Annotated in this window: 120 protein-coding genes, 1 pseudogene and 3 riboswitches (1 of these 124 running past the window's edge); of the genes and pseudogenes, 40 read left to right on the forward strand and 81 right to left on the reverse strand. The window is 37.8% G+C overall.

The genetic code is table 11. The features are described from left to right. Window positions 1-107 precede the first annotated feature (107 nt). Together GLW08_RS18420 and GLW08_RS18425 are read right to left on the reverse strand one after the other, a co-directional pair. On the reverse strand, window positions 108-1,412 hold the full coding sequence (locus GLW08_RS18420; protein ID WP_160850209.1) for a nucleobase:cation symporter-2 family protein: 1,305 nt from the start codon (window positions 1,410-1,412) through the stop codon (window positions 108-110). Beyond that, window positions 1,412-1,999, reverse strand: coding sequence for a xanthine phosphoribosyltransferase (locus tag GLW08_RS18425; RefSeq protein WP_160850210.1), 588 nt, complete (start codon window positions 1,997-1,999; stop codon window positions 1,412-1,414). Before GLW08_RS18425 ends, GLW08_RS18420 begins: the two co-directional genes overlap by 1 nt. 184 nt (window positions 2,000-2,183) lie before the next feature. Beyond that, a riboswitch (purine riboswitch) is annotated at window positions 2,184-2,285 on the reverse strand. 215 nt (window positions 2,286-2,500) lie between these two features. Between GLW08_RS18425 and GLW08_RS18430 the strand changes: the two genes are divergently transcribed. Both GLW08_RS18430 and GLW08_RS18435 read left to right on the forward strand, forming a co-directional pair. Next, window positions 2,501-2,902 (forward strand): VOC family protein, encoded by a 402-nt coding sequence (locus GLW08_RS18430; protein ID WP_160850102.1) that lies wholly within the window; start codon window positions 2,501-2,503, stop codon window positions 2,900-2,902. Between the two features lie 254 nt (window positions 2,903-3,156). Further along, entirely contained in the window at window positions 3,157-4,161 is a 1,005-nt protein-coding gene (locus GLW08_RS18435; RefSeq protein WP_160850103.1) for a potassium channel family protein, read from the forward strand. Here the strand turns inward: GLW08_RS18435 and GLW08_RS18440 are convergent. From GLW08_RS18440 to GLW08_RS18450, 3 genes are all read right to left on the reverse strand, one after another. After that, window positions 4,150-4,554, reverse strand: coding sequence for a YugN-like family protein (locus tag GLW08_RS18440; protein ID WP_160850211.1), 405 nt, complete (start codon window positions 4,552-4,554; stop codon window positions 4,150-4,152). The two genes, GLW08_RS18435 and GLW08_RS18440, sit on opposite strands and share 12 nt — an antisense overlap. 282 nt (window positions 4,555-4,836) lie before the next feature. After that, window positions 4,837-6,189, reverse strand: a complete 1,353-nt coding sequence (locus GLW08_RS18445; protein WP_160850104.1) for a glucose-6-phosphate isomerase — start codon at window positions 6,187-6,189, stop codon at window positions 4,837-4,839. A 234-nt stretch (window positions 6,190-6,423) separates the two neighbouring features. Next, a complete protein-coding gene (locus GLW08_RS18450) occupies window positions 6,424-7,590 on the reverse strand; it encodes an iron-containing alcohol dehydrogenase (protein ID WP_160850105.1) in 1,167 nt (388 codons plus the stop codon). 178 nt (window positions 7,591-7,768) lie between these two features. Between GLW08_RS18450 and GLW08_RS18455 the strand changes: the two genes are divergently transcribed. Next, window positions 7,769-8,005, forward strand: coding sequence for a DUF378 domain-containing protein (locus GLW08_RS18455; RefSeq protein ID WP_036821114.1), 237 nt, complete (start codon window positions 7,769-7,771; stop codon window positions 8,003-8,005). Between the two features lie 61 nt (window positions 8,006-8,066). Here GLW08_RS18455 and yugI read toward each other — a convergent pair whose 3' ends face one another. Then, the gene (gene yugI / locus GLW08_RS18460) at window positions 8,067-8,471 is read right to left on the reverse strand and encodes a S1 domain-containing post-transcriptional regulator GSP13 (RefSeq protein ID WP_160850106.1); all 405 of its coding nucleotides are present in this window, start codon (window positions 8,469-8,471) and stop codon (window positions 8,067-8,069) included. A 452-nt stretch (window positions 8,472-8,923) separates the two neighbouring features. Here yugI and GLW08_RS18465 point away from each other — a divergent pair, with 452 nt between their 5' ends. The 3 genes from GLW08_RS18465 to map all read left to right on the forward strand — a co-directional run bounded on the left by GLW08_RS18465 (window position 8,924) and on the right by map (window position 12,133). Then, window positions 8,924-9,775: an alpha/beta fold hydrolase gene (locus GLW08_RS18465; RefSeq protein ID WP_160850107.1), complete on the forward strand. Its 852-nt coding sequence runs from the start codon at window positions 8,924-8,926 to the stop codon at window positions 9,773-9,775. Between the two features lie 348 nt (window positions 9,776-10,123). Further along, window positions 10,124-11,296 (forward strand): MalY/PatB family protein, encoded by a 1,173-nt coding sequence (locus GLW08_RS18470; RefSeq protein ID WP_160850108.1) that lies wholly within the window; start codon window positions 10,124-10,126, stop codon window positions 11,294-11,296. A 90-nt stretch (window positions 11,297-11,386) separates the two neighbouring features. After that, on the forward strand, window positions 11,387-12,133 hold the full coding sequence (gene map, locus GLW08_RS18475; RefSeq protein WP_160850109.1) for a type I methionyl aminopeptidase: 747 nt from the start codon (window positions 11,387-11,389) through the stop codon (window positions 12,131-12,133). A 76-nt stretch (window positions 12,134-12,209) separates the two neighbouring features. On the opposite strand, the gene GLW08_RS18480 is transcribed toward map, so the two are convergent. Together GLW08_RS18480 and GLW08_RS18485 are read right to left on the reverse strand one after the other, a co-directional pair. Beyond that, complete coding sequence (locus tag GLW08_RS18480) at window positions 12,210-12,803, reverse strand: superoxide dismutase family protein (protein WP_160850110.1); 594 nt, start codon at window positions 12,801-12,803, stop codon at window positions 12,210-12,212. A gap of 143 nt (window positions 12,804-12,946) precedes the next feature. Further along, a complete protein-coding gene (locus GLW08_RS18485; protein WP_160850111.1) occupies window positions 12,947-13,156 on the reverse strand; it encodes a hypothetical protein in 210 nt (69 codons plus the stop codon). Window positions 13,157-13,335: 179 nt separating this feature from the next. Between GLW08_RS18485 and GLW08_RS18490 the strand changes: the two genes are divergently transcribed. Further along, complete coding sequence (locus GLW08_RS18490) at window positions 13,336-13,716, forward strand: kinase-associated lipoprotein B (protein ID WP_160850112.1); 381 nt, start codon at window positions 13,336-13,338, stop codon at window positions 13,714-13,716. A 518-nt stretch (window positions 13,717-14,234) separates the two neighbouring features. On the opposite strand, the gene GLW08_RS18495 is transcribed toward GLW08_RS18490, so the two are convergent. Both GLW08_RS18495 and GLW08_RS18500 read right to left on the reverse strand, forming a co-directional pair. Next, window positions 14,235-15,413 (reverse strand): cation:proton antiporter, encoded by a 1,179-nt coding sequence (locus tag GLW08_RS18495; RefSeq protein ID WP_337193963.1) that lies wholly within the window; start codon window positions 15,411-15,413, stop codon window positions 14,235-14,237. Window positions 15,414-15,419: 6 nt separating this feature from the next. Next, complete coding sequence (locus GLW08_RS18500; RefSeq protein WP_160850113.1) at window positions 15,420-15,908, reverse strand: cation:proton antiporter regulatory subunit; 489 nt, start codon at window positions 15,906-15,908, stop codon at window positions 15,420-15,422. A gap of 300 nt (window positions 15,909-16,208) precedes the next feature. Between GLW08_RS18500 and deoD the strand changes: the two genes are divergently transcribed. Continuing rightward, on the forward strand, window positions 16,209-16,919 hold the full coding sequence (gene deoD / locus GLW08_RS18505) for a purine-nucleoside phosphorylase (RefSeq protein WP_160850114.1): 711 nt from the start codon (window positions 16,209-16,211) through the stop codon (window positions 16,917-16,919). A 308-nt stretch (window positions 16,920-17,227) separates the two neighbouring features. Then, on the forward strand, window positions 17,228-17,611 hold the full coding sequence (locus GLW08_RS18510) for a hypothetical protein (RefSeq protein ID WP_160850115.1): 384 nt from the start codon (window positions 17,228-17,230) through the stop codon (window positions 17,609-17,611). Between the two features lie 378 nt (window positions 17,612-17,989). Here GLW08_RS18510 and GLW08_RS18515 read toward each other — a convergent pair whose 3' ends face one another. After that, window positions 17,990-19,480 carry a leucyl aminopeptidase gene (locus GLW08_RS18515; protein ID WP_160850116.1) on the reverse strand — a complete coding sequence of 497 codons (1,491 nt, stop codon included), beginning with the start codon at window positions 19,478-19,480 and terminating at the stop codon, window positions 17,990-17,992. A gap of 641 nt (window positions 19,481-20,121) precedes the next feature. Between GLW08_RS18515 and GLW08_RS18520 the strand changes: the two genes are divergently transcribed. Further along, complete coding sequence (locus GLW08_RS18520; RefSeq protein WP_160850117.1) at window positions 20,122-20,595, forward strand: divergent PAP2 family protein; 474 nt, start codon at window positions 20,122-20,124, stop codon at window positions 20,593-20,595. Between the two features lie 205 nt (window positions 20,596-20,800). Here the strand turns inward: GLW08_RS18520 and GLW08_RS18525 are convergent, their stop codons facing one another. From GLW08_RS18525 to GLW08_RS18535, 3 genes are all read right to left on the reverse strand, one after another. Continuing rightward, the gene (locus tag GLW08_RS18525; protein WP_237458510.1) at window positions 20,801-21,523 is read right to left on the reverse strand and encodes a 3D domain-containing protein; all 723 of its coding nucleotides are present in this window, start codon (window positions 21,521-21,523) and stop codon (window positions 20,801-20,803) included. 177 nt (window positions 21,524-21,700) lie between these two features. Further along, window positions 21,701-22,012, reverse strand: coding sequence for a YuiB family protein (locus GLW08_RS18530; RefSeq protein WP_423808616.1), 312 nt, complete (start codon window positions 22,010-22,012; stop codon window positions 21,701-21,703). A 529-nt stretch (window positions 22,013-22,541) separates the two neighbouring features. Further along, window positions 22,542-23,765 carry an NAD(P)/FAD-dependent oxidoreductase gene (locus GLW08_RS18535; RefSeq protein WP_202406275.1) on the reverse strand — a complete coding sequence of 408 codons (1,224 nt, stop codon included), beginning with the start codon at window positions 23,763-23,765 and terminating at the stop codon, window positions 22,542-22,544. 312 nt (window positions 23,766-24,077) lie between these two features. Here GLW08_RS18535 and GLW08_RS18540 point away from each other — a divergent pair, with 312 nt between their 5' ends. Further along, a complete protein-coding gene (locus tag GLW08_RS18540; RefSeq protein ID WP_423808704.1) occupies window positions 24,078-25,067 on the forward strand; it encodes an NAD(P)/FAD-dependent oxidoreductase in 990 nt (329 codons plus the stop codon). A 240-nt stretch (window positions 25,068-25,307) separates the two neighbouring features. Here GLW08_RS18540 and GLW08_RS18545 read toward each other — a convergent pair whose 3' ends face one another. Continuing rightward, window positions 25,308-25,859, reverse strand: a complete 552-nt coding sequence (locus GLW08_RS18545) for a hypothetical protein (protein WP_160850121.1) — start codon at window positions 25,857-25,859, stop codon at window positions 25,308-25,310. A gap of 241 nt (window positions 25,860-26,100) precedes the next feature. Beyond that, window positions 26,101-26,466 (reverse strand): HesB/IscA family protein, encoded by a 366-nt coding sequence (locus GLW08_RS18550; protein WP_160850122.1) that lies wholly within the window; start codon window positions 26,464-26,466, stop codon window positions 26,101-26,103. A gap of 191 nt (window positions 26,467-26,657) precedes the next feature. Here GLW08_RS18550 and GLW08_RS18555 point away from each other — a divergent pair, with 191 nt between their 5' ends. After that, window positions 26,658-27,368 (forward strand): DUF2225 domain-containing protein, encoded by a 711-nt coding sequence (locus GLW08_RS18555; protein ID WP_160850123.1) that lies wholly within the window; start codon window positions 26,658-26,660, stop codon window positions 27,366-27,368. Between the two features lie 235 nt (window positions 27,369-27,603). Here GLW08_RS18555 and lipA read toward each other — a convergent pair whose 3' ends face one another. The 4 genes from lipA to GLW08_RS18575 all read right to left on the reverse strand — a co-directional run bounded on the left by lipA (window position 27,604) and on the right by GLW08_RS18575 (window position 30,515). Continuing rightward, complete coding sequence (gene lipA / locus GLW08_RS18560) at window positions 27,604-28,551, reverse strand: lipoyl synthase (RefSeq protein WP_036823698.1); 948 nt, start codon at window positions 28,549-28,551, stop codon at window positions 27,604-27,606. Between the two features lie 39 nt (window positions 28,552-28,590). Then, window positions 28,591-29,409 (reverse strand): lipoate--protein ligase family protein, encoded by an 819-nt coding sequence (locus tag GLW08_RS18565; protein ID WP_160850124.1) that lies wholly within the window; start codon window positions 29,407-29,409, stop codon window positions 28,591-28,593. 414 nt (window positions 29,410-29,823) lie between these two features. Continuing rightward, window positions 29,824-30,060, reverse strand: a complete 237-nt coding sequence (locus GLW08_RS18570) for a YuzB family protein (RefSeq protein ID WP_160850125.1) — start codon at window positions 30,058-30,060, stop codon at window positions 29,824-29,826. A 131-nt stretch (window positions 30,061-30,191) separates the two neighbouring features. Next, window positions 30,192-30,515: a YuzD family protein gene (locus GLW08_RS18575; RefSeq protein ID WP_160850126.1), complete on the reverse strand. Its 324-nt coding sequence runs from the start codon at window positions 30,513-30,515 to the stop codon at window positions 30,192-30,194. 188 nt (window positions 30,516-30,703) lie between these two features. Between GLW08_RS18575 and GLW08_RS18580 the strand changes: the two genes are divergently transcribed. Then, window positions 30,704-30,946, forward strand: a complete 243-nt coding sequence (locus GLW08_RS18580) for a NifU family protein (RefSeq protein ID WP_202406273.1) — start codon at window positions 30,704-30,706, stop codon at window positions 30,944-30,946. 665 nt (window positions 30,947-31,611) lie between these two features. On the opposite strand, the gene GLW08_RS18585 is transcribed toward GLW08_RS18580, so the two are convergent. From GLW08_RS18585 to GLW08_RS18610, 6 genes are all read right to left on the reverse strand, one after another. Next, complete coding sequence (locus tag GLW08_RS18585) at window positions 31,612-32,862, reverse strand: dicarboxylate/amino acid:cation symporter (RefSeq protein ID WP_160850127.1); 1,251 nt, start codon at window positions 32,860-32,862, stop codon at window positions 31,612-31,614. Between the two features lie 239 nt (window positions 32,863-33,101). Next, the gene (gene thrB / locus GLW08_RS18590) at window positions 33,102-34,019 is read right to left on the reverse strand and encodes a homoserine kinase (protein WP_160850128.1); all 918 of its coding nucleotides are present in this window, start codon (window positions 34,017-34,019) and stop codon (window positions 33,102-33,104) included. Continuing rightward, window positions 34,016-35,077, reverse strand: a complete 1,062-nt coding sequence (gene thrC / locus GLW08_RS18595) for a threonine synthase (protein WP_160850129.1) — start codon at window positions 35,075-35,077, stop codon at window positions 34,016-34,018. The genes thrB and thrC overlap by 4 nt, the downstream gene beginning before the upstream one ends. Then, on the reverse strand, window positions 35,077-36,378 hold the full coding sequence (locus GLW08_RS18600; protein ID WP_160850130.1) for a homoserine dehydrogenase: 1,302 nt from the start codon (window positions 36,376-36,378) through the stop codon (window positions 35,077-35,079). Before GLW08_RS18600 ends, thrC begins: the two co-directional genes overlap by 1 nt. Before the next feature lie 247 nt (window positions 36,379-36,625). Continuing rightward, a complete protein-coding gene (locus GLW08_RS18605) occupies window positions 36,626-37,594 on the reverse strand; it encodes a 2-hydroxyacid dehydrogenase (RefSeq protein WP_160850131.1) in 969 nt (322 codons plus the stop codon). A gap of 174 nt (window positions 37,595-37,768) precedes the next feature. Then, a complete protein-coding gene (locus GLW08_RS18610) occupies window positions 37,769-38,752 on the reverse strand; it encodes a hypothetical protein (RefSeq protein ID WP_160850132.1) in 984 nt (327 codons plus the stop codon). 167 nt (window positions 38,753-38,919) lie between these two features. Here GLW08_RS18610 and GLW08_RS18615 point away from each other — a divergent pair, with 167 nt between their 5' ends. After that, window positions 38,920-39,417: a phosphatidylglycerophosphatase A family protein gene (locus GLW08_RS18615; protein WP_160850133.1), complete on the forward strand. Its 498-nt coding sequence runs from the start codon at window positions 38,920-38,922 to the stop codon at window positions 39,415-39,417. Between the two features lie 84 nt (window positions 39,418-39,501). Continuing rightward, the gene (locus tag GLW08_RS18620) at window positions 39,502-41,055 is read left to right on the forward strand and encodes a hypothetical protein (protein ID WP_160850134.1); all 1,554 of its coding nucleotides are present in this window, start codon (window positions 39,502-39,504) and stop codon (window positions 41,053-41,055) included. A gap of 84 nt (window positions 41,056-41,139) precedes the next feature. Here the strand turns inward: GLW08_RS18620 and GLW08_RS18625 are convergent, their stop codons facing one another. After that, window positions 41,140-41,913: a TIGR01457 family HAD-type hydrolase gene (locus GLW08_RS18625; protein ID WP_160850135.1), complete on the reverse strand. Its 774-nt coding sequence runs from the start codon at window positions 41,911-41,913 to the stop codon at window positions 41,140-41,142. A 158-nt stretch (window positions 41,914-42,071) separates the two neighbouring features. Next, a complete protein-coding gene (locus GLW08_RS18630; RefSeq protein WP_160850136.1) occupies window positions 42,072-42,515 on the reverse strand; it encodes a DUF86 domain-containing protein in 444 nt (147 codons plus the stop codon). Between the two features lie 146 nt (window positions 42,516-42,661). On the opposite strand from GLW08_RS18630, the gene glpX reads away from it, so the two are divergent. From glpX to GLW08_RS18645, 3 genes are all read left to right on the forward strand, one after another. Continuing rightward, window positions 42,662-43,633, forward strand: coding sequence for a class II fructose-bisphosphatase (gene glpX / locus GLW08_RS18635; protein WP_160850137.1), 972 nt, complete (start codon window positions 42,662-42,664; stop codon window positions 43,631-43,633). Window positions 43,634-43,651: 18 nt separating this feature from the next. Continuing rightward, window positions 43,652-43,921, forward strand: coding sequence for a DUF3055 domain-containing protein (locus tag GLW08_RS18640; RefSeq protein WP_160850138.1), 270 nt, complete (start codon window positions 43,652-43,654; stop codon window positions 43,919-43,921). A gap of 80 nt (window positions 43,922-44,001) precedes the next feature. Further along, window positions 44,002-44,322, forward strand: coding sequence for a cytosolic protein (locus GLW08_RS18645; RefSeq protein WP_160850139.1), 321 nt, complete (start codon window positions 44,002-44,004; stop codon window positions 44,320-44,322). 295 nt (window positions 44,323-44,617) lie between these two features. Here the strand turns inward: GLW08_RS18645 and GLW08_RS22190 are convergent, their stop codons facing one another. After that, complete coding sequence (locus GLW08_RS22190; RefSeq protein WP_272917107.1) at window positions 44,618-44,752, reverse strand: hypothetical protein; 135 nt, start codon at window positions 44,750-44,752, stop codon at window positions 44,618-44,620. Between the two features lie 78 nt (window positions 44,753-44,830). After that, window positions 44,831-45,106 (reverse strand): YutD-like domain-containing protein, encoded by a 276-nt coding sequence (locus GLW08_RS18650; protein WP_160850140.1) that lies wholly within the window; start codon window positions 45,104-45,106, stop codon window positions 44,831-44,833. Window positions 45,107-45,264: 158 nt separating this feature from the next. Here GLW08_RS18650 and GLW08_RS18655 point away from each other — a divergent pair, with 158 nt between their 5' ends. Both GLW08_RS18655 and GLW08_RS18660 read left to right on the forward strand, forming a co-directional pair. After that, window positions 45,265-46,017, forward strand: a complete 753-nt coding sequence (locus GLW08_RS18655) for a YhcN/YlaJ family sporulation lipoprotein (RefSeq protein WP_160850141.1) — start codon at window positions 45,265-45,267, stop codon at window positions 46,015-46,017. Between the two features lie 126 nt (window positions 46,018-46,143). After that, window positions 46,144-47,115, forward strand: coding sequence for a M23 family metallopeptidase (locus GLW08_RS18660; protein ID WP_237458508.1), 972 nt, complete (start codon window positions 46,144-46,146; stop codon window positions 47,113-47,115). A 150-nt stretch (window positions 47,116-47,265) separates the two neighbouring features. Here GLW08_RS18660 and GLW08_RS18665 read toward each other — a convergent pair whose 3' ends face one another. The 18 genes from GLW08_RS18665 to GLW08_RS18745 form a co-directional block, all read right to left on the reverse strand. Then, window positions 47,266-47,364 (reverse strand): methionine/alanine import family NSS transporter small subunit, encoded by a 99-nt coding sequence (locus GLW08_RS18665; protein ID WP_084103181.1) that lies wholly within the window; start codon window positions 47,362-47,364, stop codon window positions 47,266-47,268. Beyond that, window positions 47,364-48,878 carry a sodium-dependent transporter gene (locus GLW08_RS18670; protein WP_160850142.1) on the reverse strand — a complete coding sequence of 505 codons (1,515 nt, stop codon included), beginning with the start codon at window positions 48,876-48,878 and terminating at the stop codon, window positions 47,364-47,366. Before GLW08_RS18670 ends, GLW08_RS18665 begins: the two co-directional genes overlap by 1 nt. Window positions 48,879-49,104: 226 nt before the next feature. Next, window positions 49,105-50,649 (reverse strand): Na+/H+ antiporter NhaC family protein, encoded by a 1,545-nt coding sequence (locus GLW08_RS18675; RefSeq protein ID WP_160850143.1) that lies wholly within the window; start codon window positions 50,647-50,649, stop codon window positions 49,105-49,107. A gap of 221 nt (window positions 50,650-50,870) precedes the next feature. Continuing rightward, a riboswitch (Lysine riboswitch) is annotated at window positions 50,871-51,055 on the reverse strand. Between the two features lie 61 nt (window positions 51,056-51,116). Beyond that, complete coding sequence (gene yunB, locus GLW08_RS18680) at window positions 51,117-51,902, reverse strand: sporulation protein YunB (RefSeq protein ID WP_160850144.1); 786 nt, start codon at window positions 51,900-51,902, stop codon at window positions 51,117-51,119. Between the two features lie 101 nt (window positions 51,903-52,003). Next, a complete protein-coding gene (locus GLW08_RS18685; RefSeq protein WP_160850145.1) occupies window positions 52,004-53,107 on the reverse strand; it encodes an HD-GYP domain-containing protein in 1,104 nt (367 codons plus the stop codon). 210 nt (window positions 53,108-53,317) lie between these two features. Beyond that, a complete protein-coding gene (locus GLW08_RS18690) occupies window positions 53,318-53,632 on the reverse strand; it encodes a YunC family protein (protein ID WP_160850146.1) in 315 nt (104 codons plus the stop codon). A gap of 59 nt (window positions 53,633-53,691) precedes the next feature. Next, window positions 53,692-55,083: a bifunctional metallophosphatase/5'-nucleotidase gene (locus GLW08_RS18695; RefSeq protein ID WP_160850147.1), complete on the reverse strand. Its 1,392-nt coding sequence runs from the start codon at window positions 55,081-55,083 to the stop codon at window positions 53,692-53,694. Between the two features lie 12 nt (window positions 55,084-55,095). Then, window positions 55,096-55,920, reverse strand: coding sequence for a TSUP family transporter (locus GLW08_RS18700; RefSeq protein ID WP_160850148.1), 825 nt, complete (start codon window positions 55,918-55,920; stop codon window positions 55,096-55,098). 682 nt (window positions 55,921-56,602) lie between these two features. Beyond that, window positions 56,603-58,000 carry a Fe-S cluster assembly protein SufB gene (gene sufB / locus GLW08_RS18705; protein WP_160850149.1) on the reverse strand — a complete coding sequence of 466 codons (1,398 nt, stop codon included), beginning with the start codon at window positions 57,998-58,000 and terminating at the stop codon, window positions 56,603-56,605. Window positions 58,001-58,040: 40 nt separating this feature from the next. Next, a complete protein-coding gene (gene sufU / locus GLW08_RS18710; protein WP_160850150.1) occupies window positions 58,041-58,478 on the reverse strand; it encodes a Fe-S cluster assembly sulfur transfer protein SufU in 438 nt (145 codons plus the stop codon). Then, window positions 58,468-59,688 carry a cysteine desulfurase gene (locus GLW08_RS18715; RefSeq protein WP_160850151.1) on the reverse strand — a complete coding sequence of 407 codons (1,221 nt, stop codon included), beginning with the start codon at window positions 59,686-59,688 and terminating at the stop codon, window positions 58,468-58,470. The genes sufU and GLW08_RS18715 overlap by 11 nt, the downstream gene beginning before the upstream one ends. Continuing rightward, window positions 59,688-61,007, reverse strand: coding sequence for a Fe-S cluster assembly protein SufD (gene sufD / locus GLW08_RS18720; protein WP_160850152.1), 1,320 nt, complete (start codon window positions 61,005-61,007; stop codon window positions 59,688-59,690). The genes GLW08_RS18715 and sufD overlap by 1 nt, the downstream gene beginning before the upstream one ends. Window positions 61,008-61,025: 18 nt before the next feature. After that, on the reverse strand, window positions 61,026-61,805 hold the full coding sequence (sufC, locus tag GLW08_RS18725; protein ID WP_160850153.1) for a Fe-S cluster assembly ATPase SufC: 780 nt from the start codon (window positions 61,803-61,805) through the stop codon (window positions 61,026-61,028). 542 nt (window positions 61,806-62,347) lie between these two features. Continuing rightward, window positions 62,348-62,488 (reverse strand): hypothetical protein, encoded by a 141-nt coding sequence (locus tag GLW08_RS21710; RefSeq protein ID WP_202410207.1) that lies wholly within the window; start codon window positions 62,486-62,488, stop codon window positions 62,348-62,350. A gap of 243 nt (window positions 62,489-62,731) precedes the next feature. After that, window positions 62,732-63,106 (reverse strand): carboxymuconolactone decarboxylase family protein, encoded by a 375-nt coding sequence (locus GLW08_RS18730; protein ID WP_160850154.1) that lies wholly within the window; start codon window positions 63,104-63,106, stop codon window positions 62,732-62,734. Between the two features lie 83 nt (window positions 63,107-63,189). Then, complete coding sequence (locus tag GLW08_RS18735) at window positions 63,190-64,077, reverse strand: MetQ/NlpA family ABC transporter substrate-binding protein (RefSeq protein WP_160850155.1); 888 nt, start codon at window positions 64,075-64,077, stop codon at window positions 63,190-63,192. Between the two features lie 16 nt (window positions 64,078-64,093). After that, the gene (locus GLW08_RS18740; RefSeq protein WP_160850156.1) at window positions 64,094-64,762 is read right to left on the reverse strand and encodes a methionine ABC transporter permease; all 669 of its coding nucleotides are present in this window, start codon (window positions 64,760-64,762) and stop codon (window positions 64,094-64,096) included. After that, window positions 64,752-65,780 (reverse strand): methionine ABC transporter ATP-binding protein, encoded by a 1,029-nt coding sequence (locus GLW08_RS18745; RefSeq protein WP_160850157.1) that lies wholly within the window; start codon window positions 65,778-65,780, stop codon window positions 64,752-64,754. Before GLW08_RS18745 ends, GLW08_RS18740 begins: the two co-directional genes overlap by 11 nt. 186 nt (window positions 65,781-65,966) lie before the next feature. After that, window positions 65,967-66,073: riboswitch (SAM riboswitch) on the reverse strand. Window positions 66,074-66,301: 228 nt separating this feature from the next. On the opposite strand from GLW08_RS18745, the gene GLW08_RS18750 reads away from it, so the two are divergent. Further along, entirely contained in the window at window positions 66,302-66,715 is a 414-nt protein-coding gene (locus GLW08_RS18750) for a TlpA family protein disulfide reductase (protein ID WP_160850158.1), read from the forward strand. Here GLW08_RS18750 and GLW08_RS18755 read toward each other — a convergent pair whose 3' ends face one another. From GLW08_RS18755 to GLW08_RS18805, 11 genes are all read right to left on the reverse strand, one after another. Then, window positions 66,716-67,039 carry a hypothetical protein gene (locus GLW08_RS18755; protein ID WP_160850159.1) on the reverse strand — a complete coding sequence of 108 codons (324 nt, stop codon included), beginning with the start codon at window positions 67,037-67,039 and terminating at the stop codon, window positions 66,716-66,718. Window positions 67,040-67,665: 626 nt separating this feature from the next. Then, a complete protein-coding gene (locus GLW08_RS18760) occupies window positions 67,666-67,983 on the reverse strand; it encodes a thioredoxin family protein (RefSeq protein ID WP_160850160.1) in 318 nt (105 codons plus the stop codon). An 18-nt stretch (window positions 67,984-68,001) separates the two neighbouring features. Then, window positions 68,002-68,358, reverse strand: coding sequence for a toprim domain-containing protein (locus tag GLW08_RS18765; RefSeq protein ID WP_160850161.1), 357 nt, complete (start codon window positions 68,356-68,358; stop codon window positions 68,002-68,004). 171 nt (window positions 68,359-68,529) lie between these two features. Further along, window positions 68,530-68,706, reverse strand: coding sequence for a DUF2553 family protein (locus GLW08_RS18770; RefSeq protein WP_160850162.1), 177 nt, complete (start codon window positions 68,704-68,706; stop codon window positions 68,530-68,532). 54 nt (window positions 68,707-68,760) lie between these two features. After that, on the reverse strand, window positions 68,761-69,144 hold the full coding sequence (gcvH, locus tag GLW08_RS18775) for a glycine cleavage system protein GcvH (protein WP_036819637.1): 384 nt from the start codon (window positions 69,142-69,144) through the stop codon (window positions 68,761-68,763). Between the two features lie 73 nt (window positions 69,145-69,217). Then, window positions 69,218-69,574: an arsenate reductase family protein gene (locus GLW08_RS18780; RefSeq protein WP_160850163.1), complete on the reverse strand. Its 357-nt coding sequence runs from the start codon at window positions 69,572-69,574 to the stop codon at window positions 69,218-69,220. Window positions 69,575-69,780: 206 nt separating this feature from the next. Then, window positions 69,781-71,565, reverse strand: coding sequence for an acyl-CoA dehydrogenase family protein (locus tag GLW08_RS18785; protein ID WP_160850164.1), 1,785 nt, complete (start codon window positions 71,563-71,565; stop codon window positions 69,781-69,783). Window positions 71,566-71,578: 13 nt separating this feature from the next. Further along, window positions 71,579-72,754 (reverse strand): acetyl-CoA C-acetyltransferase, encoded by a 1,176-nt coding sequence (locus GLW08_RS18790; RefSeq protein WP_160850165.1) that lies wholly within the window; start codon window positions 72,752-72,754, stop codon window positions 71,579-71,581. A 21-nt stretch (window positions 72,755-72,775) separates the two neighbouring features. Then, a complete protein-coding gene (locus GLW08_RS18795; protein ID WP_160850166.1) occupies window positions 72,776-75,175 on the reverse strand; it encodes a 3-hydroxyacyl-CoA dehydrogenase/enoyl-CoA hydratase family protein in 2,400 nt (799 codons plus the stop codon). Window positions 75,176-75,529: 354 nt separating this feature from the next. Further along, window positions 75,530-75,853: an MGMT family protein gene (locus GLW08_RS18800; protein WP_160850167.1), complete on the reverse strand. Its 324-nt coding sequence runs from the start codon at window positions 75,851-75,853 to the stop codon at window positions 75,530-75,532. 85 nt (window positions 75,854-75,938) lie between these two features. Beyond that, a complete protein-coding gene (locus tag GLW08_RS18805) occupies window positions 75,939-76,856 on the reverse strand; it encodes a proline dehydrogenase family protein (RefSeq protein WP_160850215.1) in 918 nt (305 codons plus the stop codon). A 220-nt stretch (window positions 76,857-77,076) separates the two neighbouring features. Here GLW08_RS18805 and GLW08_RS18810 point away from each other — a divergent pair, with 220 nt between their 5' ends. Both GLW08_RS18810 and GLW08_RS18815 read left to right on the forward strand, forming a co-directional pair. After that, window positions 77,077-77,358, forward strand: coding sequence for a hypothetical protein (locus GLW08_RS18810; protein ID WP_160850168.1), 282 nt, complete (start codon window positions 77,077-77,079; stop codon window positions 77,356-77,358). A gap of 18 nt (window positions 77,359-77,376) precedes the next feature. Beyond that, window positions 77,377-77,703 carry a spore coat protein gene (locus GLW08_RS18815; RefSeq protein WP_160850169.1) on the forward strand — a complete coding sequence of 109 codons (327 nt, stop codon included), beginning with the start codon at window positions 77,377-77,379 and terminating at the stop codon, window positions 77,701-77,703. A gap of 380 nt (window positions 77,704-78,083) precedes the next feature. Here the strand turns inward: GLW08_RS18815 and copZ are convergent, their stop codons facing one another. From copZ to GLW08_RS18835, 4 genes are all read right to left on the reverse strand, one after another. Then, a complete protein-coding gene (gene copZ / locus GLW08_RS18820; RefSeq protein ID WP_160850170.1) occupies window positions 78,084-78,290 on the reverse strand; it encodes a copper chaperone CopZ in 207 nt (68 codons plus the stop codon). 23 nt (window positions 78,291-78,313) lie between these two features. Beyond that, entirely contained in the window at window positions 78,314-80,701 is a 2,388-nt protein-coding gene (locus tag GLW08_RS18825) for a heavy metal translocating P-type ATPase (RefSeq protein WP_160850171.1), read from the reverse strand. Between the two features lie 10 nt (window positions 80,702-80,711). Beyond that, on the reverse strand, window positions 80,712-81,029 hold the full coding sequence (locus GLW08_RS18830; RefSeq protein WP_160850172.1) for a metal-sensing transcriptional repressor: 318 nt from the start codon (window positions 81,027-81,029) through the stop codon (window positions 80,712-80,714). A 166-nt stretch (window positions 81,030-81,195) separates the two neighbouring features. Then, the gene (locus GLW08_RS18835) at window positions 81,196-81,579 is read right to left on the reverse strand and encodes a DUF302 domain-containing protein (protein ID WP_160850173.1); all 384 of its coding nucleotides are present in this window, start codon (window positions 81,577-81,579) and stop codon (window positions 81,196-81,198) included. 215 nt (window positions 81,580-81,794) lie between these two features. Here GLW08_RS18835 and GLW08_RS18840 point away from each other — a divergent pair, with 215 nt between their 5' ends. The 8 genes from GLW08_RS18840 (at window position 81,795) to crcB (GLW08_RS18870) (ending at window position 86,921) form a co-directional block, all read left to right on the forward strand. Next, window positions 81,795-82,310 carry a CBO0543 family protein gene (locus tag GLW08_RS18840; protein WP_160850174.1) on the forward strand — a complete coding sequence of 172 codons (516 nt, stop codon included), beginning with the start codon at window positions 81,795-81,797 and terminating at the stop codon, window positions 82,308-82,310. Window positions 82,311-82,501: 191 nt separating this feature from the next. Continuing rightward, window positions 82,502-83,017: a CBO0543 family protein gene (locus GLW08_RS22465; protein ID WP_423808613.1), complete on the forward strand. Its 516-nt coding sequence runs from the start codon at window positions 82,502-82,504 to the stop codon at window positions 83,015-83,017. 117 nt (window positions 83,018-83,134) lie between these two features. Continuing rightward, complete coding sequence (locus tag GLW08_RS18845; RefSeq protein ID WP_160850175.1) at window positions 83,135-84,055, forward strand: metal ABC transporter solute-binding protein, Zn/Mn family; 921 nt, start codon at window positions 83,135-83,137, stop codon at window positions 84,053-84,055. An 11-nt stretch (window positions 84,056-84,066) separates the two neighbouring features. Next, window positions 84,067-84,825, forward strand: coding sequence for a metal ABC transporter ATP-binding protein (locus GLW08_RS18850; RefSeq protein ID WP_160850176.1), 759 nt, complete (start codon window positions 84,067-84,069; stop codon window positions 84,823-84,825). 10 nt (window positions 84,826-84,835) lie between these two features. Next, complete coding sequence (locus tag GLW08_RS18855; RefSeq protein ID WP_160850177.1) at window positions 84,836-85,690, forward strand: metal ABC transporter permease; 855 nt, start codon at window positions 84,836-84,838, stop codon at window positions 85,688-85,690. Next, complete coding sequence (locus GLW08_RS18860) at window positions 85,687-86,100, forward strand: Fur family transcriptional regulator (protein WP_160850178.1); 414 nt, start codon at window positions 85,687-85,689, stop codon at window positions 86,098-86,100. Before GLW08_RS18855 ends, GLW08_RS18860 begins: the two co-directional genes overlap by 4 nt. Window positions 86,101-86,160: 60 nt before the next feature. Next, on the forward strand, window positions 86,161-86,550 hold the full coding sequence (gene crcB, locus GLW08_RS18865) for a fluoride efflux transporter CrcB (protein ID WP_160850179.1): 390 nt from the start codon (window positions 86,161-86,163) through the stop codon (window positions 86,548-86,550). Next, window positions 86,547-86,921 (forward strand): fluoride efflux transporter CrcB, encoded by a 375-nt coding sequence (crcB, locus tag GLW08_RS18870; RefSeq protein ID WP_160850180.1) that lies wholly within the window; start codon window positions 86,547-86,549, stop codon window positions 86,919-86,921. The genes crcB (GLW08_RS18865) and crcB (GLW08_RS18870) overlap by 4 nt, the downstream gene beginning before the upstream one ends. Before the next feature lie 632 nt (window positions 86,922-87,553). Here crcB (GLW08_RS18870) and GLW08_RS18875 read toward each other — a convergent pair. The 5 genes from GLW08_RS18875 to GLW08_RS18895 all read right to left on the reverse strand — a co-directional run bounded on the left by GLW08_RS18875 (window position 87,554) and on the right by GLW08_RS18895 (window position 90,786). Continuing rightward, window positions 87,554-88,312 (reverse strand): STAS domain-containing protein, encoded by a 759-nt coding sequence (locus tag GLW08_RS18875; RefSeq protein WP_337193965.1) that lies wholly within the window; start codon window positions 88,310-88,312, stop codon window positions 87,554-87,556. Beyond that, window positions 88,296-88,946 (reverse strand): cobalamin B12-binding domain-containing protein, encoded by a 651-nt coding sequence (locus GLW08_RS18880; RefSeq protein ID WP_237458509.1) that lies wholly within the window; start codon window positions 88,944-88,946, stop codon window positions 88,296-88,298. The genes GLW08_RS18875 and GLW08_RS18880 overlap by 17 nt, the downstream gene beginning before the upstream one ends. A 19-nt stretch (window positions 88,947-88,965) precedes the next feature. Further along, window positions 88,966-89,319 carry a hypothetical protein gene (locus GLW08_RS18885; RefSeq protein WP_160850182.1) on the reverse strand — a complete coding sequence of 118 codons (354 nt, stop codon included), beginning with the start codon at window positions 89,317-89,319 and terminating at the stop codon, window positions 88,966-88,968. Beyond that, window positions 89,316-89,621 carry an antibiotic biosynthesis monooxygenase family protein gene (locus GLW08_RS18890; protein WP_160850183.1) on the reverse strand — a complete coding sequence of 102 codons (306 nt, stop codon included), beginning with the start codon at window positions 89,619-89,621 and terminating at the stop codon, window positions 89,316-89,318. Before GLW08_RS18890 ends, GLW08_RS18885 begins: the two co-directional genes overlap by 4 nt. 361 nt (window positions 89,622-89,982) lie before the next feature. Then, a complete protein-coding gene (locus tag GLW08_RS18895) occupies window positions 89,983-90,786 on the reverse strand; it encodes a VLRF1 family aeRF1-type release factor (protein ID WP_160850184.1) in 804 nt (267 codons plus the stop codon). Between the two features lie 239 nt (window positions 90,787-91,025). Here GLW08_RS18895 and GLW08_RS18900 point away from each other — a divergent pair, with 239 nt between their 5' ends. The 3 genes from GLW08_RS18900 (at window position 91,026) to GLW08_RS18910 (ending at window position 92,964) form a co-directional block, all read left to right on the forward strand. After that, window positions 91,026-91,211, forward strand: a complete 186-nt coding sequence (locus GLW08_RS18900; protein WP_160850185.1) for a YqaE/Pmp3 family membrane protein — start codon at window positions 91,026-91,028, stop codon at window positions 91,209-91,211. Between the two features lie 139 nt (window positions 91,212-91,350). Then, window positions 91,351-92,250 carry a transporter substrate-binding domain-containing protein gene (locus tag GLW08_RS18905; protein ID WP_160850186.1) on the forward strand — a complete coding sequence of 300 codons (900 nt, stop codon included), beginning with the start codon at window positions 91,351-91,353 and terminating at the stop codon, window positions 92,248-92,250. Between the two features lie 3 nt (window positions 92,251-92,253). Continuing rightward, complete coding sequence (locus GLW08_RS18910) at window positions 92,254-92,964, forward strand: amino acid ABC transporter permease (RefSeq protein ID WP_160850187.1); 711 nt, start codon at window positions 92,254-92,256, stop codon at window positions 92,962-92,964. Window positions 92,965-93,043: 79 nt separating this feature from the next. Here the strand turns inward: GLW08_RS18910 and GLW08_RS22020 are convergent. The 3 genes and pseudogenes from GLW08_RS22020 to GLW08_RS18925 all read right to left on the reverse strand — a co-directional run. Next, window positions 93,044-93,320 (reverse strand): annotated as a pseudogene (locus GLW08_RS22020) (short-chain dehydrogenase); the annotation flags it as partial. A 125-nt stretch (window positions 93,321-93,445) separates the two neighbouring features. Beyond that, on the reverse strand, window positions 93,446-94,378 hold the full coding sequence (locus GLW08_RS18920; RefSeq protein ID WP_160850189.1) for a glycine betaine ABC transporter substrate-binding protein: 933 nt from the start codon (window positions 94,376-94,378) through the stop codon (window positions 93,446-93,448). Between the two features lie 299 nt (window positions 94,379-94,677). Next, on the reverse strand, window positions 94,678-94,917 hold the full coding sequence (locus tag GLW08_RS18925; protein WP_160850190.1) for a hypothetical protein: 240 nt from the start codon (window positions 94,915-94,917) through the stop codon (window positions 94,678-94,680). A 193-nt stretch (window positions 94,918-95,110) separates the two neighbouring features. Here GLW08_RS18925 and GLW08_RS18930 point away from each other — a divergent pair, with 193 nt between their 5' ends. Continuing rightward, the gene (locus GLW08_RS18930; RefSeq protein WP_160850191.1) at window positions 95,111-96,265 is read left to right on the forward strand and encodes a conserved virulence factor C family protein; all 1,155 of its coding nucleotides are present in this window, start codon (window positions 95,111-95,113) and stop codon (window positions 96,263-96,265) included. A gap of 33 nt (window positions 96,266-96,298) precedes the next feature. Further along, entirely contained in the window at window positions 96,299-96,727 is a 429-nt protein-coding gene (locus GLW08_RS18935; protein WP_202406271.1) for a BrxA/BrxB family bacilliredoxin, read from the forward strand. A 1,012-nt stretch (window positions 96,728-97,739) separates the two neighbouring features. Here the strand turns inward: GLW08_RS18935 and GLW08_RS18940 are convergent. The 7 genes from GLW08_RS18940 to GLW08_RS18970 all read right to left on the reverse strand — a co-directional run bounded on the left by GLW08_RS18940 (window position 97,740) and on the right by GLW08_RS18970 (window position 105,925). Continuing rightward, window positions 97,740-98,402 (reverse strand): 3'-5' exonuclease, encoded by a 663-nt coding sequence (locus GLW08_RS18940; RefSeq protein WP_160850192.1) that lies wholly within the window; start codon window positions 98,400-98,402, stop codon window positions 97,740-97,742. Window positions 98,403-98,452: 50 nt separating this feature from the next. After that, window positions 98,453-100,387: a DUF294 nucleotidyltransferase-like domain-containing protein gene (locus tag GLW08_RS18945; RefSeq protein ID WP_160850193.1), complete on the reverse strand. Its 1,935-nt coding sequence runs from the start codon at window positions 100,385-100,387 to the stop codon at window positions 98,453-98,455. Continuing rightward, window positions 100,365-102,032, reverse strand: a complete 1,668-nt coding sequence (locus GLW08_RS18950; protein ID WP_160850194.1) for a sodium:solute symporter family protein — start codon at window positions 102,030-102,032, stop codon at window positions 100,365-100,367. The genes GLW08_RS18945 and GLW08_RS18950 overlap by 23 nt, the downstream gene beginning before the upstream one ends. Window positions 102,033-102,073: 41 nt before the next feature. Beyond that, window positions 102,074-102,376 carry a sodium/substrate symporter small subunit gene (locus GLW08_RS18955; RefSeq protein ID WP_160850195.1) on the reverse strand — a complete coding sequence of 101 codons (303 nt, stop codon included), beginning with the start codon at window positions 102,374-102,376 and terminating at the stop codon, window positions 102,074-102,076. A gap of 14 nt (window positions 102,377-102,390) precedes the next feature. Beyond that, window positions 102,391-102,576, reverse strand: a complete 186-nt coding sequence (locus GLW08_RS18960; protein WP_160850196.1) for a hypothetical protein — start codon at window positions 102,574-102,576, stop codon at window positions 102,391-102,393. A gap of 306 nt (window positions 102,577-102,882) precedes the next feature. After that, window positions 102,883-104,580 (reverse strand): dihydroxy-acid dehydratase, encoded by a 1,698-nt coding sequence (gene ilvD, locus GLW08_RS18965; protein ID WP_160850197.1) that lies wholly within the window; start codon window positions 104,578-104,580, stop codon window positions 102,883-102,885. Window positions 104,581-104,737: 157 nt separating this feature from the next. Continuing rightward, window positions 104,738-105,925: a pyridoxal phosphate-dependent aminotransferase gene (locus GLW08_RS18970; RefSeq protein WP_160850198.1), complete on the reverse strand. Its 1,188-nt coding sequence runs from the start codon at window positions 105,923-105,925 to the stop codon at window positions 104,738-104,740. A gap of 896 nt (window positions 105,926-106,821) precedes the next feature. Between GLW08_RS18970 and GLW08_RS18975 the strand changes: the two genes are divergently transcribed. From GLW08_RS18975 to GLW08_RS18985, 3 genes are all read left to right on the forward strand, one after another. Continuing rightward, entirely contained in the window at window positions 106,822-107,379 is a 558-nt protein-coding gene (locus tag GLW08_RS18975) for a sigma-70 family RNA polymerase sigma factor (protein ID WP_160850199.1), read from the forward strand. After that, complete coding sequence (locus tag GLW08_RS18980) at window positions 107,376-108,674, forward strand: hypothetical protein (RefSeq protein ID WP_160850200.1); 1,299 nt, start codon at window positions 107,376-107,378, stop codon at window positions 108,672-108,674. Before GLW08_RS18975 ends, GLW08_RS18980 begins: the two co-directional genes overlap by 4 nt. 905 nt (window positions 108,675-109,579) lie before the next feature. Further along, the gene (locus GLW08_RS18985; RefSeq protein ID WP_160850201.1) at window positions 109,580-110,947 is read left to right on the forward strand and encodes a TrkH family potassium uptake protein; all 1,368 of its coding nucleotides are present in this window, start codon (window positions 109,580-109,582) and stop codon (window positions 110,945-110,947) included. A 381-nt stretch (window positions 110,948-111,328) separates the two neighbouring features. On the opposite strand, the gene GLW08_RS18990 is transcribed toward GLW08_RS18985, so the two are convergent. Both GLW08_RS18990 and GLW08_RS18995 read right to left on the reverse strand, forming a co-directional pair. Then, entirely contained in the window at window positions 111,329-111,478 is a 150-nt protein-coding gene (locus tag GLW08_RS18990; RefSeq protein WP_160850202.1) for a hypothetical protein, read from the reverse strand. Between the two features lie 443 nt (window positions 111,479-111,921). Further along, window positions 111,922-112,917, reverse strand: coding sequence for an aldo/keto reductase (locus tag GLW08_RS18995; RefSeq protein WP_160850203.1), 996 nt, complete (start codon window positions 112,915-112,917; stop codon window positions 111,922-111,924). A 472-nt stretch (window positions 112,918-113,389) separates the two neighbouring features. Here GLW08_RS18995 and GLW08_RS19000 point away from each other — a divergent pair, with 472 nt between their 5' ends. Then, window positions 113,390-113,674 carry a transporter suffix domain-containing protein gene (locus tag GLW08_RS19000; protein WP_160850204.1) on the forward strand — a complete coding sequence of 95 codons (285 nt, stop codon included), beginning with the start codon at window positions 113,390-113,392 and terminating at the stop codon, window positions 113,672-113,674. Between the two features lie 409 nt (window positions 113,675-114,083). Here the strand turns inward: GLW08_RS19000 and GLW08_RS19005 are convergent, their stop codons facing one another. Next, window positions 114,084-115,343 carry the 3' portion of a recombinase family protein gene (locus GLW08_RS19005; protein WP_160850205.1) on the reverse strand. 537 nt of this gene lie beyond the right edge of the window, so 1,260 of the gene's 1,797 nt are visible here — the last part of the coding sequence; its start codon lies beyond the right edge, outside the window — the gene reads right to left on this strand; the stop codon is at window positions 114,084-114,086.

The following is a 115,343-nucleotide window of genomic DNA, read 5'->3' on the forward strand; positions in this document are numbered from 1 at the left end:
CTATTAAAGACTAATATATTATATAAAAAGTCGCATGTTGATTCAATTTATGAATCAACATGCGACTTAATGAAATAATCTTCTGCAAATTTAATATTCAGTAGTTTTTACGAAGCAACCTCTTGAGTCGTATGCGTAGTGTTCTTCTTAACCTTATTTGGAACAATATTCAAAAACACATTCAAGACAATGGCCATAAAACTTCCTGCTACAATGCCATTATCTGTTAATATTTGGATTTGTTCAGGGAACTTTGCGAATAAATCTGGAGCTACGGTAACACCAAGACCCATTCCTACTGAGCAAGCAATGATTAATAGGTTTTCCTGTTTTTTTAGATCGACGTTGCCTAGCATTTTAATACCATATGCTACAACCATCCCAAACATCGGTACCATCGCTCCTCCTAATACTGGCTCAGGAATCAATGTTGTAATTGCACCGATTTTAGGGATAAGGCCGATGGCAATAAGTAATCCACCTGCAATAAAGATTACGTTTCTGGTTTTTACTCCTGAAAGTTGAACAAGTCCTACGTTCTGGGAGTACGTTGTGTATGGAAAAGCATTCATAAACCCACCTAAAAAAATCGCTAATCCTTCTGCGCGGTATCCTTTAGTAATTTCCTTCTCTGTTAGCTTTCGGTCACAGATATCACTTAACGCAAAATAAACCCCAGTGGATTCTACAATACTCACAATCGCAACTAATATCATTGTAATGATTGGGGCAATCTCAAATGTAGGTGTTCCAAAGTAGAAAGGTTTAGGAATGTGTAACCAAGCGGAGTCCATCAATGGTGAGAAGTCGACTTTTCCCATAACGGCAGCAACAATCGTTCCAATGACCAAGCCAATTAGAATAGAGACAGCCCGAACAAACCCTGTAAACGCTCGTTGCAATACAATAATAAACACTAGCACACCAAAAGCTAACATAAGGTTTGAAATAGCTCCATAATTTTCGCTATCTGCTCCACCGGCCATATTATCCATTGCTACTGGAATTAGCGTAATACCAATGATTGTAACTACAGAACCTGTAACAACTGGGGGAAAATATTGAACGAGTTTTCCAAATATAGGCGCACAAAGGAAGACAAATAAACCCGTAAAAATAATAGCACCATAGATGGCTGTTATACCAAAATTGCTTCCTATCGAAATCATAGGAGCTACCGCAGTAAATGTACATCCTAACACTACAGGTAATCCAATCCCAAAAAATCGATTACTCATCGCTTGTAAAATGGTTGCGATGCCGCACATCAACAAATCAATGGAAACTAGATATGTTAACTTTTCTCCACTAAGTCCTAATTGAGCGCCCACAATTAATGGTACAATTACCGCCCCGGCATACATAGCCAAAACGTGTTGTAGTCCGATAGCTGTCGCTTTCATTTGCTTCATCATATGTGAACCTCCTCATCCGTAAAGGATACTTTCCCTTTTTCTAATCTTTCAATTTTAGCTAATGCATCAACTCGAACACCTTTATTGCGAAGCTCTTCTCCACCTTTTTGGAATTGCTTTTCAATGACGACACCAACCCCTGCTATAGAAGCTTTCGTTTGCTCTATCAAGTTCATTAAACCTAACACAGCTTGTCCATTTGCTAGAAAGTCATCAATAATGAGGACGCAATCACTATCCTTTATATACTCAGAAGAAATACAAATAGTGCTTTGTTCTTGTTTCGTAAAGGAATATACATCAGCACTTAGTAATCCTTCTTGTAGTGTTAAAGATTTACGCTTACGAGCAACCAATACTTCTACACCAAGCTCTAGACCTGTCATAACAGAAGGTGATATTCCGGAGGATTCTAATGTTAGTATTTTGGTTATTCCGGATTCTCGGTATTGTTCGGCAAATTCCTTACCAATCTGTTTCATCAGTACTGGATCAATTTGATGGTTTAAGAAGGCATCTACTTTTAACACTTCTTCATTCAACGCTTTACCTTCTGTAATAATTTTCTTCTTTAGTTCCTCCAACATGAGCCCTCCTTTTGTTACATAAAACGAGTACTTTATGGGCTAAATTAAAAAAGTATATTACTGAACTAGTTGATCATGTTCGTAAAAAAAAGCTCCATAAACAGTACGAGTATCGCACTGTTCATGGAGCTTCTTGAATAGAAAGAATTATTTCTATACTCAATGGATAAACCTTGAGTATACGAACATTAGCAATACCCATAGGCGGAAAATTTACGGTGATCCGGTAGAAACTCGTGAGCCATATCCTCACTATTATATGAGTACATTCGTTTTATGAAATTATGTTCCATTATATCAACTAATTTAAAATTTTCAACAGCGAATAGAAACGAACTTTCTTCATCGCTCAATAATTTTTGTTCGCTTTTATACATCTATTTTTATCATGTTTTATCTAACATAAAGCGGGAATTTAATATTACCGTAACCCACAAACGAAGACACACTAAATACTTATACTCGTTTTTTCTAAACATTAAAGGAGGCAATTTAATTATGGATATGAGAATATGCGTCATTAATATCTATGTAAGCGACTTGGATTTTGCGATTGAATGGTACAGAGAAGTTCTAAACTTAAACATCTCTGATGAAAATAATAATTACCCAATTGCAGTGGATTTAGAGACAGACAACGATTTAAGACTTTTATTGCATAAAGCTGAAAAAGATACACAAGTAGATGTATGGAGAGAATCTTCAACTATACTAACTTTTGAAGTTCCTAATATCCGGGAGAAGATAAAAGATTTAACAGAAAAAGGGGTTAAACTAATGAACGAAGAACCTCAATGGCACCCTGACGGAGGCGAGCGTATTGCTTTTAAAGACCCATTCGGCAATGTGCACGAGTTAGCTGAGTTACGTTCAAGAGCTGCTCCAAAAGATCGTATCTGATAACAACTAATTTACTATATTGCTAAACCTCGATTCCAATTACAGGGTCGAGGTTTTTTAATGGGAAACTTTGACTATACTAGAGAAAAGCGCAAGCGCCAGAACTAATACTACCATTACTTAGATAGAGAAGTCCATTGCAAACCTTGCCACTGAACAGGTTGACTTAAGAACCCAGGAGCGTAGACTCTGGCCTAGACATATGTAAGCTACAAATAATATTTCTAACCTTATAAAATTCTGGAGGAACAGTTATGAGTGTCCATACATTTTTTCAATGGTATTTCCGAACTCCTGTTTTTCTCCGCCTTTTGCTAACAGTAGCCTTTTTCATGGTTTTCTTTGGCGTCATCATCCACTGGATAGAACCCGAAGTTTTCCCGACAATTTTTGATGGTATTTGGTGGGCTATTATAACAGGCTCAACAGTCGGATATGGTGACTTTGTCCCTGTTACCATCATTGGAAAAGTGTTTGGTATCTTACTTATCATAGCTGGAGGCGGGCTTGTAACTTTCTACATGGCTACAGTCTCATCATCCACCGTTAAATATGAGCAAGATCTCTCAAAAGGGAAAGTAGAATACCGCGGAGCAGGTCATGTGATTTTCATTGGATGGAATGAACGCACGAAGCAATTAATTGACATGATTCGTGAATTCTCTCCCAATGAAAAAGTGGTGTTAGTGGACAGCACGTTAGAGACTATTCCTTATAAGGAGTATTCTATTCATTACGTACAAGGAAATGGTTCAGAAGACGAAACACTAAAGAGAGCGAATATCAATCAAGCAAGGGCAGCTATTATTACGTCCGATCCTTCCATGAAAGAAAGGCAGGCTGACCAAGCAAGCATACTTGCCACCGTCGCTATACGGGGGATGAATGCTGATATATTTATTATTTCGGAAATTCTTACCAAAGAACAAATTACGAATGCTAAGCGAGCAGGAGCCAATACAATTGTACGTTCCAATGACTTTATGAGTACATTATTCTTCCATGAACTATATCGAAAAGGACATGTTAAACCTTTTGATACACTAGTTAGTCAATTGTCCACTCAACAATATAAGCAATTAGAAGTACCAGATGAATTGATTGGAGAAACGTTTCAAACTTGTTCTTTTAAATTCATGGAACAGGAAGAATTATTGCTAGGGATTGAAAAAGCCGGAGAGATTAAAATCAACCCTCCAGCTAAATTGACACTTGATAAATCCGATCGTTTACTTGTATTGTCTGCCTTAAGACAATAACGTGCGTTCTAACTCCTGAACCAATTCTTTACCTGTATCTACGTATTCAGAAGGGAATTCTGCGTCTGGATCTACCGGTTCGGAAAATTGGTCAAAGGAGGCTGTTTTGTTACCCACATGGACATTGTCATCTAGTCCTCTTTGATATTTATGAGAGAGTAAAAAGGGCTCTCCGAGTTGTACGGTTGCCTCTTTATCATCCAATTGTCCATTCACTACACTAAAGGGTACACGGAGGAATTGGTAACCTACTCGATCATCGATTTCATAATCGAAAGAACCATGATCATAATCCCAGTTCCCCCCAATCACATAGCCAACTGGTTTTAATTTCTGCTCCAAATCGTATAACGAAAAAACTTGCCCTTCAATTTTCGATGGAACGGGTATCATACTATCCCTACCTTTCATTTTTCTTAGCATATCCTTTTCATCTTTAATTACTCTATATAGACTGAGAAATTGTGAAAATGCGGATTGCGAGCAAATTCTTTCGTTTTGAAGTATTATTTCGGATTTGCGAGCAGTTTTTTTGATTTCGGAGCAAATTTAGAAATTTGAAAGCAACTTTTGAATTTCCGAGCAAACCAGTCCAGTTTAGTTCCGTCCACCAAGCCAAACAGAGCTTCCACATTAAAAAAAGGCTATCCCAAATGGATAGCCTTTTTTTAACATTTATTTATTCAGTCGTTTTTCTAATTCAGCTTTTTGATCTTCGAATCCCGGTTTGCCTAATAGTGCGAACATGTTTTTCTTATAGGCTTCTACTCCAGGTTGATCAAATGGATTTACGCCTAGTAAATAGCCACTAATGGCACAAGCTTTTTCAAAGAAATACACCATATATCCAAAGGTGTAAGCATCAAGAGAAGGTACATGGACGACAAGGTTTGGTACTTCCCCATCTGTATGAGCAAGCAGCGTTCCTTCATACGCTTTTTCGTTTACATAATCAACTGTTTCACCAGCTAAATAGTTCAGTCCATCAAGGTTTTGCTCATCTTCTTCTATGGTGATATCACTCTTTGGTTGTTCTACGTGAATAACAGTTTCAAATAAATCCCGACGTCCATCTTGCACATATTGACCCATAGAGTGTAAATCGGTCGAGAAGTTTGCGGAGGCTGGGAAAATCCCTTTTTGATCTTTCCCTTCACTCTCTCCAAATAACTGTTTCCACCATTCGGAAAAGTATTGAAGGGACGGTTCGTAGTTTACGAGCATCTCAATGGATTTACCTTTGTTGTAGAGCACATTACGAACCGCTGCATATTGGTAAGCAGGGTTATCTTCGAGTTCAGATTCACTTAATTGTTTTTCCGCTTCTTGTGCACCATCCATCATTTGATTAATATCAATACCACTAGCTGCAATTGGTAACAAACCAACTGCTGTTAACACAGAAAAGCGTCCACCTACATCATCAGGGATGACAAAGCTTTCATATCCTTCTTCGTTTGCTAATGTCTTTAATGCACCTTTTTGTCGATCCGTTGTAGCATAAATACGTTTTCTTGCTTCTTCCTTGCCATATTTCTTTTCTAGGAAGTCGCGGAAAATACGGAATGCGATGGCTGGTTCTGTGGTAGTACCACTTTTTGAGATGACATTAACGGATACGTCTTTACCTTCAAGAAGATCATATAAATCATTCATATAAGGAGCACTAATGCTGTTCCCTACAAAAATAACTTGAGGCGTTTGACGCTGTTCTTTTGTTAATTGGTTGTAAAATGTATGATTTAGCATTTCTAAAGCAGCTCGAGCACCAAGATAAGAACCACCAATTCCAATGACTAGTAATACGTCAGAGTCTGCCTTAATTTTCTCTGCTGATTTTTGAATGCGTGTGAATTCTTCTTTATCATATTCACTTGGTAAGTTTAACCAACCTAGAAAGTCGTTGCCTGTCCCTGTTTTTTCGTGTAAAGCATGATGTGCTAATTTCACGTAATCTTTCATATAGTGAACTTCATGCTCTCCAAAAAAGGATAAAGCTTTTTCATAATCAAAACGAATATGAGTCATATATGTATCCCTCCATGTTTTTGGCTCTAAATTCACTTTATCGAAACGGTTCCACCAAATCAAGAACCATCCTTAATGTAAGCGAATACAGTCGTAAATATTTCTCCTAAATGCTTCTTTATACTTAGATAATAGTTGGCACAATCGAAATTGGGAATATCTCTCGAGAAAAGTTATACTTTCTTTTCGTTCGAAAAAAAGAGCAGATTGCCACGCAACCTGCTCTCTCGTCTTTTATTTAGACAAGGCTAAAATCTCTTCAACATCTTCATCATGTAGCTGCTTAAAGTTGCCAAATGGTCCACGCTTCATAGCACGATCTACAATCAAGTCAAATTGGTCATCACCAATATCATAATCTGCTAATGTTTGTGGCGCTCCAATAGAAGTCCAGAAATCTCGAAGGCGATTGATCCCTTCTAAAGCCACTTCACGATCGTCTTTTCCTTCAGGATCCACTTCAAACACACGAACTGCTAGCTGTTTGAAACGTTCAACATTATAATCCACATTATGCTTCATCCAATTTGGGAATAATATCGCAAGGCCACCAGCATGAGGAATGTCATAAACAGCAGATACTGCGTGTTCAATATTATGTGAAGCCCAATCTCCCCGATATCCCATCTGTAGCATACCGTTTAACGCGATGGTTCCAGCATACATAATGGTTTCACGATGTTCATAAGAATCTAGGTTCTCCACAAGTTTTGGAGCTGTTTCTATGACGGTTTTAAGTACTCCTTCTACCATTCGATCTTGTACAGGCGCATTTGTAGGTTGATGGAAATACTGTTCAAAAAGATGGCTCATCATATCCACTATCCCATAAACGGTTTGATCCCTTGGTACTGACAACGTATTCGTTGGATCAAGAATAGAGAAACGAGGATTTGTAAAAGGTGGTGCACCCCATCCATATTTTTCATTAGTTTCCCAGTTTGTGATAACAGAACCGGCATTCATCTCTGAACCAGTTGCTGCTATCGTTAACACAGTACCAAATGGAACAGCATCTGTAGGTGTAGCTTTACGAGTAACTAAATCCCATGCATCGCCATCGTATTTAGCTCCTGTTGCAATTGTTTTAGAAGCATCGATAACACTTCCTCCACCAACTGCAAGGATAAAATCGACATTCTCTTGTTTACAAATGTCTATTCCTTTATTAACGGTTGCTAGACGAGGGTTAGGCTCGACTCCTGATAATTCACTAATATTTACGTTTAATTCATTCATTTTATTGATAACCTGGTCATATAGACCGTTTCGTTTTATACTTCCTCCACCATAAACGAGAAGGACGTTTTGTACATCAGATGGTATTTCTTCTGAAAGCTTTTCTAATTGACCTTTTCCAAAGATTAATTTCGTTGGATTGTAAAATACGAATGGTTCCATATTTCATTCCCCTTTCTTCTTCACAAATACTATTATGCGCATTTAGAGTACATTTTTCAAAAGAAACGCACATAACCCTATATTTACCAATTGACTATAGTAATTTTGTGCATACTTTTTTCAAAATAAGTCAAGCTAGTAATGAATCAACTCTAATGATGTAAGGAGGAATAGGAACATGAGTACTATTCAACGAATCGCTTTACTTTTAGTGATTATTGGTGCTGTTAACTGGGGACTTATCGGTTTGTTTCAATTTGATTTAGTTGCTGCTCTATTCGGTGGAGGAGAACAAAGTGGTGCTTTTGCTCGTGTTATCTATACACTTGTTGGTATCAGTGGTCTTATCAACCTTGGGTTACTATTCAAACCAAGTGAAGAAATGGCAGATCAACCTGAACCAGAAGCAAAATAACATAGATACTGAGCCTAGTTACTTGTAATAAAAAAATTCCGGTCACTATGACCGGAATTTTTTATTTGCGATACGTATTTTCACGTTCTTTTGATTGATCAATCCATTCATCAAGCTTATCTTTCAACGTGTTGAAGCCAGCTGGAGCATCATCCTGTGATTGTACTTGATGATTTTGTTGCTGTTGAGGCTTTTGTTTACGCTGCTTAGGTTGTTGTTGTGGAGCTTCTTGTGTTGCACGAATGGATAAGGAATATTTTCCTTTTTGTTCATCAATGTTTAAGATTTTAACTTTTACTTCATCTCCAACAGTAAGATGTTCATTAATATCTTTCACATATCCATGAGTAACCTCAGAAATATGAACTAATCCTTGAACTTCATCATCTAGTGCTACGAATGCACCATATGGCTGAATACCTGTAACTTTTCCGTCTAGTACTTGACCTTCTTCAAACTTTGGCATGCTGAAACAACTCCCGATTTTTATATATTCTCGTTTTGATTAACGCAATTAATAATTTTATCATACTATTGTCAATCAAGCAAAAGGGGTTTTGTAACGAAAATAGACCCAATTTTTTTATGATGAATTTAAATAAGTAAATTTAGGTTTAATTATATGCAAATATGGTAATTATTATAAATGTAAGACTTTCTCGTATTCCCCCTGTGAGGCAAAGCGTACATACCGCTTTGCTTTTTTTTTGCAAACCCCCCCTCCAATTCTTCTCATGAATGATAACCATACAAACAGTAAAACCTAAGCACGAATCCTCCCGTCCATTCTTAAATAAAGAAACCCATTAAATTGTTTAACTTAATTGTAAATGGTTTATGAACAGTATAAGGGAACGTTTATTATATTTTATCTATACTAGAATAAATTGAAAAAAGCATAATGGAGGCGGAGTAACAGTGAATCAGTTTCACAAAGAACAAAAATGGTTAGCTCACTATGGAGTTAATATCTCGTATCAATATTATTCCTCCTCTCCTGCACCAAAGCCTGCCATTGTATTTGTCCATGGATTATTTTCTTCTAAGTTTTGCTACCGATTTATGATACCTGAGCTATTGGAACATTTTGATATATTTACGTTCGACTACCCTCCTTTTGGTGATTCGGACAAATCATGCACCTATCATTTCACGTATCAAAATTTCGCAAACATAATCGTGGAATTATTGGACAAACACAACATACCAAAAGCAACTATTGCAGGTCATTCTATGGGAGGACAGATTGCTCTATTATGTGCTCATTTGTTTCCAGAAAGGGTTGAAAATCTCATTTTATTTGCCCCATCCACTTATATAAAAAAAGCAAATAAAATTATGCACACCGTAACAATGCTACCTTTTTTTCCCTTCTTATTAAAACGATTCCTGTATAAAAAAGGGGCGTACGAAGCATTAATCGAGTGTGTGTATGACCCTCAAATGATTAATAAAGAGATGATACAAGAATATATGCGTCCATTCTTAAAGGAAGAAATGTTTCAATGTTTATCGAAAATGATACGAGATCGAGAAGGGGATTTAACTTCCGAGTATTTGCAAAAAATTAATTCAGAGTGTCTGGTTTTTTGGGGAAAAGAAGATCGAGTATTACCCGTTTCTTTAGGGTACCAGCTTGTTCAAGACCTCCCGGCCGCTTCCCTTGAAACGTTTGAGAAGATTGGTCACTTATTACCAGAAGAAATCCCCTTTATTTTGACGGATAAAATCAAACAATTTTGCACCTCACAAAAAAGAGCGACCTCTTAGGGTCGCTTCCATTTTGAAGGTGTAGAAAGTATAAGCTCCAACGCTTGCATATCTAGTTCCATCGCCCAACGATTAGTAAATTTCTTGACTCTCCTTACTATTCAACATCGAATCGCTATCGCTCTCCGCGTGTTTCCGTTATCTCTTGGGGAAGGAAGTTCGATTAAACCCACTATCTCACGTAGTAATATCAAACCAACATACGTCGTGTGGAAGACAGTTTGTACGTCGCTAGCAGAGCGCTTACGCATTTCTTTATTCAATTCCAAGTTCTTCTACTTTTGTAACTACGTTTATTTTCTGTATGATAATACTAGGTATTGCACTATTTAGAGGAGGTTATTTTACATGTCACGATTTAATCAAGTCACCGATCGTATGAACACACGCTCAGTTAAATGGGACCTTACAGAAAGTTTATTTAAGAGTGAAGAAGTCCTACCTATGTGGGTAGCGGATATGGACTTTCAAATACCTAAAGCAGTAACTGATGCGATTGCAGACAGAGCAGCTCATGGAATTTTTGGATACACCGTTACAGACGAAAAAATTCATCAATCTATCAAAAATTGGCTTTCCAAACAACATGATTGGAATATAAATACAAAGTGGTTATCCTATAGCCCAGGTGTAGTCCCTTCTCTACATACTATGATGGAAGCACTAACAGATAAAGATGATCAAATACTAATACAAACACCTGTCTACCCTCCTTTTTATGATGTAATAAAAAATCACGAGCGAACCATTGTGAAAAATCCATTACATCAACAAGATGGTAAATACGAAATTGACTTTGATGATTTTGAAAAAAAACTAAAACAAGGCGTAAAGGCTTTTATTCTTTGCAATCCCCATAACCCCGTAGGAAGAGTGTGGACCAAAGAAGAACTTCAAAAAATGGCTAACCTTTGTCTGAAGCATAATGTAATGATTTTTTCTGATGAGATTCATGCAGACTTGATTTTCCCAGGTCATAAACACATACCAATTGCTTCATTATCAGATGATATTGCGCAGTCTACAATTACATGCCTATCCCCGACGAAAACGTTCAACCTAGCAGGTCTACAAGTGTCCTATATCGTTACACCTGATGCAGAATATCGAAAAAAGGTTAATGACCAATTCGGACTCCAAGGTATCAAAATGCTCAACACTCTTGGTATAACAGCGTTAGAAGCTGCCTATGATCACGGAGATGAATGGCTTGAAGAATTAATCAGTGTATTAGAAGATCATAAAAAATATCTAATGGATACTATTCATTCTCAAACAAACCAAATTCAAGTCGTTGAGCCAGAGGGAACGTACTTAGTTTGGCTTGATTGTAGAGGGTTAGGATTATCTCATGAAGAATTAAAATCATTTATGCAGGAGAAAGCAAAAATCGGCCTAAATGATGGAGCCTCTTTTGGTGAAGAAGGAGAAGGCTTCATGCGCATAAATATCGCCTGCCCACGCCCCATCTTAGAGGATGGAGTTCAACGTATTTTACAGGCGATTCATAGCAAAGAGTAAAAATTTAGTGAAATCAAATGCATCCTAACCACTCCTCCTCTTCATATATATAGAGGAGGAGTGATTTTTTGATAAAAGGAGTCATGTTGAATGATTACAAGAAAAAGCAAGCGAGAGATTGAGCTAATGCATGAAGCAGGTAAACTTGTAGCGTCCTGTCATAAAGAGGTCAAAAAAATGATTAAACCTGGGATATCCACGACTGAAATAGATCAGTTTGTAGAAGATTATTTAGCGAAGCATGGTGCTACACCAGAACAAAAGGGGTTTAGAGGCTATCAATTTGCAACATGCGCTTCGATAAACGATGAAATTTGTCACGGTTTTCCCAGAAAGGAACCGTTACAGGAAGGTGATATTGTTACCATTGATATGGTTGCCAACTTAAATGGTGCCCTAGCTGATTCGGCATGGAGTTATTCGGTAGGTAATATAGAGCCTGAAGTACAAAGACTCTTATCTGTTACAGAAAAAGCACTTTGGAAAGGGATAGAACAAGCTGTCATCGGAAATCGTACGGGCGACATTGGTCACGCTATTCAAACATATGTTGAAGGGGAAGATTATTCAGTCGTACGAGATTTTACAGGCCATGGTCTTGGACCGACTATTCATGAAGAGCCTTCCATCTTCCACTATGGATCTCCACATACTGGTACACGACTAAAAGAGGGGATGGTCATTACAATCGAGCCCATGGTTAATATTGGGGACTGGCATGCTATCAAAGATGATAATGGGTGGACAGCTCGCACATTGGACGAAAGTTTGTCTGCCCAATATGAACATACAATCGCTATTACAAAAGACGGACCTCTCATTCTTACCCAATTATAAATGAAGAGCATTATTACTTACTCCATAATAGAATCCTAGCACCTGATAGCAGTGCTAGGATTCTTATTCATTTATTTTATCCTTCTTCTTTCTTCTTTTCATCTCCATCTTGACTAGGGTCGGACGGAGTGTCTTGTTTTTGAGCTTCACTCACTTGAATTTTCCCACAAGCAACTCGCTCTCCTGCATCTCCAGCAGGCTGGGTCAAACCATCGTCTACTCCGTCATGAATTATCAATGAAGTACCATCATTGCGTAGTAACGATTTTTTTCCGTCTTTTAATGTAGCACCTTTAACACTGACCTCTGTTTTTACCGTTCCATCTTCATCTGCTTCTATATTAGGCATGTCTCCAAGGTGCGCACCATTAGGGTCCATCAATCCATGTTCTTTCCCATCAGGATTAAGGTGGCTACCAGCCGACTTAAAGTCAGGGGATTCACATTTTGGGAATTCATGAACATGTATCCCGTGTAGACCAGGTGTCAATCCAGTTAAGGAGAGCTTTATGTTCACCCCATCCGGACCTTCTGTTAATTTAGCTGTACCTAACGAGTCGTCTGAGCTATTATACATCTCAATTTCAAGCGCGGATCGATTCTGAGTACTACAACCAGCTATCAATATTAGTCCCACTGCCAAACCCATGATCAACAATGTTTTTCTCATATTTTCTCGCCCTCCCTTCACCTTTCTTCGGACAGTATATAATTATTAAATATGTACTTTCTTTATTGTCACCAAATTATTCACAAAATATTCCTTTTCTGAATAAAGAGACAAGAAAAAAGTAGCCCCTTATGTGGTAGGAGCTACTTTGTATTTGAATCCTGATTTGATTTTTGATCCTGTTCAGGAGCCATATAATCACCAAATTGTTCGTTCGCTTTTTGTTCTTCTTTTTTGGAAGCTTTTAGAATTACTTTCATCGTAATAAATGCTCCAATTGCAAAAACAATTAACGTTAAAACGGCTGGGATATACTCTGTTTTATCTTCAGGAAAATATAAAAACTCCATCATGGTGAATCACGCCTTTCCTTACGTACGTGTTGGTTATTCTCAGTATATCAAATCATACCTTCACTTCCCACATACGTCACAGTTTGTTCATACTTCCTGTTTCAACAATTAAATTTCCCTATTTCACGGGAGATTTGTTACGATACGTATATAACCCCATCTGTAGGAGGAGATATACCATGGAATCATTACATGCAGGAGATCTTGTGACAGCACATTATAAAACGGGTAAATACATTGGAGAGATAGTGGAAGATAGAGGGGAAGCCTTTTTAGTTAAGGTATTAGCTGTTGCCAAACACCCTCAACAAGGTGACTTGCACAACCCAGGACAAACGGAAAATGTCTTTTTCCATCAGCGGAAAGCATTAAGTTACAACGAAAAAGCAAATGTATCCAAATCAGCTGTTAAAGCTTTTGAAGGTGACGACGTCCCTTCCTATAATGAATCACTCAAACAATCCGTTGAAAAATTAAAAGAAAAGCTACAAGAAGAAAATACATTCAATCAACAAGCTAAAGAGCAACTTCAAGATTTAGAGAAACAGTATTTTCACTAATATATTAAGTTATTTCATTATCGCCCTATTATCTTGAAGACTTGAATTCGAGATAAATACCTTTATTAAGCAGGTTGTTTCCGATACGTTAGTATGGAATAAAGGTGGACAGGGAACAACTCGCGTCCTACCGGCGAGCTGGCAAGCTACCTTCGGGGAAAATCGCCCTCAGGGGATCTTGCCTACCTCTTTCTCCGGCGGGAGTCTCCCTGTTCCCAGGCCACCTTTGCTTTTGTTGGGAGGGGCGGAAACATGGGTCGGGCAATTGGGGCGGTCGCTCCTATTTTGAAAAAGTCGCTCTGAAATGGGCAAGAGTCGCTCCAAAAATCCAATTCTTGCCCCTATATTTCAATTCTCGCTCCGACAACAGGAAAAGTCGCTCCAAAGCCCATGTTTTCTCTTATTCACGCAACGGAAACATCCCTCCTTCGGGATTACCAAATTTATCTCGAATTCAAATCTTCACGAGTATGCCTCTTATATGGAATATGATTGTATTATCTAGCTACAAAAAAGTGTCAAGTCCCTGGAACTTTTAAATTCTTTTTCTTTTTTTGTGGTTTACCATAAATAAGATTTGTTATTTGTGGTGCTCGTTCAAATAGCACCATGCCTATAAATGCAGCAATAACGATGTAGATTCCACTAAAGACTTTAATAACCCCAGTAGCTAAGGCAGCAATTACGACCGAGAATTCCCCCCGAGCACAAATAGAGAGACCGGCTCGAAAGGAAACCCTTTTCGATAGACCATACATCCTCCCACCAATCATACCTACAAGAACTTTTGCGACAAGTGACCATCCAATTAAGGTAATTAACAACCCTACCTTTGGAACACCATCCCCAAATTCAATGGTTGTACCAAAATACACGAAGAACAATGGAAGCATTAAGTCTTTCACAGGAAGTACGGTTTGTTCCACACGTTCGATTTTTCCAATTTCTGAAAGCATCATACCGGCTAAGAAAGCTCCTAATACTTCCGATAAACCTAAGTATAAGGCTAGTCCTCCGTAAGCGAGAGAGATTCCAATTAATAATGCAATTTTAAAATCTTCATCTTCAATTTTAATTAGCAATTCTTCAAATCGTTTAAATAACGTTTTGCCTAAAAGGACTGCACCAGCGGCAAGTCCAATTATTTTGCCAAACAAAATGCCTAAATCCATAAGTTGAAAATTCTCTCCGCTACTCATTCCCATAATAACGGCAACAACAATCGGAGCAACTAAGTCTTCAAATATTAGTAAAGCAAGAATAAACTCTGTTTCCGAGTTTGCCATCCGACTGGTATCATCAAGCAGTTTAGCTGTGATAGAGGAACTAGTAGCGTACGTTACACCACCGATAAGAAATGATGTAAATAAATCTAACCCAAATACAAGGCATAAAAGCATTGCCACTCCTAAGCTAAGAGCCACATCTAGCAATCCTGCTGGCCAAATTTTTGTAGCGATACCACCCAGCCTTTTAATATTAAACTCTAATCCAAGAAGGAAAAAAAGCAACACGATTCCGATTTCACTCGCAAAATGTAAAAGTTCATTTTCGTGTAATGCATCTGCCAAAACAATTCCCAATAGAATGTACAAGATTACGGTAGGAAACTTTATTTTCAAACTTAATAAACCAAGCCAAAATATAAGAATTAATACGATTCCCGCACCAAGTAAAGTTGGCATATCAAAATGCACTATGCATCATTCCTCTCCTTTACAAAGAGATGTCAGCGTTGCGATTTGATCCTTTTTACCAATTCCCATTAGCACATCTCCTGGTTGAAGCTTTGTGTAAGCTTCTGGAATCGCAATAATGTCATCGCCTTTGACAATCCCAATGATGGTCGCTCCTGTTTGATTACGAATTTCTGACTCTTCAATGGTTTGATGTACAATTGGAGAAGATGGTTTAATTTCAATCCAATCCATAACAATTTGACTATTAAACATTTTAAGCTTATCCGCATCAACTGGCTGATAGGTAGCCCCTAATAGCTGCGCTCCAAGTTCTCTTGTTTCATCAGCTGTCAAATCCATACCAAAGTCAGCCTCATCACTATTCGCTTCATCAAAGAAATATAATTCCCGCTTACCTGTGTGGTGAACAATTAATACTAACTGACTATCTTCAGCTGTTGTTAACGATATTTTCTGTCCTATTCCTGGTAGTTTTGAAACGGAGATATCCATTCTTCTACAACTCCTTTCCTCTATCACTTACAAGGGTTTATTTTTATTGTGTATATCTTTTTGCTTGTTCTTTGTTCATTCTTTATAGTTAATGCTTCATTATATAACTACAGTCTTTACGTTGTGTATGGTTTCATGCACACCGCCTCTCTTTTTTCACAAGAGAGCTTATTCTTATTTTACCAAAGTTTGAATGGGAAATCCTAGTAAGATAGTTTTTTATCAACCAATACTCATTTGAGTTCTTGATTTTATTGTGGTAATTTAAAATTGAATGAAGACATAAGGAGGTTTATCGATATGACAGTACATATAGGTGCTAATAAAGGTGATATTGCAGATAAAATTTTACTACCGGGAGATCCATTACGTGCAAAATATATCGCAGAAAATTTCTTAGAAGATGCGACATGTTATAACGAAGTACGAGGAATGTATGGCTATACAGGTACATATAAAGGACAACGTATTTCCGTTCAAGGTACTGGAATGGGCGTTCCTTCGATTTCCATTTATGTAAACGAGTTAATCGAAAGCTATGATGTACAAAAATTAATTCGCGTTGGTTCTTGCGGAGCTTTACAAAAAGATGTTCAAGTTCGTGATGTGATCTTAGCTTCAACATCTTCTACTGACTCTCAAATGAATCGGATGACATTTGGCGGCGTTGACTTTGCCCCAACAGCTGATTTTGGATTATTAAAAGCAGCCTATGAAGCAGGAGAACAGAAAGGTCTTTCTTTACAAGTTGGAAATGTTTTCACAAGTGATAGCTTCTACCGTGATAATGCCATGGACCTGTTTAATCAGCTAGCACATTACAATGTACTAGCCGTAGAAATGGAAACAACGGCATTATACACATTAGCTGCTAAATTTAACCGTCAGGCATTATCCGTGTTAACGGTAAGTGATCATATCATTACAGGTGAGGAAACAACTTCTGAAGAACGTCAAACAACCTTCAATGAAATGATTGAAATTGCCCTAGAAGCTGCCATTCAAGAATAGTAAGAACAAAAGCGCATGCGCCCGTTTAGCGACGTATGTGCTGCGGCCCACCCGATGTGTGGTTGGTTCGATGTTGCTGCACGATGCAGCTAGGTTAATCGAACTTCTTTCTTAATTTGATGAAGGTCGCTGGGCGCTGGAGCTAGACTTGTAAGCGCTAGAACTTTCTTTACTTTATAAATAATTACCCAACACTCCCACAAAGGTGTTGGGTTTTTTATGGGATTAATAAGACGCAATATACATGCAGGTCAAGCACGAAATTCCTCTCATCACATATAGTGTACGTGAAAAGGAGGCTGGAGATCGTGTACCCCTACTATCCAAATCCGGTATATTTCATCCCTTATACACCACATGCATATATTAGGAATGGTTATCACCCTCAACCCCGCCCCACCTACCCTGAAGTCAATACAGAACAACTCACCGAATCTGCAAAATCGTTTCAAGAATTGATGAAAGATGCGCAAATGGTATTACAAGAGTTCATATCCTCCCATCAATTCTCTTTTGAAGTAATAGATGCTGCACAGAAATCTAAGGATGAAAAAGTAAAACAATTGATTAAGAGCACGGGAATAAAACACCCTGTAGATATTCATTACAACCCTGACAGTCTACGCCTAACCTTTCGTGCTAAACAAAACGATATAGATTGTTGTAAATTAACTATGGCGCTACACTGGTAGTAAAAAACAGAATGGTTTGACACCGACAATAGTTGTTTCTTTTATAGTACCTTTATTTTTGTGATAAAAGTATTTAAGTATATGTAATAATAAAGAACTGCATTATCTGTAAATCGATTAATTAATTAACTAATAAATTTTTTCCCATTACTCTTCACCTGATTACTGAGAAGATAAAGGAAACACGAAAAACGAAGTGATTCGATGTTAATTTATCGTACGGAGGCGAGGGAACATACTAATCGCTGGGCGCTAGAACTGGACATCGCATCTATACTTTTTTATGTTATACACAAGCCAACATTTTTCAGTAGTACGCTAGACAAGAAAAATAAAAAACTGTCTCTAACCCATGGCTAGAGACAGTCACTCTTATGATTATAAGTTTAGTATATAAGTTGCTAATGTATTGGCCATAACGCCTGTCGGGCCTTTTGGACCTAGATCATAATCCGCTTCAGCATTAGATGTACCTGCAATGTCTAAGTGAACCCATGGGGTTTGCTCTGCAAATTCAGCTAGGAATGACCCAGCCATGATTGCATGTGCTTTTCGGCCAGGGGAATTATTTAAATCTGCAATAGGCGTAGAGCGAACTTTGTCTTTATAGATATCATTGTAAGGTAATTGCCATATTGGTTCGTCCGCTACCTTAGAAGAAGCATCTATTTCAGAAAAGAATTCCTGATTATTGGTCATCGCTCCAGTCACCCAATCACCTAAAGCCACTACAACTCCACCAGTTAATGTGGCTACATCGATTAACTTTTCAGCCTTATGATGCTTAGCATAAGTAAGCGCATCGGCTAATGCTAAACGACCTTCTGCATCTGTATTTAACACTTCAATGGTTTTACCGCTTAGAGATGTAATGACATCATCCGGTTTAAAAGCAGATCCACTTATCATATTATCCGTGGACGGAATCACAGCTACTACGTTTTGCTTTGGCTTTAAACGGCCAATGATATCCATCGCGCCTAGCACAGCAGCTGCTCCTCCCATATCTCCTTTCATACCTACTATTCCATCTTTCGGCTTCAAAGAGTAGCCACCTGTGTCGAAAGTGATGCCTTTCCCTACCAGGCCAACTACATCTTCCCATTCATCTTTACCCTGATATTTCATAACAATCATTTTAGGAGGTTCTGTAGAGCCTTGGTTGACAGCTAAAAGCGCACCCATTCCAAGCTCTTCCATCTCCTCTTTGTCTAAAATTTCGCACTCAAACCCATAATCTGTGGCCATTGTCTTTGAATATTCAGCGAGATCAGTGGCTGTTAAAAGATTGCCTGGCATTTGCACTAAATGACGTGCTGTGTTCACACCATAACCAAGTGCATATCCTTTATCCACCGCTTTTTCTAAAGCACCCTTATTCTCATCTGATAGTAAGCTAACACTTTCAATCTTCACACCAGGTTTTTCATTGCTTGTTTTAAAGTGTTCGAATTGAAATGGTGCTATGACCATCGCTTCTGACAATGCTTCTGAAGCTTGCACACTTGATACAGCATCTGTCTGAAAACTATCAAGGATAAAAGATACTTCGTTAACTTGATCTTTTTGAAGTTGCTTAAACAGAGGTCCAAATGCTGTTTTAAGTCGTTGAGGAGTAAGATCCTTTTTCTTTCCTAAGCCTACGATATAAATCCGCTTTGCAGATGTTTGGTTTAAAGTATATATCTTAGAAATTTGCTTAAAATCATTGGATATATCTCCATCCTGTATGTATTGATCCAGTGCACCATCTAAGGCATCATTAAATTGTTCGTAAACAGGTTGATGGTTCTTATTCTCATGATAAAGACCAAACACAATCGCTTCCGTTTCAGAAAACATCTCTGTAGTTGGTAGTATATTAAACATAAATCTGTCCACCTCCAACTTCTATTATACATGAGAAAAACACCAGTTTTCACTTAAAAAGGTTAACAATTCTATCTTTCGTGTCAAAAAGCCGTCTCACGAATCACATTTAATACCTTTTGTAAGGACGAGACTTTTATCCTATGGTATAATGTTGCAATATAAACATACATACTAATAGCATCATCGGAGAGGTTTTATAATGAAACTGTGATGCAAACATACATAGGATTTACATACCGTTCACAGGATTTTTACGTTTTGACGCTCCAGAATTTCTCCGCTATATACTCTGTCATGTTAAAATAGGTAGAATAGTGGGAAAAATGAAAAGTAAGCCATTGATTAAGAAAGGCGCAAGCGCCCTGCTAGCGACGTAAAAACTGCTACCCAAAGAACGGCGGTTGGGTCGATGTTGCTGCACGATGCAGCGAACCTCCTTCAACCCAGAACTTCAACTTCCTTCCGTATGAGATAAAGGAAACACGGAGAGCATTAGTGAGTCGATGTTAACTTATCGTAAGAAGGGGCAGGAAGTTTGCTGGGCGCTGGAGCTGGACATGGCCACATAGATATTTCAATTAAACATATGTAATAATTTTTTAATTTCCTAGACTACGAAGAAAGGATGAACAGCACGCATGGAACTCTTCTCCAACTTTCCTCTCTGGGCAGCATTAACTGCCATAGTATTTGCTCAGATTGTAAAAATCCCCATTCAATTCATAGCATCAAGACATTTTAACCCAGGGCTGGCTTTTTCCACAGGAGGAATGCCTAGTAGCCACTCTGCTGCCGTTACAGCTCTTGCTACAGCAGTTGGATTACAAGAAGGTCTTAACTCTAATATGTTTGCTATTGCTTGTGTATTAGCTATTATAGTTATGTTTGACGCAACAGGAGTAAGAAGGCAAGCCGGAGAGCAAGCAATTTTATTAAATAAGCTAGCAAAGGATTTCACACACATGGTAGAGGAAGCCAGAGTGTGGAGTAAAAAAGCTGAATATGAAAAAAGAGAAGAACTAAAAGAATTATTAGGTCACCAACCTATTGAGGTCTTTTTTGGAGGAGTTACAGGGGTGCTAATTAGCATTATATTATTTACTTTTATCTAACTCTTAACGGATAAAGAAAATCTGCGTCACCTTGTTCACCCAGGCTTAAGCAAAGCCTCGTCGTAGCGATTTTTGCCAAAGAGAGGATTTGCTTAAAAGGGGTAGGCGATGGAGCTAAATAGTACACAATCCTTACCGTATATTTCTTCTACTCATAAAAAAGCACGGAAAGCTCTCATTGCGCCTTCCGTGCTTTTACATATGATCAACTAGTACTATATTGTTGACGAAATACTTGTAATGATTCCGTTTCATTCAAGCGCTGGAGCTCCTCTTCTGTAAGTTTCCCCTCTCCACGTTTTACCACATAAACAGGTAATGTCTTCTTCCCCCATTGTTCATAAACATCTTCTACCGTCTTATAATATAAATCAATCTTATTTCCTTGAATAGCCGAACCTTTATCTGCTACTACCCCATAACCATAATCAGGAATGTAAAGAATGGTCCCAAGGGGATACACATCAAGATCTGCTGCAATCGTAGAATATAGATCACGTTTCACTTTAACACCAGAGTAAGTTATGCCATACATTGGATGATCAGGATTTTTCCCCGTAGATTCAACACCGGCTGTGTACCCAGTTGCAATAACGGTCTCTGTAGGATATTCAGAAAAATCAATTGCCTCTTCTATACTTCTTGGGCCATTTACAGATTGACTGGAAATGTATCGAGTATTAGCGGCTATATAATTCAATCCCTTTTTTTGTAAGTTTACTTTTTTGTAACTTTGCTCCCCGAACGTAGATTGAAAATGATATAGAGAATTAGTTTTGCTTTGAAGCCATTCCGTTACCTCAGCCGCAGATACATTCGATACAGATGTAAAGGTAGAAAACAGAGCTCCAATCAACAATAACGTCATCAACACTCTTTTTACATATTTTTTTGATTTTTTCAATGAAAACACCTCTCTGAGTGTCATCATTTCCAATCTATCATTTCTTTATACGCTTTTTATTGCATTAAATAACCCATGCCTTTAGAAATACTCCGGATAACTTGTCCACTCAAGAGGTACAAGTAATGGCTGCCATATGTATAAACATTCTAATTCCTACAACAAAAAAGACCTTTCTACACAAGAAAGGTCAGCCTGTATTTAAAACATCTGATATCCACGCACTCGAAGCATACGAATCACAATACCGGAACAGATCGCCCCAGCTAAACCAGATGATAAAATTACAATATCAATCACTTGTAAATTGACCAGATGGGATAAAGCGGTTTGAATCGATTGAGTAAACGATAGAAAATAATCTGCTAAAGCTATATTATCAACAATAAAGACCACAATAAGTGGGTAAATAAATGCCACTAACCATGTTTGTCTTAATAACATGTTCACTAAAAATGAAATCCCAAAAAACAAAACGAAAAATAACAACACCGAAACGACGGCTTGTATGATATTCAATGCTGCTTCCTCCCTGCTATCCTTAACAATCTAACATATTCGACACGATGATACCTCATCATATTTTATAACGGATGGATTTGAAATACAAGTTCTCAAGAAAATTGAATAGTGACAATTGTGTTAACGATGCGTTGGGGATTGTTCAACTGCATATATATAGAAATAAGCAATAAGTGCCTTTTTGAGGGAATGAACTAAAGCTGGAGCTAAACCTAATACTCACTTAGAACAAAAGCGCAAGGGCCCGCTTAGCGACGTACAAACTGCTGCCCACAGGACGTGGGTTGGTTCGATATTGCTGCGTGACGCAGCGTTTTTAATCATCTCCCTATGAATCGTTTTGAGATAAAGGAAACACGAAGAGCGCAAGCGTTCGATGTCGACTTATAGCAAGGAGGAGCAGGAAGTTTACTAGTGGCTGGGCGCTGGAGCTAGACAAATAAGCGCTAAAAACTTATACTTTCTTCACTTATAAAAAAAGCAAAGATGGCTTTCGCCACCTTTGCTAATCAAACTTAGATTACTTAGTAAAAATGTTGAATTTACCTTTTTTCAATAACAATCCAACGCCACCAAGCTTAAGTAGGTAACGATTGTCAATAATCTTCTTCATCACAGAAGCTTTCCAACCAAATAGTTTCTTACCACCGAATACAACACCAATAGCTTGTCCTTCTCCAAGAGAAGCTACTGTACCTTGTAACTCAGGTTCGAATGCTTCTAGTTTGCTCCCACCGTGAACAAGTGTTTTTAGGTTGTGAGCAGTTACTTCTGCTTCTTGAATAGCTATTTGAGCTGTTGGAGGATAGGGACGATCATTTTCTTTATCCATAATAAGAGCACAGTCGCCTACGATGAAAATATCATCGTGTCCAGGCGCACGTAAATCTTCTGAAACTTTGACTCTTCCACGAGCTGTTTCAAAACCTGTTTCTTCGACTATGGAATTACCACGAACACCAGCAGCCCAGATAACGTTGCTAGATGGGATTTCTTCTTGTTGTTCGTCTTTTTCCACTATGATACTGTGTTCATTTACTTGCTTAAGCATTGTTCCTAGTTTGAATTCAACGCCTTGACTCTCAAGATAGTTCATTGCGTACTCTACTAGTTCTTCATCAAATCCAGGAAGAGCTGTTGGAGAAGCTTCTACTGTGATAATACGAACCTTTTCACGAGGAACGTCATATTCTTTACACAGTTCAGGAACACGATTTCCTAGTTCACCAGCAAATTCAATTCCAGTAAATCCTGCACCACCAATTACAATGTTTAGTAAATCTTGGCGATCTTCTTTTTCGTTATTGTAACGTGCAAAATTGTACTCAATGTGATCACGAATTAAACGAGCACTGTTGATGTTATTAATAGTGAAAGCGTTCTCTAAAAGTCCTTGAATACCGAATGTGGCTGCTTCAAAACCAAGGCCAACGACAAGATAATCATACGTAAGTTCACCATTCTCAAGAGTGACCTTTTTCTCATCTGGTTGCAATGAAACCACCGTATCTTGCACAAGTTCTACTCTGTTTAAATCGACAACATCACTAATTTTAATACGTGTATGATCATGATGAAGTGTACCAGCTGCATTCTCATGTAGCCATGTCGTTTGATAATGGTAATTATGTTTGTTTACAAGCGTTATGTCTGCTTCATTTCTACCGAGCATTTTCTGAAGTTTGACAGTGGTAATCATACCACCATACCCAGCACCAAGGATGACTATTTTTGGTCGGTTCATACCTATCACTTCCATTTACTATAAATTTTCGAATTCACGAATGACAAGCAACATTGTGACCCAATTCACGAATTTGAGCATAAAAAAAGACATACTACTATTATAGGATTGTCATAATTTCGTAAAATATTTTCTAGGAAATATCATAGTCCTTTTTCATGCAATTTTCAACCCTTTCCTCATAATTTGTCGACATTCAGACATTTCAAATATTTTTATTATAACCTATATATTTGGTATTATAAAATTTGTACGCTTAGAAATATGCTAAAATAGTCTTTATATACATTTTTGGAAATGGGGGAATCAATTTTGTCTGATCAAGTTTATGACATTACGATTATTGGAGGAGGTCCCGTAGGCCTGTTCACTGCCTTTTACGGCGGAATGAGACAAGCGAGTGTAAAAATCATCGAAAGTCTCCCTCATCTCGGTGGTCAGCTCACTGCTTTATATCCTGAGAAATATATTTATGATGTTGCCGGCTTTCCTAAAGTCCGCGCACAAGACCTAGTAGACAATTTAACAGAACAAGCCAATCAATTTAACCCAACCGTAGCCCTAGAAGAATCTGTTCAAGAGGTTGAGAAGCTTGAAGATGGAACATTTAAACTTAAAACGAACCAAGATGTTCACTATTCAAGAACCATCATCATTACGGCAGGAAATGGCGCATTTTCACCTCGCAAATTAAAAGTTGAAGATTGTGAGCGCTTTGAACAATCTAACCTTCATTACCATGTAGATGACATGAAGAAATTTGCTGGACAAAATGTGGTTGTCTGCGGAGGTGGCGATTCTGCAGTAGATTGGTCACTTATGCTTGAGCCAATTGCAAATCAAGTTACGCTCGTCCATCGACGCGATAAATTCCGTGCTCATGAGCATAGTGTGGAGAAGCTTCACAACTCCTCCATCAATATCATGACACCTTATTCTCCTGAAGAGCTAATAGGTGAGGATCGAATTGAGAAGGTTGTCTTAAAACAAGTCAAAGGGGATGACACACACACACATGATGTGGATGCAATGATTGTCAATTATGGCTTCGTTTCGTCCCTCGGACCTATCAAGGAATGGAACTTAGAGATTGAGAAAAATAATATCGTCATCAACTCCAAAAGTGAAACAAATATCCCTGGCATTTATGCCGCAGGAGATATTTGCACGTACCCTGGGAAAGTTAAATTAATTGCTTCAGGGTTTGGCGAAGGACCTACAGCAGTCAATAATGCTAAAGCATATATGGATCCAAGTGCAAAAGTACAACCAATGCATTCTACAAGTTTATTTGGTGGCTAATCGTAATTTGAAAGCTGGGAGACTTACTCCCAGCTTTTTTAATGCCAGCGACTTGCAAACTTCCTGCTCCTCCTTATGATAAGTCAACATCGAATCGCTTGCGCTCTCCGTGTTTCCTTTATCTCAAAACGATTCATAGGGAGTTCGATTAAAAACGCTGCGTCACGCAGCAACATCGAACCAACCCACGTCCTGTGGGCAGCAGTTTGTTCGTCGCTAAACGGGCGCTTGCGCTTTTCTTTAATTAGATTCAGATTTCACTTTGTAATCTGAAATGTTATAGGTGTCATTCATCAATTTAAAAAATACTGTTAGTGTAAATGTCCCTTCCGCATCGGTTTTATTTTTTTGAACAAGCTTGTACTTTCCTTCTTCTATCTTCTCAAATTTGTAGTCTTTATCTGGACTTAAGAAGGGTCCGAATTCATCAGGTTGAATATACAATCCATCATCTTTTTTCTCATACATGTTATCAACTAGTTTCTTAGCTAACTGTTGATCTGTTACTTCTGATAGGTAGTTAACCATTTCATCTTTCGTTTTGTACTCCACTACTTTTCCATCTTCATTCGTTCTCGGTTGAAGACGTACCTCTAAATCTTTCATGAGCTGCTCTGCTTTATCTTCTGATAATGTCTTAGTGCTTGCTTCGTTCTTATTTTCGGATTTTTCTCCATTTGTTGAAGTCTCGCCACTTGTACCACTAGATGATTGCTCCTCTTGAGCTCCACAACCACTTAAAATAATCACAGCACCAACTAGAATTGATAATAACCCTTTGATGTACTTCATGTTCACCCTCCTAGCTAAATCTTCTAATAAATAACAATTTCCATTTAAAAGAAGTGTGAAACATGGAGTAGCATATTAATCTAATCAACTAAGGAAGTGCCAAAAATGTCATACTGTAGGACTGCTAACATTAGAAAAAACGCATTATTCAGGATAATTCAATCCTCTACTTGGAATATAAAAAAACCTTCCCGACTAGTTACACTGTAACAATCGAGAAGGTTTAGTAGATACAAAGTGTTTAGCAATCTTTATCTGGTGTACCAGCGTTCGTTGCAGTCTTGAATGAGGAGCCACAACCACAATTGGCGATGGCATTCGGATTATCAATTGTAAATCCTCCGCCCATCATGTTTTGTTTAAAGTCGATGGTTGTGCCAACAACAACATCCAGGTCTTGTTTATTCATAACAACTGGAATGCTATTTGCATCAAATGTTATATCTAGTTCTTCGTTCACTTCATCATCAAAGCCCATTGCGTATGAAAGTCCACTGCATCCTCCGCCTTTTACACCAAAGCGAAGACGGGTTTGTTCTGATTCTTCTTCCTTCATCATCTCTTGAATTTGAAGGCTAGCGCTATCAGTTATATTCAGATTATTCATATACGTTCCTCCTTACGTCTTTCTTACTTACAGTATACAAACAAATGGCGAATGTATCAATTTTACAGACCTCACCTTTTTATTTGGTTCTATATTCTATTTTACATGGGTAAATAAATTGAGTTCTAGCTTACTAGCTTATTTTATAGTAACTTAGAACTACAACAACATACATAAATGGGGGTTTATCGTTGCATCAACCAGATCCATTATATGACAAAAGTATCGCATGCCCTTTTTATTCCTTTTCCTATACAACAAAAAAGGCTCGATCACGGTTCATTCGTCCCATCCATACAGATACTGATTTTTGCACAACCTATAAACATGAAGCGATTAATCCACTTTATTATACTGTAGCTGTTTGTCCACAGTGTGGATATTCGTTTACTGATCAGTTTTCCTCTCTTTTTCCACAAAGCAGTACAACAAACATCCAACATAAAATTGTAGATCAATGGTCGTTTCAAAATTATTCCCTAGAACGAACACGAACTGAATCTATAAACACTTTTAAACTAGCTATCTACACAGCCAATTTAAAAAAAGAAAAACCCATCGTGTTAGCAGGGTTGTATATACGACTTGCTTGGTTGTATCGGGAGACAGAAAATCATTTGGAAGAAGCAAGATTTATGAGATTAGCCGAACAAGGTTACCGTAAGTCATATGAGGAAGATGACCTTACGCATACGGAAATGACTACAATACGAGTATTATATATGATCGGGGAAATCAATCGCAGACTAGGAAATGCCCATGAAGCTATACAATTTTTCTCTAAGGTCGTAGATAAAAGAAAAGCTGCTTTTGACCCCAAGATAGTCGATATGGCCAGAGATCAATGGTACAAAACAAGAGAAGATTACAAATCTGAAACCCAACCTATGCAGTCAGGCTAGCAAAAGTGGGATAGAACATTTATGAAGTAAGCAAATCAACAGCTAAAGCGCAAGCGCCTTGCTCATCCCTGGCAGGCTTAAGCAAAACCTCTTCGTCACGATTTTTGCCACAGACAGGAGGATTAGCTTAAGACCCTGAGGGGGCACTTTATGTATTACGTTATACACAAGCCAACAACAAAAAGCACCCCAATTCAATGTAATTGGAATGCTTTTATATGATTTAGGCTATTAATTAAAAGTTAAGCGTATCTAACTTTTCTTCTTCTGATTCTTCATAGCCCTTCATGTATTTAATTCTACGTTGAAGTGACGTTTCATTAACTTGTTCATCTGCATGGTAAGAAGAACGGACAAGTGGTCCAGCCTGGCAATGTTGAAATCCTTTTTCCATTGCAATCTGACGCAATTCTTCAAACTCATCTGGATGATAATAACGTTCGACTTTCAAGTGTTTTTTCGTTGGCTGTAAATACTGCCCAATTGTCATGATATCAACATCATGAGCTAACAAGTCGTCCATAGCTTGGATGATTTCTTCTTTTGTTTCTCCAAGACCGACCATCAAGCTTGATTTTGTCGGTGTATTTGGAGCAATTTCTTTCACTCGTTTTAGTAGTTGCAGGGAACGATCGTAGGTAGCTTTTGAACGAACTCTAGGTGTTAAACGACGAACGGTCTCAATATTATGGTTGAAAATATCAGGACCTGCGTTCATCAACGTGTACAAGCTATCGTAGTCCCCTTTCATATCAGATGGAAGAACTTCTACGGTACAGCCCGGTTGACGTCGATGAATTGCCTCAACCGTTTCAGCAAATACTTGAGCACCGCCATCGTTTAAATCGTCACGTGCAACAGCTGTTACAACCGCATGCTTCAATTCCATTAATTCAACAGATTCGGCAACTTTTTCAGGTTCTTGAAGATCTAATTCATTTGGCAAACCTGTTTTAACTGCACAGAAACGACAACCACGTGTACAAGTATCCCCTAAAATCATGAAAGTCGCTGTTTTACGCTCGCTCCAGCATTCATGTATGTTAGGACACTTCGCTTCCTCACATACCGTATGTAAATTACGCTCTCGCATGATTTTCTTCAATCTGTTATAAGACTTGTTTGTCTTAATGTCTATTTTCAGCCAATCGGGTTTACGTACGTGTTCTTCTTTTTTCGCCATGGATTTCACTTCCCTTTCCATTTTTGTTCATGTTCTTCCTTACCGAGAGTATGTCCATTCCTTGCTTTGGTAACGTTCCTCCATCAAGGTATAAACTTCCTGAAGCTGCTCTTCGGTCAACGTATATGGTTCTAAGTGAATATCTAAACCTTTTTCAAACCCTCGCTTGAAGGCATCTTTCACTTCCGGAAGATTGATTCTCCTTCCAGCTACTTCATTAATTGCAGCTGCTTTTCCACCAAACGCCTTACGAGCTCTTTCTTTAACTCGCTCATTTGGATAAATGAATAAATCAAATAACGTTATATCATCAACTTCAATCGGAATCGATCCGTGTTGTAGAATGACTCCTTTTTGTCTGGTTTGTGCACTGCCAGCTGCTTTCTTGCCTTCTACAATCAACTCATACCAAGAAGGTTCATCAAAACATACAGCTGAACCGGTTTGCTGTAACTTACCTTCTGGTATCGAAAATTCAGCTTGAATATCTAGTTCTTGAAATCCTTCTAATAGTCCTTGCGATATTACTCGATAAGCTTCTGTTACAGAAGGAGGCATTGTTTCATAATTTTCAGACACAATGACACTATACGTTAATTCATTGTCATGAAGGACTGCGCGACCACCAGTTGGCCGTCTTACAAGTTCAAATCCGTGTTTATGTACAGCATCAACATCAATTTTGCCTTTCAGTTTTTGGAAGTACCCTACAGATAACGCTGCAGGTTCCCACCCATAAAATCGTATAACTGGAGGTATATCTCCGTTGCTATGCCATTTTAATAGTGCTTCATCTAATGCCATATTAAAAGCAGGTGAAGCATGACCAGAATCAATAAAATACCATGTTGGTTTCATGCTGAGCCTCTTTTCGTTTCATATATACTTTAGCAAGATAAAATGCTACAGTATATTTTAACAATTTTTTCATTGTAATGTAAATGTTTCTGCATACAAAGACCAAAAGCCCTGGGCGCTCGTATATCGACGTATATGCTGCTGCCTCCACGACGTAGGTTGAATCGATGTTGCTGCATGATGCAGTGGTCTTAATCGAACTTCACTTAAAATCTGTAGGAGATAAAAGGAAACACGAAAACATGCGTGATTCGATGTTAACTTATCGCACGAAGGCGAGGGAAGCATACTAGTCGCTGTGCGCTGGAGCTAGACATGAAAGCACCAAACTTATGCTTTCATTACTTATTAAAAGAGGAATCCCTCATTATCTATATATATGTATGAAAAACGCGATGTAAGAGATCATCGCGTTTAGAACAGGGGATTCTCCTCTAAATGCTGATATACATTTTCTACTAATTCTTCTGGGGTTTCAGCTGTAACTCGATCCCCATTCACAAGCGCAAACAGTGATTGCGCACAAAGTCCACAATGGCTCAAGCAACCATACTCTATTACATCCAGTTCCAGGTCTTTCTCAAGCTCTTCTTTTGCTTTATGAGACCCACTAGCTAAGTTGTTAATACAAAATTCAATGATTGGATTCATCTCACTCACCTCAAGCGTATTTATTAATGATGAATCCCCTACTCAACGATATATAATATCATATGTTAACAAGAAAACAAAAGCCTCTAGCTTGCCATTCCATCCTTAACTTACAACACATTTTAGCTTTTTTATGAAGAAGGAGATATCCCATTTGTTTCAATGGCCTGATAAATACTTTTTAATTTTGGATTCCCCTCACCTACAACATCACCGTTTAGTACTACTAATGGATAAAAATATTCTTCATCCATAATCTTTTGAGTGAAAGCTTGATGCTCAGGATTATTTTGTGTCTCATCTATATCTACATACGTAAAATCTATTTGCTCTGTATCATATTTACGTTCAATAGCTGCTTGTAGCCATTCATATGTTTCCTTAGCACTCGGTAAATTAACGCAACTTGCACATTTTTGTTCTGCACCATAAACGGTAATTGCAATATTGCTCATCCTATTCCCTCCAATTTTTAAACCACGAACCTTTATAAATCATTTTACAAAAAGAACGGAAAAAGATAAAATGAAAATGGTTCTCATTTATTTTAACGATTATAGTACCGATGTTTGTTCATACAAATAACACTAAAAACTAATTCAATACAATAGATTTTTTTTAAAGAACATCTTATAATAGAAATATGGAAAGGAGAAGATGGATGATGACAGATCAAGTACAGGAAGTATTAAATAAACTTCGTCCCTTCTTACTACGTGATGGTGGAGACGTTGAACTTGTAGATGTGGATGAAGGGATTGTCCGCCTTCGTCTAATGGGAGCTTGTGGTAGTTGCCCAAGTTCAACCATTACACTAAAAGCTGGTATCGAACGTGCACTAGTAGAAGAAGTACCAGGCATTAGAGAAGTAGAGCAAGTATTCTAAAAAACATATACATCGACAAAAGCTTGTAGATATGATCTACAAGCTTTTTTTTATATTGTTACGTTGTAAAGTTTGAAGTGAATCATAAGTGGGATAAGTGGAGATATTTGATAAACTCACGCGTTTCCTATGTGTTAAATAAATGAATGTTTATCACATATAAAAGGAATAATCCGGAAGACTTGAAGTTGAGATAAATTTGGTGATCGCACTGGCAAGAAAGCTAATGAACATTTAGTTCGCTGTTTGTAAAAAATAAAGTTTTATTTGTCAGTAAGATCTAACCAAAGAGGGTTTTCACTAAAAATAAGGGCTTATATGTCCTTTCGGGAGACATACAACATTTGGCCGCGTGTCCGATAGCCATTACCCGGCTGGGGGTGAAGGGGAACTTCGAGACTCCCGCGGGTGAAAGAGGTTGGTGAGACCCCGGAGGGAGCAAAGCGACTGAGAAGGCTCACCAGCTCACCCGTAGGAAAGCGAGTTGCTTCACCGTAACCCCTTCCACGGTTCAAGTATCGGACCCATCACCTTTTGAATATATCTCGAATCCAAGTCTTCAAGATAATGTGGCTTTAGTGTAATAAGACCTGAAACAACTATAACAAAAGCATCTAATAATAAATAAAGAGTCAGCTACAAAAAAATGTAGCTGACTCTTTACGTTAGTAAGATTGAGCGCTCTGCTCATTAGAAACGGGGACGTCTTCTTCTCTTCCTCGTTCAGAGCGACCAATGATATAAGCTGCTGTGGCATCTCCTGTTACGTTAACAGATGTACGGCACATATCAAGCAAACGATCCACACCTAGAACAAGTGAGATAGCTTCAACTGGGAGACCAACTGATGTAAGTACCATAGATAACATTATAAGTCCTACTCCCGGTGCTCCTGCTGTTCCGATACTAGCCAGTGTCGCTGTTAGTACAACGGTCAGTAACTCCCCTAGCCCTAAGTTTGTATTGTACATTTGAGCGATAAACATAGTTGCAACACCTTGCATAATTGCGGTACCGTCCATGTTTATGGTCGCTCCTAATGGCTGAACAAATCCACTAATACTCTTAGGTACTTTTAAATTCTCCTGTGCTGTACGCATAGACACTGGTAATGTACCTGAACTACTAGAAGTACTGAATGCTACAATCATAGCTGGTGAGAATTTTTTAAAGAACTCAATTGGGTTCATTTTACCTAATACATACAAAGCTGATCCATACGTAACGAATAAATGAACTACTAAGGCTAATAAGACAACTAACATGTACTTGATCATACTAATTAACGCATCTCCACCCTGACTTCCTATGGCGTCTGCTATTAGTGCGAATGCACCATATGGAGCAAACTTCATAACAATCTGTACAAGGTACATTAACAATTCATTTGCTTGCTCAAACAAACGGTATATTCTATCTCCCTTTTCACCTATTTGAGATAGGCCAAAGCCAACGATAATGGAAAAGGCAATGACTTGAAGCATCTCACCTTGCGCCATTGAATTTATTGGGTTTGTTGGGATAATATTAAGCAGGGTTTCAACTACCCCAGGAGCTTCTTTCGCCTCAAAATCTCCACCTTGCATTGCTTCGCCACCTGCACCTGGTTGAAGAACTGCACCCAGCGTAAGAGCTAGTGTTAAAGCAATCGCTGTGGTAACAAGAAAGAAGGCTACGGTTTTGAATCCAATCCTCCCTAATTTTTTAGGATCACTGATTCCAGCTGTTCCAAGAACTAATGAAACTACCACAATGGGTACGACTAACATCTTGATTAAATTCACAAATATTTGACCCATAGGGTATAGTACAAATTTCTGGGATACATCATAGAATCCTTGTCCAATTGCATTTAATGACAATCCTACAATGACACCAAGTACCATACCTAGTAAAATCTTTTTCGTTAATGACATCGTTTCTTCCTCCTAGTGCTACATCTAGATGATATACTTTACTCATGCAATACGCTAACAAGTTAATGTAAATTATATAATTTACATTAGCTTTTCTTCAATACAAAATGTTTAATTTAGCTAAAACGAACAACCAACATGCAGAATCCGAAATCTAATTACACTTACACTTTTGTCATTTTAGCATTAATAAAAATCACCTAAGGAGTTTTCACCTTAGGTGATTCTAGAAACCATTCCTATTTTGTTGGATTCGTTTCAAAGCGTCTATTGACATCAAGACCATACGTATCTACATTTAACGGTCTCCATTCAAAATCATGATAGTTCTTTACCCATTTGAACTCAATGCGCTTCACTAAGTCTGCATCCATAAGCGACATAATCGTTGGACCAGCACCGCTTAAGAATGTGCCATAAGCCCCTTCGTTTCTCATAAATGATTGAATATCATCAAATTGTGGAATAAGCTGCTTACGATATTGATGATGAAATAGATCCTTTTCCATCATCTTACCTGCCAACTGCCAATTTTCTTGAGCAAGGGCCACGACTAACACATTCGCTATCGAACTAGCTTCAACTGCCTGTTTATAGGGTAATTCGGATGGTAAAACTTCTCTCGCCTCAGACGTTTTCAATTCTTGATTTGGAATTAAAGCAACAAAACTAGGCTTATCTAATGAAAGCTTCTGCCAATCAACGACGCCATCCTCTTCATAGTGCGCAATCACACACCCTCCTATAATAGAAGGAACAACATTATCAGGATGTCCTTCAAAATTGGTCGCTAAATTCACTTTTTCTTCTGTAGGAAGCTTCAAATCATAAGCATAATTGGCTAGTTCTATACCTGCTACAATAGCAGCAGCACTACTTCCAAGCCCTCTAGCTAAAGGAATATCATTCTTCACTTCTACACGATAAGCTTGATTCGATTCTTGATTGTAAAGCTGACCTACATGTTTCGCTGTTTTCAAGATCAAATTATCCGAACTGTTTAGCTCGCCTTCTAAGTCGGATGATAATGCTACAAATTCCCATGTATCTGAAGGTGACAACGATAGTTCTAGATATAGATTTAAGGCTACACCTATCGAATCAAAACCTGGCCCTAAGTTTGACGTGCTACCAGGTACTCTTATATTTACCGTCATGAATAAACACGACCCTTAATAGCTTCAATCACCGTATCTTTATCATTAGGAAGCACTTCTGGTTTCAGCGTACTCGTATCGATGGCTGTTTGAGGGTCTTTTAATCCATTACCTGTGAGCACACATACAACAGATGAACCTTTCGAAATCTTGTTAGAGCGTAACGCTTTCCATAAGCCTGCAATGGAAGCACAGGAAGCTGGCTCAGCAAATATCCCTTCATTTTGTGCTAGCCATTGATAAGCTTCCAAAATTTCTTCATCTGTCACCTCATCAATTTCTCCTTGTGAATCATGTGCAGCATTCACGGCATGTTGCCATGAAGCAGGGTTACCAATTCGAATAGCTGTTGCGACCGTTTCCGGTTGTTCGATTACTTGATTACGAACAATAGCAGCAGAACCGCTTGCTTCAAAGCCCATCATTTTAGGAAGTCCGGTTTGCTTCGCTTTGTTATAATCTACAAACCCTTTCCAATACGCAGTGATGTTCCCAGCATTACCAACAGGGATACATAAATGGTCTGGTGCACGACCTAACACATCACACACTTCAAATGAACTTGTTTTTTGTCCCTCAATACGGTAAGGGTTGACGGAGTTGACTAATGTGAAATCATCTGATTCGCTTAAGATTTTCACTATCTCTAATGCTTCATCAAAGTTTCCTTCAATGGAAAACACTTCTGCCCCATACATGACTGCTTGCGCTAACTTTCCTTGAGCAATTTTCCCTTCAGGAATAACAATAACACAACGTAATCCTGCTCTAGCTGCATAGGCTGCAGCAGAAGCAGACGTATTGCCAGTCGATGCACAGATGACTGCTTTTGCTCCTTCTTCTACAGCTTTAGCCATGGCCATAACCATCCCTCTGTCTTTAAAAGATCCAGTAGGGTTTGCACCTTCTACCTTGGCATAGGCTTCTACACCAAAGTCTTTGGAAAGCTTCTCAAGAGGAATGAGAGGCGTATTTCCTTCGCGTAAAGACAAGGTAGGGGTATGCTCTGTAATTGGCAAGTACTCTTTGTAATGAGCCAATAATCCATCCCATTTCATTATGCTTCCCCCTCACCTTCAACACGGTAATAGCTATGCACACCTTTTATAACATCTAATTCTTCTAGCTCATGTAAAATAACATCGATTTGCTCGCGACTCGCCTGATGAGTAACAAGAACAATTTCAGCTGTTGAATTGTCTTTTTTCGGCATTTGTAAAATTTTATCCATACTTACATTCTGGCGAGCAAACACATTCGTAATCGCTAAGAACGTACCAGCTTCGTCTTCTGCCTCAAGTCTTAGGAAGAACTTAGAGAATACTTCATTGCTTGATTTCAAGCTTTTATCAAATTGTGGGTTAACAGATGATTTACCTGTTACGCCTAATCGAATATTCTTCACCACGTCCATTAGGTCTGAAACAACAGCAGTTGCTGTTGGTAACTGACCTGCACCAGGACCATAAAACATCGTTTCTCCAACTGCATCACCGTACACGTACACTGCATTGTATTCATCCTTAATGGATGCTAATGGATGGCTATGTGGCACAAGTGTAGGTTGCACGCTCATTTCGATCTTACCTTCATTTCGAGCTGCAATACCTAATAGTTTCACAGTATAGCCTAGTTGCTCAGCATAGGATAAATCATCAAACGATATGCCTCTGATTCCTCTGACATCCACATCATCTAATTCAACCGGCATCGAGAAAGCAAGTGTGGATAATAAACTAACTTTTCGTGCAGCATCTAATCCATCAACATCAGAGGATGGATCGGCTTCTGCATATCCTAGATCTTGAGCTTCTTTTAAAACATCTTCAAACGTTCTGTCCTCTTCAATCATCTTAGTAAGAATATAGTTTGTTGTACCATTCACAATCCCCATGATTTTATTAATGCGGTCTGATGCAAGACCATCCGTTAAGGAACGAATAATAGGGATTCCTCCAGCTACACTTGCCTCATATCTAACATCACATTGATTTTCATTCGCTAATTGTAATAATGGCGAACCATAAACAGCCATCATATCTTTATTGGCAGTCACTATATGTTTTTTATTCTGAATTGCTTTTTCAAGTACTTTATACGTATCTTCAATGCCACCCATTACTTCAACAATCACGTCGATTTCTGGGTCTTGTACAAGTTCATCCACTTGGTCCGTTAACAAGGAGGATGGAATATTTCCTTCGCGTTTTTTATTCATATCATTGACTAGGATTCGTTTAACCTCAATGGGACAGCCAACTTGGTGTACAATTTCTTCTTTGTGATTTTCAAGAATTTGCACAACTCCTGAGCCGACAGTTCCAAACCCACATAATCCTACGTTAATTTTTTGCTGCATGGTAAGACCTCCTATTGTTTATCCGGAATGTACATGTGTTTATCTATAACGCACATTATATAAGCCTTATGTATAGAATACAACAGTAAACTGAAAATTTATATTCTTTTAACTAATCAAATGAAGCAATCATACATTTCTGAAGCATAAAATATGAGGACATATGATTAGTTACGCAACTAAATATTCTATATAACCTAAAAACCCATAAAAATGAACCTGTTACTTCATAACAGGTTCACTTTATTTAAGATGTTACTTTCGTTTTCGGTTCTTGTTCGTCTAATACTAGCTGAACATTTTCTAGACATAGATTCATCATCGCTTTTCTTGTTTCAACACTAGCTGATCCAATATGAGGCAGTGCAACAACTTGTTGCAAAGATAAAAGTGGGTGGTCTTTGGATATAGGTTCATTTTCAAATACATCAAGCCCAGCGCCTGCAATATCACCTTCTACTAGTGCTTGATAAAGATCATCTTCATTGGCATTATCTCCACGAGATGTATTCACAAATATTGCACTTGATTTCATTTTCTTAAATACTTCTTTATGAAACATACCTTTTGTCTCTGGTGTTAAAGGAGCTAAACAAACGACAAAATCAGCTTGGGTTACTAATTCATCAAATGACTTATAGACCGCTCCAAGCTTTTCTTCAGCCTCTTTCTTACGACTTCGATTGTGGTAAAGCACATTCATATGAAACCCTCTAGCACGATGCGCTACCGCTTCTCCAATCCGTCCCATTCCAACAATCCCTATGGTTTTATGATGGATATCATGGCCTGCCATCAGTAGAGGTGCCCAGTTTTCCCAGTCACCCTTACGTACATACTCATTCGCTTCTATTAATCGTCTGGCCGTAGCCATTAGAAGGCTAAAAGTCAGATCTGCCGTTGTTTCTGTTAATACATCAGGCGTGTTGGTTATCGTGATACCATTCTTTTCAGCTGTCTTGATATCAATATTGTCAAACCCCACTGCCAGGTTTGCAACCACCTTCAACTGCCTTCCTCTAGAGAGAAGTTCTTCATCTACTTGATCACTTAACACGGTAATCAAAGCATCTGCTTTTCCAGCTTCCTCCAAGAGAACCTCCCGATCCACAGGTTGCTCTTCTGAATCCCACATCTTTACATTAAATTTCTCTTGAAAGGGAGTAACGATTTCTTCTGGCAATGAACGTGTTATAAATATATATGGTTTTGTCATAAGGGAACCTCCTAAGCTAATACTGTTCATGAACAAGTCTATATTAGCATATAACTAGTGTTTTTCCCTATAATTGAACAAAAGCTGGAGGCGCCCGCTTAGCGACGTATGGATGGCTGCCTACACGCCGTAGGTTGGTTCTATAGTACTGGAAGTATTACATACAGTTTGATACTAGTACCAATCAAGCGTTGGTATCCGAACTTTATTCACATCCAACCTGATTCCTTCAAAAAAGTGATGAAGTATTTTTTCATAATTGACTTGATTCTCAAGCTCATGTCGCAATTGATCCTCCTGTGTTCTACCAGAATGGTTGGTATGATTAAACCATTCATCTAAGCGATCAAATAAGTTTATAGGTAGAATCAGCCTCGCATAAACTAGTCTCCACCCAAATATAGATAAAGGACGTATAGCTTCATAATCATCCATAAAAGCTCGAATATCCTGAAAACCACTCTCCCCTTTTTCAAGTAGTTGATACCTTATCCACTCTGCAATATCTCTTGAAGGGTGATCGTACACAATCGTATTACTCCATATCGTTTGATCAAGCAGACTAGGGTGAAGGCGTTGCACAGTAAAGGTTCCTTGGTCGTATTGTTCATACCTCCAATCCTGTTCACTTTCTTGTAGATATTGGATGGCGTTTTCAACCACTCCTTCTAAATAAGGGTACGTTTCAATAAACAAACGTTGGAACGATGAAGCAGGGTGAATATCCCATTGCTGTTTGTATAATGCAGTCCAAGCATCCATTTTTTCTTCCCATAACGTCTTCCACTTTCCATAGCGGGAAATGTGTTGTGGTTGGTAAGGGTATTGTTGCCCCAATTCGTGAAAGCGCGCAAGCCAAGACCCATGAGATTGATCTTTGGAGAATAGTTCTCCAACATAAACGAGCATATATTCTTGATTTTCAATAGTTGTACGTAACGCACCTTCTTTCGTGAAAATTGGTAACGTCGTATAGGGCCATTGATTACTCAACAAATACTCACTAAGCGATCGCTGCTCAAATACTTCCTCATCTGTTACGTTATGAGCTGGTAATAAAGCAACATATCCATCAGAACTCTCATACCCTTTAACTCCAAATTGATTCCATTCCCTACCTACTATTATGTCGTACTGAGCTTCAATTTCTTCCTTCATTTACCTCACCCACCAAATAAAATTTCTTCTTATTCTTATCTTTATGTATAATAGAAAAAAGAAGAACATTAGGACATTTTGTTCTATAGAATAATGGAAAGTTGTTTCTCTATGGAAGAATAGGTTATAGTAAGAAAATATAGACAAAGAAAGAATGGGTGATAACGATGAGTGAAAAGAAGATGAGTAAACTAGAAGAAAAAGCTCGCACATGGCTTACAGAGCGCGGTGTCACAGTTGACGATATGGCAGATCTTGTCTATTATTTACAATCCAAATATCATGATGATTTATCTTTTGATGAATGTAGACATAATGTAGAGCGTGTTATTTCCAAGCGTGAAGTACAAAATGCGATTCTAACAGGAATTCAACTAGATATTTTAGCTGAGAAAGGGATGCTGGAGTCCCCTTTACAAGATACGATTGAAGCTGATGAGGGGCTTTATGGCGTTGATGAAATTATTGCCTTGTCGATTGTAAATGTGTACGGTTCTATTGGATTTACAAACTACGGCTTTATTGATAAGCAAAAACCAGGCATTTTAGGAAAACTAAACGATAAATCAAACGGTTGCCACACCTTCCTTGACGATATTGTAGGAGCCATTGCAGCTGCTGCATCAAGTCGTTTAGCACATAGTGAAGAGAACGAAGAAGTCTAGAAAATTAATTCTAGGCTTCTTTTTATTTCTACCGGTTTTTATGTTAGAATATTTTTACATTTTATGAAAGATAAGGAGAATTTGATGAAGCACTTTTTCAAAAAACGTTTATATTGGTTAATTCCCTTTCTAATCGTATTAGCTTCCATATCGCTTGTGTTTTTTCAACGAATAGAAGCCATTTCAAAAGATCCAGATACGAATTGGAGCCGTAAGGTAGAGGTAGGAAAAACAACCATAAATCGGTCTCCCTATGTGGAAAAAAGAGATAATCAATACGTTATAACCCAATTTATTGATGGCGATCTCAACAAGACGGTATGGAACCATCAATTTGACGAATTAGAAACACAAACCATTGAAGTCCCCTTTGGTAAATGGGATCCTTTCTTTTATCAGGATGACTTTCTTGCCTATTTCAATGGGGAAGAAATAGTAGATAAACAAAAGAAGGTAATCTCAAAAGCAGATACTTTCTATCCAACAGCTAATACATTTTTTTATACATATAATCAACAAGTATATCGATATAATCCAGAAACAAAGAAAACCTCTACCTTATTAGATATTCCTAAGGGGTACTCTATCATTCCGATTAAGCAATCGGGCAACAACGCCCCACCTATTTACTTCAAGCGAACAAAAGGTAATAAAATAAATGTCATCGCATATCAACATGGTGATGAGGGGTATAAAAGAATAGCAACTAAATCCGCCCAGTTCCCTCCCAGTCAACAAGTTGAAGAAGTGATAGTCTCCACAACAAACGAAAAGATTGGTCTCTTCGTTTTAGCAAGCGTATCAACTGGAAATCAGAAAACATTATACCCTTATATAGCAGAGGCAAATTTGAATGGCTCTGAAGTTGATTTAAATGAAACACAACTTAATGACCCTCATTCAGGCGGAGGGTTAAGAGAACCTAGTGAGTTTTCTGCTACTTATCGAAATAATACGTTCCATGTCCTTTTTAAAGCTAGTGGTAAAACAGATAGAAGCAACGTCACAGATCGATCTTTCAATGTGTATGAACTAGCTTATCAAGATGGAAATGCACAAGTAGAACGAAGAAGTCACTCTTATCGATTAATTTTTCACCCTACTTATATAGATAACCAAACTGTCATTTGGAATGAGATAGCAGATCCATATAAATTATTTATTGCTTCTTCCAATCCTGATGTCGTCCATAAAGCTAACCGTTATACATTTGATGATGCGTTAATTGCTTTTGGGGATACGATGTCGATGCTGTTTAAAGGACTGGTTACAGTTGTCCTTACTTCCCATTGGTTCATCTGGCCATTAGCATTCTTTGCTGCTTTGTTCTTGATATTTCGAAAATTCACAGACGAAGACCCTCATTGGGTATTCTATGCAGGCGTAGGCATCTATTTAGCAGCAGCTCTGTTATTAAAAAGCCATTTCTTTATTCCGTCATTTAACAGTACAGCTCCTGCTTATTTTAGCTTCACAGGTAGCTCCTATTTTTACATTATCTTTTTTGCACTTCTAGCTTATTTATGTGTGAAGCTAACTAGTGATGAATGGAGTTCTGTGTTAAAAGCAACCTATTTTATCGGAGTTCATATCTTGTTTATGATTTGTATCCTTGGACCTTATGTAATTTTCTTCTAAATAACAGACGGTTTGTTCACGTACAAATAATATTTAAAAACGACCTACCCATGCGATGCTCATGAGTTAGGTCGTTTTTTTGCATTACCTAAGCATAGGTATCCATTCCGATAAAGAGGCTATAGAATACTTAGGTTGACGTTCATATTGGGATAATAACTCTTTTGTTGTGACACCTGTTTGTACATGCAACGTATCAAGACCAGCATTCATCCCTGCCAAAATATCTGTATGATAATTATCTCCAACCATGATTACCTCTTCCTTGGACAAACCAAGAGCTTCAATAGCTTGATCCATAATGATCGACTCTGGTTTCCCAATAAACGTTGGCTCCACACCTGTCGACACGCTAACAACTGACGTGAGAGAACCATTGCCAGGAAGCATCCCTCTTTCGGTAGGAATGGCGATATCACCATTTGTTGATAAAAAGGTTGCACCATTTCGAACTTGTAAACAAGCAATAGCCAATTTCTCATACGTTATGTCACGGTCAATCCCCATCACTACAAAATCACAATCATCCTCCACAATGCTATGTCCAGATTCCGCTAATGTGTGAAATAATCCTTCTTCCCCAATGGCAAACACTCTTGCATGTTCTTTTCGATCCTTGATATAACTTCCTGTAGCAGTACTTGATGTGAAAATTTGTTCAGCTCGTGCTGGAATATCAAATTTGTTTAACTTCTCCGCCACTTGCTCTGGTTTTCTCGAAGAATTGTTGGTTACAAACAGATGAGGAATCCCCTCCTCCTGTAGAGCTTTCACAAAATCAGAAGCAGCTTCTATTCGTTCTGACCCTCTATACATCGTTCCATCTAGATCGATTAAGTATCCTTTATATGATTGCATGTGTATTCCTTCTTTCATTGTTACTACTGTTAAGGTAAAGAAAAGCTCAGGACGCCTTTGTCACCTCTAGAGGATAAGCGCTAAATCTAGACATGTAAAAGTCAATAAATCACACTCATCCTTTATATTGAATAAACATTCTGAAAGTATAACATGACTTATTGGTCTTCATTTGAAAAAGCTGAGATAGGTCCTAATTCTTCATTTAAATACCGACGAATATAATGGCTAAAGTCTTCGAGAATGGTAACGTGTTCATTCATCATCTGTTGTAATTCATCATGATTCATATCCGTATATTCTCTAACTAATTGTTTTCTTATAGCAATAACTGCTTTATATGCTTCCTCTTCGCTTTCAGGTAATACCGTTTCATCAATCAAAATATCAATGATATCCTCATAGCTTCCAGGATCACGCATGATAAACCCATCAATCATCATATTTCCTACATCGACAATGGATTCGATTGTCATCTGAACACATCTTTCTAACCCTAACCGTTTTAATGGGGTATCTACTGCTTCATTCTTATAATCCACGAGCAATTGCTCTAGGTATTGCAAAGTTGATTCAATTTTAGAACGATCTACAAAATACATCTCGTTCCCTCCATTCATCTTTTTCATGCTCTAGTGGTATCATATCATATACAAGCTATCATTAAATTTACATTTACCAGTTAAGTTTTGAAGGGTTTTTTGCTATAGTATAGATTGAAATCTTTGAAGCGGAGGAACGTTTAACTATGGATCGTGAATTAGCTCTAGAACTTGTACGTGTAACAGAAGCAGCAGCAGTAAGCTCAGCCCAATGGATGGGAAGAGGTCAAAAAGATGAAGCGGATGATGCTGCAACCACAGCAATGAGGACTATGTTTGATTCTATTGCTATGGAAGGTACAGTTGTTATCGGTGAAGGTGAACTAGATGAAGCACCAATGTTATATATTGGTGAAAAGCTTGGAAATGGGAACGGACCTGAGGTAGATATTGCCGTTGACCCGTTAGAAGGAACAAATATTGTCGCAAAAGGGCACAATAATGCCATGAGTGTTATTGCTGCAGCTGATCGTGGTGCACTATTGCATGCACCAGATATGTACATGCAGAAAGTAGCAGTAGGAAAACAAGCACGTGGTCAAATCAGGTTGGATGATCCAATTGAAAAGACGATTGAAACCGTTGCAAAAGCTAACAATAAACGTATTAATGACTTAACCGTAATTGTTCAAGAACGTCCTCGTCACAACGAACTTGTCGAGCGAATCAGAGCAAAAGGAGCTCGTGTGAAACTGTTTGGAGATGGAGATGTGGAAGCGTCTATTGCTACATGCCTCCCTCATACTGGTATTGATCTATTCGTAGGAACTGGAGGAGCTCCTGAAGGTGTGATTTCAGCTGCAGCCGTCAAATGTTTAGGCGGTGACATGCAAGCTCGTCTCGTCCCACAAAATGAGGAAGAAGCTCAGCGTTGTAGTGATATGGGATTAAACGATCCTAGACAATTATTAACGCATCATGATTTAGTGAGTAGTGATGATGCACTCTTCGCAGCTACTGGCGTAACAGAAGGTGAACTGCTACATGGGGTTAAATTCCTTGGTGGGGACTTAGCCGAAACGGACTCAATTGTAATGAGAGCAAAAACAGGTACAATTCGATTTATTAAAGCAAACCACCATCTGGACAATAAACCTCATTTACTAAAAAATGACTAATCCCAGGAGGTTAGAGCATTGGAAGAGAATCGATTTTTCCTTTATGATGAAAAAGAAAATACGCACACAAGATTTGTAAGTTTCATGGGAGATGCCCATCGGTATGACTTAGCGATTATTACTTCAAGTCGTTATTACGGCAAGAAAATAGTTGTTGACCTGCAAGGTAGTCATTATGCCATTCTTGGACAAGATGATGTGGAAGAAGAAGGTTATCTTGAACATGCGTACAATTTAACGGAAGTCGAAGCCGAAGAATTGAGAGAATTTCTCCGGGAAATTGTATAAAAGTAAAATAGAACGCAAAAAAACTTCATTCATAACAAACCCTCCTAAGGTTAAAACTAAAACCGAAGGAGGGTTTTACTATGGCACAAAATGACAAAAATATAAATAAAAATCCGGACTCAGATGGATATTCTGACTTCGCTAACGTAGAAGCAATGAGGAACTATCTAACTCCAGAGCAATTACCAGAGGGACCATATGGTGCTCCTCGTAATAAATACAAACCTGTGGAAAACAAAAGCACACCATGGAAAGAAGGACAGCGTTACTATAGCGCATTTAACTATGAATTCAAATCGCTACACGAAGACATGCCTAGACACGACACTCCAGCCCATCCAACCCACGACCATCCAGACATGGAGAAAAAGCCGTCTCAAGAACAGCAAAATCAAAAATAATTAGAACAAGTCATACAGGATGCATTGCTGCAAGTAAAAAAAGAGCTTGGGTTCCAAGCTCTTTTTTACTGGGTAATTTTCCTTCCCCCCATTATCTTGGAAACTTGAATTCAAGATAAAACCAAACGAACGCAAAGTGGGACGGGGGATAGGGCTGTCGCTCCTATTTTTTAAGCTCTATCTAAAATCTCGCCCTTATATTTCAAAAGTAGCTCCTGTTTTTCGATTCTCGCTCCGAAAGCAGGGAAAGTCGCTCCAAAGCCCATGTTTTAACGCAGTGACATGACAAGTCCCTCTATGCTGCATGATCGATGCGGTCCGCAAAAAAACCGATGTGTCGAGCTCGCGCAGGGCACGTTTTTTCTTTCATTAACGAAACGAAATCATCCATCTCACCGCCACCAAAGTTATCTCGAATCCAAGTCTTCAAGATTATGCCTCTTATCTAGAATAAAAAAACGCATCAGGTCTAGTTTAAACCTCATACGTTTTACTTGTAAGGATTCCCCTACTTATCCACTTTTTTCATAACAAAATAGGCACAGCCGAAATTACAATACTCATACAGATAGTCGTCTAACGTACTAATCTTCGTATCAAAGGTAGCTTTAGGATTTTGATCATCAAAAAAACCACGTAGTCTTAATTGACCATAGCCCCAATCGCCTACAATAAAATCATATTTACTTAAAATATCGCTGAAACGTTGCTCAATAGCTTCTTCTTGAAACCCTTGTTTTTCATCATGTATAACTTCATAATTTTTTCCTTGTATGACAAACACAATCGATCACCTCTTAGCTCTTCTAGTGTATCATAATTTGGATTTTTTTACTTTTAAAAATCATGATAACACAACATTTTCTAGCATGAACTTTTAAATATGACTAAACCTATAAATAGGGAGAGGAGATGACCATATCATAAAGGAGCGTGTTTCCATTGAACTGTAAATCATGGTTAGCTACTGTAGCTTTAACTTCCACATTGGTGATTAGTGGATGTGGAATGAATAATGAGGGAGCAATGGATATGGATGATGCTGACCAATTCAATGCTGCCGGATATAACAATGGCCAGGCAAAAAATAATGGTTACAACAATCAGAAAAACGGGCGTAATGGCATGGACGAAATGGGAGACTACGGTGATACCAATCGTTCTGAAAACTTCAACTATACGGCTACCAAGAATGATAATCGCAAAAACGATCAATTCGGTTTTGTGCGTTATACAGAAGATCAAGTAGGTAAAGACGAAGATGAAGTTCGCTATGGTGTTATGGACCGTGAACATGTATCTGATTTGATTACGCGCATGATGCTTCAAGGTCAAGGTATTAAAGATGCTGCAACATTAGTAACTGACGCTGAAGCACTAATTGCTTATACACCAAATGGTGAAGTGGAGCGTAATGAAACTGCAACCATTGCTAAGAAAACTGCTATGTCTGTTCTTCCACGATACTATGAAGTTTATGTAACGGACCAAGATGGAGCTCATAAAGAATTAGCCAATTTAAGCAAAATGAATACTAGCAATGAAAATTACAAAGATCTTCTAGAACAAACCATTGCTGAGATGCGAAAGTCTCCTCAAGGTGAAAAAATGTATAACGACGAAACAAAGTCCATGAAAGATAAACGAGATGTAGAAAAAAATGAAGGTATGGAAAACATGGGGATGAATAAATAACAGTATTGAGCATTTTGCTTTTAAGACCAGTATTCATAATACTGGTCTTTTTAACATTTACCAATCATGTTTTTCTTATCATTTCGCACACTAAAGGTAACGAAGTAATTAGGAGGTGAAAGACGCTTGCTTAAAGTCATAAAGATAGTAGCATTATTATGTGTGCTTGTTCCTACTTCTGCTTTAGCAAATAATGAAGAAAATCCTGCTGAGCAAAGAATGACCTTATTTAAAAGCATGGAAGCTATAACGCAAATACCATGGTACTATTTGGCGGCTATTGACCAATATGAACGAAATGTCCAAAAAAAACCCGCATCAAATGGAGCGATTGCGATAACAATCCCGCAAGAACAGTGGAGTGGAGTATCTAATCCTAGTCAGAAAGATGCATTGACTCTTGAGGAGGTCGCATTATTTAATGGGATGGGCACAGATGGAAATGGGGATGGCATCGCTGATCGTACAAATGATCAAGATATACTTTACTCCATAGGATCATGGATTGGAAAATATGGAAATACTCCTCATGATATTAAGATTGCACTTTGGAATTATTATCAACGTGATCTTTCCGTACAGACCATTATGAATACAGCTAAAGTATTTGATACCTACAATTCTAATCAATTAAATGATCATATATTTCCAGTACCATTATTTCATAATTATAGTTATAAAAATACATGGGGAGATCCTCGAGGCTTTGGGGGAAGAAGAATACATGAAGGAACTGATATCTTTGCGAATTACGGTGTCCCTGTTCGAGCAACATCTTATGGTGTGATTGAAATGAAAGGTTGGAACAAGTTTGGTGGATGGAGAATAGGCGTTAGAGATATCAACAATATTTACCACTATTTTGCCCATTTAAACGGTTTTGAAAAAGGAGTAAAAGTTGGTCAAGTTGTAAAACCAGGTGATGTCATTGGATATGTTGGCGCAAGTGGCTATGGTCCACCTGGTACATCCGGCAAGTTCCCTCCCCATCTCCATTATGGAATGTATAAAGATAACGGATACAGCGAGTGGTCATTTGATCCTTACCCGTCGTTAAAAAAATGGGAAAGAGAAACAAGAAAACAAAAAAATAAGTAAAATAAGTTATTCAGCAAACAAACAATGAATAATGAAGACTTGAAGTTCGAGATATCAAAATAACTGCACAATCAACGGTCCAATAAAAGACCTTTGCTTAAAACCTACATGAAAAAAGGATTGGATCATCGAGATCCAATCCTTTCATTATTATTTAGAAGATTTTATCGCATTGGCTATGCTTGCAGCCAATCCTCCCCAAATCAATACCATACTAATAATCATCATAATAATCGCACTTGCTTCCATTAGCTACCTACCTCCTCGTCTGAGTTAACAGAATGATTTACTCCCGCTTTCCATTTCAGTTTTGTGAAGATGGCAGCGACTACAATAACTAATGCTAAAGCTCCCATCCCCCAAGGTCCTACTAATGAAAGTGGATATTCATCAACATACGGAGCCGTGAATTCGCTGTATAGTGATGCAATCATCATATAACCGAGTAGAATTGGTGTAATAACGGTTAAGCAAATTGTCCACCATGATCCTAGACGAATTTGAGATAGACCGTTTGCATGCTCCTGAAGGTCTTTAACTTTACGCAATACCCAAGCCAAGATGATAACCTCAATTAAACCACTTAATCCTACTCCTACTGTCAATACATAACGGTCAACAGCAGTTAAGATGTGTACGCCACCTTTTGTAGCATATAGGATAGAAATTAAAGCAGATAAACCGCCACCAAACGCAACGGCTTTGGTTCTGGAAATATTAAATTTCTCTTGGAACGCAGCAATATAAGTCTCACTGATGGATATAAGTGAGGAAAGTCCTGCAAGAACTAAGGATGCAAAGAACATGAATCCAAATAAACCATTCAAGAAAGGCATCTGGTTAATAATTTGCGGGAAGATTGCAAAGGCAAGACCTACACCATCTGCCGCAAAATCATCAATCCCATTACCTGTTGAAGCTGCTACAAATCCAATTGCACTAAATACCCCGATACCAGCAAGTAATTCAAAACCTGAGTTACTTAAACCAGTAATGAAGGCGTTATTTGTAAGATCTGATTTCTTCGGTAAATAACTAGAATACGTAATCATAATAGCGAAACAAATAGATAAACTAAAGAAAATTTGCGTATAAGCAGCTGTCCAGACGCTTGGATCGCCTAATTGGGACCAATCAGGTGCAAAGAATGCGTTAAGCCCTTGCGCTGCACCTTCTAATGTAACAGCTCTAAGAACAATAATTAAGAATAAGACCACTAATGCAGGAATGAAGATTTTGTTCGCTGCTTCAATTCCCTTTTTCACACCTTTAAATAAAACTGCTAGTACGACTGCCCATACAATGACAAGTGGTATAAAGACACTTGGAACAATACCACCAATAGATCCTACTTCACCTGCTTGAAGGTAACTACCCATTAAGAATTCACCTGTATTCTCTCCCCACGTTAAATTGAAGGAATACACCGAATAAGCAAGTGCCCAAGCAATGATAACTGCATAATACGTAGAAATACCAAATGATATAAAGACTTGAAGCCACCCAACATACTCTGACTTTTTATTCAGTCTTGAGAATGTTAGTGGAGATGAACCACCATACTTATGTCCCATAATAAATTCCATGATTAGAATCGGGATACCTGCTGTAAATAATGCAATTAGGTAAGGTAGAAAGAATGCTCCCCCACCGTTGTCGTAAGCAACATATGGGAAGCGCCATATGTTCCCAAGACCGATAGCCGATCCTACTGCAGCTAGAATAAATCCAGCTCTCGTACCCCATTGCGAACGTTGTGACATAAAAAAAATCCCCCTTCACTCTTTTTCCCTTTCGTGATTCAATCATATGCTTGAACCAATAAGAGAATGTTCTAATTCTTTTTTTTATTCTGACTTTTCTTTCTATCAGTTGCTTGTATTATAACCAGCCCATAAAAGAATGTAAAGCAGTTTCGCAAATTTTCAGTAATTTTAAAAATAGGAAAAATAGACCAGAACCGATTATCCGGCTCTGGTCTCATATTTTCTATGCATTCTGTGGTTTTGGCTTAAATGAAAATGCAATAATAAATACAATGACAATTGTTACTAGTAATGAAATAAACGTATTCGTTGTTAATCCATATAAAAGGTATCCAACTGCTGCAGCTAAAGCAGATATAAAGGCATAAGGTAACTGCGTCATAACGTGATCAATATGATTAGAACCAGCACCTGTCGAAGAAAGAATAGAAGTATCTGAGATAGGTGAACAGTGATCTCCAAACACACTACCTGCCAATACAGCTGCCAAGGATGGTAAGAACATCGCAGCATCCGTATTCACTGCTATTTCTCCTGCAATTGGTAGCATAATACCAAATGTTCCCCAAGAGGTTCCTGTGGCAAATGCCATAATCCCAGCAACAATGAAGATAAGGAAAGGTAGGTATGATGCCGTAATAGATGCCTGTTTCACTCGTTCAGCTAAGAAGCTTCCTGTTTCAAGCCCACCGATAATAGATCCAATCATCCAAGCAAGAATTAGAATATAAATCGCTGGTAACATCGCCTTCACACCTTCTACAAATACTGTTCTGACAGGTGATTTAGGCTTACCCTGGTACGTATAAAGATATAAACCAGTTAACACAGCAAATAATCCACCAAAGAACAATGATTTGTTTACATTCGTTGAGGCGAAGATAGATAGTAACGTTACCTCTCCTTCACTCCCTTGTACACCCGTGATAACCATTGCAGTGACAGTGGCTACTAAAAGAGTAATAATGGGCGCTAGTAAATGGAGGACCTTCCCGTTCGAATGTTCAACAAACTCACTATCTAAATCCCCTGGTACTTCTTTCCCTTTTGTGACCAATTCTCCTGTTGTTTCAGCACGTTGTTCATGCTTTTTCATTGAACCGATATCAAACCTAAATAATATAGTTAAGAATACTAGTAAAATGGCTGCAAATACATAGAAGTTCAAAGGAATCATCTTCACAAAGGCCTCTAACTCACCAAGCTGAGCAAGACCTTCCGTCGAGATAATCCCGCCTATTGTACCAATAATAAAGGCACCCCAACTTGAAATTGGAGATATTACTGTGACCGGAGCTGAAGTTGAATCGATAATATAAGCCAGTTTCGCCCGAGATATTTTATATTGATCAGTTAATGGACGCGCAACCTGACCGATAGCCAAACTATTAAAATAGTCATCAATAAAAATGATAATACCGAGAATTGCAGGCATGGTCTGGGCTCCTTTACGCGTACGAATGCGTTTGATCGCCCATTCTCCAAACGCTCTGCTGCCTCCAGAAGCAGTCATAAATGCTGTTGTAATCCCTAATAAAAGTAAAAAGGATAATAAATAAAGGCTTCCCCATTGAACCGCACCATCAGCATAAAAGATAGTATAGAATGTAGACCATATTTCAGATAGTGAAGCTCCTATAGAGAAGTTGTGAAGCATAAATGCTCCAACTATAATCCCTGCTCCCAAGGATAGAAGCACTTGTCTTGTTAGCAGTACAAGAACCAACATAATAAATGGCGGTATGAGTGAATAAATCGTTCCTTCCATCGTTGTCCCTCCGTTTTGTTTTGATGTCTTCCTTCGTTGACTCTATCTAATGAAGGAAAGGAACGATGGATCTCAAGATGCTAATACTGTTTGTGTACATAGACCAATTCTATGTGTTCATCGAAGAAATGCGAGGAAAATAGAAAAAGCAGGCAATGATAGAGTAAATAACCTATCATTACCTGCTTTGTAAGTAGCAAATAATATCGTTATCCTCCATCTCGATCAGTAGCGCATCATGCAATCCAATCGTCCGGTTTGCATGACAGTATATTCCTTATTCAAGAACATACCAGCGTAAAAAACATGACAGTTTTTCACACTTCGGCAAGTAGCCCTTTCACCCTTTATCAACGTTGTCATTCTCCAAAGAGTTACTAATACTAAATGCACCTCTACCTCATCGATATGATAAGGTTTGGCAAATTCAATTTTAAGACGTTACATATCATATCAAGATTTTTAAATTAAGGCAAGGGACTAGTTGGAATTTCTATTGATGGATTTGTTCCTTCCCCACCACTACCTCCATTGAAATATGGTACCTCCCCTTGGATGGATCCTTGTGTAACGAGGATTTCCGTATTGACTAATGTTGTGTCCGTTGAAAATGGGAGTACAATTTGAAGTCGGACCTGCACATTTACCTTTACTTCAAATACCAAATTATTAATCCCCCATTCCCGAAATGTATTGATAACATTCGATTCGACATCCCCAATTGTTTGAAAATGAACTGGGATTCTAGGACCCAGGTTAGCAAGAATCGTACTATTAGTCGCCTGGCCTAATGGAATATATGCAATCGTTGGCTTATCTTTTACTTCTTCTTGTGTTTCTTGTTCTTCTTGATCGATATCGATGTCTAATGAAGAATCGACTCGATCACCTTCTTCTTCTAATCGTTTTAAGAATTGATTAACTCGAAAATAAGTATCACGTTGTACTCTATTGATTGCAGAAGAATTCCAAGTCACAAAAGTAGTATTTCCTTCATTATCTTTCTCCACTATTATCATATCTTGAGGATTTAATTCATCAGCTACTTTTTTATTTACTGCTTCAATTATTGCTTCCCTGGCAAGTTGCTCTGTTCTAAGTTGGGCGATTTCCATTATCTTTGGTTCAATGCTTCTATTTATAAACCATAAGCTTCCGAATGTACTCACAATAAAAAAGATTAATGTAATGAATGCGATTTGTCCCGGTGGAGGCGGCGCCATTGCTTTTTGATGTGGTTTGTATTTTTTCATAAAAAACCCCCTCTCCTAAAACATATGCAGGTTAAGGACAGGGGTTGCTATTTTTTCAATTTTTATTATGTAGGAATCTTTATCACAGTGGAAGTAAAGAGTTAAACACTCTTACTTAACAAGGTGGTATCACAATCAATAACAACAAGGTTAAGTTCTTTTGACAAATCAATTTCATAGTATTCAGATACAGATTCACCTTGCTCTTCTAAAATACGAATGAACGGGCGATCACTTAATTCCGTATTTTGTTTGGACACGATGCCTTTTCTTCCATCACTTAAGAGCACTGTAAGTCCATTTGGATATACAGCTACACTTTTTCGAAATGCTTCTATCATATCAATATCAAAAAGTGTCCCCGCACCTGAATATAGAATCTCAAGTCCTTCATGGGGGAGCATTGCCTTGCGATAAACCCGATTACTCGTAACAGCATCAAATACATCTGCAATACCTAGAATTTTTGCATAGTAATGTATATCATCACCTTCTAAACCTCTTGGATAACCTGACCCATTTAATCGTTCATGATGTTGGTATGCACAGTGGGCTGCTACTAACGGGACAGTTGGAGTTTTCCGTAACATATTAAATCCCGCTTCTGAATGCTCTTTCACCATTTGAAACTCATCGTCTGTTAACTTACCGGGCTTGAATAAAACATCTCGCGGAACTAGGGTCTTCCCAACATCATGAAGCATAGCTCCATAGCCTAACTCCTCTAGTCTTTTAGCTGGTAAACCCAGTTCTGTGCCGAGAGCCAATGCATAGATTGTTACATTTAAAGAATGAGTAAAAATGTAGTCATCATATGTAAACACATCAGACAATAGATTTATTACTTCATGATCGCCCTGCACCTCAGCCAGAATATGTTGAACAACATTCATCATTTTCTGACCCGTTCGGTCAAATATAAATGCGTTTGCGATATCATCTGTTTTTTTCATCGTATCAAACGTGCTTTTAATAGTATTAATAGCATCTGTTCTAACTCGATCAGAAATAGGAAACATTGTTTCAATATCTGCAGTTTCTACATCCTCTATATAGACGTATGTTATGCCTATATCATTTAACCGCTCAATCATTCTTTGCGTTAAGGATACCCCAGAATTAATCAGTATTTGGCCATTTTCGTTATAAATAGTTTTGGACAGCTCATCACCTGGAGCTAAAGAAAACGTTGAAATGAGTCTCATGATATCCTCCAACTTAATGTAAATAAATCTCTCTATGTTCTTGATGTATTCTCCCAAATAGTACTAGTGGCACGTTTCAGGCGAACTCGATTCCTTGTTACCTATTCCCACATCATTTAAACAGTCTAAAAGTGCAAAAAGAACCTGTTACTTATTTACATCAAACAGGTTCTTAAGGTTCATTACTTTCGTATTATAAAAATTATACTATTATCTTTCTTTTTCGACAAGTTTTAGCAAAGCCTCTTTACCAATCATTCCCTCAACCCAGCCTACATTTTTTGCTCCAATAGTGACTTTTTCCAACGGTGCATTCAATAATTCATCTATAGAACGAACCCCTACAGCACGGGCTGCAATAATATTTCGGTCAGCTAACTTTTCATTTAGAAGATCCACATCAAGTGCTCCACACATGATATAACCTTCATCGTTGCTAACTACAAGTAAATTTGTTTCTGGAAGTTTTACTGAAATAGCTGTAAAAGGTCTACCCTCAATAAACACAGGTTGCACAGTTACCATCTATACCACACTCCCTTCTTCTACAAAGTATGTAGAAGGAGAGAAAAGGTGAGCGGTTTCTAGGTAATTCTTTTAATCGTGTGTGTGAGTAGGTCTCTTAACAATTCTGGCATGTAGTAATGCTTGGAAGGACTGTGAGAAATTTCAGGAAGAAGCTTCCCAAATGTAAAGGTATCAGCTGTAGCTACTTGATAAGTTTTATTTAAATCAATTGCTTCACCTTGTAACGTAACTCGCTTCACATGCTCATCACCTTCACTATCGGTTTCTGTCACAACTTCAATACCAGAAAAAATCATACGTCCAATAATTTCACCACGAAACCCAAAGCCTTTTAACTTTAATTCCATAAACCGTTTAGCATGAGCCTGACGAACAACCTCAAGAAGTTCATCTCCTTGTAACGCTACTCTACACGGGTTCATGGGATGAGGACAGATTCGGTGAATATCTCCTCTCGTAACGTCTCCTTGACTAAAACCATCCAACAAGACTCCAGCATTAAGCATTGCACAGTCAGCACTTGTCCAATCTTTTAATGTATGGACTAGTTCCTTCATAATATGGGATTCTTGAAACCAGTTAACATGAAGTGGAGTATATAAATGGGCAACCGGTTGTCTTAAAATAACATCTGCCTTTTCTTGATACTCCGCTAACTGATCCTTTGTAGCTTGATCCTCATCTGTATGATTCACCTCATAAGCATACGCCTGTTTTTGGTTAAGTTGTTTGCGCTCAGTATCCCATGAAAGGACCACCTCACCAACATAGACTCCATGCTTTCCGGCAGCTGTGAGTAGTGTATTATTGATTTTCTCTCCATCTTTAAATAAGTGATGAGTATGCCCACCAATAATGAGATCAATATCATCATACCTGCGGGCTATTTCTTGATCGTCATTAATCCCCAAGTGAGATAAAAGAACAACAATATCAGCTTGTTCCTTAACTTCCATTACTATTTGATCTAGTAGCTCAAATGGTGATGTTACTTCCCAACCTAACAACTCATAGAAGGCTTTAAATGGTGCCGTTAATCCGATTAATCCAAGCGTTGTTCCATTTTCGGTTGCCTTTAACGTGTATGGTTTTAACCAGCTTGGATCTTTGCCATCTTTGTTTGCTAAATTAGCACAGACCACATCAAAATCTGCTTGATCATAAAGCGTAAAAAGATCCTCATGGGTAAGTGTTATTCCCTCATTGTTTCCAATTGTAGCTACATCATAAGAAGCTTTATTTAAAAGCTCCACATTAGCTTTCCCTTGCATCGCTTCTGCAATTGGATGAAACCGGTCCACATGGTCACCAATATCAATTAGAAACATCGGCTCGTTACGCTTTTCATGATGCTTTCGTTGCTTATTCCAATGACCTACAATTTTTGACCAATTCTCAAAATGACTATGTAAATCGTTGGTATAGTAAAGAAAAATGTTCTCTTTCATACAATCTACTCCTTACCCTATACCTTCCCAAATTAATCGAATACCAATCAAAATGAGAAGAATCCTTAAAGTCCAAACTACTGTTTCACTTTTCATTTTTTGGTTTACCTTCGCGCCTAATGTTCCACCAACCCATGCCCCAGGAATGAATAACAGTGTATAAAACCATGCAACATGTCCTAATAAGATGTGAGTTGTTGAACTTAGGATGCTCATGAAAAATATCATAAACATGGATGTTGCTGTAGCGATATGTGGGGGTACCCTAAATAATAAGATCATAGCAGGGACCATTAACGAACCACCCCCGATTCCAAATAAACCTGATAATATTCCTACTCCAAATGCCATGAAGGCACCTGTTAAAATTGGAATAGAGTAGTGATACGTATGACCTTCTAAATCGATCGAGCTATGAACATACAGCGACTGCTTCCGAGGTGAATGAGGCCTTGTTTCTTTTTTACGTAAAAAAAATAAGGAAGATACAATAATCATGAGAATTCCAAACAAAAGAGTGAAAGGCTTCACTTCTATAAATTGATTCAACCAAGACCCTAAAATTCCACCTGGAATACTCCCAACTAAGAAGACAACACCAATTTTATAATCAATTCGTTTACTTTTTAGATACGAAATAGTGGAAGATAGCCCTGTAAAGACCATTACAATTAACGATATTCCTACAATCTTTTGAGGTGTTACCCATGAAAAAGATTCCGAAAAATGATTTAAAAATAACAGACTAGGCACCAGGATGGTTCCACCACCTATCCCGGCTATACTTCCAATAAATGCAGTAAAGAAACCAATAATGATAATAAGAACTGCAACCACTTTAAATTATTCCTCTCTATTCTAACTCTAATTCTACGTTTATCTTATCATCTTTCCCCATATAAAAACATGAATCGATGTTAAAATCCTTCTCTTATTCCATTATTGCCCCATTATCTTGAAGACTTGGATTCGAGATAATCTGGGTAAGAGAAATGTTTCCGTTGTATTATTTAGAGAAAAGATGGGCCTGGAAATAGCTCGCTTTCCTGCGGCCCTACAGGATGTAGGGTCGTTCGACGTTGTCACACGATGTGACGGTTTGAGTCGAACTTCATCTGGATCGATTCGTCTCCTCGGGCCAAAATGCGGCCCTGTGGGGTCTCGACACATCCGTTTTTCCGCGGGAGTCTCGCCATTTCCAGGCCCATCTTTGCATTCGTTTGGTTTAACGGAAACATCGCCATTTGTTGTGGGTGTACACAAATGATATACGTTCTTCGTTAGGCAAATACATATCTTTTTGTGACAAAACACATTTTATTAAAAGATATCTTGGTTGTTCTGCAAAGCATGAAACATATAGTCCCACCACCTTTATTCTAACTAAATCTATGGAAACATTCCTCCTTCGGGATTACCAAATTTATCTCGATTTCAAGTATTCCAGATTATGCGACTTATATGAAATAGTATCAAAAAAGAGCTATCCTATGAGGATAGCTCTTTTTGTTTATATTTATTAACCGATGGAACCTTCCATCTCGAATTTGATTAGGCGGTTCATTTCTACGGCATATTCCATTGGTAGTTCTTTTGTGAATGGCTCGATGAAGCCCATTACGATCATTTCTGTAGCTTCTTGCTCAGAAATTCCGCGGCTCATCAAGTAGAACAATTGCTCTTCAGATACCTTAGAAACTTTCGCTTCGTGCTCTAATGAAATGTTTTCGTTCATAATCTCATTATAAGGGATTGTATCTGATTTAGATTTATTGTCCATGATTAGCGTGTCACATTCAACGTTTGAACGAGCACCTTCAGCTTTTCGGCCGAACTGTACAATACCACGGTACGTTACGTTACCACCTTGTTTGGAGATTGATTTAGAAACGATAGTGGAAGACGTGTTCGGTGCCTGGTGAATCATTTTTGCACCAGCGTCTTGGTGCTGCCCTTTTCCAGCTAATGCGATAGAAAGCGTCATACCACGTGCGCCTTCACCTGCTAGAATAACAGAAGGGTACTTCATAGTTAGCTTAGAACCAAGGTTACCGTCTACCCATTCCATTGTTGCACCAGCGCCAGCTTTCGCACGCTTGGTAACTAAGTTATATACGTTGTTTGCCCAGTTTTGGATTGTTGTATAACGGCAATATGCATTATCTTTAACATAGATTTCAACAATCGCACTGTGTAGAGAGTTTGTTGTATAAACTGGAGCTGTACAACCTTCAACATAGTGAACAGATGCTTCTTCGTCTACAATGATAAGCGTACGCTCAAACTGTCCCATGTTTTCTGAATTAATACGGAAATAGGCTTGAAGTGGAGTGTCCACTTTTGCACCTTTTGGAACGTAAATGAAAGAGCCGCCGGACCAAACTGCAGAGTTAAGAGCTGCGAATTTGTTATCAGCAGGAGGAATGATTTTACCAAAGTATTCACGGAAAAGATCCTCATTCTCTTTAAGTGCCGTATCTGTATCTTTAAATACGATACCTTGATTTTCTAAGTCCTCTTGCATGTTATGATACACAACCTCAGATTCATACTGAGCGGAAACACCTGCAAGGTACTTTTGTTCTGCCTCAGGGATACCTAATTTATCAAACGTTTGCTTGATTTCTTCAGGAACTTCATCCCAAGAACGTTCGGTATTCTCAGATGGTTTTACGTAGTACGTAATCTCATCAAAGTCAAGTTCATTTAAATCGCCGCCCCATTGAGGCATTGGCATTTTATAAAACTGTTTAAGAGCTTTCAAACGGAAGTCAAGCATCCATTCTGGCTCATCTTTTTGATTCGAAATCTCACGAACAATATCCTCTGTTAGACCGCGTTGGGTACGAAAGATGGATACGTCTTTATCATGAAACCCATATTGATATTCGCCAACTTCTGGTTCTTTCTTTGCCATCGATCAAAACCTCCTTTAGGTAATAATCACAGAGCTAAGGTTACTCTTTCTCTTCTACACCTTGTTCCATGGCCTTCCATGGCAAGGTAGCACATTTAATACGTGCTGGGAATTTAGCAACACCCTGTAATGCCTGAATATCGCCTAGCTCTTCCATGTCCTTATCTAATTCTTTTCCCTGCATTATATCAGAAAAAACTTTGGACATCTCTACTGCGTCTTCTACTTTTTTTCCTTTTATAGCTTGCGTCATCATAGAGGCAGATGAAAGAGAAATGGAACAGCCTTCCCCATCAAATTTTGCATCCTCTACAATTCCCTCTTCTACTTTAAGTTGTAATTGAATCCGGTCACCACAAGTAGGGTTATTCATATCTACTGCCAAATGTTCACCCTCTAAAGACCCTTTGTTACGAGGGTTTTTGTAGTGATCCATAATGACCTGTCTGTACAGTTGATCGAGATTATTAAAAGACATCTCCGAAAAACTCCTTCGTCTTTTGTAATCCATCGACAAATGCATCAACATCTTCTTTCGTATTATACATATAGAAACTAGCCCGAGCAGTAGCTGATACATTCAACCATTTCATTAATGGCTGTGCACAGTGATGACCTGCACGTACTGCGATTCCTTCTGCATCTAATACGGTCGCCACATCGTGTGGATGAACATCATCTAGGTTAAATGTTATCAATCCAGCACGTTCCTGTGGTCCATATATTGTAACACCTTCGATGGACTTCAGTCTATCCATGGCATACTGAGCTAGATCTCTCTCATGAGCTTCGATGTCATCCAGACCCACTTCTTCAAGAAAGTCTATTGCAGCACCTAGACCTATTGCTCCAGCGATGATTGGAGTGCCACCTTCGAATTTCCAAGGTAGCTCTTTCCATGTAGAATCATACCAATTTACAAAGTCAATCATCTCGCCACCGAATTCAACTGGCTCCATTTTCTCTAGTATATGCTTTTTGCCGTAAAGCACTCCAATACCAGTAGGTCCTCCCATTTTATGTCCAGAGAATGCGAAAAAATCGCAATCTAAATCCTGAACATCAACACGCATATGTGGTGCACTTTGGGCTCCATCTACTAGCATAACAGCACCGTGCTGATGAGCAATATCTGTTACCTCTTTAATCGGATTAATTGTCCCTAAGACGTTAGAAACATGCATCATTGCAACAATTTTCGTGTTATCCGTAATGGTGTCTTTCACATCATCTAAAGAAATGGTTCCATCTTCTTGTAAAGGAATATATTTAAGCGTTGCCCCAGTAGCTTTAGCAGTTTGTTGCCAAGGAATGATATTACTATGATGTTCCATTGGTGTAATAACGATTTCATCTCCTTCTTGGAGATTCGTTCTGCCATAGCTATAGGCTACTGTGTTGATGGATGTCGTTGTTCCTCTAGTGAAGATTATTTCCTGGGTGCTTTTTGCATTAATAAAGCGTCTTACTTTATCACGGGCGCCTTCATACCCATCGGTAGCTTTGGTACCTAAGGTATGAACGCCGCGATGCACATTGGAATTGTATTCTTTATAATATTGATCAATGGAATCAATAACTTGTTGTGATTTCTGAGATGTTGCAGCGCTATCTAAATATACTAAAGGATGGCCATTTACTTCCTGATGTAAAATCGGGAAAGATTGGCGAACTTTATTTACATCCATTAGTATACCTTCCTTTCAATTACTTCACGAAGTTGATTTTTTACAGCTTCAATTGGAAGTTGTTTCACAACTGGAGCTAAGAAACCATGAATGACAAGGCGCTCAGCTTCTTTTTTCGGAATACCACGGCTCATTAGATAGAACAGTTGAACCGGGTCAACACGGCCAACAGATGCAGCGTGACCAGCTGTAACATCATCTTCTTCAATTAGAAGAATAGGGTTAGCGTCACCGCGAGCATCTTTACTAAGCATTAGAACACGGGATTCTTGCTCAGCGTTTGACTTTGTAGCACCATGTTCAATTTTTCCTACACCATTGAAGATAGCACTAGCCTTATCTCTCATAACGCCATGTTGTAAAATATATCCTTCAGATTCCTTACCATAGTGAACAATGTTTGTAGTGAAGTTTTGCTTTTGATCGCCACGACCTACAGATACAGTTTTAGCATCACCGTAGGCATTGTCTCCCATCAGGTAAGTGAAGTTTTCGCTCACTGTATTACCATCATTCATTTGGCCTAATGCCCATTCGATACGAGCATCGCGATAAGCAACGCCACGACGATTTACGTAAGTGGTCGTGCCGTGAGCAAAGTTGTCAATTGCTCCAAAAGAAATCTTGGCATTATCTTTCGCAATAGCTTCCGTAACAATGTTAGCAAAAGTCTCTTCGCTTTCATTATGAGAAATATAGTTCTCGACGTAAGTGACGGAACTACCTTCTTCTGCTACAACCAACACATGATTGTTTAGACCTGCTTCTAAATCTTCTTGCCAAAAGATAGATTGAATCGGTTCATCAACTTCTACGTTTTTCGGAACGTATAAGAAGATACCACCATTCATTAGAGCAGCATGTAAGGATGTCAGGCGATTCTCGTTACTTTGAACACCATCAGTCATATAATATTTCTGAACTAATTCACTATGCTCTGCCATAGCAGTAAAAATATCAGTGAATATAACACCTTTATCTTGTAAGTTTTGTGATAAGGATGCATAAGCTACAGAATGGTTGCGTTGAATGACTAGATTCTGATTCGTATTCTTATTATCTTCCTGATCCAAAAAGCTTTGGATTGATTCAGGAAGTTCATCTAATGATGAAATGGCTTGACCTTCAACATCGTGAGTAAAACGAGAGAAATTCCATTTATCAATCTTCGTTTTATCAGGCTTAGGCATTGCTAGCGAATCAGCTTCCTCCAACGCATTTACGCGAAGGTCGGTCATCCATTTTGGTTCGTTTCGTTTTTCTGAATATTGGGTGACATATTGTTTGTCGTATGGAAGTTGTTGAATTTCAACAGTCATGATATCCCTCCTAACTGATTACGCTTCTATTGTTTCATCTTCAATGCCTAGCTCTTGCTTAATCCAATCATAGCCTTCTGCTTCTAGACGCTGTGCTAGTTCCGGCCCACCAGATTTCACAATACGACCTTGCATCATCACATGTACTTGATCAGGTGTAATGTAGTTCAATAGACGCTGATAGTGAGTAATGATTAAGCAACCGAATTGGTCGTCACGCATCTTATTGATACCTTTTGCAACAACTTTTAATGCGTCGATGTCAAGACCAGAGTCAATTTCATCAAGGATGCCGATTTCTGGCTTAAGCATCATTAACTGTAGGATTTCGTTACGCTTTTTCTCGCCACCTGAGAATCCTTCGTTTAGATAACGTTGTGCCATATTTTTATCAATATCAAGATAATCCATGTTATCGTCCATTTCTTTAATGAACTTCATTAGATTAATCTCGTCGCCTTCTTCACGTTTAGAGTTAATAGAAGAACGCAAGAAATCGGAGTTTGTTACTCCGGAAATTTCACTTGGATACTGCATGGCTAGGAATAGACCTGCTTGAGCACGTTCATCAACTTCCATTTCAAGAACATCTTCTCCATCAAGTGTAATAGAACCACTTGTGATTTCATATTTAGGATGTCCCATGATCGCTGATGCTAGCGTAGATTTACCTGTACCGTTTGGTCCCATTACTGCATGGAATTCGCCACCTGTAAGTGTAAGGTTTACGCCTTTTAATATTTCTTTACCTTCAATTTCTACATGAAGATCTTTAATTTCTAGAGTTGATCCTGCCATCTAAATACCTCCAATATCATGTCTTTTATATGCTTCGATTTGAGGACCTCATGTTTCATTCTCAATCTATTCTCATTAACAATCTTATATCAAATTAAAATTATTATCAACTGTTTTCCCTTACTGGTAATCATTAGAACAAATTACCTGTAATGAAGTGATAATAAATGAGAAAAAGGCCAAGTTTCTTCCTTATTATAATGAAAAAACACTACTTCCATATGATAACAACTTCTATATGGTTTGAAAACAAGTAGGGTTATGGATTCATCACTTCAGACTAACTTAAAATGAACTACTAAAAACGCTCTAGAGCAACAATTATACTGGAGTTTATGGGAAACTTGTCCCAGAAAACAAGAAAAGTGAGATTCGATGTTGATTGATATCGATCGATTATAGAAGAGGGATCATACCAGTAGCTGGATGTTAGAGCTAGACAAGTATGAACCAGATTCTACATTCTTTCATCCTTCAATAAAAACAGGCGACTAAAGGTCGCCTGTTTTCTAATTTATCTTAATAATGTATAGATAGGATTCTTAGCGATGTATTTTCCGATCAACTTCAGCTACGATTCTTTGACTTTGTTCAAACTCTTGCTGTCGCCGTTGTTCAACCTTAAGACGTTGGTCTAATCGACGACTGTATTCCGCGTAGCCCATACCATGAGATTGGTGCATTGCCTTTTCCATCTCATTTGTGTAATTCAAGTTCAATTGGTCACTAATAGTGAATCCATCCCTTCAAATTTATCAATGTTTACAAAATAAATTTTACCATAGGGAAACTCCCTTCACAAAAGGCGTTTACATCTATTTTCACCTGTTTGCAAGTGAGACATCACGAACAGAATTAATACCTAGACACACCATATAATTCATCGATATTTCTTTAATTTGCTTAAATTTATTCAAGTTTTGTTACTAGTGTTTATTTTCTTGCAATTCATGAATACTTTCTTGCACAAGGGTTACAGCTTGGCTTAAAGCAGCCCCTCCGCCGAACGCAGCAGATACTCCACATGCTTCCATCATTTCTTCGTAAGAAGCACCATGATCAAGGCAACCTTTTGTATGGTAGATCATGCAATACTCATCTTGAGCTACAACACTAATGCCAAGAGCAATCAATTGCTTTTCTTTCTGTGATAAAGTTCCTTCTGCAAAACACGCTTCTGTAAACTTACTAAAATGATGTGCTACGTCAGGTAAATGTGTAGAGAAAGTTCCCATACCATGCTTATAGTCAAATAACGCCTGTTCACTTGTATTCATTGCTTGGTGTTGTTTTTGGTCCATAAAAAATCCCTCCAAGGATAATAATTAACTACGAATAGTATGACCTACATACTATAGATTATCCGTGGAGGGAAATAAATTACTTATTTACTAACAGGCACGATGGCACCGTTGTATTTCTCTTTCATAAATTGCTTAATTTCCTCAGATTGTAGAACTTCTAAAACAGTTTGAAGCGCTTTGCTATCTTTGTTTTCTGACTTTGTAACAAGTAAGTTTGCATAAGGTGATTCTGAACCTTCCATAAATAGAGAATCTTCTGTTGGGTTCAACCCTGCTTCAATTGCATAGTTTGTGTTAATAGCTACTAATGCATCTTCTTCACGCTCATAGTTTTGAGGTAGTAGACCTGCATCAACATCAGCAGAGAACTTTAGGTTTTTAGGATTTTTGGCGATATCCTCGATTTTTGCACTTTTCTTATCTATACCTTCTTTTAACTCGATAATACCCTTTGATTCGAATAGAGAAAGAATACGTCCATGGTCAGCTACAGAACGACTCATAATCACTTCTGTTCCCTTTGGAATCTCGTCAATGCTGTTAATATTTTTTGAGTAAACTCCCATTGGTTCTATGTGAACTGGACCAATGCTTGCGAAGTCATATCCAAATTCTTTTTTCTGGTCTTCAAGATATGGTGTGTGTTGGAAGTAGTTGGCATCAATAGCCCCACTAGATAGATCTTTATTTGGCAGAATATAATCCTGGTACGTTTCAATGTTTAGTTTAATTCCTTTTTCTTTCAAAAGTGGTTTTGCTTCTTCAAGAATCTCAGCATGTGGAGTGCTTGAAGCGCCAATTGTCAGTTCTTTTACTTCCTCACTTTGTTGATCAGAAGAACCTTCCTCTGATGCTGAGTCGGATGAGTTCCCATTTGATGATTCTTCAGAGTTACCCTCAGAAGTTCCGCAAGCTGCTAGTACTAAAATAAATAATGTACTTGCAAGTAGTGTTAGAAATTTTTTCATGATTTCTCTCTCCTTTTTATCGTTTATCTAATTTATTTGATACATAATCGCCTAGAAATTGAAATAAGAAAACGATTAATACTATTAAAATGGTACTTACTAATACAACATCAAAATCCCATCTCTGGAAACCCTTCAAGTAAGCTAGGTCACCTAAGCCTCCTGCACCAATAACACCAGCCATCGCTGTATAACTAATAAGTGCAATAGCTGTAACTGTTATCCCTGATATTAGTGCAGGCATTGATTCTGGCAAGAGAACCTTGAAAATAATAGTCGATGTCTTTGCACCCATACCTTTGGCTGCCTCAATGACACCTTTATCAACTTCCTTCAGTGCTATCTCTACCATCCTTCCATAAAAAGGGGAAGCTCCAATAATCAGGGCAGGTAACGCTGCATTAGGACCTCTGATGGTTCCAATTAGGAATTCCGTAAAAGGGAATAACAACAATATTAAGATGATAAATGGAATCGCTCTAAACACGTTGACTACCGTAGCTACAATGAAATTCAGTATTTTATTTGCCCATAATCCATCTTTTGCAGTTAAATATAAAAGTAACCCAAGAGCAATCCCAAAAATAAATGTACCTAAGACAGAAATGCCTGTCATATATATAGTTTCCTTCGTTGCTTCTATCAAGTCTGCCATTTTTACATTTGGAAATAAACTACGAAGCATTTGGATTCACCTCAACTTTGACCGATGTTTCAGAAATATATTGAATGGCCTCTTGTATAACTTGTTCTTCTCCAGTTAGGTGAACGACCAAGGTTCCATAAGCCCCTTTTTGAGTCTGAGTGATTTTACCCTGCAGAATGTTAATAGAGATATCATATTGTTTTGCTACCTCACTAATGACTGCCTGGTTTGTCTTCTCTCCTACAAAATGAAGTTTTACTATATGACCTGAATCATATTGTGTAAGAATTTCCTGTAACGAATCATCTTGGTCTCGATCACCCATGACTTGTTCAACAAATCGCTTGGTCACCTTTTGTTGAGGATTCCGAAACACATCTAAAACATCACCTTGTTCCACAACTCGTCCCTCTTCCATTACAGCTACACGGTTACTAATTTTACGGATAACATGCATCTCATGTGTAATTAGAATAATGGTCAAGCCAAGTTTCTTATTGATATCTGTTAGAAGATCTAATATAGAATCCGTCGTTTCAGGATCAAGTGCAGATGTTGCCTCGTCACATAAAAGAACCTTTGGTTTATTTGCTAGTGCTCTTGCAATCCCAACTCTTTGCTTTTGTCCACCGCTAAGTTGAGAAGGATATGCATTTTCTCTTCCAGACAGTCCAACTAGATCAACAAGTTCATTTACTCGTTGTTCTCTATCTTGTTTAGAAACATTGGCAATCTCAAGCGGAAAACCAATATTCTCCTTAACTGTTCTTGACCAAAGTAAATTAAAATGTTGATAGATCATTCCTATTTCTTGTCTTGCATGTCGAAGACCTTTACCTCTTAGTTTTGAAATATCGTTTCCATCTATTATGACTTCTCCACTAGTTGGGTCCTCAAGGCGATTGAGTAAGCGGATAAATGTACTCTTTCCAGCACCACTGTACCCAATCACTCCAAATATTTCACCTTTTTCGATATCTAAGCTTACATCATCAACCGCTTGAACATTTCCTGAACTGGACTGAAATACTTTTTGTAATTCCTTAATTGAAATCAATGTCGATTACCTCCCTTTTGCTCCGACTATACTGATAATTTTACTTGGATTTATGGTTGAAGAGTTAAAATATTGTTTAGGTTTACTTAGACAAGACAAGCGTAAGTGCTAAAAGCTTTCTTACTTTTTAAATAAAAAACCTTTCTGCCCAAGAGGACAAAAAGGTTTATGTGTAAACACTTCGTCCTCTCATCTATCTAAGTCTAAAACTTAGCAGGATTTGGCACCTTTCAAACATGGTTGATGGTTGCCGGGCTTCATAGGGCCAGTCCCTCCGCCTCTCGTGATAAGAGATTCACGTTCTTTATTTAATTAAAGCATTAACTTACTTATTCACTAAAATTGATTCTAGCATGGTTAAACTTATAAGGTCAAGAAGTTTAACATTAAAACTTTATATGTTTCCACAACTGATATCAATGTCTCTTAATTAGGAAATAGTATGAATAAGTTGATTCTAATAAGAGTGTGATTTATGTTAGCATGTGGATGAATATTCGTCAATATAAAGGAGTTTGATTATGAAAGCCCCTATCTTTGAATTACAAGACATGAATGGAGAAATATATAGTTTAGAAGATGATTTAGGGAATAATGTTGTGCTTACATTCTGGACGTCATGGTGTCCTGATAGCGGTAGAGATTTACCCAAAAAAGAGCAACTTTTCCAATCAATGGACCATGATAAAGTAAAAATGATTACGATAAATGTCGTGGGAAGAGAACGAAATGCCCAAGAAGGCATCGATTATGCAAATAAATTTTTGACGCAACCCATACTTTTTGACAAAGGAACAGAAATATATGACGCTTACAACTGCCAGGGTGTACCTACCACGGTCCTTATTAATAGAAATGGTGAGATTGTCAAACAGTTTGGTGACCAAGCACAGTTCCTGGAAATCGTTGAAGCTATTGGAAGTAAACTTGTCTAATCAAGCAGACAAGTGAAAAAGTGCCTCAATCAATAAAACATCTTTATATCGCCCATTCATTTTTATTAAATGTTTGGGCACCTTTAATAACTTTATTTCGCCACTCCATATTAGCTGTAACGTATAGCTATCTGCTTCAACGATTACCTGAACGTTCCTACCTTTTATATCATGAAGTAAGCATTTTCCATTCTCTATTTCTAAACAAATCTGCTCACAATTACTATAAAACGAAACCACCAATGATCTATCATGTAATAAAGGACCTAAATCATTACGCTTTTCTACCCTATCCAACCACGCATACAACTCCTTGGCATTCATTGGCCCTCTCCTTTTTATCAAAAGTAAAGAAATTATAAGTTCTGGCGCTTACATGTCTAGCTCTTGAGCCCAGCAACTAGCAAACTTCCTGCCCGTCCTTACGATAAGTCAACATCGAATCGTTTTACTCTTCTTGTGTTTCCTTTCGGCCTACACGACGTAGGTTGGTTCGATGTTGCTGCGTGACGCAGCGGTCTTAATTGAACTTCCATCATTCCAGAATTCACTCTAACTCACAGGAAGACAGTTTGTACGGTGCTAGACGGGCTCTTACGCTTTTATTTGATGTCTAGCTCCATTGCTTTTGTTATTAGCTTACTGCTTGTAATTCTCTACAAAAATATAATATCCTCTTTGGTTCATAACAATTTAAAAACTTCTCGCAAACCCAGTCGAAATATTTCCCGAGAAATATATAATCAACCTATATTTTGTCGCAAATGAAAGAATATCCCCCTATATTGTAAAGAGTTCAACTATTCCAATGTTACATTATCCAGAAGAAATAAGGTGTTTTACAGATATACACACCGACTATAACCTTCCTAGTAATCACTTTTGACAATACAAAAGAGCATCGAACTACTCTAGAATTCGATGCTCTTTCTAATCAAGTCATGACGTTATCATACTTCTTCATATTCACTTACCTTTTGATACATGTATGGCACAGAGTGAAAGGCATACACTTTCTCCTCGACATCCATTCCATCGGTAATCAGTAAACAAGGGACACTTTCAATTTGAAACGTATGCATGAAATTTGGGTGGATGGATGCGTTTAACTCATTAAATGTGAGCTCTGTTTTGGTAGCTTCGAGTGTTTCTAACATCTTCCTGGCAATGTGGCATGTACCACAAAAAGGACTATGAATAAATGTCATTTCATAAGCTTTGGAACTTTTCTGCAATGCTTGAAGAGGATCTTCTTCTAAAAGTTGCATAGTTATATCACCTTTATCTTACGTCAAAAAAATTGGATCTACTGAAATATGTCTACTCACTAATGCTGAGGCTAATTCTGGCTCAGGAGTTGCCGCCACTTCTCTAAAGGACTTATCAATGTATATGTGCTCTGCATGTGGTAATTCAAATGAGAGTTGTTTTCGTAATTTATGACCAGAGTCGTCTTCATCTACAAGAATATAAACATTTTTATTATCAAGATCATATTCCAATATTAATTCTTCAAGTCTTTCGATACCAAGTGTTCCATTCGTACAAATGATATCAACTTGCTCATTTAAAATTTTTTGAATTTGTTTCTTATCTGTTCTACCTTCCACAATTATCACTTTATTCAACTCAGCCATATTCATCACCTGTTCTCTACTTTTCTCTTTCCTTAAGTTTATGATGTTATGAACAATAATTCCAATAAAAAATACACTTTTGAGGAAAAGAATGAGAATCGTTTTATCTTAAGATAAGTAGCATAAATCATTTATTTGATTATAAGAAATGGCAGTGGATTTCCACTGCCAATCTTATTAACACCATCCATTTTCATCGTCACAATCCACATATTGGCGTACTTTAGCAGGTTCAGCAGTACCTCTCCAGCTTTCTTTCGCCTTGTTGGATACATTATTTTGAAAAGATGAACGGTTTTTAACTGTTTGTTTCGTAGTCTGTTGTTTCGAATTACGATTTTCTTCAGCATCCATAGCAAATCACCCCTCATACATAGGGTATCCGTTTTACTATAGACTATGTTTTAATTAATCTTCATCAATCATTTCTTTGTATTGTTCATCAGACATTAATTCTTCAAGCTCAGACATATCAGAAGGCTCAACAAGAATCATCCAAGCTTTGTCATATGGAGATTCATTTACAAATTCCGGACTGTCATCTAACTCGTCATTAACTCCGACAACTTTTCCACTTAGTGGAGCATATAGTTCAGAAACTGTTTTTACAGATTCAACGCTACCAAAAGGATCATCTGATTTAATTGTGTCGCCTACTTCTGGTAATTCAACAAATACGATATCGCCTAATTCAGATTGAGCGTGGCTCGTAATCCCGATACGTACTTTATCTCCTTCTACTTTGACCCATTCGTGCTCTTCGGAATAATACAATTCTTTTGGTACACTCATGTTAAACCCTCCATTTTCTGCTTTTCATTTCTAATTTATTAAACATGGCTCAAGAAGCCAAATGTTTTGCTCATTATTTCCAAGTATTTTCAAACGTATCTTCTTTAAAACCAACCGTGACTCGATGACCATCTGTCACAATTGGACGTTTTAGCAACATACCATCAGAAGCCAACCATTTCGCCATTTCATCCTCATTTGCATCCGCTAGCTTTTCTTTTAACCCTAGTTCACGGTATTTCTTGCCGCTGGTATTAAAGAACTTTTTTACAGGAAGACCGCTTTGGCTGATCAAAGATTTAATTTCCTCTTTAGACGGTGGATGCTCCACAATATGTACAGGTTCATATTCGACGTTATGGTTATCCAACCAATTTTTTGCTTTTTTACACGTACCACATTGAGGATACCAATAAAATGTTAATGCCATCAACATCCCTCCTTTTCTATGGATGTTCATATTTTACCATAGATCTATGCCTCATCCTAATAACAGGAACATGAAAAAAAGAATAATGCATGAGGGAATTTATAGCTCTTTTTTGGTATTACCATTCTTATATGAATTAAAACCTATTTATCCTTGTTTTTAAAAAACAAGGTAGGCTCTCAATAGGAGCCTACCTCAACGGTCAATTAACCCACATATTTTTCTTCATTAATGACAGTAGCTGCAACTTCACGCTTCTTCGTGATGACGTTAATTGGAGTGTGACGAGTCAACTTACGTAAGGCGGATAGCATCATACGCAAGGAATCTCCTTCTTCACTTGCAATTAACGTTTCTTTAGCATGAGCTTCGATACGGTTAAATGCTTCTTGAACGTACACCTGCGTCATTAGAAGTTTTTGTTTGTTTTTCTCTTCACCTGTTTTCTGAATAGCTTTTTCAGTTCGTAACACTGTCGATTCCATATTATAGATTTCTCCAACAATATCAGCAATGTTAACTAAGATTTCCTGTTCATTTTCAAGTTTTTCACCATATTTCTGTGCAGCCAAACCTGCTGCTAATAAGCCTATTTTCTTTGCATTCTTTAATAAATACTTTTCTTGCTCTAATGTTTCCGTTCCTGGTTCTTCAGGCATCATCATCATTAATTCTTCCTGTAAGCTTTCGGCTTTTTGAAGAAGAGGAAGTTCGCCTTTCATTGCTTTCTTCATTAGTGTTCCAGGTACGATCATGCGATTTATTTCGTTGGTACCTTCAAAGATACGGTTAATACGAGAATCACGGTAGATTCGTTCTACTTCATACTCTTGCATAAAGCCATAACCACCATGTAGCTGTACTGCTTCATCAGAAACATAATCCAATAGCTCTGTGCCAAATACTTTTGTGAGAGAGCACTCGATTGCATATTCTGCAATTGCTTTTGCTACCTCTTTCCCATCTTTAAGCTCCTCATCAGACAACTTACCCATACGTTGTTCAAATAACCCAACTGTACGGTACACTGCACTCTCATTGGCATAAATATTCGAAGCCATCGTACCTAATTTTTCTTGACTTAGTGGGAAACTTGAAATTGCTGTTTTAAATTGCTTCCGCTGATTCGCATATTTAACTGCTAATTCAAGAGCTCGTTTAGAACTACCAACGCCCCCAATTGCAAGCTTGTAACGACCAACATTTAAGATATTGAAAGCAATGATATGACCTTTACCAATCTCTCCAAGTACATTTTCTTTTGGGACTTCTGCATCCTCAAGAATTAACGTACGAGTAGAGGAACTCTTAATCCCCATCTTTTTCTCTTCAGGGCCTGTAGAAACACCTGGATAATCACGCTCAACTATAAAAGCTGTAAATTTATCGCCATCAATTTTGGCATAGACTACAAACACATCCGCAAAGGCTGAATTTGTGATCCATTGCTTTTCACCGTTCAAAATATAGTGTGTACCTGCATCATTCAGTTTAGCTGTCGTCTTAGCGCCAAGTGCATCCGAACCTGAACCTGGTTCAGTTAGAGCGTATGCGGCAAGTTTTTCTCCCGTTGCTAACTTAGGTAGATATTTTTGTTTTTGATCTTCGTCTCCAAAGAACACAATAGGTAATGAACCAATACCTACGTGTGCCCCATGAGTAACGGAAAAGCCTCCTGCTCGCGAGAACTTCTCTGTGATAAGAGAGGAGCTAATCTTATCTAAACCTAATCCTCCATACTCTTCTGGAACATCTGCACCTAACAGGCCTAATTCTCCTGCTTGCTTTAATAGAGCTACGGAATGTTCAAATTCATGATTTTCAAGATTTTCAATTTTAGGAACAACTTCACCTAAAACAAAATCTTCTGCAGTCTTCGCAATCATCCAATGTTCGTCTGAAAAATCCTCCGGTGTAATAACATCATCAGCCGTTAAATCCTCTACTAAAAAGCCCCCGCCTTTAAAAACTTTCTCTTTTGTTTCACTCATACTGTTTCCTCCTCTATATTAGTTCAAAGACTCCAGCAGCGCCCATTCCGCCACCAATACACATTGTTACAACACCAAATTGTTCATTACGACGTTTCATTTCATGAATTAAACTCAACGTAAGCTTTGTACCTGTACAGCCTAGCGGATGACCAAGTGCAATGGCTCCACCATTTACATTGACTTTATCTTCATCTAGCCCAAGCTCTCGAATTACTTGAATGGACTGCGAAGCAAAGGCTTCATTCAATTCAAATAGTCCAATGTCTTGCTGACTCAGTCCTGCTAGTTTAAGCGCTTTAGGAATCGCTTCTACAGGACCCACTCCCATGATTTCTGGTGCTACACCAGCTACCGCAAATGAATGAAATTTCACTAAAGGCGTTAAGCCTTCTGCTAGTGCTTTTTCCTTTTCCATAACTAGTACAGAAGCAGCTCCATCACTCATTTGGGAAGAGTTTCCTGCTGTAACAGATCCATTAACCTTGAAAGCAGGCTTCAGTTTTGCAAGTGTTTCTAAGCTTGTTCCAGCTCTGACTCCTTCATCTACACTAAATTGACGTTCATTTTCCTTTATTTTGTTATCAGACCCTATGCTTCTCTCTATGACATCTACTGGAACAACTTCTTCGTTGAACTTACCTTCTTGAATCGCTTTTGCAGCTTTTTCATGACTTCGAACAGCAAAGGCATCCTGTTCTTCTCTAGATATTTCAAAACGTTTCGCTACCTCTTCGGCGGTATAGCCCATACCCATATAATATTCTGGTGCTTGTTCCACTAGCTTTACATTTGGTTTTACAACATGCCCAGGAACAGGTACTAGACTCATAGATTCTGCTCCACCAGCAATAATCGTGTCACTGTAACCTAGCATAATTCGCTCAGCAGCATAGGCTATACTTTGTAACCCACTTGAACAATAACGATTAATGGTAATGGCCGGTACAGAATTTGGTAGACCCGCTAAAGCTGAGATGCTACGAGCCATATTTGTTCCTTGCTCAGCTTCTGGAATGGCACAGCCAATAATGACATCATCAATATTACCTTCGTATCCGCCTGCCCTATTCAATGTTTCTCGAATAGTTAAAGCAGCTAAATCATCGGGACGAGTATTCTTAAGTGTCCCTCTATTTGCTTTTCCTACAGGTGTTCGCGCACCTGCAACGATGACAGCTTCCTTCACAGTTCTTCCCCCTTATCGCAATTAGTTACGCAATGGCTTACCTTTCATAAGCATATGCTGCATGCGTTGTTGTGTTTTTGGCTCACCTACAAGACTCAAGAATGCTTCGCGTTCTAGATCTAATAGATATTCTTCATCAACCAATGTATGTTGAGGCACATTTCCACCAGCTAAGACAAAAGCAAGTTTCTGTGCAATTTTGATATCATGTTCTGATGCATATCCCCCGAATCCCATTGTCTTTGCACCAAGTAGCATCGTTGCATATCCTGGCTCACCAACTACTGGGATTTTCGTTCGTTTAGGCGGCTGATAGCCAGCTTTAGCTAATCCAAGCACCTTTTGTTTCGCATCATGTAATAGGTGATCCCCATTAACACTGATGGCGTCCATTTGGTCTAAAAAGCCTGCCTCTCGAGCTTCTTCAGCTGATGTAGACACGTTAGCTGTTGCAATTTTTTCAAAAACTTCATTTGTAACTTTCTGCAAATCAAAATCAACGCCTTCAGGTATGCCTCTAAGATGCTTTAAGTAAAGTTCCTTGTTTCCACCACCACCTGGAATGAGGCCGACACCAGCTTCCACAAGTCCCATATACGTTTCTTGAGAAGCTTGAATGGAGCTTGCAGGTAATGCGATTTCCGCTCCACCACCTAGTGTCATACCAAAAGGAGCTGCAACTACCGGCTTATTAGAATACTTGATATTCATCATCGCTTGCTGGAACTTCTTGATAACCATTTCTATTTCAACAAAATTATAATCCTGTGCTTCCATTAAAATCATGCCTAAGTTAGCACCTACACAGAAATTCTTACCTTGGTTTCCTATGACTAAGCCTTCATAATTTTGTTCTACTTCCTCAATGGCGTAATCCACCATTTGCATGATATCTAAACCAATGGCATTACTTTGTGAATGAAATTCAAGTAAGGCTACACCATCACCGATGTCGATGAGACTAGCACCTTTATTTTGTTTAATGACACCTTTACGTTCCTTCAAACGACTCAGGTGAATTTCTTTTTCATTAAAGGTCTGTTGCTTGTATTCTCCATTATGATAGTAGTAAACGTTTCCATTTTCATGTTTATAAAAGGAAGAAAATCCTTTTTCCAACATATCTTCTACCCATGCAGGGACAGTATGCCCTTCTTCTTTCATACGTGCTACTGACTTTTCAACACCTATTGCATCCCACATCTCGAATGGACCTAGTTCCCAACCGAAGCCCCACTTCATTGCGTCATCAATAGATGGAATGTCATCTGCTATATCACCTAGTAATTCAGCTGAGTAGAGCAATGCAGGTTTCGTGATGTTCCATACTAAATCACCGGCTCGATCCCCTTTAGCAGAGACTAGAGCTTTTAATTTTCGTTCGGCACCTTTTTCTTGCTTTGCCATTTCTGTAGCGCTTGTTTTCAGCTTTTTACGCTCTTGATACTCAAGTGTATCTGGATTTAATTCTAGAATGACGCTCCCTTTTTCACCTTTTTGCTTCAAGAAAAAACCTTGGCCACTTTTTGAACCTAACCAACCTTTCTCTTGCATTGTTTTCATAAATTGTGGAGGATCAAATACGTTTTTCTCCTCTCCTTCAACCTGATCGTACACATTTTTAGCAACATGTAAAAAGGTGTCCAATCCAACTACATCTAGTGTACGGAATGTTGCACTCTTTGGCCGACCAATCATAGGCCCTGTGACAGAGTCCACTTCACCAACACTATAGTTACCTTTCACCATTTCTTGAACAGTGACAAGAAGTCCATACGTACCAATTCGGTTAGCAATAAAGTTAGGAGTGTCCTTCGCTTCCACTACCCCTTTACCAAGTACGTCCTCACCAAATTGTTTCATAAATGAGAGTACATCTGAATCCGTATCTTTCGTAGGAATAATTTCTAACAACTTTAAGTAACGTGGCGGGTTAAAGAAGTGAGTTCCTAAGAAATGCTTTTTAAAGTCTTCAGAACGTCCTTCTTTCATAGCTTCTACCGATATTCCCGATGTATTGGAACTAACAATAGACCCCTCTTTTCTATATTGGTCTACTGAATTATATACTTTCTGTTTAATTTCCAAATTTTCCACGACTACTTCAATTATCCAATCTACTTCCTGTAATCGTTCCATATCATCTTCCATATTTCCAGATTCAATAAGATCTAAATTTTTCTTGCTTGTTAATGGAGATGGCTTTTGCTTTAAAAGCTGTTGTTTACTCGTTTCACTTATTCGATTCCGAACCTTTGGATGTTCAAGCGTGAGACCTTGTTTCGCCTCCTTATCCGATAACTCTTTAGGTACAATGTCTAGCATAAGTGTTGGAATGCCTACATTAGCTAAGTGCGCCGCAATACCTGCCCCCATAACACCAGAGCCTAAGACGGCCGCCCTTTTGATTGTTCGCTTCATACCAGTTCCCCCTATCCTTTGAATGAATACTCATTCATTTTACTGCAAAAAATATATAGATCGAAACGATCCATTATCTACCTCTACTATAAAATAAATTCTGACATTTCGCAATCTTTTTTGAAAGAAAAGCACAAGCGTCCGTTTAGCGACGTATATGCTGCGGCCTACACGACGTGGGTTGGTTCGATGTCGCTAAGTGACGTAGCGATTTTATGCGAACTTCCTTGAATCCGTAGGAGATAAAGGCAACACGAAGACATGAGTGATTCGATGTTAACTTATCGTAGAGAAGCGAGGGAAGCATACTAGTCGCTGGGCGCTAGAGCTAGCCATTAGAGGAGCGTTATCCTGTTATTCTCCAAACCCATCTTTAGGATTATATTGATACGTTGAAAGGTCTATTTTTTTATCTGTTAGAAATACTATACCTTCTTCTTCCAACGATATTTTCTGCTCCATAAACAACCCTTCATCTTTAATCCCTATTTCTCCTTTAGCATTAATAACTCGATGCCAAGGCAACTTATACTTTTCTCCCATTGTATGCAAAATCCTTACTACTTGCCTCGCACCTCTAGGATTTCCTGCTAATTTAGATATTTGACCATACGTCATCACTTTCCCAGAAGGAATGGATAGGATTATGTTTACAACGTTTTCTGTAAAAAGTTTCAACGTATATCCCCCTGTATTATGCTCTTTGTAACATTAAATAGCATGTAATTCCTATTTAATAATAAGGAATTACATGCTCCTATTTCTACTTACCAAATACACCTTTTAAGACAAAGGCAACATTTGCTGGTCTTTCTGCAAGCCTCCGCATGAAGTAACCATACCAGTCATCTCCATATGGTACATAGATCCTCATTCGATAACCTTCTTTCACCAATTCTGCTTGGCGATCTGTTCTTATACCATATAACATCTGAAACTCGAATTGGTCACGGGAAATGTTGTATTCTTTCTCCAGTTCTTTCGTATATTCGATCATGGCATCATCATGTGTAGCAACCGCTGTATAGTTGCCATTTAACAAGTGCATCTTGATAATCTTCTTAAAATTCTCATCTACATCTTTTTTCTCTGGAAAAGCAACTTTTGGTGACTCTTTATAAGCTCCCTTTACTAAACGTAAATTCGGGTTGTACTGATCAAGTTCTTGAATATCTTCAACAGTACGATAAAGGTAGGATTGAAGTACAGTCCCAAGTAATTCATATTCCGATCGCAGCTTTTTAAATATTTCGAGTGTTTTCCCACAGCGTTCATAGTCTTCCATATCAATGGTTACTAATACATTATGCTTCTTCCCTGCATCAAGTATTTTACGCATATTATCCATTACTAAGTCTTCTGAAATATCTAATCCCATAGAGGTTAACTTTAGTGATAATTGTGAATGTAGGTCTTGCTCAGAAATAACCTCTATTGCTTCAATACACTCTTCTGTACGTTGTCTTGCTTCTTCTTCCTTATCAACGAATTCACCTAAATGGTCAATTGTTACGTCCATCCCTTTATCATTTAATTCTTGAATCACTTTAGCTGTGTTCTCCATTGTCTCCCCAGCCACAAAACGTCCAGCACCAAATCGAAGTCCATACTTACGAGCCAATTTCGTAAAAAGTTTATTTTTTGATAAAAACAGAAAGAAGTTTCTTAATAACTGTTCCATCATAATCCCCTCCAGCACCCAATCATATAAAGTATGTGTGAGACATCTGTACCATTCTAGATGTAAACACTTCCATTGTACCATTAACTAGTAGTATCTCTATTTTGACAGAAATTTTAGAAAAATACAAAGTTTATAGAATCTTTACTGAAGCATAGTGAGGTTAAAATGAGGCACTCTATTAATGAAAATGAAAATAATATGTAAGGAGGTACGAATCATGCAACAACAAAATCAAATGGGTGCCCAAAATCAAGCAAATGTAATGCCAGAACCCCCTACAATGGTGAGTACAAAAGATCAATTATACATCACAGATATGCTGTCCTGGAACCTTATTGCGGCGAAAAAAGCACATTTTTTTGCAGGTTTCTGCCAAAACCAAGAACTTAAAGCTGCTTTAGAACAAGCTGGACAAATGCACCAACGTCATTATGAAAAAATATTACAACACTTAAATGAAAACCCAAATCCTAAACAACCAAATCAACCTTTGAATTAATGAAAGGAGGAACAAATAATGAACCAAAGTCAGAAAGTACAAAATCCAGAAACAAACGTTCCGAAGAACCCACAAATGAATGAAAGAGATTTCGTAAATGATATGCTTGCTACAGAAAAGTACATGACAGATTCCTATTGTACAGCTTTAAATGAAGCTAGCTGCCAGCATTTATATCAAGACCTTTCAGGCATTTTTAACGAGACACAAGATTGCCAACGTAATCTATATAATCTAATGTTCAAAAATGGTTGGTATGGAATTGAAGCTGCTGATCAACAAAAACTGCAACAATCTTACCAGCAATTTAACGGGTACACGAACCAACTTCCTTATATGAATTAATAAAAAGCTCATAGCGCCTCACTCCCAACAGTCTAAAGCAAAGTCTCACTTGGAGAACTTAAGACCTCGAAGGTAGTAGGCGCTAGGGCTATACATATAGAAGAAAACTTATTCAGCAATTGAGGCCTAATCTTGAAGACATTGAAGTTAAGATATTGGAATAACTTCCGACATTGTTCCGAGTGACTTTTGAATTTTTGGAGCAACTATATTTTGAGCCACTTTTTCAAAATAGGAGTTTCCGCGGATTCTCTAACTCACATAATGGATACATCTCTCTTAACCAGATTAATTATGGAATATCAACAGCTCTATTTAACATAGCCTTTTATTAAAAAAAATGCCAATTTAGCTCACTCAAGCTAAATTGGCATTTTTTCTTATGCTACTACATCATATCCTTGTTCTTCAATCGCTGATTTCATTTGTTCTTTTGATACATATACATCATCATATGTTACCGTTACACGATTGGTATCAATAGAAACCTCTACTCCTTGTACGCCATTTAGTTCTTCTAGCGCACCTTTTACTGCTTTCTCACAGTGATCACATGTCATTCCTCTTACATCTAATGTTACTTGCATGATTCAACATCCTTTCATCAACTTTATAGTTTAACTCTCTTCAGTCGAAGGGAGTTACTCACAACACTAACGGAGCTAAATGCCATAGCTGCACCGGCAATCCATGGGGCTAATAATCCTATAGCAGCAACTGGTATTCCAGCGCTATTATAAGCAAGAGCCCAGAACAAGTTCTGACGGATATTTTTCATTGTCATTCCACTTAGCTGAATGGCTTTTGGTAGTAAACTCAAATCACCAGCAAGTATAGTTACATCTGCCGCTTCAATTGCAACATCTGTACCTGTTCCAATTGCAATACCAATGTCTGCGGTTGCTAATGCTGGAGCATCGTTAATTCCGTCACCTACCATTGCAACACGCTTCTGCTGTGCTTGAAGTTCTTTTATTTTTTCCGCTTTTTGTTCTGGAATTACCTCAGCAAATACTCGGTCAATGCCTACTTGCTTAGCAATGGCGTTTGCTGTACGTTCATTGTCTCCCGTCAGCATAACAAGCTCAATACCTTGATGCTTTAGTTGTTCTAATGCATGTAAGGCACTCTCTTTCACAGTATCTGCTACTGCTATGATGCCCTCTAGGCTTCCGTTTACACTGATAAGCATGGCTGTTTTACCTTCTTGCTCCCATGCTTCCATTTTAGCCTCGTATTTGCTGTATTCCACATTATGCTGACTTAATAACCTTCTTGTACCAATTAATAATTCACGTCCATCTACGGTTGCTTGAATACCATGTCCTGGCACAGCTTCAAAGTGACTAGGTTCATACATGGAAACTTCTTGATCTTGTACATAAGACACAATAGCCTGGGCTAAAGGGTGTTCAGAACTCTTTTCTGCACTACCTACATAGGAGAGAATAGAAGGATTTCCTTCAAAATCCGTAACCTCTGGTTCTCCTTTAGTGATTGTTCCAGTCTTATCAAACACAATTGTATCAATTTTATGGGTTGCTTCTAGATACTCCCCGCCTTTAAAGAGAATACCCTGTTCTGCAGCTTTCCCTGTTCCAACCATTATGGAAGTTGGAGTGGCAAGACCTAGAGCACATGGACAAGCAATGACTAAGACAGCAATAGTAGCTTCTAGAGATGTAGCAAGATTTCCGGGAGTTACGACAGTAATCCAAATCACAAACGTAACAAGAGCAATCCCAACTACGATTGGTACAAAGTAACCTGAGATCACATCAGCCATACGTTGTATCGGGGCCTTGGAACCTTGAGCCTCTTCTACTACTTTCACAATATTCGCAAGGGCTGTATCCTTCCCTACCTTTTTAGCTTCCATATAAATGGTACCGTTTTTATTAATCGTAGAGCCAATGACTTGTTCTCCAACAACTTTTTCGACAGGAATAGATTCACCAGTAATCATGGATTCATCCACTGAGGAGTTACCTTTGGTTACTTCTCCATCAACAGGCACCTTTTCACCTGGTCGAACAATAATGGTATCCCCCACCTCTACTTGATCGACTGGAACCTGTTGTTCCTCTCCATTTCTTACAACAGTAGCTTCCTTTGCCTGTAGGTTTAACAAGGAAGAAATGGCTTGCGTAGTTCTTCCTTTCGCAATCGCCTCGAAATATTTTCCAAGTAAGATAAGCGTGATTAATATTGCGCTTGTTTCGAAGTAAAGATGAGGCTCGAAGTTTTCTTTAAAGATAGTTTGAATTGCCTCAGATAAGCTGTAAAAGTAAGCAGCACTTGTCCCCAACGCAACTAGTACGTCCATATTAGCGGTTTTATTCTTTAGATTCTTATAAGCTCCCTCATAAAATTGCCATCCAATAATAAATTGAATTGGTGTTGCAAAACCCATTTGTACCCATGGATTCATCAGTAAGCCTGGAACTGGCAATCCAGCTAAGTGTCCAATCATCGTATATAAAAGAGGAAGAGATAGCAATGCTGAAATTCCAAGCTTTACTTGCTTGCGTTTTAGTTCTTTTTCTTTTTGTGATGATTTATCTTCTCGATCAACTCTTTGTTCAGCGTCATATCCTAGTTTTTGAATTCGTTTTATGATTTGATCTAAGTCGACCAAACCTGGCTGATAATCGATTTGTGCTGTTTCATTCGTCAGATTGACTGAGGCTTGCTCAATCCCTTCCATCTTATTTAGAACTTTCTCAATACGAGTGGAACAGGCTGCGCAAGTCATTCCATATACATCGAGCTCGATTCGATCCGATTGAACTCCATAGCCTAACTTTTCTATTTTAGCTGTTATGTCCTTTGCGCTAACTTGTTCCTCATCGTAATGAATGTGAGCATTCTCCATAGCTAAATTGACTTCAGCTTCTATGCCATCCATCTTGTTTAATACTTTCTCAATACGAGTTGAGCAAGCAGCACAAGTCATACCTGTTACACCAATTTTTACATCCTTACTCACGGCATTCATCCCCCTTTCACTACTTAGAGAATTGTTGTATGACTTTCATAAGTTCATCAATGGCCTCTTCGCCTTCACCTTTTTGTATAGCATCTGCTACGCAATGGTTAGTATGACGTTCCATTAAGGTGAAGCCGACTTTTTTTAAGGCTGCATTGATTGCAGATATTTGAACCAACACGTCAACACAGTACCGATCTTCTTCCACCATTTTTTGTATTCCGCGAACTTGACCTTCTATACGTTTTAAACGATTTAATACTTGTTCTTTTTCATCATTCGTTCTAGGTTGAACAGGCTTCTTTCCGCTATCTTCAGGTAATTCATAATCTTCCATCGGAAAAGCACCTCTTTTCATTACTTATTAATTTTACTATACCCCGGTTATGTATGCTTAGTCAAATATAAAAAACTGTATATATAATAATAGCTACTAATAAATAATAAAAGATACCCCCCTTCCATATCTAGGAGGTATCTTTTTGTGCTAGGCTATTTATTCATTATCTTGCCTCATTAATACAAGCTGTCATTCGATCTTCAATATCCCTTGCAATTGTATTCAGTTCCTCGTCGTTTACGAACTCAATTAATGTGGTTGGCTTAGGCATCCCAATCATTGTTATCCCATCATCTTCATACACAACCATCTTACAAGGTAGAAAATAACTAACTAATGGATTTTTTTCTAACACTTTTTTGGCTTCACCAGGATTACAAACCTCAAGGATTCGATACGAATCGTTAAATTCAAAACCTTTGTTATTCAATGTATCCTTCACATCAAAGTCCCAAAGCACACCAAATTTCTCTTTTTTCAACTCTTCTTCTAGAGCTTGGACCGCTTCTTCAATCGTTTTAGACGTCTCTACAGTGTAATGAAACATTTATATTCCTCCTGTAATGTTTTACAATTCAATATACCCGTGCAAGTATATACAAAACATATATCTAAAACTTAGTATGCATAACCGACCAGGAAGTCATACTCTTCTTAGAGCTCTGATTGAGTTACTTTTTTCTAAATAACTTAACAAATATGAATCTTATACTACTTATGAGGGAAACATAATGAAACTTATATTAAAGGAGAAATATCTCTATGTATTTGATTTTCGTGGTAGTTGTATGGCTTATCTACGCAATTTTATTTTTGGATCGAAAGAAAGCATATCAAGCATATCCGACAGTCCAATACTTTATTATCTTTAATCTTGTTTATAATTTCCTCTATTACAATCACCCGCTATGGGAGTACCAGGGGATTACGACCCCCATATTAAACCATACATTTATTGAATTAACTTTCACTTTTATTATCTTACCGATTGCAATCCTTGTTTACTTGCAATATTTCCCTAAGTCATTCGTACATAAAATCGTTTATGTTGGTTTATGGGTTGTGTTCTTTTCGTTTATTGAAATGTTGTTTTTCAGAATGGAAATGTTTGAATATAGTAACGGATGGAGTGTTATGCATTCCTTATGGTTCAACATTCTTATGTTTAGCATGATTAGACTTCATCATAAGAAACCAATCCTTACGATAATCCTCTCAGTTCCCATTACCATTGTGTTAATAAGCATGTTTCCTATACCTATTGGAAAACTAAAATAGTGAGTGATATCTATGACACCTTCCATTTATTTGTTTGTATTATCTTGTACTTACCTTGCTATGGGACTATACATTCGATATTTACAAAAAAAACGTAATTGATACACCTTTTGTAGTATTAACTGGTTAAATGTATGACACCACCAATATATGGAAAATATTACTAACAGGACAAAGGGGGTGGATGTTATATGTATTTGATAGTGATTGTTTGCTTTTGGCTTCTAATCTCATTCTTCTTTCTGGACAGGCATCATTTCACCTTCTATTATTCAACCATTCAATATTACATTATCTTGAATTTAGTTTATAACCTTTTATACTATAACCATACGCTTTGGGCTTTTCAGGGAATAAGTACAACTTTCCTAAACCATACAATTATTGATTTAACTTTTTCCTTTATAGTGCTTCCTATTGCAATATGTATTTATTTGACTTATTTCCCTAACATAGTTCCGTTTAATTTTCTTTACATTACGTTATGGAGTAGTTTTTTTACGTTTCTTGAATGGGCATGTTATCAATTTGAGATGTTCATATATGATAATGGCTGGAGTATCCTCCACACCTTATGGTTTAATGCTCTACTTTTTTCCATGCTTCGAGTTCATAGTAAAAAGCCATTTTTGGCACTAAGTCTATCCATTCCTATCACCGTAATATTAATTCACTTCTTCCCTATTCCTTTTTCCAAACTAAAGTAACAACCTCACTCCTATCCACATTGATATTCTACTTAAATCGGAATCATTCTTATTTACAAATCGAAATCATTACGGTAGAATTACATAGTCAATTGCACTACCAGGGGAGAGAAGATTATGAAACAAATCACAAGCCTACTATTTCTATTTATAATACTTACTGGGTGTTCAACTCAGAATAAAACAGATGTTCAAGACACACTTACCATTTATACATCGATTTATCCCATACAATACTTCACGGAACAAATTGGTGGAGAAGCTGTAACTGTAGAAACGATATATCCACCGGGGGCAGACGCACATACATTTGAGCCAACTGCAAAGACAATGACTACTATCGCTAAAGCCGATGCCTTTATTTATCTGGGAGCTGGACTAGAAGGTTTCGCTGAGACTGCAGCAGATGCCTTAGGAGAAGAAAAGGTTCAACTTTTGGAATTAGGAAAACATGAATCATTGTTTTCAGAAACAGGAGATAAACATTCCCATGAAGATCATTCTCATGAGAATCACGATCCCCATATTTGGATTGATCCTATTCGAGCAATCGAAATGGCTGATTATATAAAAGAAGCTCTTGTAAAACTAGCCCCTGATAAAGAAGAACAGTTTACAGAGAATCATAAGGAATTAACAGAGAACTTGACTGCTCTTCATAGAGAATTTAAGAACCTTACTGAAAATGCTAGTCACAATAAAATTTTAGTCTCCCACTCAGCATATGGGTACTGGGAACAAAGATATGGCATAGAACAATTGTCAGTGAATGGGTTAAGTCCAACAAGTGACCCTTCCCAAAAGGACTTAGAAGACATTATTCAAAAAGCAAAAAGCCTTGATATGGAATACATGATTTATGAGCAGAATGTATCAAGTCAAATTTCATCCATTATCCAAGAGGAACTTAACGCCAAATCGTTAACTATTCATAATCTCTCTGTTCTAACAGAAGAAGATATAGAAGAAAACGAAGATTATATGAGCTTAATGAGGCATAACCTAGGTGTACTACAAAAAGCACTTGGAGCGGAATAGGAGGGAAAAGAATGAGCACAAAATCTATATTAGAAATAGATGATTTAAGTTATGCATATGAAGATAAGCAAGTCCTCGAGGATATTGACTTTTCCATTCATCCTGGTAGTTTCGTTGGTTTAGTTGGCCCAAACGGGTCTGGAAAAACAACCTTGATCAAACTAATTTTAGGACTCTTACCACATAAGCGAGGTTCAATACGTCTATTTGATACGCCTATCGAAAAATTTAAAGATTGGAACCGAATTGGTTTTGTTTCTCAAAAAGCCAACAGTTTTAATACCGGTTTCCCTGCCACCGTTTATGAAGTCGTTTCTATGGGATTAACCTCAAAGGTAGGCTATTTTCGTTTTTTCCAAAAACAACATGTGCAAAAAATCAAACATGCAGTGGATATAGTAGGAATGACAGAATACCTCCACAAAAATGTTGGAGATCTATCTGGCGGTCAACAACAACGAGTTTTTATAGCGAGAGCACTTGTTAGTGAACCAGACTTTCTCATTCTTGATGAACCAACTGTAGGAGTAGATGCAGAAAATGTGCAACGCTTTTATGAAATGCTAGCAGATTTAAATAAAAATAAGGGCATCACCTTATTACTTGTAACCCATGATACGGGTACGATGACATCTTATGCCACTAATATCGCTTGTCTTAATAAACGAATCCACTTTCATGGAGATCCTCATTCCTTTGAACATATGAGCGATCAGGATCTTTCAGAAATGTATGGACACAATGTTCACCTCGTAAAGCACGAACACTAGGAGGAAACCAATGATTTCGAGTTTTTTGCAATACGAATTTTTACAAAACGCATTTTTTACAGCTTTATTAATAGGATTCATTGCTCCACTTCTTGGTACATTCGTAGTGGTCAGAAGATTATCCTTAATAGCAGATGCGCTATCTCACGTAACATTATCTGGTATAGCTTTTGGACTAATGTTAGATAAAAAACTAGGAGGTTTCGCTTTAACCCCCTTTTATACCGGAATGGGGTTCTCTGTATTAGGGTCTATCTTTATTGAACAATTACGAAGGGTTTATAAAGCCTATCAAGAATTAGCGATTCCCATCATACTTTCTGGTGGTGTGGGCTTAAGTGTTATTTTTATTTCTTTAGCTGACGGATTTAATACGGACTTATTCAATTATTTATTCGGTTCTGTTACAGCAGTTAGCCGCCAAGATTTATGGACCATTCTAGTTGTAGCTGTAGTTGTAACTTCCCTTGTCTTTTTATTCTATAAAGAGTTATTCATGCTCTCCTTCGATGAAGAACATGCTGTTGTTTCTGGAATCCATGCTAAACGCATTCACTTCCTATTCATTATTCTAACAGCGCTTGTCATTGCAGCCTCTATTCGTATCGTGGGCGTGTTGCTTGTATCAGCATTGATGACATTACCAGTTGCAGCCAGCATCCGTTTGGCAAGAGGATTTAAGCAAACCATTGCTTACTCTATTCTATTCGGAGAAGCGTCTGTCATTATAGGATTAATTGCTGGATATTACTTTGAAATTCCACCTGGGGGTACCATAGTTGTAACAGCTATTTTAATCCTCATTATTACCTTAGGCATCAAAAAACTTCAACAGCGTTCTCATTTTAAGAAGGTGATGTCATGAATAAAACACGTGCCTTAGAACGACTAAAGAGCAAAGGGTATAAATACACCGATAAAAGAGAGGACATTCTTGTTTACTTTGAAAAGGAAAATGGATATCGTTCAGCTCGTGACCTATTAGAAAACATGCGAAAGCGATACACTGGCATAAGTTTTGACACGATATACCGTAACCTTCACCTTTTTGTAGATTTAGGTATATTAGAGGCGACAATACTCGAGGGGGAAAAGCATTTTCGTATAAAATGTGATTCCAAACACCATCACCATTTTATTTGCTTACAATGTGGCGATACTAGAGAGATCCGCACTTGCCCTATGATGTATGTGGAAAAGGAATTAGAAGATTTTTCGATAGAGGATCATAAATTTGAGATATATGGAACGTGTTCTACATGTAAAAGTGCTTGATTTCTAGAATCAAGCACTTTATTATGGTTTCTATCAAAACTGATTAGGAAGGTAGTGGAAATGTTGAGTGCTTCTACATATGTAAGTGTATTCATAGGTGGTTGTATTGGAGCTGTTGCACGCTATACTGTTTCCATTGGAATAGACCCTATCTTCACGTTTCCATTTGAAACGCTATTGGTAAATTGGCTAGGTTGTTTTCTCCTAACCTACTTCATTTCCCACCCATTCCTTTCTAAACGTGTATCTGAGAAAATTATGGTCGGAGTTGGTACAGGAGTGTTGGGGGGATTTACAACTTTTTCTACGTTCTCGGTGGAAACAATACAACTATGGATGAGTCAATCCGTTCTAATGGCTATGCTATATGTGGCGCTAAGTATAATTGGGGGAATTGGGCTAGCGTGGCTAGGATTTAAGACTGGTAGAAGGAGAGTGAGTCAGGCATGACATTTGTTCTAGTAGCAATTGGCGGAGGCCTTGGCGCTTTCTTCCGTTTTATCGTTGGACAAACTTGGAATACCGGTAGACCTACATTTCCACTAGGAACATGGACAGCCAACATCACAGGCTCTTTCATTCTAAGCATTTTTCTTATTTTACATACCAAAAACCTGATTCCCCATTCCTTATGGTATTTTGCTGGAACAGGCTTTTGCGGAGCATTCACCACCTTCTCTACATTCGGAAAAGAAACCGTGCATTTACTTGAAGAAAAACAATTCAAACAAGCAGCATGGTATGTCGGGACTTCTTTGTTTGTGGGATTATTTATTGTAGGGTTTATGCTGTTTCTTTTCTTACCTAATTTGGGAAGGTGAACTTTTTTAAGGAGATAAATATCTTCCAAATAAGCCCCATTATCTTGAAGACCTGGATTCGAGATAATCTGGGTAAGAGAAATGTTTCCGTTGTATTATTTAGAGAAAAGATGGGCCTGGAAATAGCTCGCTTTCCTGCGGCCCTACAGGATGTAGGGTCGTTCGACGTTGTCACACAATGTGACGGTTTGAGTCGAACTTCATCTGGATCGATTCGTCTCCTCGGGCCAAAATGCGGCCCTGTGGGGTCTCGACACATCCGTTTTTCCGCGGGAGTCTCGCCATTTCCAGGCCCATCTTTGCATTCGTTTGGTTTAACGGAAACATCGCCATTTGTTGTGGGTGTACACAAATGATATACGTTCTTCGTTAGGCAAATACATATCTTTTTGTGACAAAACACATTTTATTAAAAGATATCTTGGTTGTTCTGCAAAGCATAAATCTACGGGTACATCGCTCTTTCTGTGCGATCACCAAAATCATCTCAACTTCAAGTCTTCAAGATTATGCCTCTTATGTTGAATAATTTCCCAACTGATGAGTTAGTATATAGATCATCCTTTCATCTAACTCAACTTTATACAAAACAAAAAAAGAAGCTTTTCTATTTTTGTAAGAAAAGCCTCTTTCTAGCGAGAACAATACCTATAAATTGCCGTCTGTAACGAGTGAAGGAATTGTATATTAAGTTGAACCTTAAATTCGTTTATTTTCATGGAATGTTTAGGCTTAACCCCAATCAATACAATTTCCTTCCCCATAAAGTCCAACGTCTTAAATACTTCATTGAGTACACGAAAGCCTTCAGCACTTAACTCTCCAACAGCTGTAAAGTCAAAGAGAATTCGGTTACTATGGTGGTCATGGGCTTTAGCAAGCACCTGCTCTTTTATAGTGTGAAGCTTTTCTTCTGAAACATCCCCAAATAACGGAACAAAGGCAATATCTTTTGTAAGTTGAATAAACGGAGCAGATAATCGATAATTTTCTTTTAACGTATCTTCTACCTTCTCTTTTTCCTCTAACAAAGCAAAATTTGTATCATTCAATCGATTTTGAAGTTTATCCAACATGGTGGTAATATGCTCGTTTTGTTTTTCCTTTGGATAAAGGATAACTTCAGCATGCAAATCATTCATCCATCTCACATACATTTCAGTGAGAACAACATCGGATGATTTTCCATATATGTTAATTTCCAGCTTACTTTTTCCTTGCTTTGGTTGTATCCATTTCTCCACTTTTGATTTACTACCTTCATCAACCATATCTAAAAAGCATTCGGTTACATCAAATACCTTACTAGCTTCAGGGGTGTACTGTAGGGTATCAAATTTAGTATTAATCATTAGTAATGGAAGTGGCATTTGATCATGAACTAGTTGCATCGACACTATTTTGATCCCCCTCTAGCCACCCCTGTAACTGTTCTAAATCTTTCATTACAAACACTTTGTCCGATACGAATTTTGATAAATCATGTTTCTTGGCCATTCGTCCCCCAATCAAAATTTGAGGGTTCCATTCTAAGTTTTGAAAAGATTCAACTACTTCTTGTAACTTAGGCAAACGATACGACAAAGATGCAGAAACTCCAATCACATCAGGCTTGAATGTATCAATTTGTTTTATTACATGACCAAGAGGTAGATTAGGTCCTAAATATCTTACTTTCCATCCCTGATCACGGAAAACGGATGCCACCATTTTCAAGCCCAAATAATGCTGTTCTTCTTCTACACCGAATAAAAGCACTTTCTTTGATTGATCAAGGTCTTGCTTTGTCGCCCTATAATCTACCTGAGATAATACAAAGTCACACACGGCGGTAGCCAAATGTTCATCCGCAACGGATATTTGGTTGTTTTCCCATAGATCACCAATATGATACATCGTAGGCGTTAGAAGGTTTTCGAAAGCTAACAAACGATTAAAAGGTGTCTGAGCGGTTTGCAAGTATTGCAAAGCTTCATCTTCATTACCTTCAAGAAAATACGTTGCCATTTGTGTATAATGATTCAAGCTTTACACCTCTCCCTAATTATGACTGTTGTAAGTGCTGGATGGCTCTTGATAAATAATGTTGATAAGCACACCGCTCGTCTTCATCTTCTAATTCCTTGGCAGAAGAATGCAACCGTTGATAGTTATCAATGATTAATTCCGTACCCACATTACGACTCGTTAGTACACGTTCCAGCCATTCCGTATAATCTAGAAAAAACGTAAAATCATTAAGCTGATATGTCGTTTCAAGATGATTTAAATGATGATAATTGTCCTCGGTCGTTCGTTCACGTCCATTTTGACCAAACTTTTCCCAAAGGAATGGATAGGCATTATATATACCCTCAACAACCTCATGAACAATCTTTTCCTTTTCAATTGTTTTCATTGTGCGACGACCTTATACCTTGATACTTTTGGAGGGATGTTCGCAAGCTCCTGATCAGGATAATTCTTTTCAAGCTCATGAATGCGTTTAAATTCTTCACTCGTGGCCCAACGCATGTAATCCTCTTTTGAATCCCATTCCATATGAACGGTCAATTCACCAGGCTTTTTATCATTTTGTAAAAGTTGAAACGAACGAAATCCCTGCCAAGCATCTACACTGCGAGAACGATTTTGGTAGATTTCTATTAATTCCTCGACCTTTTCTTCAGGTACTACAACTGTAGAATCTACTATATACATAACAATCTCCTAACATCATTCAAAACTTTATATGAGTAACATTATTTTATCATAGCTCGAACTATTGGTTAAGAATATTGATTTGATAAAAAGAATTTGGCTATTTTGCTATTATAGAATAATAAACATATAAATACTTATATTAGCTTTAAGTAAAGCTAAAGAGTGCGATCCACATGAAGTAGGTTAGTTCGATGTTGACTTATCTTGAGGAGGGGCAGGAAGTTTGCTGGGCGCTGGAGCTGGATGTGGCCACATCACTTTTTTAGTTATACACAAGCATTGAATTTTATAATTTCCTGATATACAGTAAAAAAAAGTCGCCTCAACATTAATCTGAGACGACTTAGTATTTTAAATCTTACAGAATCACTTCATCAATTACTTTAGTTTCTTCATGTTCTAGTAAGTTTTTATTCACAATTTCTTTTACTGGTTTGTTCATATGAGATTCAATTTCCTCTGCTTCTTCTCTAGCACCAACAAGTATGACTTCTTCAAATCCTTCATTTTTAGCTAGTTTATCTAGTGTCGGAGCCAAGCTCTTATACCAACGTTGTTGATTGGCTTCAAAACGATCTTCAAATTGCTCCTTCTGAGGGCTCTTACCACCTTTGCCCATAGAAGCTTGAGCTTGGTGAGGTCCTTGAGCTTCTCTCCAATCATCTGTATCTAAATCTAGTTCATAATGCTTCGTTCCTTGAACAGAACCTAGTTCAGCTCCTATAACTTTCACTTGCTCTTGTTGTACAAGAATAATTCCTGTCTTAGGAAACTTATTATACAGTTCCTTCAATTGGTCCAATACAGGTGTTTCTTCCCAGAAAAACTCTGTCTTAACTGGCATCTGCACCGGTTGAGCAAACCATACTGAACCATCTGTCGAAGCAATAACAATTAGACTTTTAGAAAGATTACGCTCATAATCCTGTACATATGTTTCAATCTTTTCTTTCAACTCTCTGAAATTACGTTTCTCATCTTTATTGTCACTTTCTTGTAAGTAGTGATCAAAATTATTCATACCATTCTTAAAATGAATTTTCCATTCTCCACCTTGCTGTTCAGGATCAGCTAGGTCCGTGTTTAGATACATGGTTAAAACACCATCTGGTTTATTCACATGAAGATTTTCTAGTCGTTTTAGTTCTTTTTCAATACTCATATATTTGCCTCTCCTTTTAGAATGGGATAATTTGTGTTCTGCTATATGTGTAACCGATAATCTAAATGATAAAACATATATCCTAATAATGGATTATTCTAAAAAAGAAAATTTCATTCACATACCCTTATATATCAGGAAAAACGCTTTATTAACAAATTATTATATGAATGGATGCATACCTTATTATATTTTCGGGAAACGAGTTATTAGAAACACATCATAGGAGGATATCAATCATGTTATATTTACTAGCTATACTATTACCACCTGTAGCCGTATTATTTGTAGGTAAACCATTCCAAGCTTTTCTAAATTTATTGCTTACCATGGCTCTTTGGGTTCCTGGAGCAGTACATGCTGCATTAGTCGTAAAAGATAGTAAAGATGATCGAAGAATGAAGAAGTACGCACAAGCCCAATAAAACATGATAAAAACAATCTCTAAAAGAGTATTCCAAACTAGGGATACTCTTTTTTTGTAACCCGGTCAACTTGAAATTACGCTAGTAGATTGCTATAGTAATGAAGGTAATTTACATCAAGAAAAGGAGAGACACTTTCATGAGAAATTATAGATTTTTATTTCTATTTAGCTTAGCTTTTCTTCTTGTATTGTCTGCTTGTGGTGGTTCAAGCTCTGAGTCAACAGAAGCGTCTAATGAAGAAAAAAGCGAAGAACAAAATAAAGAAACAAAACAAAAGAATTGGGAAAAAGTTCAAGAACAAGGTGAAATTGTTGTCGGTACTTCTGGAACACTTTACGCTACTTCCTTCCACCCAGAGGATTCAGATCAATTATCCGGCTATGACGTTGAAGTTATGCGTGAAGTAGCGAAGAAGCTTGGAGTAGAAGTGAAATTTCAAGAAATCGGAATTGACGGTCTATTCTCCGCAGTAAAAAGTGGGCGAATTGATGCAGCCATTAACGATATTGAAATCACTGAGAAACGAAAAGATACTTACTCATTTAGTGAACCTTACAAATATTCCTATACAACCATGATTGTACGGGAAGAAGATTTAAGTGGCATTGAAACATTAGAGGACCTTGAAGGTAAAAAAGCTGGTGGTGGAGCTACAACTGTATTTAGTGATATTGCTCGTCACTTCGGTGCTGAAGTAGTGACTTACGGAAACGCCACCAATGATGTGTATTTACGAGATGTAGATAATGGCCGTACCGATACCGTTATTAACGATTATTACCTACAAAGCATCGCACTTAAAGCAATGCCTCAATTTGATTTAGTGCTCCATCCTGATATCCGTTTCCATCCAACGGAACAAGGAATATTACTTGGTAAAGAGGACCAAACGTTACAGAAAAAGATTAATGAAGCTTTAGCAGAGCTTAGAGAAGACGGAACACTTACTAAGATTTCAAAAGAATTCTTCGTTGGTAAGGATGCCTCTAAAAAGCCTGACAAAGAAATTAGAGAAATTGAAGGAGTAGACTTTTAAGGTATGTTGAATTTACTGGTAAGTCCTACATTCTGGCAGGAAGTTGAATTTGATAAGCTCTTTAACCCTGAGCTAGCTTGGGAGAGCCTTCCGGTTGTATTAGAAGGACTACCTTTAACGATTGCCATCTCGTTCATCGGGATGGCAATCGGTTTAGTGTTAGGGTTTTTCTTATCTCTTGGGCGAACCTCCACATCGATTTTTTTACGTTGGCCATCTCGTTTATATATATCGTTCATGCGAGGTACACCCATATTAGTGTTCTTATTTATCCTCTACTTCGGTTTTCCTTTTATCGGAATCACTCTTTCAGCATTCACCGCTGCGATTATAGGCTTTGGCCTAAACAGCGCAGCTTATATAGCAGAGATTATCCGTGCGTCTCTTAGTAGTGTCTCAAAAGGTCAATGGGAATCATCTCGTGCTCTCGGTTTAAGTAAATGGCAAACGCTATGGCATATTATTGTTCCTCAAGCAGTAAGAGTAGCAATGCCACCTTTAACAAACGTTTTCTTAGACATCGTTAAAGCAACCTCACTAGCAGCCGTTATCTCTGTTCCAGAAATGATTCAAAAAGCGCAAACTGTTATTGGACGAACGGCTGATTCGATGACCCTTTATCTATTAGTCGCATTTATTTATTGGCCCTTATGTGTCCTTATCGCTACTTTTCAAGAATACTTGGAAAGAAGATTTGATTTTTATAAAAAGTAGCTATAAATCCCGTTTCGAGCATTGAATTGTCGAGCAATTTGATGCTCTTTTTATGGAGTTTCATTAATACATATAGTAGAAATTCTATCAATGAGTCTGAACCCCAAGTATCTTTAACTAATATATCAAGCTTCCCCAGTTCTTCTCTCACTCGATTAAACAGAGCCTGTACTTCTTTTTCAATGGTGTGCTGTACGAACTGCAATACCAATCCCGCCATTAGCACTAACCATTTCTGCAGTGTCAACAATTGTTTCAGGACGATTCATGGAAGATGGATTGCCTTCAGTACTTCTACCTGTACAATATACGGTAGCTCCTGCCACTACAGCAGTTTTTCCTTCTAAGGGTAACAACTAGATGACCTTAAGTTAAATGCACTCGATAAAAACTTTCGGTATAGATGATTAATCTCCTGCTAAAATATTTCACAATAAAAATTCTGCCCTCAAAAGAGAGCAGAATTTTTGTTTAGTGCTTATTATTCAATAGAAGATGTCCATTCTTTCACTAAGTCTTGGTTGTTTTCTACCCATTTCTTAGCGCCAACTGCAGGGTCGCCTTCTTTTTTAATTGTATTCATAAGGCTTCCTAGGCTTTGGTCATCCATTTTCCATGTGTTTAATGATTCTGTTACTTGTGGTTGATCGTCAGCAAATGCTTTACGAGAAACCCAGTTAATATCTTCTTTCTCGCCATAAACCTTCTTAGAATCTTCTAGGAATTTCACATCGTATTCAGCGAATACCCAGTGAGGCTTCCAAAGCGTAACAAGAATCGGTTCTTCATCTTCAACAGCCTTACCAAGCTCAGCTGTCATAACTGGACCAGAAGAAGATTGAAGCTCATAATTCTCAAGCTCATAATCTTTAAGAGCATCTTGGGTTAGCTTCATAAGACTTGCACCTGCGTCAATACCTACAATTTTACCACCAAACATATCAGCTTTCCCTTTAAGGTCATTCATACTGTTTACATCTTCCACATAACTTGGAACTGCTAGACCTAATGTAGTACCTTCAAACCAAACATCATGCCATGCAAGAGAATCCTTATACTGCTCATAGAATGGCTTGTCTGTGTTAGGCAACCATACTTCTAAACCTACATCTAAGTCACCGCCTTCAAGGGCTGTATATAAAGCACCTTTTTCAACTTGTGTAAGATCTACTGTGTACCCTTTGTTCTCAAGGATAACTTTCCACATATTTGAAACTGCAACGTTCTCAGCCCAGTTATTTAGACCGATTTTAATTTCGCCTTTTTCACCAGATGTACCTTCTTCTGATGTTTCTCCGTTTCCTTCTGTATTGTCGCCACTTGACCCTTCTTCGTTACCGCCGCCACCACATGCAGCTAGTAGTAACAGCATTCCTAAGAATAGTGCTGGAATTAACTTCTTAAAGTTATTCATTATGTTTATGTCCCTCCTAAAATTGTCCTATAAAAATTCTAATGGTTGCTTGACTATATTCTCCCAAAATTACAAAAAATATTATACGAAATATTTTGTATGAGGTAAACAGTCTGTACAGAAAGTTGATATAAAATAAGTTTAACTAATTCTTAACGATAAATCAAATCTACTAATTGAAAATAATAGATTAGGAGGTATTTATATCTAGCATTATCTCAGGATTGTTAGTAGAGAAGCTCGAATAGGACCAAAAAAAGTTCCCTCACTTTAAAGTGAGGGAACTCCTTTCTCATGTACTATACTTTTTCTACAACATAAGCTTTCTTTTCGCGGAAATACTTTTCACCATCATTTGAGGAATGTTCAAAAAAGCCATTGAATTCCATCGTTACTTTGTATTCACGTTCTGGATCCGTAAACAGTTGATTGTCATTATTAGATAGTAATACGACATCTGTTGTACTTACAAAGCTATCAAGTTCTTGTGCAGTATAATTTTCTCCAGGTTTTAATGTGTTTAGTCTTTTTTCGGTCATTCTTATCTACTCCTTTATTGAATAGCTATAGTACTTTTTCCCACCCCCCCTTTTCATATAAACATTTTTATTTCAGAAAAGTGTTTTGAAAAGTTATTCTGATTCTAAAGTCGTTCACTATCAGTTCTTGTAATGGAATGTACTGTTATAGTTTGTTAAAATCACATGTAGTGAGATGTAAAGGGGGTTCATTATGAAAATCGTGTCTATCGAACCGACACCTAGCCCCAATTCGATGAAAATCAATTTAGATGAAAAACTTCCAGAGGGCGTAACACAAAATTATAAACAAGGTGATGCAATAGATGATGCACCTGCTTATATTCAAAGCCTTCTAGACATTGACGGGGTTAAAAGTCTTTACCATGTAATGGACTTTATTGCTTTAGATCGACATCCAAAATACGCTTGGGAAGACATCCTTCCTAAAACACGAAACGTTTTTGGAACGTTAGAAAACGAAGAAGAGGAACAAGAAACAAACAACCAAAGAAATGCTTCCACTGAAGACTCTTTTGGTGAGGTTAAGGTATATGTACAAATGTTCCGTGGCATACCTATGCAGGTCAAGCTCGAAGAAGGGGATCAAGAAAAACGTGGAGGCTTACCTGAATCATTTATGAATGCTGCTATGGAAGCATCACCAGCCTCTTCAAATATGGTTATGGAACGCCAATGGGTCGAACAAAACCCTAGATTTGGTGACATGAGCGACATTGAGACAGAAGTCGTCGAAGAACTTACCGCCAGTTATGATGAAGAGCGTTTGAAAGAACTAGTTCAACGCGCTTTCGAAGTAGACCCTGGTGATCATGAGACAAAAGAGAACGACAAGAGTGCCATATCACTCGAAACATTGGATGATCCTGATTGGAAGGTCCGCTATGCTGCTCTAGACCGAATGAATCCAACGTATGCTGACTTGCCTATTCTCGAGAAGGCATTACAAGATGAGAAAGCTTCCATTAGACGACTTGCAACTGCCTATCTTGGTATGATTGAAGAACCAGAAGTATTACCTTATTTATATACAGCACTTAAGGATAAATCCGTTACCGTTCGCCGCACAGCAGGAGACTGTATTTCCGATTTAGGTTTTCCGGAAGCAACACCAGAAATGATTGACTCGTTATCTGATAAAAATAAGCTTGTCCGATGGAGAGCAGCTATGTTTTTATATGAAGTAGGAGATGAACGTGCCCTCCATGCCTTACGCGAGGCAATTGAAGATCCGGAATTCGAGGTACGAATGCAAGCCAAAATGGCATTACAACGCATTGAAGGCGGCGAAGAAGCAAAAGGCTCTGTTTGGCATCAAATGACACAAGCAAGAAAAAATAACGGATAGCTAAAAAGTAGCACGTTATAGAGGAGGAATATCATGAACGCATATGAAGAATATATGAGACAAATGGCGCAACCAATGCGCGACGAACTTACAACAGCGGGCTTTCAAGAGTTAACAACCCCTGAAGAGGTAGATCAATTCATGACAACTGCTGAGGGGCCTGCGATAGTCGTAGTAAACTCAGTTTGCGGATGTGCAGCTGGCTTAGCTCGTCCATCAGCGAAAGAATCATTGAATAACGAGAAGCGCCCAACACACGCTGTAACTGTATTTGCAGGTCAAGACCGCGAAGCAACCAATCGAATGAGAGAATATTTCGAAGGGTATGAACCATCTTCCCCTTCCATGGCATTAGTGGAAAACGGCAAAGTCCTTCATTTCATCCCACGCGATGACATTGAAGACCACGAACCAGAAGAAATCCTAGCAAACTTAACACAAGCATATAATCAATATTGTTAATAACAGAAACACTCCAGCTACAATTAAGTAATTCAGTTTTGGAGAACAAACATTAAAAGCGCGATATAAATTGAGCATTGAATTGCAACCCAATTCGATGCTCTTTTTTTATTGGCAAAAACCCATATAATTTGAATTAAAATGAACACCCCTTATCCGAAAATGCTCACTTTTCTTCAACTAACGTTCCATGTTTTCGGTAAACTCATTCTATAACCCCCCTATCGTTTGGTATTTATGACTCCGAGAATAAAGGTAACAAGAATTGTCTTATTGAGCTAAAGGACCCGACAGTTGATGACTTGAAAATTTCATTTGAAAGTTTATGCCAAATTGACTTTTCCAATTGCTTTTTTGTTAAACGACCATACCTAACGTCTTCGAGAAAGTTCTTTTATCACGGCCTCTTAATATACATACCTTTTTCCTTACTTATGCCCCGTTTCTTAGCGTAGCCACTATGTCTGTGAGGCTTTCTTTCCTTAATCTTTCTTTGTTTTTTTACGAGTATAGGGAAAAGTATTGTACATTTCCACGATACCTTTAAATTTCTAATTTTCCATTATTTGACAACCCTATAATAGAACGGTTGTACAATTTAATCAAATATCAGCAACAGGATTTAACAGAGCCTTCCGATAATTCTATTAAATAAAAGAAATCTTTATATACAAACAATCGGGTAGTTTATTATTCATTTTTCACCTCTTCAAACTAAAAATCATAGAAATTATTATTCCATATTCTACCAGTTAGATTAATAACGATTTTTCTTACCATTAAAAATACAATTTTTTTTAAATTCCATAATTAGTTATGCGATTTCAATTACAATTAACCCTACGATTTAGTCCGCAAACACATATTAAAAAAGTAGTTCAATTAAAGGTACAAAATACACTTTTGTACTCTAAAACTAAACTACTTAAGCTACAATGTAGATTTTCGGTGCCAGACCCCCACCACTCTATAGCATCAACGTTGTACAGCGGCGGGGGCTGGCACCTACCCGTTAGAGGTATTTACGTCTATGTTTAGATTCTGTAATTTGGAGGAGGTCTCCCCATGTGTGATAGCCGCGTTTACCTAGTTGATTCACCAATTCACAAAATAAATATGCCGTAGTGAGGGCATCGCCTTTTGCAGTATGTCTATCTACTAATGGGGTTTGAAAAATGTCAGCGTACTCCTCTAGGTCTTTTCCTTTTAGGAGGGGGCGTACTGTATGAATTAAATCTAGTGTATCGATCACTTTAGGTTTTTTTATTTTGTAGCCTGCTCGTTTTAACTCTTGTTTAAACACGGTTACATCAAAGCCGATATTATGGCCAACTAAACAAGGTGTACATGTAGTTTCGACGTATTGAAAGAAATCCTTAATAACCTCTTTAGCAGCTGGGGCGTCGTCAACATGATCATTTGTTATATGGGTTAGCTGTTCAATCGTAGCAGGGATTGATCGATGTGGATTAATGTAAGATTGAAATGCTGTCTCCTCTTTTACTTGAAGATGTTCTATACCTACTGCTCCAATTTCGATAAGTCGATCCTCCTTCTCTACTTGGAACCCTGTGGTCTCTGTATCGACAACAACAAACGAAAGTTCTCTTAATGACGTGGATAGAGGAATGTCCTCTTCTAATGTATAACGGAATCTACTACGACTTCTTAACATATCCCCTTCTCCTCCCTACATCTTGAAAAACCTATACTTGCTAGCTAGTATTAGATAGGAAATGTACTATACATTCTACTTTGTATGATTTTCAATCTCTTTAGAGCATTGATTAATAATTCTTTCTCCCATGTTGCCAATCGACTAAACAAAATTATAGATGAAGACGAAGACTCACTCGACAGATTATCCCATTTGTGCTTCATATAAATAGACATCACTTGTGAAAAAGCCTGAGAAACTTCCTTACCTTCTTCTTCAGTAATTACATGTTGCTTCACAAGCTTTTCAAGTTTTTCAAATGTTGTTCCCTCCATAATTAAGTTAGACAGGGAAAGAATTTGCAAAGCATGATGAAAAGGAAACAATACTTCTTTTTTTACATCCAATTGTTTTCGATTCAGTTTCAACATTGAACGAATCGGCTGTCCTAGATTAGGAATGGGGTTTTCTTTTTCAACTTGAGCAAGACGATGGAGCATAATATGAGAGCGTTCTATATTTTGTTGAATCAACGATAAAAACAATTGATGTACGCTTTGTGATCCATACACTTTTCGAAACGAGAAAAAATTTTGCGCTTTAAGCATCGCATCGTTTGTTGCTCTAATGGACCATCCTCGTAGCGTAGCGCTCCATTGAGATAGAGACCCCTGCCATTCTTCTTCACTTGCCATCATTCCGCCCGGACAACGTTCATATCCAGCTTGCAATAAAAAGTTCGTAATTTCCTTACCTAGTTTATTAAAATATTCATCTATCATTTCCTTTTGGTCATCTTCCCCATCCTCATAAACAAGGAAGTGGTCTTGATCCGTCAACACAAATTGTTCCCCACGACCTGCGCTCCCCATCTGATACCACACAAATGATGCAGGTGGCTTCCCTTCACCTTTTTCTTCTAGAGACTGAATAGCAAGTTCTACGGCTCGTCGTGCCAAACGGTCATACAACTGGGTGATCACATCGAGAATATGCGCAACTGGGACTTGGTCTTTCATCATAATAGATACAACTGTATAAATTTCATGTTTAACCTCATGTAAATTATGTTGGTTAAGCTGTTCCACTTTGTGTATAGCCGAAAACATTTGATAATTCTTTTTGCGTAGTAAATCAGATAACGTAATCATTCCAACTACTTTTTGGTTATCATCCAAGACAGGGTAATGATGAACTCCATTTAAAATCAACCCAGATAGTGCCTGGTAATAATAATTGGATTTATGAATGGTAAGCGGAGAACGTGTCATTACATTTCGGATTGGTTCTTCAACAGATCGGCCTGTAGAAATGACACGACCAATCAAATCATTTTTAGTAACCAATCCTACAAGTTGATCAGAATTAACGACTACAACTGAACTTGCTTTGATAGAAGTCATCCGTTTTGCTGCTTCTTGAATAGATTGATGCTCTTCCACTGTAAGCACAGGAACGGTCATAATATCTTGTACTCGTCGAAGGAAAGGTTCACTTTCCCCAAACTGCTGCGCTAGTTTCACTTGTTCTGCTAACGAGACATAGACATCCTTTAAACGCGTAACCACCTCATGCAAGAAATACGTACGAATTTCTTCTTTTTCCCATAGGACCTCCAACACAGCATAAGGAACAAAAAGTCCTACTACTGAATCTACGGCTCGAATTCCAACCATGTACGCATACTCATCAAAAGAATGAGCTTCCAAAAATGTATGCAAGCTACCCAAACCGAGGATTTCCCCGGTTTGGACAACTTCTAGTACTTCCGAAAGCTCTTGTTCTTCCCCTGCGGCACAGACTTCTGCTGTACCATCTACCACTAGAAGAATTCCCTCTCTTCTTTTTTGAGCATCAGCAATCATTGTTCCTTGTTTATAAAGACGTTCTTGACAATTTTGATAAAGCTCTTCAAATTGTTCACTTGAGAGATGCTGAAATATAGGGTGTTCCTTCACTTTCTCTTTTACATGATAATCTTTAGGAGGAGTGTGATGAGTCATCCATCCATACCTCACCATCTTTGTAGGTCATTTGTTCAGGATAACGTAAATCAATGACCTCTTCTTGAACTTGTTTAGATGGGGACTTCGTCGCTAGTGAAACCACGAGATTCGTCACAACCCCAGCGATAGCACCAAAGATTCCTGCCCCAGTATCAATAATTCCAAGGATCGTGAAGCCTCCATATTTCGCAGCAAAGATATATCCTAACGTAACGGATAAACCTACGACCATTCCTGCAATAACGCCTGGCCCATTCGCTCGTTTCCACCATACACCTAGTAACAATGCTGGGAAGAAGGAACCTGAGGCCAATGCAAACGCCCATGCTACAATCTGTGTAATCGCTCCAGGAGGATTTAATGCCACTAATCCTGCCACTACTGTTGCAATAACAATCGACCAACGTCCAACAAGAAGTCTCTTTTTCTCACTTGCATGAGGGTTGATGGAACGATAGTAAATATCATGAGATAAAGCTGCAGATATCGCAATCATTAATCCACCTGCTGTAGAAAGAGCAGCCGCCATGGCCCCTGCTGCCATGAGCCCAATGACCAATATGCCTAAATTGGCAATCTCTGGTGTGGCCATTACTACAATGTCATTACTGATGACGATTTCGGACCACTGAAGGACACCATCTCCACTCTTATCTGCTACGGAAAGTTTCCCTGTATCTACCCATGATCTCGTCCATGCTGGAAGATTATCAATGGATGATCCAGCTACTCTATCCATTAAAATAAAACGAGAAAACGCTGCGTAAGCCGGAGCTGACAAATAAAGAAGTCCAATAAACAACAGTGCCCAGGCCCCGCTCCAGCGTGCTGCTTTCATCGTTGCAACGGTATAGAAACGTACAATAACGTGTGGCAAACCTGCTGTACCAGCCATTAATGTAAACATTAGCGCAAGGAACTGCCATTTGGTATTTTCAGTGAATGGGATAACATATTCCGTAATCCCTAATTCCTGGTCCATTGCCTTCATTTCATTAACGATTTCACCATAAGATATCCAAGGAATTGGATTGTTGGTTAGCTGCATTGCCATAAAGATAACAGGAATTAAATAAGCAATAATCAATACAACATATTGAGCTACCTGCGTCCATGTAATCCCTTTCATACCACCCATTGCTGAGTAAAAGGCAATGAGCACAACACCGATTAGTGTTCCAACAGATGCATTTACTTCAAGTAAACGCCCAATAACAACGCCAGATCCAGACAACTGACCAACAGAATAAGTAAAACTAATAATAATCGTTGCAATAGCAGCTATTAATCTAGCTGTATTACTTTGATATCGGTCTCCGATGAATTCTGGAACCGTGTAACGTCCATATTTTCGTAGTTGTGGTGCGAATAAAAACGTTAATAACAGATAACCTCCTGTCCACCCCATAATATAGGCGAGACCATCATAGCCAAGCAACATGACGGTACCTGCTAATCCAATGAATGAAGCGGCACTCATCCAGTCGGCACCTATCGCCATCCCATTGAATACAGGTGGTACTCCACGCCCTGCCACATAAAAATCTGAGGTTACCTTCGCTTTGTTATAAATCGCAATCCCTATGTATAATCCAAACGTAGCAACAATCAGAGCAAACGAAACTAAAAACTGTGCATCCATTGTTTACCTCCTCAACAATCTTTTTTGTTATAGCTTTTCATTTAATGATCTAGATGTTTGCCTGCACTGATTGTTTCATTCATCTTGTCATCAATACCGAACCTCTGATCGATTTTATCGCTCACTACCGCATTCACAAATAAAAGAATAATAAACACTACTATTGCTCCTTGAGCTCCCATGAAATAATGAAGAGGCATTCCCATGAATGAAATATTGGATAATGGTTCAGCAAGCAATACAACCCCATAAGACACGATAAACCAAATAATGAGGTAAATAATGATTGCGGTATTTCTTGCACGAAAATAATTTTCTGCTACCTTTTTATCAATTTTTTTCACGTTGCTTTCCTCCCTTATCCTCGTAAATTAAAGATAAATTGAACTGTTTCCCAGAATGGAAGTGGAACCATTGCAATTTTCACAAACATAAAAGCTAGAATCGATGCAAATGGAACAACCAACCACAACGGCCTCTTATTTTTCAAAGCAAACACTACCGATAAAATGGTTACCAGAGCAAACCCGATAATCCACAACATCCACATCACTCCTCCCTTTTTGAAAGCGCTACCAAAAGCATGAAAATTTTTTTGATGCCAATATCATCTCCTTCCATTTATTTTTTGAATATTCGTTTTATTGTTATTATTCTAAAAGTTAGTAGTAAATGTCAACTATTTGATAAAACTTTTTGAAATTAATTTGTTTTATTATTAACGGAGTGAAGGATTCTCTCTTCGTTTTGGCGCCAGACCCCTGTGCCGTGCTAATGCGGTAGTGTGGCATTGGGTGGTAACGCAAATACAAAAAAGCACCTCTCCCGTTCAGGAGAGGTGCTTGCGTCTTTATTCATCTAAATCCAAATCCGTTACTGCTCCTTTTGCTGAGGAGGAAACTAGTTTAGCATATTTGGCTAGTGCGCCTGTTTTGTATTTCAAGGCTGGTTTCTTCCATTCTTTCACACGTCGTTCGTATTCTTCCTCTGAGACCTCAAAGTTGATTTGCTGGGTTTCACTATCAATGACGACGGTATCTCCATTTGCTAGATAAGCAATGGGGCCACCTGCTTGCGCTTCGGGTGCTACGTGTCCGATTACGAATCCGTGAGACCCACCTGAGAATCGTCCATCTGTAATAAGGGCAACTTTTCCGCCTAATCCTTTTCCTACAATCATCGCGGTAATGGAAAGCATTTCTGGCATGCCAGGTCCACCTTTTGGTCCAACATGACGAATGACTAGTACATCGCCCTCTTTGATTTCGTTATCCATGATAGCTTGTGTCGCATCCGCTTCACTATCATATACTTTAGCCGTACCTTCAAAGCGACTGATTGTTTGGCCTGACATTTTAGCTACAGCCCCTTCAGGCGCTAAATTCCCTTTTAACAGCACAAGTGGTCCAGAATCCTTGATTGGTTGATCTAAAGGACGAATAACTTCTTGATCTTCATGTAATGAAGGTACAACTTGTAGATTTTCTGCAATTGTTTTACCCGTTACGGTTAAGCAATCTCCATGTAACAAGTCATTCTCTAGTAGAAGCTTCATTACGCCAGGGACGCCCCCAATTTCATAAAGGTCTTGCATAACATATTTACCGCTCGGTTTTAAGTTTGCGATATGTGGTACACGTTTACGTACTTCTTCAAAATCATCCACCGTAAAATCAACGCCTGCTGAATGAGCCATCGCTGTTAGGTGAAGTAACGCATTTGTAGAACCACCTAGTGCCATAACAACTGTAACGGCGTTTTCGAATGCTTTTTTCGTCATAATGTCGCGCGGATAAATTTCTTTTTCCAATAAGTTTAGCACCATTTCGCCGGCTTGACGACATTCTGTTTCTTTATAATTATTTACAGCTGGAGTGGATGATGAACCAGGAATACTCATACCTAATGCTTCAACGGCTGCTGCCATTGTGTTTGCTGTGTACATCCCACCACAAGCTCCAGCTCCTGGGCATGCATTACATTCTACTTGGTGTAGCTCTTCGTCATTGATTGTGCCTTGGTGATACTGACCAACAGCTTCAAAAGAGGAAACGATATCAATATCTTCTCCATTTAATTTTCCAGGTTGAATGGTCCCACCATACACATATACAGAAGGAATGTTCATACGGGCTAATGACATAACACAGCCTGGTGTTGTTTTGTCACATCCACCTATAGCTACAACCCCATCTAAACGTTCCGCATTTGATACAGTTTCAATGGAATCGGCAATGATTTCGCGACTAGGTAAGGAATAATGCATTCCTTCATGCCCCATTGCAATTCCATCTGAAACAGTAATCGTATTAAAAATCATAGGAGCTCCGCCGCTATTACCGGCTCCTTCTTTTGCTTGTCTAGCAAGTCCGTCTATATGGATATTACATGGTGTTACCTCACTCCATGTGCTTGCAATACCGATCATTGGCTTCTTAAAATCTTCATCTTCAAATCCAACCGCTCTCAACATGGAACGGTTCGGAACGCGATTCGCACCTTCGCTAATCACTTTACTGCGGATACGTAGATCTTTGTTATTTTCCATATGCTTCATCCTTCCTTACTAGATACATATCATATACGTTTTCAATATCTATTAAAAATTTTAGATTATTTACTATAATACTAATCTCTATCTTGTTTATCAACAGAATTCTCAGAATATATCTGTTATTCAGAAAAGGAATTCTATTCTTCGCTAATTAGCTAATATCCATTTGATTTTTGTATGCCTCAAATCTATTTAATGCTTCTTTAAGTTGCTCTTCTGAATTAACCAATCCAATCCGAACAAACCCTTCCCCATAATCACCAAAGCCTATACCAGGTGCTACAACCATGCGCGCTTTATCGATTAGATCGTCCGCGAAAGACTCAGACGTGAATCCTTCAGGCACACGCATCCACATAAAAAATGACCCTTTTGGTGGAGCAATATGCCAACCCTGCTCTTGCAAACCTTCCACTAAGATATCTCTTCGCTTCTCATACATAGCAACTAAATCCTCTACACATTGTTGAGAATCCAAAAGGGCAGTCGCTGTTGCTTCTTGAACCGCTCCAAATAGACTAACAAATTGGTGATCTTGAATAAGCTCCAACGCTTGAATAACACTAGGATTGCCCACAGCAAAAGCCACACGCCAACCTGCCATATTAAATGTTTTCGACATGGTGTACATCTCGACACCAACATCTTTTGCTCCCGGTACTTGCATAAAGCTGAGTGGTTTTTCACCATCAAACCCAATCGCACCATAGGCAAAATCATGGACAACACAAATATCATTGGCTTCTGCTAACTCCACCGTCTTGTCAAAAAAGGCTCGATCAGCAACAGCCGACGTGGGATTATTAGGGTAGTTTAAGAACATTAATTTGGCACGCTCTAGCGTTTCTTGATCAAGTTGCGTATAGTCAGGCAGAAAATCATTCTCTTCTAGTAAAGGCATTGTTTTCATCTCAGCATTGGCAAGGGCCACTCCTGACCAATAATCTGGATAACCAGGGTCAGGCATAAGCGCCAAGTCCCCTTCGTTTAGGAAACACTGACTAACCTCAACGAGTCCCGTTTTACTACCAAACATAATGGCCACTTCAGATTCCGGATCAAGATCTACGTCATATTCTCTCTTATAAAAGGTCGCCACAGCTTCTTTTAAAAAATCAAAACCTTGAAAGGGTGAGTATTTATGATATTCCGGCTTTTCAGCAGCTTGCTGGAGAGATTGAACAATATGTTCAGGAGTTGGCTGATCTGGGTTTCCTTGTCCTAAATTAATCATTTCTGGCCCTTCTAGTTGCTTCGCTTCATTCACTTTTTTGACAAGCTTTGCGAAGAATTGCTCTGGTAAACGTTGAATTGCATCTGATTGCTTAAATTCTTTCATAATAGCTGTGCCTCCCTCGGTAAGTATAGAAACATTTTTTCTGATGTTTTTGAAAAGTCTAATAATTGATAATATATGTAGTTCTTACTTTTGTAAAGAGGAATGAATTCGATATTTGATATTGTGCAAATTACTTAGGGAAATGTGACCAATGCATTCTTTAAATAGAAAATATTTACACAAAATTGGTTGAATTTACTACAGTCTTCTATAAAGTAAAACATAAGGGGGTTGTATAAAATTCATACAGTCCTTTCATTTGTTGAAAAGGGGAGAATCATTTGGAGAAGCTGATTACCCAACACCTCCGGAGATTGATAACCACATCATGCACGCTCGTTTTCAAAAAGAAGAGCTTCTACTTTGTTCTCCGATTCCTTCCTAGACCACAACGTAACCGTAGGAAACAATATCTCTTTAGCGCTTGAATTAGAAACAGAAGAAGAAATTAAAATGTACTATAATCCTACAAGAAAACGACACGGTACATATGGAATCACAAGACACCTTCTGGGGAGCAACGTTTGCAAAAGTTCAGGATCCGTTCGGCATCATTTGGGATCTTAACTATCAAAAGAGTGGGTCGTAAGTTATATGATCTGAACAGACTTGCTATAGCAAGTCTGTTTTTATTTTTTATAGAAAGTATATTATCCCCTTTTTCTTCAAACTTGTACCCCTCCCTTCTCGACAGCATCTATATCACTAAAAATCCAATTATTATAAATCTTATTATAAATCTATCATTTGTCTTTGCTCGTATATTTATTGTCGCAGCGTACTCTCTTCTATAAAATTCTTGGAGTGGTATATTAATCTCGAAAATTTTTACATAAACTCAGGAACCATTTTAGAAAACATGCGTCAAATCAATGCATAGGAGGAGAGTGATAAGGATGGAGATAAGTTCCCAGAAGCTGCAAAACATTATACAAGATGAGAGAGTAAAAGAAACCTTCATAGAACAATTGATCAAAGAATATCACCAATCCATCACGAAATTAGCGTACACATATGTTAAAGATCAGCCACTTGCTGAAGAAGTAACCCAAGATGTGTTTTTAACATGCTTTCATAAGATTGAATTGTTTCGAAATGATTCTTCTATTAAGACATGGTTATATCGAATCACAATTAATAAATGTAAAGATCAATTACGGAAACGGAAATTCATTGACCTTCTCATGTTCCAACCTGATCGAAACAATCAAGAAGTAATAGAAACGCATCACCCAGAATCCATAGTCACTGCTAATTATGAATACAAAGCACTTTCAGAAAGTGTATTGTCCCTACCTACGAAGTTTAAGGAAGTCATCTACATGCATTACTATGAAGAAATGAAAATAAAAGAAATTAGTCAGGTCTTATCTATCAAGATTAACACGGTAAAAACACGATTAAATCGTGGTCGAAACATGCTAAAAGAAAAGTATGAGGAGGCAATCAAATGAACATAGATGAAAAGTTGACCCATTTAAAAGAAGCTATGAACAACTCCTCCCTAAAAGATGTCACATCAGACAAACAGAAAATCTCTAATTATGTCTTTTCCAAGAAACAAAAACGTTTTTCGTTATTCAACAATCCTAAACGCACCCTGCAAATTACATCAAGTATTGTGGGAGTTATAGCCCTTTGTGTATTAATGGTCTACACGAGTATAGGAGGGAAAAACTATTTCAATCCCGCTGATCCTAGTGAACAGCCTTTTGTCGACCCCTTTGTATCAAAAGACAAGGAAAAGTACCAAGTTGTCGTTGTTCACTCAGATTCCTCCAAAACAGATACAGAATGGAATCATCTTTACAAAAAACAACCGATTGAAGAATATGTTTCTAACACCCGTGTATTAAATAAGGATTCGAATAAAGCCCAGTCCTTAATTTCACGCTATACACACGAAGGAGAAGAAACGAGTTATCCACTCGCATTTGTTTTTAATTCAAAACAGATGGTCTACAAAACATCCAATAAAGGACAATTAAAAACCTATTTAACAAGCTTACACACTCCGCCTACTGAAAAATCACCACTAGGAGAGTATATGCTTGCAGGGATAACGCTTGGTCAACCTTTTCAAAAAGTAGTCGATACACTTGGAAGAACAGATGACGTTTTCAAACCAAGTGAAGATCAAAAGCAAGGACCAATTATGCTATTTAGAGAGAAAGGCTCCTTCGCAATTAATGTCATGTTAGACGACAACCAGCACACAGTAAATGGGATCCATGTGTACGTTGATCAATTGAAAACAGAAGAATGGAAAGAAAAGGTACCAAGTACTAAACAGGAGAGCCTTAAAACGTTTGGAAATCCTCAAGAAACAAAGAAGTATAAATGCCAGGACGATAGCATGTGTACTATTCACAAATACAACAATATGTATGTAAGATTTAAAGCTAACAGCGACAACATTGCCTATATTGAATATCTTACTCCTGAAAGACAGAGACAAATTCAGCAGCGATATTTATCTAAGGAAAAAGGCAAGTATTACATCGTACTCATTCAGGGAGAAGCTTCTAATGAAGGAATAAGTGAATGGGATGATGTCATGAGGGAACAGTTGAGTACTAAAATGACGGGATATACATCTTCCAGAGGTCCAGTTGGTAACTTTGATTTTTGGTTCGTTAATCGATACAACGTAAAACGAGCACCTGTGGCCGTGGTGACGGACACGGAAGGAATGGTATTCAAAGCTCATACGGTTGAGGAGTTGAAGGATTTTTTTGAAGGGAAATAAGGTGGCCCTCGTTTGTGTATCGTCGTATCGTCCTGCACGAATGGCTATTCACAAATCATCCACCTGGAAAAAGACGCAATCTTATTAATAAGGCTTGCGTCTTTCTTATTTCCATCAATCACCCATCTGGTAATAATCTCTTCTCATAAGTCCCATTAAAATAGATTCATGGTATACACCATTATAGTATAGATCATCTTTAATTCTTCCCTCTTCCTTAAAGCCCAATTTTTCGTAGGCTATAATTCCCCTTACATTGAAAGCACATACATCTAACCCAATACGCATGATCGAAAATGGAAATACGTACGACAGAATTACGATTTTGGTGATCAATGTTCTCCATCGCTAATTCTCCAATTTGTAGATCTGTTTCCTGTAACCAAATCACCAAATCAATCCGAGAATCATCTGTTGATATTCTTTCTTATCACAATTTTGCACACACTAAACACCGTTTGAGTCCCTGTTAGTTTCCTTCCTTATCCCAAAGCACTTTTCTATAAAATAGATCCAAGTCTTCTTCGATAGGTCTTAGATACACCCGACTTCCTTCTAAAAAATTTTCACAAAAACCTCCTCCATTATAATGCTGTATATAATAGTAAAGTATATAGGGAAAATACTAGAATAAGGAAATATTTATTCTCTTACTGCACTCTTCCAATAGGAACAAGTATAAATTCTGATGAATGATTCTAAACATCCATATAGGAACTATCAATAAAATCTTGTTCTATTGATTTCATTACTTTAATTCCCAATTAACACACGATTTTTTATTGAAAATAAGGCTTCTCTTTTTTAATGAAAACAACTAGTGATTGTAAATTCCTCCAACAAAGTATAAAATCCACTTATAGATTGAATCAGCACGGGCAGTATTCTAGATGAGGAGACTTATTATGGCGCATACTCTTGCTAGTAATTTTAATAACTTCTTTAACCGCTTAAGTCCTTTTCAAGTGATATTCATTTTCTATCTTTCTGCCGTTATTATCGCTTCCATTTTAATCGGACTTCCGTTTTTACATAAAGAAGGGGTTCATCTTTCCCTTATAGATATTATATTTACAGCTGTTAGTGCTGTCAGTGTCACTGGTTTAACTGTTGTTTCAACACCGGATGTTTTTAACACACCAGGTTATTTCGTTTTGATGTTCGTTCTTCAATTCGGAGGTATAGGTGTAATGACCTTAGGAACGTTTATATGGCTCATGCTTGGACAAAAAATCGGCCTGAAAAGGAGACAGCTTATAAAAACAGATCAAAACCGCAACACCTTTTCCGGAATGGTCTCCCTAATCAAACAAATACTTATCATCATTATTTTGATTGAAGCTATAGGTGCATTGATTCTTGGGATTTATTTCATTCAATATTTCCCTACAGCAGGGGAGGCTTTTATTCAAGGGATGTTTGCTTCTGTAAGTGCAACCACCAACGCTGGTTTTGATATAACTGGCTCTTCCCTAGTGATGTTTGAACATGATTATTTTGTTCAAATGATTAATATGATTCTCCTAATACTAGGAGCAATTGGATTTCCAGTATTAATTGAAATTAAAGATTACCTTACACACAAAAAACAGGACTTATTTAAATTTTCATTATTCACCAAGCTAACTTCTATTACGTTCGCTTTGCTGATTGTTGTTGGAACAATATTAATATACTTGTTAGATCGTACTCACTTTTTTCAAGGAAAGTCCTGGCATGAATCGCTCTTTTATGCACTATTCCAATCCGTAACCACTAGGAATGGCGGATTGGCTACTATGGATGTCAGCGAATTCACGGTTCCTACTTTACTTGTCATATGTATTTTAATGTTCATCGGAGCATCGCCCAGTAGTGTAGGTGGAGGAATTCGGACAACAACGTTTGCCATTACCCTATTGAGCGTCATTTCATATGCACGTGGAAAAAGAGACGTTCGCGTATTTGGTAGAGAAATTGATCCTGAAGATATCTTCCGCTCTTTTATCGTGGTGAATACTGCAGTAACAATTGTTGGTTTAGCTATTATTTTGTTAAACGTATTTGAGCCAGATTTCACATTAATTCAATTGATGTTTGAAGCTTGTTCTGCATTTGGAACAACAGGGCTATCTACAGGTATTACTGCAGATTTACACCTACCTGGGAAAGTAATCATCATAGCTCTAATGTTTATAGGGCGAATCGGCATCTTTTCCTTTTTGTTTATTTTAAGAGGAAAAGCACCTAGAGCAAAGTATCACTATCCAAAGGAACCTATGATTATTGGTTAAAAAGCATTGATTTAATAACATATAGGCTTGCATATCTCTAATGTTTGAAATGAAATTGATGTGTGGATTATACAAATATGGGAAGGTTTTCTTGTTATGGGTCAATGAAAAAGACAACGAGTGATTTATGGAGGTAAATGTTCTTAAGCTTGAAGTTCGATATTGAAGGATTTGATTTACAACATCCATGAGGTAATAAAAAGAGAGAATCATTAAATAGTCAGTTTACGAAGTAAAGAAAGAGCGGAGAAATGAAGAAAAGTATCTAAAACAAAGTAATGGAAAGTACCTATGTGATCTGTATTGAATAAAAGCTTTTTACTCTTTATGCAAATCAGGTACTTTCCTATTTCATGTCATATTAATAAACCCGTGCTCCTTTTATTTCTTGAATGGATTTCTTCTTAGTTTATTTTGAGATTTTGTTGCTTTTGTTTTTCCGCCTTGCATGGAAGCATTGTAGTGATTAACCTCTTGGCTAGTTTGATAATCCTTTTCGAAAAGTTCACGTGCTTTGATAAACATGTTCATTTTGTAACCCTCCTTGAAATTTCTTAATAATAGAATACCCCTTGTATTTGCTAGTAAAACTAAGGAATTTGAAATCTAATTTAGATATATTCCGTTGTTTGTTACTCACGAATATCTAAGGGCTTATTTAGAAATATACCACGCTTAATCGGTTCTTCACACTAGTTTTTTAGAATTTATATAAAAAAGTTTATAAACTATATGCTGTATAAAATGGGTTTTCTACATGAATTGTTTAAATAGTAAATTCAGAATCTCCACCTCCAATCATGATCGCCATTAATACTGTCAAAATAGGATTTTCGTTAGTATCTTTTCCATCACCTCTCTCTTGAAATAATCCTTTCATTTATAAAAAACACCTTTGCATTTGTACAGCTTTTAGTAAGTGTACCTCTGCAAAGGTGTTTAATGTCTAGAAAAGTAATTTGACGTTATTTTTTCTATCTGGTATGGATTGGTAGCGGAGCATTAGATGAGATAAATCCTTTATTGACTAATTCATGCCAGAAATCATTCGGAATATTTCTTTGTATCATTTCTATATCTTCTTTAATTCGATCTGGACGAGTAGACCCAGGGATGACAGATTTAACAGCAGGATGGGACGTGGAAAACTGAAGCGCTGCTGCTTTTAGAGGAACGTCGTATTTTTTCCCAATTTCATTCATTTGGTTTACTCTGTCTATAATATCAGGACCAGCTTTTGCATAATTAAAATGATCTCCACCTAGTAGTACGCCGGAGTTATATGGACTTCCAACTACGATATCTACATCTTTTTCTTCAGCCGTTACCATCATGCGCTGTAATGCTCTTTCATGTTGTAATAACGTGTATTGAGTCGCCGACAAACATACATCTGGTTTCGTTTCCTCTAGCTCCATCGCTAATTCAATCGGTTCTGTTGTATTAACACCAAGACCCCAGCACCCAATTACTCCTTCATCCTTCAGGCGTGACAATACGCGAAATGCTCCCTTTCTAGCCTCATCAAATTTTGCAATCCACTCATCACCATGAAAATCAGGGGAAACATCGTGCACAAAAACCATATCCAAGCGATTTGTTTTCAAACGTTCCAGACTTTGTTCAATAGATTTTAGCGTAGCATCTTCTGAGTAATCTGTAATGACTTTATTGTCTCGTGCATACTGGAATAAACCTTCTTTATCTTCTTTTTCATTCGTTACATATCGCCCTACCTTTGTACTTAACACATAATCATCACGATTATAATTCGATAATACTTCCCCTACACGCATCTCAGCTAGACCCGCTCCATAAAAAGGGGCTGTATCAAAATAACGTACGCCTTGATCCCAGGCAGTTTGTATGGTAGTCTGCGCTTCCTCTTCCGGAACCTCCCTAAACATATTCCCTAAAGGAGCAGTACCAAGACCTACTTTGTGCTTTAGTGCATCTTCTAGTGATTTCATAGTTCTTTTCCTCCTCTATATATAACATATAGTTGTATATCCAGCTAAAGTACAAATAAAACATGGTGACTATCTCGTTGATTATCAGAGAATACAGCATTATGTAAGCACATTATTTTTCCAATTCATCAAGAGAAAATACACAAGGGTGTTCATGCTATATGTCGCATCTAAGCAATGATCGGTAATAATTAGGGGGACAAATGTATGAAAAGGTTTATTCTCCCTTAGCAGTAAAACCTGAATTCTAGGTAATGTTTAAGTTAAGACGTTTATTCGTCAGGATGCGTAAAACTTCACGTTCATCTCCTCTAAGCATGTAAAAAGCCAGCACTGCAAGTTGACTTTGAATCTTACGTATTTGTTGGAGACTTGAAATTGAGATATACTCTAATATAAGTAATAATGTACTTTACTTATGAAGTCTATAAAATGGTATTTTTGCACATTTGTTTAAAAAGGGGAGGTAACCATGAAAATGAACTCAATTATGCAAAAACCCTGGACATATAAGCTAGGGATCTTTCTTATTATTATTTCTGTTCTAACATGGATTCTTTCCCCTGTTTTAATCCCTTTTTTACCACTCACGAATGGAGTGAAGGCTATTAGTATAACAACTACCCTTGTTATAGGTGAGGTGATTTTTTGGATCGGTACTCTGATGGTGGGAAAGGAAGTAGCAAATAAAATCAGAAAATCATTCAACCCAAAAAATTGGAAAAAAAAGAAATCTGTTTATAAGAAAAAAGATTGAGCATAGCCTATAGGATTAAAATTATGAATGTGAAAATTCTTTATATTTTTCTACCGTTTTTCATTACTATTACGTAGGTTATTTTCTCTTTGACTTCACTATGTACATGAATTTCCCTCATCTAATTCATAAACCTTTTTAATTTTTAACTCCTATAATTTGCGCATAGTATCTACTGTTGTTGCATTTCATTAACTCATTAATTCGTTTTAAGCCCTCATCTTTTGCACCTAACTGCATCAACCTCCTCCAATTATCTATATCTTCTTTATTAATCATTTCCTTCATGGTTTCATCATTATAATTTATTTAGAAAGAAATACTACAGAATTCTACCTTTAACTTATAACCAAATAAACCATAAAGTTTCCTAAAACAAAATAAAGCATAAGCTTTCCAAACGGAAAACTTATGCTTTATTTAACATAAAAAAATCCACCAACTTATGTATTGGTGGAGACGGCTCTCCGTCATCAAAACCCAAAAAGAGAGCCGATAAAAATTGAGAAAATGCTGTAATATGTTCTTTCCCTTTAGAAATAATCTTTTGCGTTCTAGGAAGATTTGTCTTTCTAAAGTTAATGATTTTTTGAATATTTGGGTGATTGAATCTAAAGTAGATTTCTAACTTAGTTTCCTTGTTGTTTATTCTAGTTGCAACAATTTTTTCAACAAGGGTATTCACAATTGCTTTTACTACATGAAAGTCAAGATGATTTACATACTCAGGTTCAATTAGATATTCCGTTTTCACTATATCTAAATCATACGGGAACTTTACTTCTTCGGGAAGTGGTGTCCCCATATCACCCAACCTCTCTTGAAGTTCTTCAACTTCTTTTTCTAAATCATTCAACTTATGATTGTAGCGAGATAAGGATTTTCGATTAGCATCAACAGACAAGTCCACAGAAGTAACCACCTCAACCAAGTTAGCAATCTGCTTTTGTTTGTCTACAATACGTTTTTGTAAATCCTTGAATTTTTCATTATGCATCCTATTCTTTTCGCCTTCTTCTTCTAATGCCTTATCTATCTCATTTGCAATTTCACGTGGAGTCAGAAAGTTACATAATTCTTTCCAAACGATCATGTCCAGTTTTTGCATGTTTAAACTGTTACTACACTTTTCGTCTTTAGACTTATACTTGCTAGACGGACATTGTAGGTAATGTGCTACTGTCCCACTACGCTTACTTGTAGTTCTATTTGCTACATACTTTTTTCCACACTCACTACATTCAACCATACCTGTTAGCATATACTTACCTACGTACCGCCCATCATAATTGTGGTTCTTAAAATGTTCACCTGCATTAGGATTCTTGTTCTTTTTTAAAAGAAGGTCCTGAACTTGCATCCAATCTTCTTCACTTATTATAGTTTCATTTTCCTCACTATGCGCGTAAACCCATTCATTTTCGGGTTTAGACTTCCCATTTACTCTCCGAGATTCCCGTCTATTCCACACCCTAGTGAAGTAATTTGGATTTTTTAGAATCTCACCGATACCACTTGGTTTCCAGTCACCTCGATTTAATGCTCTTACTTCATTTAGATACCGAGCAATTACATAAATCCCTTTACCATTAAGATACATTTTGTAAATCAACCGTATTATAGGAGCCGTTTCTTCATCGACAACTAATATTTTTTCTTTCCTTCCATT

The sequence above is a fragment of the Pontibacillus yanchengensis genome, assembly GCF_009856295.1.
Classification (GTDB): Bacteria; Bacillota; Bacilli; order Bacillales; family BH030062; genus Pontibacillus; species Pontibacillus yanchengensis_A.

Coding starts and splice junctions, on each gene's coding strand:
- GLW08_RS18420 (WP_160850209.1), bottom strand. CDS start 1,412: ATGAAGCAAATGAAAGCGACAGCTATCGGACTACAACACGTTTTGGCT.
- GLW08_RS18430 (WP_160850102.1), top strand. CDS start 2,501: ATGGATATGAGAATATGCGTCATTAATATCTATGTAAGCGACTTGGAT.
- GLW08_RS18435 (WP_160850103.1), top strand. CDS start 3,157: ATGAGTGTCCATACATTTTTTCAATGGTATTTCCGAACTCCTGTTTTT.
- GLW08_RS18440 (WP_160850211.1), bottom strand. CDS start 4,554: ATGATACCCGTTCCATCGAAAATTGAAGGGCAAGTTTTTTCGTTATAC.
- GLW08_RS18445 (WP_160850104.1), bottom strand. CDS start 6,189: ATGACTCATATTCGTTTTGATTATGAAAAAGCTTTATCCTTTTTTGGA.
- GLW08_RS18450 (WP_160850105.1), bottom strand. CDS start 7,590: ATGGAACCATTCGTATTTTACAATCCAACGAAATTAATCTTTGGAAAA.
- GLW08_RS18455 (WP_036821114.1), top strand. CDS start 7,769: ATGAGTACTATTCAACGAATCGCTTTACTTTTAGTGATTATTGGTGCT.
- yugI (WP_160850106.1), bottom strand. CDS start 8,471: ATGCCAAAGTTTGAAGAAGGTCAAGTACTAGACGGAAAAGTTACAGGT.
- GLW08_RS18470 (WP_160850108.1), top strand. CDS start 10,124: ATGTCACGATTTAATCAAGTCACCGATCGTATGAACACACGCTCAGTT.
- map (WP_160850109.1), top strand. CDS start 11,387: ATGATTACAAGAAAAAGCAAGCGAGAGATTGAGCTAATGCATGAAGCA.
- GLW08_RS18480 (WP_160850110.1), bottom strand. CDS start 12,803: ATGAGAAAAACATTGTTGATCATGGGTTTGGCAGTGGGACTAATATTG.
- GLW08_RS18485 (WP_160850111.1), bottom strand. CDS start 13,156: ATGATGGAGTTTTTATATTTTCCTGAAGATAAAACAGAGTATATCCCA.
- GLW08_RS18490 (WP_160850112.1), top strand. CDS start 13,336: ATGGAATCATTACATGCAGGAGATCTTGTGACAGCACATTATAAAACG.
- GLW08_RS18500 (WP_160850113.1), bottom strand. CDS start 15,908: ATGGATATCTCCGTTTCAAAACTACCAGGAATAGGACAGAAAATATCG.
- deoD (WP_160850114.1), top strand. CDS start 16,209: ATGACAGTACATATAGGTGCTAATAAAGGTGATATTGCAGATAAAATT.
- GLW08_RS18515 (WP_160850116.1), bottom strand. CDS start 19,480: ATGTTTAATATACTACCAACTACAGAGATGTTTTCTGAAACGGAAGCG.
- GLW08_RS18520 (WP_160850117.1), top strand. CDS start 20,122: ATGGAACTCTTCTCCAACTTTCCTCTCTGGGCAGCATTAACTGCCATA.
- GLW08_RS18525 (WP_237458510.1), bottom strand. CDS start 21,523: ATGACACTCAGAGAGGTGTTTTCATTGAAAAAATCAAAAAAATATGTA.
- GLW08_RS18535 (WP_202406275.1), bottom strand. CDS start 23,765: ATGAACCGACCAAAAATAGTCATCCTTGGTGCTGGGTATGGTGGTATG.
- GLW08_RS18545 (WP_160850121.1), bottom strand. CDS start 25,859: ATGAAGTACATCAAAGGGTTATTATCAATTCTAGTTGGTGCTGTGATT.
- GLW08_RS18550 (WP_160850122.1), bottom strand. CDS start 26,466: ATGAATAATCTGAATATAACTGATAGCGCTAGCCTTCAAATTCAAGAG.
- lipA (WP_036823698.1), bottom strand. CDS start 28,551: ATGGCGAAAAAAGAAGAACACGTACGTAAACCCGATTGGCTGAAAATA.
- GLW08_RS18565 (WP_160850124.1), bottom strand. CDS start 29,409: ATGAAACCAACATGGTATTTTATTGATTCTGGTCATGCTTCACCTGCT.
- GLW08_RS18570 (WP_160850125.1), bottom strand. CDS start 30,060: ATGAATCCAATCATTGAATTTTGTATTAACAACTTAGCTAGTGGGTCT.
- GLW08_RS18575 (WP_160850126.1), bottom strand. CDS start 30,515: ATGAGCAATATTGCAATTACCGTTTATGGTGCAGAACAAAAATGTGCA.
- GLW08_RS18580 (WP_202406273.1), top strand. CDS start 30,704: ATGGAAAGGAGAAGATGGATGATGACAGATCAAGTACAGGAAGTATTA.
- GLW08_RS18585 (WP_160850127.1), bottom strand. CDS start 32,862: ATGTCATTAACGAAAAAGATTTTACTAGGTATGGTACTTGGTGTCATT.
- thrB (WP_160850128.1), bottom strand. CDS start 34,019: ATGACGGTAAATATAAGAGTACCTGGTAGCACGTCAAACTTAGGGCCA.
- thrC (WP_160850129.1), bottom strand. CDS start 35,077: ATGAAATGGGATGGATTATTGGCTCATTACAAAGAGTACTTGCCAATT.
- GLW08_RS18600 (WP_160850130.1), bottom strand. CDS start 36,378: ATGCAGCAAAAAATTAACGTAGGATTATGTGGGTTTGGAACTGTCGGC.
- GLW08_RS18605 (WP_160850131.1), bottom strand. CDS start 37,594: ATGACAAAACCATATATATTTATAACACGTTCATTGCCAGAAGAAATC.
- GLW08_RS18610 (WP_160850132.1), bottom strand. CDS start 38,752: ATGAAGGAAGAAATTGAAGCTCAGTACGACATAATAGTAGGTAGGGAA.
- GLW08_RS18615 (WP_160850133.1), top strand. CDS start 38,920: ATGAGTGAAAAGAAGATGAGTAAACTAGAAGAAAAAGCTCGCACATGG.
- GLW08_RS18620 (WP_160850134.1), top strand. CDS start 39,502: ATGAAGCACTTTTTCAAAAAACGTTTATATTGGTTAATTCCCTTTCTA.
- GLW08_RS18625 (WP_160850135.1), bottom strand. CDS start 41,913: ATGCAATCATATAAAGGATACTTAATCGATCTAGATGGAACGATGTAT.
- GLW08_RS18630 (WP_160850136.1), bottom strand. CDS start 42,515: ATGTATTTTGTAGATCGTTCTAAAATTGAATCAACTTTGCAATACCTA.
- glpX (WP_160850137.1), top strand. CDS start 42,662: ATGGATCGTGAATTAGCTCTAGAACTTGTACGTGTAACAGAAGCAGCA.
- GLW08_RS18645 (WP_160850139.1), top strand. CDS start 44,002: ATGGCACAAAATGACAAAAATATAAATAAAAATCCGGACTCAGATGGA.
- GLW08_RS18665 (WP_084103181.1), bottom strand. CDS start 47,364: ATGGAAGCAAGTGCGATTATTATGATGATTATTAGTATGGTATTGATT.
- GLW08_RS18670 (WP_160850142.1), bottom strand. CDS start 48,878: ATGTCACAACGTTCGCAATGGGGTACGAGAGCTGGATTTATTCTAGCT.
- GLW08_RS18675 (WP_160850143.1), bottom strand. CDS start 50,649: ATGGAAGGAACGATTTATTCACTCATACCGCCATTTATTATGTTGGTT.
- yunB (WP_160850144.1), bottom strand. CDS start 51,902: ATGAAAAAATACAAACCACATCAAAAAGCAATGGCGCCGCCTCCACCG.
- GLW08_RS18685 (WP_160850145.1), bottom strand. CDS start 53,107: ATGAGACTCATTTCAACGTTTTCTTTAGCTCCAGGTGATGAGCTGTCC.
- GLW08_RS18690 (WP_160850146.1), bottom strand. CDS start 53,632: ATGGTAACTGTGCAACCTGTGTTTATTGAGGGTAGACCTTTTACAGCT.
- GLW08_RS18695 (WP_160850147.1), bottom strand. CDS start 55,083: ATGAAAGAGAACATTTTTCTTTACTATACCAACGATTTACATAGTCAT.
- sufB (WP_160850149.1), bottom strand. CDS start 58,000: ATGGCAAAGAAAGAACCAGAAGTTGGCGAATATCAATATGGGTTTCAT.
- sufU (WP_160850150.1), bottom strand. CDS start 58,478: ATGTCTTTTAATAATCTCGATCAACTGTACAGACAGGTCATTATGGAT.
- GLW08_RS18715 (WP_160850151.1), bottom strand. CDS start 59,688: ATGGATGTAAATAAAGTTCGCCAATCTTTCCCGATTTTACATCAGGAA.
- sufD (WP_160850152.1), bottom strand. CDS start 61,007: ATGACTGTTGAAATTCAACAACTTCCATACGACAAACAATATGTCACC.
- sufC (WP_160850153.1), bottom strand. CDS start 61,805: ATGGCAGGATCAACTCTAGAAATTAAAGATCTTCATGTAGAAATTGAA.
- GLW08_RS21710 (WP_202410207.1), bottom strand. CDS start 62,488: ATGCACCAATCTCATGGTATGGGCTACGCGGAATACAGTCGTCGATTA.
- GLW08_RS18730 (WP_160850154.1), bottom strand. CDS start 63,106: ATGGACCAAAAACAACACCAAGCAATGAATACAAGTGAACAGGCGTTA.
- GLW08_RS18735 (WP_160850155.1), bottom strand. CDS start 64,077: ATGAAAAAATTTCTAACACTACTTGCAAGTACATTATTTATTTTAGTA.
- GLW08_RS18740 (WP_160850156.1), bottom strand. CDS start 64,762: ATGCTTCGTAGTTTATTTCCAAATGTAAAAATGGCAGACTTGATAGAA.
- GLW08_RS18750 (WP_160850158.1), top strand. CDS start 66,302: ATGAAAGCCCCTATCTTTGAATTACAAGACATGAATGGAGAAATATAT.
- GLW08_RS18755 (WP_160850159.1), bottom strand. CDS start 67,039: ATGAATGCCAAGGAGTTGTATGCGTGGTTGGATAGGGTAGAAAAGCGT.
- GLW08_RS18760 (WP_160850160.1), bottom strand. CDS start 67,983: ATGCAACTTTTAGAAGAAGATCCTCTTCAAGCATTGCAGAAAAGTTCC.
- GLW08_RS18765 (WP_160850161.1), bottom strand. CDS start 68,358: ATGAATATGGCTGAGTTGAATAAAGTGATAATTGTGGAAGGTAGAACA.
- GLW08_RS18770 (WP_160850162.1), bottom strand. CDS start 68,706: ATGGATGCTGAAGAAAATCGTAATTCGAAACAACAGACTACGAAACAA.
- gcvH (WP_036819637.1), bottom strand. CDS start 69,144: ATGAGTGTACCAAAAGAATTGTATTATTCCGAAGAGCACGAATGGGTC.
- GLW08_RS18780 (WP_160850163.1), bottom strand. CDS start 69,574: ATGGCATTAACATTTTATTGGTATCCTCAATGTGGTACGTGTAAAAAA.
- GLW08_RS18785 (WP_160850164.1), bottom strand. CDS start 71,565: ATGAGTGAAACAAAAGAGAAAGTTTTTAAAGGCGGGGGCTTTTTAGTA.
- GLW08_RS18795 (WP_160850166.1), bottom strand. CDS start 75,175: ATGAAGCGAACAATCAAAAGGGCGGCCGTCTTAGGCTCTGGTGTTATG.
- GLW08_RS18805 (WP_160850215.1), bottom strand. CDS start 76,856: ATGGAACAGTTATTAAGAAACTTCTTTCTGTTTTTATCAAAAAATAAA.
- GLW08_RS18810 (WP_160850168.1), top strand. CDS start 77,077: ATGCAACAACAAAATCAAATGGGTGCCCAAAATCAAGCAAATGTAATG.
- GLW08_RS18815 (WP_160850169.1), top strand. CDS start 77,377: ATGAACCAAAGTCAGAAAGTACAAAATCCAGAAACAAACGTTCCGAAG.
- copZ (WP_160850170.1), bottom strand. CDS start 78,290: ATGCAAGTAACATTAGATGTAAGAGGAATGACATGTGATCACTGTGAG.
- GLW08_RS18825 (WP_160850171.1), bottom strand. CDS start 80,701: ATGAATGCCGTGAGTAAGGATGTAAAAATTGGTGTAACAGGTATGACT.
- GLW08_RS18830 (WP_160850172.1), bottom strand. CDS start 81,029: ATGGAAGATTATGAATTACCTGAAGATAGCGGAAAGAAGCCTGTTCAA.
- GLW08_RS18835 (WP_160850173.1), bottom strand. CDS start 81,579: ATGTTTCATTACACTGTAGAGACGTCTAAAACGATTGAAGAAGCGGTC.
- GLW08_RS18840 (WP_160850174.1), top strand. CDS start 81,795: ATGTATTTGATTTTCGTGGTAGTTGTATGGCTTATCTACGCAATTTTA.
- GLW08_RS22465 (WP_423808613.1), top strand. CDS start 82,502: ATGTATTTGATAGTGATTGTTTGCTTTTGGCTTCTAATCTCATTCTTC.
- GLW08_RS18845 (WP_160850175.1), top strand. CDS start 83,135: ATGAAACAAATCACAAGCCTACTATTTCTATTTATAATACTTACTGGG.
- GLW08_RS18850 (WP_160850176.1), top strand. CDS start 84,067: ATGAGCACAAAATCTATATTAGAAATAGATGATTTAAGTTATGCATAT.
- GLW08_RS18855 (WP_160850177.1), top strand. CDS start 84,836: ATGATTTCGAGTTTTTTGCAATACGAATTTTTACAAAACGCATTTTTT.
- GLW08_RS18860 (WP_160850178.1), top strand. CDS start 85,687: ATGAATAAAACACGTGCCTTAGAACGACTAAAGAGCAAAGGGTATAAA.
- crcB (WP_160850179.1), top strand. CDS start 86,161: ATGTTGAGTGCTTCTACATATGTAAGTGTATTCATAGGTGGTTGTATT.
- crcB (WP_160850180.1), top strand. CDS start 86,547: ATGACATTTGTTCTAGTAGCAATTGGCGGAGGCCTTGGCGCTTTCTTC.
- GLW08_RS18875 (WP_337193965.1), bottom strand. CDS start 88,312: ATGCAACTAGTTCATGATCAAATGCCACTTCCATTACTAATGATTAAT.
- GLW08_RS18885 (WP_160850182.1), bottom strand. CDS start 89,319: ATGAAAACAATTGAAAAGGAAAAGATTGTTCATGAGGTTGTTGAGGGT.
- GLW08_RS18890 (WP_160850183.1), bottom strand. CDS start 89,621: ATGTATATAGTAGATTCTACAGTTGTAGTACCTGAAGAAAAGGTCGAG.
- GLW08_RS18895 (WP_160850184.1), bottom strand. CDS start 90,786: ATGAGTATTGAAAAAGAACTAAAACGACTAGAAAATCTTCATGTGAAT.
- GLW08_RS18900 (WP_160850185.1), top strand. CDS start 91,026: ATGTTATATTTACTAGCTATACTATTACCACCTGTAGCCGTATTATTT.
- GLW08_RS18905 (WP_160850186.1), top strand. CDS start 91,351: ATGAGAAATTATAGATTTTTATTTCTATTTAGCTTAGCTTTTCTTCTT.
- GLW08_RS18910 (WP_160850187.1), top strand. CDS start 92,254: ATGTTGAATTTACTGGTAAGTCCTACATTCTGGCAGGAAGTTGAATTT.
- GLW08_RS18920 (WP_160850189.1), bottom strand. CDS start 94,378: ATGAATAACTTTAAGAAGTTAATTCCAGCACTATTCTTAGGAATGCTG.
- GLW08_RS18925 (WP_160850190.1), bottom strand. CDS start 94,917: ATGACCGAAAAAAGACTAAACACATTAAAACCTGGAGAAAATTATACT.
- GLW08_RS18930 (WP_160850191.1), top strand. CDS start 95,111: ATGAAAATCGTGTCTATCGAACCGACACCTAGCCCCAATTCGATGAAA.
- GLW08_RS18935 (WP_202406271.1), top strand. CDS start 96,299: ATGAACGCATATGAAGAATATATGAGACAAATGGCGCAACCAATGCGC.
- GLW08_RS18940 (WP_160850192.1), bottom strand. CDS start 98,402: ATGTTAAGAAGTCGTAGTAGATTCCGTTATACATTAGAAGAGGACATT.
- GLW08_RS18945 (WP_160850193.1), bottom strand. CDS start 100,387: ATGACTCATCACACTCCTCCTAAAGATTATCATGTAAAAGAGAAAGTG.
- GLW08_RS18950 (WP_160850194.1), bottom strand. CDS start 102,032: ATGGATGCACAGTTTTTAGTTTCGTTTGCTCTGATTGTTGCTACGTTT.
- GLW08_RS18960 (WP_160850196.1), bottom strand. CDS start 102,576: ATGTTGTGGATTATCGGGTTTGCTCTGGTAACCATTTTATCGGTAGTG.
- ilvD (WP_160850197.1), bottom strand. CDS start 104,580: ATGGAAAATAACAAAGATCTACGTATCCGCAGTAAAGTGATTAGCGAA.
- GLW08_RS18970 (WP_160850198.1), bottom strand. CDS start 105,925: ATGAAAGAATTTAAGCAATCAGATGCAATTCAACGTTTACCAGAGCAA.
- GLW08_RS18975 (WP_160850199.1), top strand. CDS start 106,822: ATGGAGATAAGTTCCCAGAAGCTGCAAAACATTATACAAGATGAGAGA.
- GLW08_RS18980 (WP_160850200.1), top strand. CDS start 107,376: ATGAACATAGATGAAAAGTTGACCCATTTAAAAGAAGCTATGAACAAC.
- GLW08_RS18985 (WP_160850201.1), top strand. CDS start 109,580: ATGGCGCATACTCTTGCTAGTAATTTTAATAACTTCTTTAACCGCTTA.
- GLW08_RS18990 (WP_160850202.1), bottom strand. CDS start 111,478: ATGAACATGTTTATCAAAGCACGTGAACTTTTCGAAAAGGATTATCAA.
- GLW08_RS18995 (WP_160850203.1), bottom strand. CDS start 112,917: ATGAAATCACTAGAAGATGCACTAAAGCACAAAGTAGGTCTTGGTACT.
- GLW08_RS19000 (WP_160850204.1), top strand. CDS start 113,390: ATGAAAATGAACTCAATTATGCAAAAACCCTGGACATATAAGCTAGGG.